94 protein-coding genes and 2 riboswitches (2 of these 96 running past the window's edge) are annotated in these 115343 nt (G+C 67.8%); of the genes, 58 read left to right on the top strand and 36 right to left on the bottom strand.

Annotated elements, in window-relative coordinates; all coding sequences use genetic code 11:
• On the top strand, nucleotides 1-818 hold the 3' portion of the coding sequence (locus WIX39_RS21565) for a mechanosensitive ion channel family protein (protein WP_081267145.1). It extends 466 nt beyond the left edge of the window; only the last 818 of its 1284 coding nucleotides appear in the window; its start codon lies beyond the left edge, outside the window; its stop codon occupies nucleotides 816-818.
• Nucleotides 819-829: 11 nt separating this feature from the next.
• On the opposite strand, the gene WIX39_RS21560 is transcribed toward WIX39_RS21565, so the two are convergent.
• From WIX39_RS21560 to WIX39_RS21495, 14 genes are all read right to left on the bottom strand, one after another.
• On the bottom strand, nucleotides 830-2101 hold the full coding sequence (locus tag WIX39_RS21560; RefSeq protein WP_106933987.1) for an aspartate aminotransferase family protein: 1272 nt from the start codon (nucleotides 2099-2101) through the stop codon (nucleotides 830-832).
• Nucleotides 2094-3206: a phosphotransferase gene (locus tag WIX39_RS21555; protein WP_409195798.1), complete on the bottom strand. Its 1113-nt coding sequence runs from the start codon at nucleotides 3204-3206 to the stop codon at nucleotides 2094-2096. The genes WIX39_RS21560 and WIX39_RS21555 overlap by 8 nt, the downstream gene beginning before the upstream one ends.
• Nucleotides 3206-4234 carry a histone deacetylase family protein gene (locus WIX39_RS21550; protein ID WP_081267142.1) on the bottom strand — a complete coding sequence of 343 codons (1029 nt, stop codon included), beginning with the start codon at nucleotides 4232-4234 and terminating at the stop codon, nucleotides 3206-3208. The genes WIX39_RS21555 and WIX39_RS21550 overlap by 1 nt, the downstream gene beginning before the upstream one ends.
• Nucleotides 4235-4243: 9 nt before the next feature.
• Entirely contained in the window at nucleotides 4244-4948 is a 705-nt protein-coding gene (locus tag WIX39_RS21545; RefSeq protein WP_106933989.1) for an SDR family NAD(P)-dependent oxidoreductase, read from the bottom strand.
• A 1-nt stretch (nucleotide 4949) separates the two neighbouring features.
• The gene (locus tag WIX39_RS21540) at nucleotides 4950-5642 is read right to left on the bottom strand and encodes a GntR family transcriptional regulator (RefSeq protein ID WP_106933990.1); all 693 of its coding nucleotides are present in this window, start codon (nucleotides 5640-5642) and stop codon (nucleotides 4950-4952) included.
• Nucleotides 5639-6556 carry a DMT family transporter gene (locus tag WIX39_RS21535; RefSeq protein ID WP_409195797.1) on the bottom strand — a complete coding sequence of 306 codons (918 nt, stop codon included), beginning with the start codon at nucleotides 6554-6556 and terminating at the stop codon, nucleotides 5639-5641. Before WIX39_RS21535 ends, WIX39_RS21540 begins: the two co-directional genes overlap by 4 nt.
• 67 nt (nucleotides 6557-6623) lie before the next feature.
• Nucleotides 6624-7661, bottom strand: coding sequence for a histone deacetylase family protein (locus WIX39_RS21530; RefSeq protein WP_409195796.1), 1038 nt, complete (start codon nucleotides 7659-7661; stop codon nucleotides 6624-6626).
• A 5-nt stretch (nucleotides 7662-7666) separates the two neighbouring features.
• On the bottom strand, nucleotides 7667-9046 hold the full coding sequence (locus WIX39_RS21525; protein WP_409195795.1) for an aminotransferase: 1380 nt from the start codon (nucleotides 9044-9046) through the stop codon (nucleotides 7667-7669).
• A 37-nt stretch (nucleotides 9047-9083) separates the two neighbouring features.
• On the bottom strand, nucleotides 9084-9986 hold the full coding sequence (locus WIX39_RS21520) for a 2-hydroxyacid dehydrogenase (protein ID WP_409195794.1): 903 nt from the start codon (nucleotides 9984-9986) through the stop codon (nucleotides 9084-9086).
• Nucleotides 9983-11635, bottom strand: coding sequence for an ABC transporter ATP-binding protein (locus tag WIX39_RS21515; RefSeq protein WP_409195793.1), 1653 nt, complete (start codon nucleotides 11633-11635; stop codon nucleotides 9983-9985). The genes WIX39_RS21520 and WIX39_RS21515 overlap by 4 nt, the downstream gene beginning before the upstream one ends.
• Entirely contained in the window at nucleotides 11632-12474 is an 843-nt protein-coding gene (locus tag WIX39_RS21510) for an ABC transporter permease (protein WP_081267134.1), read from the bottom strand. Before WIX39_RS21510 ends, WIX39_RS21515 begins: the two co-directional genes overlap by 4 nt.
• Before the next feature lie 10 nt (nucleotides 12475-12484).
• Nucleotides 12485-13459 carry an ABC transporter permease gene (locus tag WIX39_RS21505; protein WP_106933996.1) on the bottom strand — a complete coding sequence of 325 codons (975 nt, stop codon included), beginning with the start codon at nucleotides 13457-13459 and terminating at the stop codon, nucleotides 12485-12487.
• A 34-nt stretch (nucleotides 13460-13493) separates the two neighbouring features.
• Entirely contained in the window at nucleotides 13494-15056 is a 1563-nt protein-coding gene (locus WIX39_RS21500; RefSeq protein WP_409195792.1) for an ABC transporter substrate-binding protein, read from the bottom strand.
• Nucleotides 15057-15104: 48 nt separating this feature from the next.
• Nucleotides 15105-15863, bottom strand: a complete 759-nt coding sequence (locus tag WIX39_RS21495) for a class II aldolase/adducin family protein (RefSeq protein WP_106933998.1) — start codon at nucleotides 15861-15863, stop codon at nucleotides 15105-15107.
• A 418-nt stretch (nucleotides 15864-16281) separates the two neighbouring features.
• Between WIX39_RS21495 and WIX39_RS21490 the strand changes: the two genes are divergently transcribed.
• From WIX39_RS21490 to cydX, 10 genes are all read left to right on the top strand, one after another.
• Nucleotides 16282-17031, top strand: a complete 750-nt coding sequence (locus WIX39_RS21490; RefSeq protein ID WP_106935764.1) for an electron transfer flavoprotein subunit beta/FixA family protein — start codon at nucleotides 16282-16284, stop codon at nucleotides 17029-17031.
• A gap of 14 nt (nucleotides 17032-17045) precedes the next feature.
• Complete coding sequence (locus tag WIX39_RS21485; protein WP_409195791.1) at nucleotides 17046-17978, top strand: electron transfer flavoprotein subunit alpha/FixB family protein; 933 nt, start codon at nucleotides 17046-17048, stop codon at nucleotides 17976-17978.
• Between the two features lie 74 nt (nucleotides 17979-18052).
• Nucleotides 18053-19843 (top strand): acyl-CoA dehydrogenase, encoded by a 1791-nt coding sequence (locus WIX39_RS21480; protein WP_106934001.1) that lies wholly within the window; start codon nucleotides 18053-18055, stop codon nucleotides 19841-19843.
• A gap of 81 nt (nucleotides 19844-19924) precedes the next feature.
• On the top strand, nucleotides 19925-20887 hold the full coding sequence (locus tag WIX39_RS21475) for an NAD(P)H-dependent flavin oxidoreductase (RefSeq protein ID WP_106934002.1): 963 nt from the start codon (nucleotides 19925-19927) through the stop codon (nucleotides 20885-20887).
• Nucleotides 20888-20946: 59 nt separating this feature from the next.
• On the top strand, nucleotides 20947-22059 hold the full coding sequence (locus WIX39_RS21470; protein WP_081267005.1) for an acyltransferase family protein: 1113 nt from the start codon (nucleotides 20947-20949) through the stop codon (nucleotides 22057-22059).
• A gap of 155 nt (nucleotides 22060-22214) precedes the next feature.
• Nucleotides 22215-23903 carry a thiol reductant ABC exporter subunit CydD gene (gene cydD, locus WIX39_RS21465; protein ID WP_106934003.1) on the top strand — a complete coding sequence of 563 codons (1689 nt, stop codon included), beginning with the start codon at nucleotides 22215-22217 and terminating at the stop codon, nucleotides 23901-23903.
• Entirely contained in the window at nucleotides 23900-25615 is a 1716-nt protein-coding gene (gene cydC / locus WIX39_RS21460) for a thiol reductant ABC exporter subunit CydC (RefSeq protein WP_106934004.1), read from the top strand. Before cydD ends, cydC begins: the two co-directional genes overlap by 4 nt.
• A gap of 42 nt (nucleotides 25616-25657) precedes the next feature.
• A complete protein-coding gene (locus WIX39_RS21455; protein ID WP_409195790.1) occupies nucleotides 25658-27277 on the top strand; it encodes a cytochrome ubiquinol oxidase subunit I in 1620 nt (539 codons plus the stop codon).
• On the top strand, nucleotides 27274-28428 hold the full coding sequence (cydB, locus tag WIX39_RS21450) for a cytochrome d ubiquinol oxidase subunit II (RefSeq protein WP_409195789.1): 1155 nt from the start codon (nucleotides 27274-27276) through the stop codon (nucleotides 28426-28428). Before WIX39_RS21455 ends, cydB begins: the two co-directional genes overlap by 4 nt.
• A gap of 18 nt (nucleotides 28429-28446) precedes the next feature.
• Nucleotides 28447-28596 carry a cytochrome bd-I oxidase subunit CydX gene (gene cydX / locus WIX39_RS21445; RefSeq protein WP_081267010.1) on the top strand — a complete coding sequence of 50 codons (150 nt, stop codon included), beginning with the start codon at nucleotides 28447-28449 and terminating at the stop codon, nucleotides 28594-28596.
• 54 nt (nucleotides 28597-28650) lie between these two features.
• Here cydX and WIX39_RS21440 read toward each other — a convergent pair whose 3' ends face one another.
• Nucleotides 28651-29238: a GbsR/MarR family transcriptional regulator gene (locus WIX39_RS21440; RefSeq protein WP_081267011.1), complete on the bottom strand. Its 588-nt coding sequence runs from the start codon at nucleotides 29236-29238 to the stop codon at nucleotides 28651-28653.
• Between the two features lie 187 nt (nucleotides 29239-29425).
• On the opposite strand from WIX39_RS21440, the gene WIX39_RS21435 reads away from it, so the two are divergent.
• Nucleotides 29426-36241 carry an autotransporter-associated beta strand repeat-containing protein gene (locus WIX39_RS21435; RefSeq protein ID WP_409195788.1) on the top strand — a complete coding sequence of 2272 codons (6816 nt, stop codon included), beginning with the start codon at nucleotides 29426-29428 and terminating at the stop codon, nucleotides 36239-36241.
• Between the two features lie 32 nt (nucleotides 36242-36273).
• Here the strand turns inward: WIX39_RS21435 and WIX39_RS21430 are convergent, their stop codons facing one another.
• Complete coding sequence (locus WIX39_RS21430) at nucleotides 36274-37308, bottom strand: AraC family transcriptional regulator (RefSeq protein WP_409195787.1); 1035 nt, start codon at nucleotides 37306-37308, stop codon at nucleotides 36274-36276.
• Between the two features lie 139 nt (nucleotides 37309-37447).
• On the opposite strand from WIX39_RS21430, the gene WIX39_RS21425 reads away from it, so the two are divergent.
• The 6 genes from WIX39_RS21425 to WIX39_RS21400 all read left to right on the top strand — a co-directional run bounded on the left by WIX39_RS21425 (nucleotide 37448) and on the right by WIX39_RS21400 (nucleotide 42986).
• Nucleotides 37448-39007, top strand: a complete 1560-nt coding sequence (locus WIX39_RS21425; RefSeq protein WP_409195786.1) for an acyl-CoA synthetase — start codon at nucleotides 37448-37450, stop codon at nucleotides 39005-39007.
• Between the two features lie 45 nt (nucleotides 39008-39052).
• Nucleotides 39053-40237 (top strand): lipid-transfer protein, encoded by a 1185-nt coding sequence (locus tag WIX39_RS21420; RefSeq protein WP_409195785.1) that lies wholly within the window; start codon nucleotides 39053-39055, stop codon nucleotides 40235-40237.
• Nucleotides 40238-40248: 11 nt separating this feature from the next.
• Nucleotides 40249-40689: a MaoC family dehydratase N-terminal domain-containing protein gene (locus WIX39_RS21415; protein WP_409195784.1), complete on the top strand. Its 441-nt coding sequence runs from the start codon at nucleotides 40249-40251 to the stop codon at nucleotides 40687-40689.
• 17 nt (nucleotides 40690-40706) lie between these two features.
• The gene (locus WIX39_RS21410; RefSeq protein WP_106937400.1) at nucleotides 40707-41126 is read left to right on the top strand and encodes a MaoC family dehydratase; all 420 of its coding nucleotides are present in this window, start codon (nucleotides 40707-40709) and stop codon (nucleotides 41124-41126) included.
• Between the two features lie 25 nt (nucleotides 41127-41151).
• Nucleotides 41152-41982, top strand: a complete 831-nt coding sequence (locus WIX39_RS21405) for an SDR family NAD(P)-dependent oxidoreductase (RefSeq protein ID WP_106934012.1) — start codon at nucleotides 41152-41154, stop codon at nucleotides 41980-41982.
• A 215-nt stretch (nucleotides 41983-42197) separates the two neighbouring features.
• The gene (locus WIX39_RS21400) at nucleotides 42198-42986 is read left to right on the top strand and encodes an enoyl-CoA hydratase/isomerase family protein (protein WP_106934013.1); all 789 of its coding nucleotides are present in this window, start codon (nucleotides 42198-42200) and stop codon (nucleotides 42984-42986) included.
• A gap of 10 nt (nucleotides 42987-42996) precedes the next feature.
• Here WIX39_RS21400 and WIX39_RS21395 read toward each other — a convergent pair whose 3' ends face one another.
• From WIX39_RS21395 to pip, 4 genes are all read right to left on the bottom strand, one after another.
• A complete protein-coding gene (locus WIX39_RS21395; RefSeq protein WP_081267018.1) occupies nucleotides 42997-43683 on the bottom strand; it encodes a Fe2+-dependent dioxygenase in 687 nt (228 codons plus the stop codon).
• Between the two features lie 28 nt (nucleotides 43684-43711).
• Nucleotides 43712-46006 (bottom strand): TonB-dependent receptor, encoded by a 2295-nt coding sequence (locus WIX39_RS21390; RefSeq protein ID WP_409195783.1) that lies wholly within the window; start codon nucleotides 46004-46006, stop codon nucleotides 43712-43714.
• Nucleotides 46007-46220: 214 nt separating this feature from the next.
• A complete protein-coding gene (locus WIX39_RS21385) occupies nucleotides 46221-46643 on the bottom strand; it encodes a cupin domain-containing protein (protein WP_081267020.1) in 423 nt (140 codons plus the stop codon).
• A 71-nt stretch (nucleotides 46644-46714) separates the two neighbouring features.
• Nucleotides 46715-47668, bottom strand: coding sequence for a prolyl aminopeptidase (pip, locus tag WIX39_RS21380; protein WP_106934015.1), 954 nt, complete (start codon nucleotides 47666-47668; stop codon nucleotides 46715-46717).
• Between the two features lie 325 nt (nucleotides 47669-47993).
• Here pip and WIX39_RS21375 point away from each other — a divergent pair, with 325 nt between their 5' ends.
• The 16 genes from WIX39_RS21375 to WIX39_RS21300 all read left to right on the top strand — a co-directional run bounded on the left by WIX39_RS21375 (nucleotide 47994) and on the right by WIX39_RS21300 (nucleotide 73120).
• Nucleotides 47994-48191 (top strand): hypothetical protein, encoded by a 198-nt coding sequence (locus WIX39_RS21375; protein WP_081267022.1) that lies wholly within the window; start codon nucleotides 47994-47996, stop codon nucleotides 48189-48191.
• Between the two features lie 32 nt (nucleotides 48192-48223).
• Nucleotides 48224-49348 (top strand): chorismate synthase, encoded by a 1125-nt coding sequence (aroC, locus tag WIX39_RS21370; protein ID WP_106934016.1) that lies wholly within the window; start codon nucleotides 48224-48226, stop codon nucleotides 49346-49348.
• A complete protein-coding gene (locus WIX39_RS21365; RefSeq protein ID WP_234382485.1) occupies nucleotides 49348-50541 on the top strand; it encodes an MFS transporter in 1194 nt (397 codons plus the stop codon). The genes aroC and WIX39_RS21365 overlap by 1 nt, the downstream gene beginning before the upstream one ends.
• Nucleotides 50542-50635: 94 nt before the next feature.
• Nucleotides 50636-52816, top strand: a complete 2181-nt coding sequence (locus tag WIX39_RS21360; protein WP_106934017.1) for a LamG-like jellyroll fold domain-containing protein — start codon at nucleotides 50636-50638, stop codon at nucleotides 52814-52816.
• Between the two features lie 333 nt (nucleotides 52817-53149).
• Nucleotides 53150-56161, top strand: a complete 3012-nt coding sequence (locus WIX39_RS21355) for a type VI secretion system Vgr family protein (protein ID WP_106934018.1) — start codon at nucleotides 53150-53152, stop codon at nucleotides 56159-56161.
• A 61-nt stretch (nucleotides 56162-56222) separates the two neighbouring features.
• Complete coding sequence (locus WIX39_RS21350; protein ID WP_106934019.1) at nucleotides 56223-60998, top strand: RHS repeat-associated core domain-containing protein; 4776 nt, start codon at nucleotides 56223-56225, stop codon at nucleotides 60996-60998.
• Nucleotides 60999-61090: 92 nt separating this feature from the next.
• Nucleotides 61091-61474 carry a hypothetical protein gene (locus tag WIX39_RS21345; protein ID WP_159053581.1) on the top strand — a complete coding sequence of 128 codons (384 nt, stop codon included), beginning with the start codon at nucleotides 61091-61093 and terminating at the stop codon, nucleotides 61472-61474.
• 124 nt (nucleotides 61475-61598) lie between these two features.
• Nucleotides 61599-62093, top strand: a complete 495-nt coding sequence (locus tag WIX39_RS21340; protein WP_409195782.1) for a pentapeptide repeat-containing protein — start codon at nucleotides 61599-61601, stop codon at nucleotides 62091-62093.
• A 40-nt stretch (nucleotides 62094-62133) separates the two neighbouring features.
• On the top strand, nucleotides 62134-62529 hold the full coding sequence (locus WIX39_RS21335; protein ID WP_409195781.1) for a hypothetical protein: 396 nt from the start codon (nucleotides 62134-62136) through the stop codon (nucleotides 62527-62529).
• A 58-nt stretch (nucleotides 62530-62587) separates the two neighbouring features.
• Nucleotides 62588-67291 (top strand): RHS repeat-associated core domain-containing protein, encoded by a 4704-nt coding sequence (locus tag WIX39_RS21330; RefSeq protein ID WP_409195780.1) that lies wholly within the window; start codon nucleotides 62588-62590, stop codon nucleotides 67289-67291.
• Complete coding sequence (locus WIX39_RS21325) at nucleotides 67288-67701, top strand: hypothetical protein (protein WP_159053583.1); 414 nt, start codon at nucleotides 67288-67290, stop codon at nucleotides 67699-67701. The genes WIX39_RS21330 and WIX39_RS21325 overlap by 4 nt, the downstream gene beginning before the upstream one ends.
• Nucleotides 67702-68240: 539 nt before the next feature.
• The gene (locus tag WIX39_RS21320; RefSeq protein WP_159053584.1) at nucleotides 68241-68630 is read left to right on the top strand and encodes a hypothetical protein; all 390 of its coding nucleotides are present in this window, start codon (nucleotides 68241-68243) and stop codon (nucleotides 68628-68630) included.
• 493 nt (nucleotides 68631-69123) lie between these two features.
• Nucleotides 69124-70134 carry a sugar ABC transporter substrate-binding protein gene (locus WIX39_RS21315; protein WP_106934024.1) on the top strand — a complete coding sequence of 337 codons (1011 nt, stop codon included), beginning with the start codon at nucleotides 69124-69126 and terminating at the stop codon, nucleotides 70132-70134.
• Nucleotides 70135-70150: 16 nt separating this feature from the next.
• On the top strand, nucleotides 70151-71110 hold the full coding sequence (locus tag WIX39_RS21310) for an ABC transporter permease (protein ID WP_081267031.1): 960 nt from the start codon (nucleotides 70151-70153) through the stop codon (nucleotides 71108-71110).
• On the top strand, nucleotides 71110-71907 hold the full coding sequence (locus WIX39_RS21305) for an ATP-binding cassette domain-containing protein (protein ID WP_081267032.1): 798 nt from the start codon (nucleotides 71110-71112) through the stop codon (nucleotides 71905-71907). Before WIX39_RS21310 ends, WIX39_RS21305 begins: the two co-directional genes overlap by 1 nt.
• Nucleotides 71900-73120 carry an ROK family transcriptional regulator gene (locus WIX39_RS21300; protein ID WP_081267033.1) on the top strand — a complete coding sequence of 407 codons (1221 nt, stop codon included), beginning with the start codon at nucleotides 71900-71902 and terminating at the stop codon, nucleotides 73118-73120. Before WIX39_RS21305 ends, WIX39_RS21300 begins: the two co-directional genes overlap by 8 nt.
• Here the strand turns inward: WIX39_RS21300 and WIX39_RS21295 are convergent.
• From WIX39_RS21295 to WIX39_RS21275, 5 genes are read right to left on the bottom strand one after another with little or no spacing between them, the layout of a single operon-like run.
• Nucleotides 73117-73515 carry a DUF6194 family protein gene (locus WIX39_RS21295; RefSeq protein ID WP_409195779.1) on the bottom strand — a complete coding sequence of 133 codons (399 nt, stop codon included), beginning with the start codon at nucleotides 73513-73515 and terminating at the stop codon, nucleotides 73117-73119. The genes WIX39_RS21300 and WIX39_RS21295 overlap by 4 nt on opposite strands.
• A gap of 19 nt (nucleotides 73516-73534) precedes the next feature.
• On the bottom strand, nucleotides 73535-74551 hold the full coding sequence (locus tag WIX39_RS21290) for a tripartite tricarboxylate transporter substrate-binding protein (RefSeq protein WP_409195778.1): 1017 nt from the start codon (nucleotides 74549-74551) through the stop codon (nucleotides 73535-73537).
• Between the two features lie 17 nt (nucleotides 74552-74568).
• Nucleotides 74569-75981, bottom strand: coding sequence for a sensor histidine kinase (locus tag WIX39_RS21285; RefSeq protein ID WP_409195777.1), 1413 nt, complete (start codon nucleotides 75979-75981; stop codon nucleotides 74569-74571).
• A 6-nt stretch (nucleotides 75982-75987) separates the two neighbouring features.
• Nucleotides 75988-76653, bottom strand: coding sequence for a response regulator (locus WIX39_RS21280; RefSeq protein WP_106934028.1), 666 nt, complete (start codon nucleotides 76651-76653; stop codon nucleotides 75988-75990).
• A 25-nt stretch (nucleotides 76654-76678) separates the two neighbouring features.
• Entirely contained in the window at nucleotides 76679-77686 is a 1008-nt protein-coding gene (locus tag WIX39_RS21275; RefSeq protein ID WP_106934029.1) for a Bug family tripartite tricarboxylate transporter substrate binding protein, read from the bottom strand.
• A gap of 153 nt (nucleotides 77687-77839) precedes the next feature.
• Between WIX39_RS21275 and WIX39_RS21270 the strand changes: the two genes are divergently transcribed.
• Nucleotides 77840-80314: an SEL1-like repeat protein gene (locus tag WIX39_RS21270; protein ID WP_205367151.1), complete on the top strand. Its 2475-nt coding sequence runs from the start codon at nucleotides 77840-77842 to the stop codon at nucleotides 80312-80314.
• Nucleotides 80315-80327: 13 nt separating this feature from the next.
• On the opposite strand, the gene WIX39_RS21265 is transcribed toward WIX39_RS21270, so the two are convergent.
• Nucleotides 80328-81113 (bottom strand): IclR family transcriptional regulator domain-containing protein, encoded by a 786-nt coding sequence (locus WIX39_RS21265; RefSeq protein WP_081267039.1) that lies wholly within the window; start codon nucleotides 81111-81113, stop codon nucleotides 80328-80330.
• 199 nt (nucleotides 81114-81312) lie between these two features.
• Between WIX39_RS21265 and WIX39_RS21260 the strand changes: the two genes are divergently transcribed.
• From WIX39_RS21260 to WIX39_RS21200, 13 genes are all read left to right on the top strand, one after another.
• Nucleotides 81313-82236: a shikimate dehydrogenase family protein gene (locus WIX39_RS21260; RefSeq protein WP_106937403.1), complete on the top strand. Its 924-nt coding sequence runs from the start codon at nucleotides 81313-81315 to the stop codon at nucleotides 82234-82236.
• A 31-nt stretch (nucleotides 82237-82267) separates the two neighbouring features.
• Entirely contained in the window at nucleotides 82268-83101 is an 834-nt protein-coding gene (locus tag WIX39_RS21255; protein ID WP_081267041.1) for a shikimate dehydrogenase family protein, read from the top strand.
• A 16-nt stretch (nucleotides 83102-83117) separates the two neighbouring features.
• Nucleotides 83118-84329 carry a 3-carboxy-cis,cis-muconate cycloisomerase gene (pcaB, locus tag WIX39_RS21250; protein ID WP_106934031.1) on the top strand — a complete coding sequence of 404 codons (1212 nt, stop codon included), beginning with the start codon at nucleotides 83118-83120 and terminating at the stop codon, nucleotides 84327-84329.
• Nucleotides 84326-84769, top strand: a complete 444-nt coding sequence (locus WIX39_RS21245; protein WP_106934032.1) for a carboxymuconolactone decarboxylase family protein — start codon at nucleotides 84326-84328, stop codon at nucleotides 84767-84769. Before pcaB ends, WIX39_RS21245 begins: the two co-directional genes overlap by 4 nt.
• Nucleotides 84766-85986: a multidrug effflux MFS transporter gene (locus WIX39_RS21240; protein ID WP_106934033.1), complete on the top strand. Its 1221-nt coding sequence runs from the start codon at nucleotides 84766-84768 to the stop codon at nucleotides 85984-85986. The genes WIX39_RS21245 and WIX39_RS21240 overlap by 4 nt, the downstream gene beginning before the upstream one ends.
• A complete protein-coding gene (locus tag WIX39_RS21235) occupies nucleotides 85983-86747 on the top strand; it encodes an alpha/beta fold hydrolase (protein ID WP_106934034.1) in 765 nt (254 codons plus the stop codon). The genes WIX39_RS21240 and WIX39_RS21235 overlap by 4 nt, the downstream gene beginning before the upstream one ends.
• Before the next feature lie 134 nt (nucleotides 86748-86881).
• Nucleotides 86882-88762, top strand: a complete 1881-nt coding sequence (locus WIX39_RS21230) for a bifunctional sugar phosphate isomerase/epimerase/4-hydroxyphenylpyruvate dioxygenase family protein (protein WP_106934035.1) — start codon at nucleotides 86882-86884, stop codon at nucleotides 88760-88762.
• Nucleotides 88763-88795: 33 nt separating this feature from the next.
• Nucleotides 88796-90211, top strand: a complete 1416-nt coding sequence (locus WIX39_RS21225) for an MFS transporter (RefSeq protein WP_081267047.1) — start codon at nucleotides 88796-88798, stop codon at nucleotides 90209-90211.
• 66 nt (nucleotides 90212-90277) lie between these two features.
• Nucleotides 90278-90964 carry a DsbA family oxidoreductase gene (locus tag WIX39_RS21220; protein WP_106937404.1) on the top strand — a complete coding sequence of 229 codons (687 nt, stop codon included), beginning with the start codon at nucleotides 90278-90280 and terminating at the stop codon, nucleotides 90962-90964.
• A 123-nt stretch (nucleotides 90965-91087) separates the two neighbouring features.
• A complete protein-coding gene (locus WIX39_RS21215; protein ID WP_106934036.1) occupies nucleotides 91088-91567 on the top strand; it encodes a hypothetical protein in 480 nt (159 codons plus the stop codon).
• Between the two features lie 5 nt (nucleotides 91568-91572).
• Nucleotides 91573-93168 (top strand): DUF1800 domain-containing protein, encoded by a 1596-nt coding sequence (locus tag WIX39_RS21210; protein WP_409195776.1) that lies wholly within the window; start codon nucleotides 91573-91575, stop codon nucleotides 93166-93168.
• Nucleotides 93169-93323: 155 nt separating this feature from the next.
• Entirely contained in the window at nucleotides 93324-94535 is a 1212-nt protein-coding gene (locus tag WIX39_RS21205; protein ID WP_081267049.1) for a DUF1501 domain-containing protein, read from the top strand.
• A gap of 192 nt (nucleotides 94536-94727) precedes the next feature.
• Nucleotides 94728-96446 carry a tannase/feruloyl esterase family alpha/beta hydrolase gene (locus WIX39_RS21200; RefSeq protein ID WP_106934037.1) on the top strand — a complete coding sequence of 573 codons (1719 nt, stop codon included), beginning with the start codon at nucleotides 94728-94730 and terminating at the stop codon, nucleotides 96444-96446.
• A 2-nt stretch (nucleotides 96447-96448) separates the two neighbouring features.
• Here WIX39_RS21200 and arr read toward each other — a convergent pair whose 3' ends face one another.
• The 4 genes from arr to WIX39_RS21180 all read right to left on the bottom strand — a co-directional run bounded on the left by arr (nucleotide 96449) and on the right by WIX39_RS21180 (nucleotide 98741).
• A complete protein-coding gene (gene arr / locus WIX39_RS21195; protein ID WP_106934038.1) occupies nucleotides 96449-96844 on the bottom strand; it encodes an NAD(+)--rifampin ADP-ribosyltransferase in 396 nt (131 codons plus the stop codon).
• A gap of 93 nt (nucleotides 96845-96937) precedes the next feature.
• Nucleotides 96938-97330 (bottom strand): YkvA family protein, encoded by a 393-nt coding sequence (locus WIX39_RS21190; protein WP_106937406.1) that lies wholly within the window; start codon nucleotides 97328-97330, stop codon nucleotides 96938-96940.
• Nucleotides 97331-97527: 197 nt separating this feature from the next.
• The gene (locus tag WIX39_RS21185) at nucleotides 97528-97917 is read right to left on the bottom strand and encodes a hypothetical protein (protein ID WP_106934039.1); all 390 of its coding nucleotides are present in this window, start codon (nucleotides 97915-97917) and stop codon (nucleotides 97528-97530) included.
• A complete protein-coding gene (locus tag WIX39_RS21180) occupies nucleotides 97914-98741 on the bottom strand; it encodes a HEAT repeat domain-containing protein (protein WP_159053585.1) in 828 nt (275 codons plus the stop codon). Before WIX39_RS21180 ends, WIX39_RS21185 begins: the two co-directional genes overlap by 4 nt.
• 247 nt (nucleotides 98742-98988) lie before the next feature.
• Between WIX39_RS21180 and WIX39_RS21175 the strand changes: the two genes are divergently transcribed.
• The 5 genes from WIX39_RS21175 to WIX39_RS21155 all read left to right on the top strand — a co-directional run bounded on the left by WIX39_RS21175 (nucleotide 98989) and on the right by WIX39_RS21155 (nucleotide 102818).
• Nucleotides 98989-99327 carry a hypothetical protein gene (locus WIX39_RS21175; protein WP_106934041.1) on the top strand — a complete coding sequence of 113 codons (339 nt, stop codon included), beginning with the start codon at nucleotides 98989-98991 and terminating at the stop codon, nucleotides 99325-99327.
• Nucleotides 99328-99502: 175 nt separating this feature from the next.
• The gene (locus WIX39_RS21170; RefSeq protein ID WP_106934042.1) at nucleotides 99503-100474 is read left to right on the top strand and encodes a GlxA family transcriptional regulator; all 972 of its coding nucleotides are present in this window, start codon (nucleotides 99503-99505) and stop codon (nucleotides 100472-100474) included.
• Nucleotides 100475-100609: 135 nt separating this feature from the next.
• Complete coding sequence (locus tag WIX39_RS21165) at nucleotides 100610-101605, top strand: SLAC1 anion channel family protein (protein ID WP_409196357.1); 996 nt, start codon at nucleotides 100610-100612, stop codon at nucleotides 101603-101605.
• Nucleotides 101606-101631: 26 nt separating this feature from the next.
• Nucleotides 101632-102387 carry a tRNA-uridine aminocarboxypropyltransferase gene (locus WIX39_RS21160; RefSeq protein WP_106934044.1) on the top strand — a complete coding sequence of 252 codons (756 nt, stop codon included), beginning with the start codon at nucleotides 101632-101634 and terminating at the stop codon, nucleotides 102385-102387.
• Entirely contained in the window at nucleotides 102384-102818 is a 435-nt protein-coding gene (locus WIX39_RS21155; protein WP_106934045.1) for a gamma-glutamylcyclotransferase family protein, read from the top strand. The genes WIX39_RS21160 and WIX39_RS21155 overlap by 4 nt, the downstream gene beginning before the upstream one ends.
• 37 nt (nucleotides 102819-102855) lie before the next feature.
• Here WIX39_RS21155 and WIX39_RS21150 read toward each other — a convergent pair whose 3' ends face one another.
• The gene (locus WIX39_RS21150; RefSeq protein WP_106934046.1) at nucleotides 102856-103269 is read right to left on the bottom strand and encodes a GFA family protein; all 414 of its coding nucleotides are present in this window, start codon (nucleotides 103267-103269) and stop codon (nucleotides 102856-102858) included.
• Between the two features lie 262 nt (nucleotides 103270-103531).
• Between WIX39_RS21150 and WIX39_RS21145 the strand changes: the two genes are divergently transcribed.
• Nucleotides 103532-104833, top strand: coding sequence for a UDP-N-acetylglucosamine 1-carboxyvinyltransferase (locus WIX39_RS21145; RefSeq protein ID WP_081267059.1), 1302 nt, complete (start codon nucleotides 103532-103534; stop codon nucleotides 104831-104833).
• A 37-nt stretch (nucleotides 104834-104870) separates the two neighbouring features.
• On the opposite strand, the gene WIX39_RS21140 is transcribed toward WIX39_RS21145, so the two are convergent.
• Nucleotides 104871-105833: a hypothetical protein gene (locus tag WIX39_RS21140; RefSeq protein WP_155742451.1), complete on the bottom strand. Its 963-nt coding sequence runs from the start codon at nucleotides 105831-105833 to the stop codon at nucleotides 104871-104873.
• A 104-nt stretch (nucleotides 105834-105937) separates the two neighbouring features.
• On the opposite strand from WIX39_RS21140, the gene WIX39_RS21135 reads away from it, so the two are divergent.
• Nucleotides 105938-106990 (top strand): NAD(P)H-dependent flavin oxidoreductase, encoded by a 1053-nt coding sequence (locus WIX39_RS21135; protein WP_409195775.1) that lies wholly within the window; start codon nucleotides 105938-105940, stop codon nucleotides 106988-106990.
• 26 nt (nucleotides 106991-107016) lie between these two features.
• Nucleotides 107017-107694, top strand: a complete 678-nt coding sequence (locus tag WIX39_RS21130; protein ID WP_409195774.1) for an alpha/beta hydrolase — start codon at nucleotides 107017-107019, stop codon at nucleotides 107692-107694.
• Here the strand turns inward: WIX39_RS21130 and WIX39_RS21125 are convergent.
• Nucleotides 107669-108292 carry a TetR/AcrR family transcriptional regulator gene (locus WIX39_RS21125; protein ID WP_409195773.1) on the bottom strand — a complete coding sequence of 208 codons (624 nt, stop codon included), beginning with the start codon at nucleotides 108290-108292 and terminating at the stop codon, nucleotides 107669-107671. The two genes, WIX39_RS21130 and WIX39_RS21125, sit on opposite strands and share 26 nt — an antisense overlap.
• A 49-nt stretch (nucleotides 108293-108341) precedes the next feature.
• On the opposite strand from WIX39_RS21125, the gene WIX39_RS21120 reads away from it, so the two are divergent.
• Both WIX39_RS21120 and WIX39_RS21115 read left to right on the top strand, forming a co-directional pair.
• Nucleotides 108342-109457 (top strand): DUF2855 family protein, encoded by a 1116-nt coding sequence (locus WIX39_RS21120; protein WP_409195772.1) that lies wholly within the window; start codon nucleotides 108342-108344, stop codon nucleotides 109455-109457.
• Nucleotides 109458-109592: 135 nt separating this feature from the next.
• Nucleotides 109593-110504: a DUF3014 domain-containing protein gene (locus tag WIX39_RS21115; RefSeq protein WP_106934053.1), complete on the top strand. Its 912-nt coding sequence runs from the start codon at nucleotides 109593-109595 to the stop codon at nucleotides 110502-110504.
• 25 nt (nucleotides 110505-110529) lie between these two features.
• Here WIX39_RS21115 and gcvP read toward each other — a convergent pair whose 3' ends face one another.
• The 3 genes from gcvP to gcvT all read right to left on the bottom strand — a co-directional run bounded on the left by gcvP (nucleotide 110530) and on the right by gcvT (nucleotide 115095).
• Nucleotides 110530-113439: an aminomethyl-transferring glycine dehydrogenase gene (gcvP, locus tag WIX39_RS21110; protein ID WP_409195771.1), complete on the bottom strand. Its 2910-nt coding sequence runs from the start codon at nucleotides 113437-113439 to the stop codon at nucleotides 110530-110532.
• Between the two features lie 48 nt (nucleotides 113440-113487).
• Nucleotides 113488-113859 carry a glycine cleavage system protein GcvH gene (gcvH, locus tag WIX39_RS21105; protein ID WP_285414821.1) on the bottom strand — a complete coding sequence of 124 codons (372 nt, stop codon included), beginning with the start codon at nucleotides 113857-113859 and terminating at the stop codon, nucleotides 113488-113490.
• Between the two features lie 63 nt (nucleotides 113860-113922).
• On the bottom strand, nucleotides 113923-115095 hold the full coding sequence (gcvT, locus tag WIX39_RS21100; RefSeq protein WP_081267068.1) for a glycine cleavage system aminomethyltransferase GcvT: 1173 nt from the start codon (nucleotides 115093-115095) through the stop codon (nucleotides 113923-113925).
• A gap of 45 nt (nucleotides 115096-115140) precedes the next feature.
• Nucleotides 115141-115253, bottom strand: a riboswitch (glycine riboswitch).
• A 12-nt stretch (nucleotides 115254-115265) separates the two neighbouring features.
• Nucleotides 115266-115343, bottom strand: a riboswitch (glycine riboswitch) (it continues 13 nt past the right edge of the window).

Genomic DNA, 115343 nt, shown 5'->3' with positions numbered 1-115343 from the left:
TGAGCCTGCAGACCATCATCCAGGGCGCGCTGTCGGCCGGGCTGGTGATGATGATCGCGCTGTGGATTTCGAGCACGGTCGAGAAGCGCATCCTGCGCGAGGCCGTCACCGACCTGTCGATGCGCAAGGTGGCGTCGAACGCGGTGCGCGCCTTCCTGCTGCTGATCGGCATGCTGTTCGCGCTGTCGGCGGTGGGGGTGGACCTGACGGCGCTGTCGGTGCTGGGCGGCGCGCTCGGCGTGGGGCTGGGGTTCGGGCTGCAGAAGCTGGCGTCCAATTACGTGAGCGGCTTCGTGATTCTGCTGGAGCGCTCGATCCGCATCGGCGACAACGTGAAGGTCGACACCTTCGAAGGCCGCATCACCGACATCAAGACGCGCTACACGCTCATTCGCGCGGGCAACGGGCGCGAGGCCATCGTGCCGAACGAATCGCTCATCACCAGCCGGGTGGAGAACCTCTCGCTGGCCGACCGCAAGTTCAACATCACGACCACCATCGTGGTGGGCTACGAGAGCGACGTGGCGCAGGTGCAGTCCATCCTGTGCGAGGCGGCCAAGGCCCAGCCGCGCGTGATGAGCGACCCCGCGCCGGTGGCCTTTCTCATGAACTTCGCGCCCGACGGGCTGGAGTTCACGCTCAACTTCTGGGTGGCCGACCCCGACAAGGGCAAGGACAACCTGCGCTCGGCCATCAACATCGCGATCCTCGACGGCCTGCGCGGCGCGGGCATCGACATTCCCTATCCGCAGCGCGTGGTGCGGGTGGAGTCGCTCCCGGCCGGCACGGTCCCTGCGGGCGAGCCCGCGGAAAAGTAGGCCCCGGCGCGCTATTCCAGCGTGGCCAGCACCTCGTCGAGCCGCTCGACCAGCAGGTCGGCGTGTTGGCGCTCGAATACCAGCGGCGGCCTGATCTTGAGCACGTTGGCCTGCGGCCCGGTCGCGCTCAGCAGCACCTGCCGCTGCCGCAGCCCGTTGACCACCTTGGCGGCCTGCGCCGTGGCGGGCGCGCGCGTCGCGCGGTCGGCCACGAGTTCCAGCCCGATGAAGAGCCCCGCGCCGCGCACCTCGCCGACCAGCGCATGGCGCTGGCCGAGCGCGGCCAGGCGCTCGCGCAGGTAGCCGCCGACATTCAGTGCGTTGTCCTGCAGGCCGTTCTGCTGGATCACGTCGAGCACGGCGGAGGCAGCCGCCATCGAGACCGGGTTGCCGCCGAAGGTGTTGAAGTAGCGGCTGGCCTGGCCGAAGGCCTTCATGACCTCCGGCCGCACCGCCAGGCCCGCGACCGGGTGGCCGTTGCCCATGGGCTTGCCCATGCTCACCATGTCGGGCACCACGCCGTGGCGCATGAAGCCCCAGAAGGCCTCGCCCGTGCGGCCGAAACCGGGCTGCACCTCGTCGGCGATGAACACGCCGCCGGCCGCATGGATCGCTTCCACCGCCTCGCGCAGGAAGCCGGCCGGCGCCGTGAACACGCCGTCGCTGGAGAACACCGTGTCCACGAGCAGCGCGGCGGGCGCGATGCCGTGCGCCTTCAGGTCGGCGATGGCCGCGCGCACGCCGTCGGCGAAGCGTTTGCCCGTCTCTGCATCTCCTCCCTCTGGCGCATCCACCAGCCGCACATGATCGCCCAGGCGCACGTATTGCCCCAGCGAGGGCGAGGCGCAGGCGATGGCCGAGGTCACGCCGTGGTACGCGAAGCGCGTGACGATGAGGCCGGTGCCGCCGGTGTGCGCCGTGGCGATGCGCATGGCCAGGTCGTTGGCCTCGCTGCCGGTGCAGGTGAAGGTCGCATGGCCCAGCTCGGGCGGCATGGTGGCCAGCAGGCGCTCCGCGTAGTCGAGGATGCCTTCGTGCAGGTAGCGTGTGTGCGTGTTGAGCACGGACGCCTGGCGCGCGATGGCCTCGACCACTTCGGGCCGCGCATGGCCCAGCGGCACCACGTTGTTGTAGGCGTCCAGCCAGGGCGTGCCGGCGGCGTCGTAGAGCCAGACGCCCTCGCCGCGCACGGGGTGGAAGGGCTCTTCGTAGAAGAGCCTGTAGGCCGGCCCGAGCAGGCGGGCGCGGCGCTCGAGCAGCTCGGCGGTGTGTTTCTCAGTCATGGATCGGTTCCGTGGGTTCCGTGCGTTCCGTGGCTTGGCAGGCGGCCCGGATGGCTTCCTGCACCTGGTCGGGTGTCAGCGCGGCGCAGGCCTGCAGCCGCGCCCAGGAAACAGCGTTGTTGCGCATGAGATAGGCGGCGTTGCCGGGCTGGCGAGCCGCGCGCCAGCCGCTGATGGCGACCACCATCGCCAGCCGTGCGCGCACCAGGTCGAGCAGCGCGTGGGTCTCGCCGTCGGTCAGCGCAGAGACGGCGTGATAGTCGGCCGCGAAGCGCGCGATCGTCTCCAGCGCGTCGCCCTGCTCGTCGATGTGGTACGAGGCCGCGACGGCGAGGTCGTCCACGAGCGGCGCATGCACCATGTCGCCGAAGTCGAGGATGCCGGCCACGCGCGCCGGTTCGTCAGGCTCCACCAGCAGGTTGTAGAGGTTGAAGTCGTTGTGGATGGGCTGGCGGCGCAGCAGGGCCAGCCGCGGCTTGGTGCGCTGCACGAAGCCGTCGAGCGCGGCCTCGGCCAGTGCGCGGCGGGCGGGGTCGGCCACGTGCACCAGCAGGGCGCGCACGCGGTCGGCGCGCTGGATGTCCCAGGGCAGTTCGCGGGCACCCGCGGGGTGTTCGAAGCCAGCCAGCGCGAGGTCCAGCCGCGCGAGCATGCGGGCGACGCAACTGCGCTGCGCCGCCGAGCGCGGCGCCTGCGGCATCGGCATGCCTTCGAGGTAGCTGAACAGGCGCGCGACGCGCGTGCGGCCTTCGGCGTCCTCGATCTGCACCGAGGCCGCGCCATGGCGGTCCGGCAGCAGGCGCTGCACCGGCAGGCCGGGGTCGGTGCGTGCCAGGTGCAGCAGCGCCTGGGTCTGGAAGTCGGCCACCAGCGGGTCTTCGTCCGGGTGCGAGAGCTTGAGCATGCAGCGCGCGCCGCCGTCGTCCGGCTCCAGCAGGAAGTTGGCGTCGCGCTCGCCCGTGAGCAGCTTGAGCCGGCCGCGCTTGCCGTAAAGGCGCAGCAGCAGGTCGGCGGCCCAGCCGGTTTCGACGGGGGCGGGCGGCGCGGTCAGCACCGCGGCCTCGGGCAGGGCCGCGCGGATGGCGTCGTCGAGTTCCTGCGTCATCACGCCGCCTTCTCGAAGCCGCCGAGCGCGCTGGCCAGGTTGAGGCCCAGGTCCTCCGACAGGTAGCCGCCTTCCTGCACCAGCACCGTGGGCAGCCCCAGGCGCGCGATTTCGCCGAGGATGCGGCCGAAGCCCGGCGTGCTCACGGCCAGCGCCTGGTAGGGGTCGTTCTCGTGCGCGTCCAGGCCCAAGGCCACGACCAGCGCGCCGGGCGCGAAGGCGCGGATGGTGGCGTTCGCCGTCGCCAGCGCGGCGAGGAAGCCCTCGTCCTGCGTGCCGCGCGCCAGCGGCAGGTTCAGGTTGTAGCCCAGGCCTTCGCCTTCGCCGGTCTCGTGCGCATGGCCCGTGAAGAAGGGCGTGCAGAAATGCGGGTCGCCGTGCAGCGAGATCGTCAGCACGTCCTTGCGGCGCCAGAAGATGCCCTGCGTACCGTTGCCGTGGTGCACGTCGATGTCGAGGATGGCCACGCGGTCGTGCCTGCCGCGCAGGTGCTGGGCTGCGATCGCCGCGTTGTTGAGGTAGGTGAAGCCGTTGGCGCGGTCGGCATAGGCATGGTGGCCGGGCGGCCGGCACAGCGCGTAGGCCGCGCGTTCACCGTCGAGCACGAGCTGCGCGGCATGCGTGGCCACGTGGGCCGACCACGTCGCGGCATGCCAGGTGTGGCGCCCGATGGAGCAGGCCATGTCGCCCATGTGGTAGCCGGCCTGGCCCACGAGGCTGTCGGGGTAGGTGAAGGGCTGGCCCGGGAACGGATGCACGTTGGGCATGACTTCCTCGGAGGCCCCTTCGAGCTGCTGCCAGCGTTCCCAGGCGGTTTCCAGGAAGCGCAGGTATTGCGGCGTGTGGATGGCGGCGCGCGGGCCCGGGCCGTGGTCCTGGGGCGCGACGATGTCGTGGCCCTGCGCGCGCGCGGCGTTCAGCAGCAGCGTGCCGCGCTCGGGCTGCTCGTTGCTGCGCTTCATGCGTCCGCGCACGATGAACTGCTGCGGGTCGTGGCCTGTGTGCTGGTCGCTGTAGATGACTTTCATGTCGGGCTTTCAGTATTGGGGTTCGACGGTCCAGCTGATCGGGATCTCCGCGACGCTGGCCGAGGCCGGCAGCTCGAGCACGGTCCGCGCGATGCGGGCCACGTCCTCTGGGCGCGTGGCCTGCCGCTGCTGCTCGGGCGGCAGGGCGGCCGCCATGTCGGTGGCGACGAAGCCGGGGCACAGCGCGGTGCAGCGCACGCGCGACTCGGCGCCGCAGTGCCGGATGCCGTGGGCCAGCGACAGCACCGCCGCCTTGCTCAGCGCATAGAGCGAGGCATCGGCCGTGCGCACGCGCTTGGCGGCGAGCGATGCCATCACCAGCACCTTGCCTTCGTCCGCCGCCAGCAGGTGCGTCCAGGCCTTGCGCGTGAGCCGCAGCGGCGACTTGACGTTGATCTCCAGCAGGCGGTCGACCTCCGCGTCGTTGGCCTCGACGACCGAGCGGGTGCTGAGGATGCCGGCGTTGTGCACCAGCGCATCGATGCCGCCGAAGTCGCGCACGGTCGCGGCCACCCAGTCGGTCTCGCTTTGCGCGTTCTCGGCGTCGAAGCGGTAGGTGCGCACCTGCGCCGGGTCGTGGTCGTCGAAGGCATCGGTGGCGGCGCGCGTGCCCACGCTCACGCGCCAGCCATGCGCGAGCAGTTCGCGCACGATGGCCAGGCCGATGCCGCGGTTGCCCCCGCTGACCATGGCGACACGGGGCGCGGCCTTCATCTCATGCCTTGGAGAAGAGGCCGCGGACGTGCGCCTTGGCGGTTTCGAGGTGGTAGCGCAGCGCGTGCTGCGCGGCATCGACGTCGCGCGCCGCCATGGCCTTGGCGATGGGCCTGTGCGTCTCGGCCAGCGCCTTCAGGTCGCCATAGCTGTCTTCGCTGAGCGCGAGGAACATGCGCACCTCGGTCTGCATGTTGTCGAACAGGCGGTGGAGATAGTGGTTGCCCGACAGCGCGCTGATGGCGAAGTGGAAATCCAGGTCGAGCGCCACGCGTTCGGGGGACGACAGGATCTCCGCGCGTTCCACCATGTCGTCCACGCGCGCGTCGAGCTGGGCCAGCTCGGCATCGGTGGCGTGCGTGCAGGCCAGCGAGGCACCCAGCAGCTCGAGCTGGATGCGCACCTCGTACAGGTCGGTGACCTGCTTGGGCGAAACCGTGCGCACCGCGAAGCCGTGGCGCGGGCGCGATATCAGCAGGCCCAGGCTTTCCAGCCGGCGCGCGGCTTCCCGCACGGGCGCGCGGCTCACGCCCATCTGCCGGGCCATCTCGGCCTCGACGATGCGCTCGCCGGGCGCGATGCGGCCCGACAGGATGGCTTGCTGCAACTGCGCCTCCACCACGCCGACCAGGTCTGGCACCTGGATCGACGAGAAAGCGGGAGGGGTGGCGGCTTCGGTGCGGCTGATGGTCATCTGAATTCCTTGTCTCGATCTCTTGTGCGTATCATGCCGGCCGCCTGGGCGCTGCCGCCGCCGGCGCGCGCCAGGTACACGCCCGCCACGGCGATCAGCGCCATGCCCGCCAGGGCCGTCGCATCGGGCGGGCGCTGGAACCACAGCGTGCTGATCAGCACCGCCAGCAGCAGCTGCACGTAGTTCAGCGGTGCCAGCGTGGCCGCGCCGACGCGGCGGAACGCGGCCAGCAGCAACAGCTGGGCGCTGCCGCTGACCGCGCCGCCGGCCACCAGCAAGGCCATTTCCGGCCAGGGCGGCAGCGTGACGTGCGGCATGAACAGCACGGGCAGGTTCGTGATGACCAGGCAGGCCAGCGCCATGTGCGCGAACTGCACGGGCGCCGGCACCAGCCCCGAGAGCCGGCGCGTGAGCACCTGGAAGAGCGCATAGCAGACGGCGGACACGGCCATCAGCAGCGTGCCCGCCAGCGGCAGGCTGCCGCCCGGGCGCACGATGCACAGCATGCCGGCGAAGCCCAGCAGCACCGCCGTCCACTGCGCGCGGCCCACGCGCTCGCCGAGCAGCCAGGGCGACAGCGCGACCATGATCAGCGGGGCCGTGAAATAGATGGCCGTGGCCTCGGCCAGCGGCATGGTGACGAGTGCCGTCATGAAGCAGGTCGCCACGACGGCCAGCGCCACGCTGCGCGCGGCCAGCAGCTTCTGGTGCGGCTGGCGCCACAGGCGCAGGTCGCCGTGGCGCAGCAGCAGCACCAAGGCGATGGCGCCTATGGCGGTGTAGCGGCCCAGGTTGACGACCGCCGGCGCATGGCTTGCCACCATCTGCTTGGCGAAGGCGTCGTACGCCGCGAACAGCACCAGTGCGCAGAGGAACAGCGCGATGCCCGAGCCCGCGCTGTCGCGTCGTGCCATGGGGGCCGAGGCTTGCACCGTGCTGCTCATGGGGCGCTGCCGCAGCGGTGGCCGTCGATCGGCAAGTTCATGCCTGCAAGCCTTCCAGGAACGCATCGAGCGCGGCGCCGATGGCCTCGACCATGTAGCCGCCTTCCTGCACAACCACCGTGGGCAGGCCCAGCGCGCGCACGCGCTCGCCCGCGAGTCGGAAGGCTTCCATGTCGAACTTGAGCACGCTGATCGGGTCGTCCTTGTAGGTGTCGAAGCCCAGCGGCAGCACCAGCGCCTGCGGCTGGAAGCGCTCGATGGCGGCGACGGCCGTGTCCAGGGCCTCGGCGAACTCGGCGTTGCCGCTGCCGTGCGCCAGCGGCAGGTTCAGGTTGCAGCCTTCTCCTTCGCCGGTGCCGCGCTCGTGCGCGTAGCCCGTGTACCAGGGGTAGTAGCCGGACGGGTCGGCGTGGGTGGAGACGGTCAGCACGTCGCCGCGCCCGTAGAAGATCTGCTGCGTGCCGTCGCCGTGGTGGGCGTCGATGTCGAGCACCGCCACGCGCGCATGGCGCCGGCGCAGCGTGGCGGCCGCGATGGCGCTGTTGTTCACGTAGCAGAAGCCTCCCGCGCGCGCATGCTGTGCATGGTGGCCCGATGGCCTGCACAGCGCGTAGGCGATGCCGCCGCCGTCGAGCACCGTCTCGGCCGCGGCCTGCGCCGCGTGGGCCGAGCGCAGCACCGAGCGCCATGTGTGCGGCCCTATGGGGCAGGCCAGGTCGCCGATGTACCAGCCGGCCTGCGCCACCACCGACGGCGAGGGGCAGGGCCCGGACCGCACGCCGTGCGGCGACAGGTTGGGCAGCACCTCGATGCCGGGCTCCAGGCCCGGGCCGCCGAGCTTCTGCCAGCGCGCGTAGGCGTTCTCCAGGAAGTCCAGGTAGTCGACGCTGTGCACGAGCTCCAGCGCGGCGCGGCCGGCCTCCGGCGGCGCACCGACCGCGATGCCGCGCGCGGCCAGCGTGCTCATCAGCGCCTCGGCGCGCGTGGGCAGGTCGGTGGGCTTGCAGATGCGGCCCAGCCGCATGAACTGCTGCGGGTCGTGCAGCAGCTGGTCGTCGCTGAAGAAGGCCTGCATGCTCGTCAGGCCTTCGTTTCCTGGTCGAAGCGGTCCATGGCGCGGGCCAGCCGCGCGAACAGGTCGTCCAGCTCGGCCCGCGTGATGATCAGCGGCGGGCACAGGCCGATGCTGTCGCCCATGGCGCGCACGATCAGCCCTTCCTCCAGCGCCAGCGCCGCGAAGCGGTAGCCGGCCTTGCGCTCAGCGGCGAACGGCGTGCGCGCGGCCTTGTCTGCCATGAGTTCGATGGCGCCGATCAGGCCCACGCCGCGCACGTTGCCCACCCAGGGGCGCCCGGCGAAGGCGCGCAGCCCGGCCTGGAAGGCGGGTGCGATCTCGCGCACGTGCTCGAGGATGCGCTCGTCTTCGTAGACCTTGAGCGTCTCCAGCGCCACCGCGCAGGCGACGGGGTGGCCCGAGTAGGTGTAGCCGTGGCCGAAGCTGCCGAGCTTGCCGCTGTTGGCGGCGATGGCGCTGTGCACCTTGTCGTTGACCATGACCGCCGAGATCGGCACGTAGCCCGAGGACAGCGCCTTGGCGCAGCTCAGGATGTCGGGCTGGATGCCGAAGGTGGTGGAGCCGAACATGTTGCCCGTGCGGCCGAAGCCGCAGATCACCTCGTCGGCGATCATGAGCACGCCGTACTTGCGCAGCACGGCCTGCACTTTCTCGAAGTAGCCGGCCGGCGGCACCAGCACGCCGCCCGCGCCCATCACCGGCTCGGCGATGAAGGCGGCCACGGTGTGCGGGCCTTCGGCCAGGATGGTCTGCTCCAGCTGTTGCGCGAGGCGGCTGGAGAAGTCCTGCTCGGTCTCGCCGGGCTCGGCGTAGCGGTAGTGGTGCGGGCAGTCCACGTGCAGGAAGCGCGCGGGCGCCGTCGCGATCGGCAGGTCGAAGTCGCGGTGGTTGCCGTCGAGCCCGCCCATGCTGGCTGCCGCCACGGTCACGCCGTGGTACGCGTTGCGCCGCGCGATGATCTTCTTGCGCTGCGGCTGGCCGATGGCGTTGTGGTAGTACCAGACCATCTTCACGGCGCTGTCGTTGGCCTCGGAACCCGAGTTCGCGAAGAACACGCGCGCCATGGGCGCGGGCGCCAGTGCCAGCAGCCGCTCTGCCAGGTCGGCCACCGCGACGTTGGTGCGCTGGTTGAAGGTGTGGTAGTAAGGCAGGGTGTCAAGTGCACGGGCACCGGCCGCGGCCAGGCGCTTGTTGGAGAAGCCCAGCGAGGCGCACCACAGGCCCGACATGGCTTCCAGGTAGCGCGTGCCGCGCTCGTCGACGACGTGGATGCCGTCGCCTTTCACGATGACCAGCGGCGGCGTCTGCGGCAGCGCGGCCAGGTTGGTGTACGAATGCAGGTGGGTGGCGACGTCCTTGTCGCCGGTGCCGAGGGGTTCTGCCATGGGGTTCCTCTTTGTTTGTAGGGCGCTGAAAAAGTGGCTACAGGCGCGCCAGGTTGTCGTGGGTCTGCCGCGCAATGGCCTCGGGCCGCGTGCGCGTCGCGATGTGCGGCGTGACGACGATGCGCGGATGGCTCCAGAAGGGGTGGCCGGCCGGCAGCGGTTCTTCGACGAAGGCGTCCAGCACGGCGCTGGCGAGCTGGCCGCTTTGCAGCGCCGCGAGCAGGTCTTCCTGCACGAGGTGGGCGCCGCGGCCGGCGTTGACGAGCCGCGCGCCGCGCGGCAGTTGGGCGAACAACGCGGCATCCAGGATGCCGCGCGTGTCGTCGGTCAGCGGCAGCAGGCAGACCAGGGTGTCGCAGCCGGACAGGAACTCGCCGCGCGCCGCATCGCCGTGGAAGGCCTCGATGCCCTCGGGCAGATCGCTCTTGGGGCTGCGGCTCCAGCCGCGCACGCGGTAGCCGATGGCAAGCAGCGCGCGCGCGACCGACTGGCCCAGCACGCCCAGGCCCGCGATGCCCACGCGGTGCCGGCCCGGCGGCTCGATGGGCGCTTCCTCCCAGGCCGCGCGGCGCTGGCTGTCGAGATAGGCGCCCATGTGGCGCTGGCCGTGCACCACGGCCCACGCCACATACGCGTTCATGCCGTCGGCCATGTCGGGGTCGACGATGCGGCGGACCGGCACGTCGGGAAGCGCGGGGTCGCGCGTGATGTGGTCGGTGCCCGCCCCCACGGACTGCACCAGCCGCAGGCGCGGCATGCGCGCGAGCAGCCCCGGCGGCGGCGACCAGCAGACCACGGTGTCGATTTCGCCTAGCGCGTCGAGCTCCTGGACCTCGGTGTCGATGCGGTGCAGCCGGGCCTGCGGAAATCGTTCCCTGAAGGCGGGCTGCAGGTAGTCCATGGCGATCTGGTCGGAAACCAGTGCGATGTTGAGCGTCATGCGGCCACCGCCTGTTGCGCGGCCGCCGCCGAGAGCCTCGGCTGCGCCTCGATCAGCGTGCGGGTGTAGTCGTGCTGCGGGTTCGCCAGCACCTTGGCGGTTTCGCCGTACTCGACGATCTGGCCGCGCTGCATCACGGCGATGTGGTCGCACATCTCGCCGGCCACGCGCAGGTCGTGCGTGATGAACACCATGGCCAGCTGGAAGCGTTCGCGCACCTCCGCGAACAGCTTGAGCACCTGGGCCTGCACCGACACGTCGAGCGCGGAAACGGGCTCGTCCGCCACCAGCAGTTGCGGCTCCATGGCCAGTGCGCGGGCGATGCCGATGCGCTGGCGCTGGCCGCCGGAGAACTCGTGCGGAAAGCGCTCCGCCGCGTCGGGCTTCAGGCCCACCAGCTCCAGCAGCTCCATCGCGCGGGCCATGGCCTGCGCCTTGGGCACGCCCTGCGCGATGGGGCCGGCCGCGATGGCCGGGCCGATGCGGTGGCGCGGGTTCAGCGAGGCATAGGGGTCCTGGAACACCATCTGGATCTTGCCCTGCGACTGCGCCCGGAACTGCGCGCCCGACTGCAGCGCGCGGCCCTTGAACAGCACGCGGCCGCTGTCGAACGGCGACAGGCCCACGATGCAGCGGCCCACGGTGGACTTGCCCGAACCCGATTCGCCGACCAGCCCCAGCGTCTCGCCGCGGCGCAGGTCGAACGACAGGCCCTTGGCCGCTTCCACGCGCCGGCCCTTGCTGAACAGGCCGCCGCCGGTCACGTAGGTCTTGCGCAGTTCCTGCACCTGCAGCACGTGCTCGATGGGGCGCTCGTCGGCCGGCGCGCGCACCCGCCCGTCGGGTATGGCCGCGATGAGCTTGCGCGTGTAGGCATGCTGGGGCCGCGCCAGCACGGCGGCGGCTGGGCCGGCCTCTACCACCTCGCCGGTCTGCATCACCACCACCTGGTCGGCGATCTCGGAGACCACGCCGAAGTCGTGCGTGATGAACAGCACCGCCGTGCCCTTGCGCTGCTGCAGCTCGCGGATGAGCTTCAGGATCTGCGCCTGCGTGGTCACGTCCAGCGCGGTCGTGGGCTCGTCGCAGATCAGCAGGGCCGGCTCCAGCGCGAGCGCGCAGGCGATCATCACGCGCTGGCGCTGCCCTCCGGAGAGGCGAAACGGGTAGCTGTCGATCAGCACCTCGGGCTCGGGCAGGCCGACGTCGGCCAGTGCCGCGAGGATGCGCTGGCGCTTCTGCGCGGCCGACAGGTTCACATGGGCGTCGAACACTTCGGCGATCTGCTCGCCGATGCGCATGACCGGGTTCAGCGCCGTCATGGGTTCCTGGAACACCATGCCGATGCGCCGGCCGCGCAGCGTGCGAAGCTGCGCCTCGTCGAGCTTCAGCAGGTCATGTCCGTCGAACAGGATGCGGCCGGCCACCGGTTCCACGTGCGGCCGGGGCAGCAGGCCCATGATGGCGTTGGCGATCATGGACTTGCCCGAGCCCGATTCGCCGACCACGCACAGCGTCTGGCCCGGCAGCAGCTGCAGCGACGCGCCCCGGACCGCCAGGTCGCGGTCCGCGCCCTGGGGCAGGCGGATGTCCAGGCCCTGGATGTCCAGCACGGGTGGAACGAGCGAAGCGATCTTTTCCATTTTCATTTGCCCCTCCCGTCGGCGCGCGCGTTGAGCCCGTCGTTCAGGCCTTCGCCCACCAGGTTCAGCGCGAGCACCGTGAGCAGGATGGCCACGCCCGGGAACACCGCCATCCACCACGCCTGCCGCAGCACGGTGCGCGCCGAGCCGACCATGTAGCCCCAGCTCATCTGGTTCGGGTCGCCCAGGCCCAGGAAGCTCAGGCTGGACTCCAGCAGGATGGCCGTTGCCACCATCAGAGAGGCCATCACCACGATGGGCGAGGCGGCGTTGGGCAGGATCTGCGTGAGGATGATGCGCGGCGTGGACTGGCCCGCCAGCTGGGCGGCCGCCACGAAGTCGCGCTGGCGCAGCGTCAGGAATTCGCTGCGCACCAGCCGCGCTACGGGCGGCCACGACACGATCGCGATGGCCGTGACGATGGACTGCACCGAGGGCTGGAAGATGGCCACCAGCACGATGGCCAGCGCGAAGCTGGGAATGGCCTGGAACAGCTCGGTGAAGCGCATCAGCGTGGCGTCGATCCAGCCGCCGAAGTAGCCCGAGACGGCACCGATGGACACGCCGATCAGCAGCGACACCACGGTAGAGACCACGCCGATCAGCAGCGACACGCGCGCGCCGGTGACGATGCCCGACAGGATGTCGCGGCCCATGGTGTCGGTGCCCAGCAGCAGGCCCTGTTCCGCCATGGGTGCCGCGAAGGGCGTGCCGACCATGTCCCAGGGGTTGTTCTGCGCGATGAAGGGGCCCAGCGCCGTGACCAGCGCCACCAGCATCAGCACGATCAGGCCGAAGACCGCGCCCTTGTTGCGGCTGAAGCGCCGCCAGAATTTGCTTTTCATGAACGGCTCCTCAGCTCAGCTCGATGCGGGGATCGACGAGCGTGTAGACGAAATCGGTGATGAGGTTGAACAGCACGGCCATGGCCGCGGTGAACAGGAAGCAGCCGAGCAGCAGGTTGTAGTCGCGCTGCAGCAGGGCGTCGAACATGAGCCGGCCGATGCCGGGCCAGGCGAACACCGTCTCGGTCAGCACGGCGCCGCCGATCATGCCGCCGGCCTGGATGCCGGCCAGCGTGACCACCGGCAGCAGCGCGTTGCGCAGGATGTGCTTGCGCTGGATGCGCCCGGGCGACACGCCCTTGGCGCGCGCGGTCTTCACGAAGTCCATCTGCGCTACCTCGAGCATGGAGGCGCGCGTCATGCGCGCATAGACCGCCATGTAGAACAGCGCCAGCGTGAGCGAAGGCAGGATCAGGTGCTTGGCGATGTCCACCGCCTTGTCGATGCCCGTGAGGTCCGCGCCCACGGTGAAGAAGCCGAAGGCGGGCAGCAGGTCGAGCTGCACCGTGAACAGCAGCACCGCCATCATCGCCAGCCAGTACAGCGGCGTGGCGTAGAACACCAGCGCGACCACGGTGATGAGACTGTCCTGCCATTTGCCCGCGTTGCGGCTGGCCAGCGCGCCGAGCACGATGCCGAACAGCAGCGAAAGCCCGAAAGCCGTGCCCGTCAGCAACAGCGTGGCCGGCATGCGCTGCAGGATCAGGTCGACCACCGACTGCTGCTGTCGGTACGAGAAGCCCAGGTCGAGCTTGAGCACGTGGCCCAGGTAGTTGCCGAGCTGCACCGGCAGCGGCTGGTCGAGGCCGAACTGCTCGCGCAGCTGGGCCACGAACTGCGCGTCGGATGCGCCGGCCTCGCCGGCCATGACGGAGACCGGATCGCCCGGTGCCGCGCGAACCAGCAGGAAGTTGACAGTGGCGATCACCAGCAGGGCCAGCAGGCCCTGCAGCAGGCGCACGGACATGAACTGCAGTCGTTTCATAGCAAGCTCGATTCGGGCACGCGGGGGATGAAGCTCAGGCCAGCTTGACGCGGCCCAGGCTGTCGTTCAGGCCGATGCCGGAAGACACCACGTTCTGGATCCTGGTGCGGTAGAGCGTCGGGAAGTTGATCTCGTGCAGCCAGGCCACGGGCACTTCGTCGACCAGCAGCTTCTGCACTTCCAGGTAGATCGCGCGGCGCTTGGCCGGATCGCTCTCGCGCGCGCCGGCGGCGAACAGCTCGTCGACCTTCGGATTCACGTAGCCCGCCACGTTGTTGAACGGCGAGCCCTTGGCGATGTTGTCGCTGGTGTAGTTGCGCGCCACGCCGAGCGCCGGGTCGCCGTACTGGTAGACGTAGGTGAAGGCCAGGTCGAAGTCCCATTCGCTGTTGCGCTGGTTCCAGCCGGCCACGTCGGTGGCGACCATCTCGACCTTGATGCCGGCCTGCGTGAGGTTCTGGCGCACGATCTCGGCCTGGCGCTGCCACGATTCGCCGTAGGGCAGCGGCAGCAGGCGCAGCGTCTCGCCCTTGTAGCCCGATTCGGACACCAGCTTCTTGGCCTTGGCGATGTCGCGCGGGTACTTGGTCACGTCGTCGCTGGCGTAGGCGATGTGGCTGTTGAAGGGGCCCGTGGCCGGCTTGGCGTAGCCGTACCAGGCGACCTTGGCCATGGCCTCGCGGTCGATGGCGGTCCACACGGCCTGGCGGAACTTCACGTTGTTCATGGGGGCCGTGCGGTTGTTCATCCACAGCCAGCTGTGCGGCGCGAAGAACTCCCAGCCCTTGGTGGTCACCGCCGCGCCCGGCAGCTTGGACAGGCGGGACACGTCGAAGTACTCCACCGTGCCGCCCGGTGCGATGTCGACCTTTCCCGACTCGAACGCGGCGGCGCGCGCGGCGGCGTCGGGGATCACGTGGAAATACACGCTCTCCACGCTCACGACGCCCGGCTGGTGGTAGTTCTCGTTGGCCACGAGGTTGATGTAGGAGCCCTTGACCCATTCCTTGAACTTGAGCGGGCCCGTGCCGATGGGCGTGGCGTTGGCGGGGTTGGTCGCGAAGTCGGTGCCTTCGTAGATGTGCTTGGGCACCATGGGCATGGTGCCGTTCTCGAAGATGCCCATGAAGGGGCCGAAGGGCTGCTTGAGCTTGAACTCCACGGTGAGCGGATCGAGCGCCTTGATCGATTCCACCTGCGCCAGGCTGGCGCGGAAGCGCGCATGCGTCTTGCGCAGGAACACGTCGCAGGAGAACACCACGTCGTCGGCCGTGAAGGGCTTGCCGTCGTGCCACTTGACGTTGGGCTTGAGCTTGAAGACGTAGGTCTTGCTGTCCGCGCTCACGGTCCAGGAGGTGGCGAGCTGGGGCTGCGGCTCGAGCTTCTCGTTGTAGCGCAGCAGGCCTTCGTAGATGTTGCCGGCGATCAGCTGGGTGGGGCCGTTCTGCACGATGCCCATCATGAGCCCGGGCGGTTCGGGCTGGACCAGCACGTTGACTACCCCTTTCTTCGCTTGCGCCAAGCTGTGCAGGGGCACCCCGGCAATGGACAGGCCGAGGGCGGCGGAGCCGGCTTGGATCAGGTTGCGGCGTTTCATCGGAGCGGACCTTTCAGAGTGGGGAGGGCGGTGAAGAACGGGTGAATCTCAGTCGCGGAAGGAAGCCGCGGTGGGCGGCGCGAGCCGCTGCAGCAACGCGCGCCATTCGCGGGCATACGGGTCGTCGGGCATGGAGGCGAGGCGGTTCGTGTCGCCGCTCTCGTACTGGCGCGCGGTCAGCTCGCGGACCTCCTCGGGCACCGGGTGCACCGGCTGCCCGGTGCCCTGGATGGCGACCTGCACGCGGCAGGCCCGCTCCAGGTTGTGCATGAGGATGAAGGCCTCGGCCACGCTGCGGCCGAGCGTGACCAGGCCGTGGTTGCGCAGGATCAGAGCGCGGGAGGCCGGCCCCAGGTCGGCCACCAGGCGCTCGCGTTCCTCGTGGTTGAGCGCGATCCCCTCGAACTCGTGATACGTCACGCGGTTGTGGAACTGCAGCGCCCACTGGTTGCAGGGCTGCAGCCCGCCCGCCAGCGAGGACACCGCCACGCCGGCGACGGTGTGGGTGTGCAGCACGCAGACGGCGTCATGGCGCGCGGCGTGCACCGCGCTGTGGATCGTGAAGCCGGCCGGGTTCACGTCGTGGTCGGTGGGCTCGACGACATTGCCTTCCAGGTCGATCTTCACGAGCGAGGACGCCGTGATGTCGCGAAACAGCATCCCGAACGGGTTGATCAGGAACTGGTCCGTGGTGCCGGGCACGCGGGCGGAGATGTGGGTGTAGATGCTGTCGTCCATGCCGTACAGGGCGACGAGCCGGTAGGCGGCGGCCAGGTCCTGCCGCAGCTGCCGCTCGGCGGGCGTCATGGGTGGGCGGGCGTTGCCGCGAACTTCTGGGAGGCTGCGTTCTGCTGTTTCCATTTGAATCTCCGAAGATCGACAGTCAGCTGTCGACAGTATTCATCTTGCAGGTTGCGTGCCAGCCCAGATATCGGCGAAAACCCGGGAAATGGCTGCGGATGGCGCTGTCCGCAGGCCGTCAATGCACCGCGAGCGGGCACGGATATCGATTTCCGTGCGGGCCGCGCGCTCGGGGGGCGGTTCAAATACTTGTCGGTCGAGAGGCCGGGTGCTGAAGCGCTGCCTTATAATCCGTAAAAAGCACGATCGTTCTTTTTCTGGTGCCAGCGCCGGCAGGAAGAATGGAGAGGCGGCAAAGGTCGCGCCCTAGAATGACCGGTTTGCCCTCGAAGCCCCCTTTTTGCAATCCAATGGAGTCAAGTCAATGAAGGTTCTGGTACCTGTCAAACGGGTCGTCGATTACAACGTGAAGGTGCGCGTGAAGAGCGACGGCACCGGGGTGGACATTGCCAACGTCAAGATGAGCATGAACCCCTTCGACGAGATCGCTGTCGAAGAGGCCGTGCGCCTGAAGGAAAAGGGCGTGGTCACCGAAGTGATCGCCGTCTCCTGCGGTGACGCCAAGTGCCAGGAAACCCTGCGCACCGCGATGGCCATCGGCGCCGACCGCGGCATCCTGGTGGAGACCACCGAAGAGCTGCAGCCGCTGGCCGTCGCCAAGCTGCTGAAGGCGCTGGTCGACAAGGAACAGCCCCAGCTGATCATCCTGGGCAAGCAGGCCATCGACGACGACGCCAACCAGACCGGCCAGATGCTGGCTGCCCTGGCCGACCTGCCGCAGGCCACCTTCGCCTCCAAGGTCGAAGTCGCCGGCGACAAGGCCACCGTGACGCGTGAAGTCGACGGCGGTCTGGAAACCATCTCCCTGAGCCTGCCTGCAGTCATCACCACCGACCTGCGCCTGAACGAGCCGCGCTACGTGACGCTGCCGAACATCATGAAGGCCAAGAAGAAGCAGCTGGACACGGTCAAGCCCGAAGACCTGGGCGTCGATGTGAAGCCGCGCCTGAAGACGCTGAAGGTCGCGGAGCCGCCGAAGCGCGGCGCCGGCATCAAGGTGCCTGACGTTGCCACCCTGGTGGACAAGCTGAAGAACGAAGCCAAAGTGATCTGAGGAAGAAAACGAACATGACCGCACTCGTCATTGCAGAACACGACCACGCCAGCATCAAGCCGGCGACCCTGAACACCGTGACCGCAGCGCTGGCTTGCGGCGGCGATGTCCACGTGCTGGTGGCAGGCGCCAATGCCGCCGAAGCGGCCAAGGCCGCCGCCCAGATCGCAGGCGTGACCAAGGTCATCGCCGCAGACAGCCCCAGCCTGGCCGAGAACCTCGCCGAGAACGTCGCAGCCCAGGTGCTGGCGATCGCATCCAACTACAGCCACATCCTGTTCCCCTCGACCGCCAACGGCAAGAACGTCGCGCCGCGCGTGGCCGCCAAGCTGGACGTGGCCCAGATCAGCGACATCACCAAGGTCGACAGCCCCGACACCTTCGAGCGCCCGATCTACGCAGGCAATGCGATTGCCACGGTGCAGAGCAGCGACGCCACCAAGGTGATCACCGTTCGCACGACCGGCTTCGACGCCGCAGCCGCCACGGGTGGCAGCGCCACCGTCGAAACCGCTGAAGGCGTCGCAGACAGCGGCAAGAGCAGCTTCGTGGGCCGTGAAGTCACCAAGAGCGACCGCCCCGAGCTGACGGCCGCCAAGATCATCGTCTCCGGTGGCCGTGCCCTGGGCAGCGCCGAGAAGTTCACCGAAGTGATGACGCCGCTGGCCGACAAGCTGAACGCGGGCCTGGGTGCCAGCCGCGCAGCCGTTGACGCGGGCTACGCCCCCAACGACTGGCAAGTGGGCCAGACGGGCAAGATCGTCGCGCCGCAGCTGTACATCGCGGCGGGCATCTCGGGCGCCATCCAGCATCTGGCCGGCATGAAGGACTCGAAGGTCATCGTCGCGATCAACAAGGACGAAGAAGCGCCGATCTTCTCGGTGGCCGACTACGGCCTGGTGGCCGACCTGTTCACGGCCGTGCCGGAACTGGTGAAAGCGCTCTGATCGCATTGCCGCACTGAGCCAGAGGGCATCGTTCGCGATGCCCTTTTCGTATCCGCTGTATCTGGAGACAAGACATGAGCTACACCGCCCCCATCAAGGACATGCTGTTCGACATCGAGCACCTGGCCAACATCGGCGAGATCGCCAAGCTGCCCGGCTTCGAGGAGGCCGGCCTCGAAACCGCGCAGGCCGTGCTCGAGGAGTGCGCCCGTTTCAACCAGGACGTGGTGGCGCCGCTGAACATCGCGGGCGACCGCAACCCCTCGTCGTTCAAGGACGGTGCCGTCGCCACCACGCCGGGCTTCAAGGAAGCCTTTGCGCAGTACGTGTCGGGCGGCTGGCAGGGCCTGCAGCATCCTTCGGACTTCGGCGGCCAGGGCCTGCCCAAGACCATCGGCGCGGCCTGCGGCGAGATGCTCAACTCGGCCAACATGAGCTTCGCGCTGTGTCCGCTGCTGAGCGACGGCGCCATCGAGGCGCTGCTCACGGCCGGCTCCGACGAGCTGAAGGCGGTGTATCTCGAAAAGCTCGTGAGCGGCCAGTGGACCGGCACGATGAACCTCACCGAGCCGCAGGCCGGCAGCGACCTGGCCATGGTGCGCAGCCGCGCGGAGCCGCAGCCCGACGGCACCTACAAGGTGTTCGGCACCAAGATCTTCATCACCTACGGTGAGCACGACATGGCCGAGAACATCGTGCACCTGGTGCTTGCGCGCGTGACCGGCGCGCCCGAAGGCGTGAAGGGCATCAGCCTGTTCGTGGTGCCCAAGTTCCTCGTGAACAAGGACGGCTCCCTGGGCGAGCGCAACGACGTGCATTGCGTGAGCATCGAGCACAAGATGGGCATCAAGGCCTCGCCCACCGCGGTGCTGCAGTACGGCGACAACGGCGGTGCCGTCGGCTATCTCGTAGGCCAGGAGAACCGCGGCCTGGAGTACATGTTCATCATGATGAACTCCGCGCGCTACGCCGTGGGCATGCAGGGCATCGCGATTGCCGAGCGCGCCTACCAGCACGCCGTGGCCTACGCCAAGGACCGCGTGCAGAGCCGCCCGGTCGACGGCTCCATCAACGCCAGCGCACCGATCATTCACCACCCCGACGTCAAGCGCATGCTGATGACGATGCGCGCCTACACCGAAGGCTGCCGCGCGATGGCCAGCGTGGCCGCCGCCGCCTACGACGCCGCGCACCACCATTCCGATGCCGACGCGCGCAAGCAGAACCAGGCCTTCTATGAGTTCATGGTGCCGCTGGTCAAGGGCTACAGCACCGAGATGAGCCTGGAAGTGACATCGCTCGGCGTGCAGGTGCATGGCGGCATGGGCTTCATCGAGGAGACCGGCGCCGCGCAGTACTACCGCGACGCGAAGATCCTCACCATCTACGAAGGCACCACCGCCATCCAGGCCAACGACCTCGTGGGCCGCAAGACCGCGCGCGACGGCGGCCAGACCGCCAAGGCGATTGCCGCGCAGATCGAGAAGACCGAAGCCGAGCTGGCCAAGAGCGACAACCCCGCCGCGGTCGCCGTGCTCAAGCGCCTGAAGGCCGCGCGCCTGGCGTTCGTCGAAGTGGTCGACTTCGTGGCCGGGCAGACCAAGGCATCGCCCAACGCCGTGTTCGCCGGCAGCGTGCCCTACCTGATGCTCGCGGGCAACCTGGTGGCCGGCTGGCAGCTCGCGCGCTCGCTGATCATTGCGCAGGACCTGGCCTCGCGCAGCTTCGACACCGACTTCATGCTGGCCAAGGTAGCCACCGCGCGCTTCTACGCCGAGCACATCCTGAACAAGGTGCCGGGCATGCGCGACAGCATCGTCGACGGCGCCGAGAGCGTCACGGCACTCGCGCTCGACGCGTTCTGACGCGCGCGGCCGCTGTCGCCCATCTGACGGGCTGCAGCGGCCTCTCTCTCTTATAAAACCGAACCCATTCCCGGAGACGACATGTCCAAGCTGCCCCCCGTACTCGCGAACCTGCCGCTGCCGATCATCGGCTCGCCGCTGTTCATCATCAGCAACCCCAAGCTCGTGATTGCGCAATGCAAGGCGGGCGTGGTCGGCTCGATGCCCGCGCTCAACGCGCGCCCCGCGGCGCAGCTTGAAGAGTGGCTGATCGAGATCACCGAAGAACTGGCTGCCTACAACAAGGCCAACCCCGACAAGCCCGCGGCGCCCTTCGCCATCAACCAGATCGTGCACAAGAGCAACGACCGGCTCGAGCACGACATGGAGATGGTCGTGAAGTACAAGGTGCCGATCGTCATCACCTCGCTGGGCGCGCGCACCGACGTGAACGACGCGGTGCACAGCTACGGCGGCGTCACCCTGCACGACATCATCAACAACAAGTTCGCGCAGAAGGCGGTGGAGAAGGGCGCCGACGGCATCATCGCCGTGGCTGCCGGTGCCGGCGGCCATGCGGGCGTGAAGAGCCCGTTCGCGCTGGTGCAGGAAATTCGCCAGTGGTTCGACGGCCCGATCGCGCTGTCGGGTTCCATCGCCACCGGCGGCGCGGTGCTCGCGGCGCAGGCCATGGGTGCCGACTTCGCCTACATCGGCACGGCCTTCATCGCGACCGAGGAAGCCCGCGCGAGCGACGAATACAAGCAGGCCATCGTCGACGGCAATTCCGACGACATCGTCTACTCGAACCTGTTCACCGGCGTGCACGGCAACTACCTCGCCCCGAGCATCGTCAAGGCGGGCATGGACCCGGCCAACCTGCCCGAAGGCGACCTCAAGACCATGAACTTCGCGACCGGCGACGGCAGCAAAGCCAAGGCCTGGAAAGACATCTGGGGCTCGGGCCAGGGCATCGGCGCCGTGACCGAAGTGGCCAGCGCCGCGGCCTTCATCGAGAAGCTCAAGCGCGAGTACCAGGAAGCAAGGCAGCGGTTGGCGCTTTGACCGCCGTCGCGAACGGCGCGGCGCCCGTCGCCCCGGCGCCGTCGCCATCGGCGGGACGCATGCCGCTGCTCGATGCGGCAAAGGGCATTGCGTGCGCCGTGATCGTCGGGCACCACCTGTCGCGCTACGGCCCCATGCCGGCCGGCGCGTATGCGCTCGCGCCCGATTTCTTCGCCTGGCTGTCCAACGAGGGGCGGCTGGCGGTGCAGGTGTTCCTGGTGATCGCCGGCTTCCTGGCCGCGGCGAGCCTCGCGCCCGACGGCATGCTGCGCGTCGACCGGCCGGTAGCGCGGATCCTGCAGCGCTACGGGCGGCTGGTGATGCCGTACCTGGCCGCGCTCACCGTGTGCGTGCTCGTTGCGGCGGTCGTGCGGCCGTGGCTCGATGAGGAAGTGGTACCCGCCGCGCCCACCTTCGGGCAACTGGTGGCGCACGGGCTGCTGCTGCAGGACTTGCTGGGCTATGAGTCGCTGTCGACCGGTGTCTGGTACGTGGCCATCGACTTCCAGCTGTTCGCGCTCGCGCTTGCGCTGGTCGGGCTGCCCACGCTGCTGCAGCGTCCCGCCGGCGCGGTGCATGCGAGCCTGTCGGCGCGCTGGTTGCCCGTGGCGCTGGTGCTGGGGCTGGCCGTGGCATCGCTCGCGCTGTTCAACCGCAACGCGGGGCTGGACGACACCGCTTTCTATTTCTTCGGCACCTACGGCCTGGGCATGCTGGTGTTCTGGATCGGCCGCGCCACGCGCTTCAGCACCTGGCAGGGCGCGGTCGCGCTGCTGGCCCTGGTGGGGGCGGGCGCGCTCGCCATCGACTGGCGCAGCCGCATCGCCACCGCCCTGGTGACGGCGCTGCTGATCGCGGTCGCGCAGCGCCGGCACTGGTTGTCGCCGGCGCATTGGCCGGCGCTGGCCGTGCCGCTGCAGCGGCTGGGGCGCATGTCTTATTCGCTGTTCCTGATCCACTTTCCGGTGCTGCTCGCCATGAACGCGGCGGTGGCGAATGCCGGGCCGCACGGCGCATGGTTCGATGCGGCCGGCCTGGTCGCGACCTTTGCCCTGTCGATCGCAGCGGCGGCGCTCCTGTACCGCTGGGTCGAGTCGCGCCCGGCCTCGTGGCGCGGCGTGTTCATGCTTTTTGCCGCGTTGCTGGTCAGCGGAATAGCTGTTTCTTACTAGCCCCGGGGCGCTCCGCGCGGGCGCCCGGGCTGAATCTTCCCGAACGTGTTGCGTTCGAGCGCCGGACCGTGCAGTCTGCGGGCTCGTCAGTGGCTCCCGTCTCCGGTATGATTGTGGAAATTTCAGTAAATACTGAAAATCCAAGAAAACAAGGAATGGCCCAGCACTCGCACCCCCGATCGCCGTTGAAGGCTTTCGCGTCGCCCGACGTCGGCGGGGTGGTGCAAGGCGCTGCCGCGCTGCTTTGGCTGCCGCAGGCGGCCCTGCTGGCGATGGCGGTGCAGGGGCTGGCGTCGGGGCAGGGCCTTCGCGCGGTGTGGCTGCCGGCCGGCGCGATCCTGCTGCTGGGCTTGTTGCGCGCCGCCTGCGAGGCCTGGGGCGCACGCCGGACCTTCGGCCGCGCACGGGCCCGGCTCAGCGCACTGCGCGCGCAGACGGCCGAGGCATTGGCCGACGGATCTCCGCTGGACCGGGGCCGCGCGCCTTCGGGCAAGGCCGCCAGCGTGCTTGCGGAACAGGCGGAGGCGCTGGTGCCTTACCTCGTGCGCTACCAGCCGGCGCGTTGGCGCGCGACGGTCGTGCCGGTCTTCATTCTTGGCGCGGTGGCCTGCTTCTCGTGGGTGGCTGCGCTGGTGCTGCTGGTCGCGGCGCCGCTGATCCCGATCTTCATGGCCATCGTCGGCTGGCGCGCCAAGGCCGCGAGCGAGGCGCAGATGGTCGAGATGGGCAGCATGAACGCCTTCCTGCTCGACCGCCTGCGCGGCCTGGCGACCCTGCGCGCGCTCGATGCCGTCGACGCCACGGCGCACCGGCTCGGCGATGCCGCGCAGTCGCTGCGCGTGCGGACGATGTCGGTGCTGCGCATCGCATTTCTCTCGTCGGCCGTGATGGAGCTTTTCTCGGCCCTGGGCGTGGCGATGGTGGCGGCATATGTCGGCTTCCACCTGCTGGGCTCGCTCGGCTTCGGGACCTGGGGGCGAACGCTGAGCCTGGGCGAGGGGCTGTTCGTCCTGCTGCTGGCGCCGGCTTTCTTCGAGCCGCTGCGCGAGCTGTCGGCGGTGTGGCACGACCGGGCGGCGGGCGAGGCGGCACTCCAGGCGCTCGATGGGCTGCAGCAGAACACGCTGCCATTGCCCGGCGCGAGCGCGTCGCTCAAGCGTGCGGCCACGGGCGCCGCCGGCGCCGCGCCCGCCGTCGCCGTCCACGGCCTGCATTTCTCCTGGCCGGGAGAAACGAATCCGGTCTTCGACGGCCTGGAGCTTCGCGTTGCGGCCGGTGAACACATCGCGCTGGCCGGGCCCAGCGGCTCGGGCAAGACGGCTTTGCTGTCGCTGCTCGCGGGCCTCGTGCCGGCGGCGCGCGGCGAGATCTCGATCGGCGGCGTGCCGCTCACCGATCACACGGTTGCCGCGCTGCGCCAGCGCATGGCGTGGATGGGTCAGGCGCCGCACGTCTTCGCCGGATCGGTAGAGGCCAATGTGGCCTTGGGCCGCGAGGACGTCGGCACGCCCCGCGTGGCCGAGGCCATGCGCTTCGCCTCGCTCGACGCCGTGGCGCAGGCGCATCCCGGCACGGCGCTGGGCGAGGGCGGGCGCGGCCTTTCAGGGGGCGAGGCCGTGCGGCTTGCGCTGGCCCGCATCGCGGTGCATCCGCACGCCGACCTGCTGCTGGTCGACGAGCCGACCGCGCACCTCGATTCCGAGACCGCCGCCCGCGTGGCCGACGCCTTGGTCGAACTGGCACGCGGCAAGACGCTGATCGTCGCCACGCACGACCCCGCGCTCGCGGCGCGCATGGACCGCGTGGTGAGCCTCGGCGCCCAAGCCATGGAGAAGGCCGCATGAGCGCCCGCAGAAACAACACTGCGCAGTGGCGCGAGCTGCGGCTGGTGCTGCGCCCCTTCTTCGCCGAACAGCCCCGCGCGCTGCTGCTGGGTGGCCTGCTTGCTGCCGTCACCGTGCTTGCGGGGATGGCGCTGCTCGGCCTCTCCGGCTGGTTCATCACGGCCACAGCACTGGCCGGCCTGCATGCGGCCACGGCTTTCACCTTCGACGTGTTCATGCCCTCGGCCGGGATCCGGCTGCTCGCACTGGGCCGAACGGCTTCGCGCTACGGCGAGCGGCTCGTCACGCACGACGCGACCTTCGGCGTGCTTGCGTCGCTGCGCGTGCGCCTGTTCCGTGGCTGGGCGGGGCCCGATGCGGCGCGCGCCTTGCTGATGCGTCCGGCGCGCCTGCTGTTCCGCCTCACGTCGGACATCGATGCGCTCGAATCGCTTTACCTGCGCCTGCTGGTGCCCGCTGCCGCGGCGTTGGGCGCGGCGTTGCTCGCGGGCGTGGTGCTCGGCTTCATGAATGCGGCGCTGGGCGCGGCGCTGGCGCTGTGGCTGGTGATCAGCGGATGGGGCATTGCCTTGCTCGTGGCGCGGCGCGCTCGTTGGCCTGCCATTCGGCGCGCGCACGCCATCGAAGCCTTGCGCGCTCGAGCGGTCGATCTCGTCGCGGGCCAGACCGACCTGGTGATGGCAGGCCGCATCGACGCGCAGCGCGAGGCGCTGATGCGCGCCGATGCGCAACTCGCCAAGGCCGATCTCGCATTGAACCGGCTGGAGGCCGCTTCCGGCTTCGCCTACGGCAGCGCGGGCACGCTGACCCTCGTTGGGGTGCTGCTCATCGTTGGAACGCTCGTCAGCGAGGGTCTGATCGGTGCACCGGCGGCTGCATTGGCATTGCTGGTGGCGCTCACGGCGACCGAGCCTTTCGCGGCGCTGCGCCGTGGCGCGCTCGATGCCGGGCGCACCTGGCTTGCGGTGCGGCGCCTCGCACCGCGCATGGCGTCTTCAGACGACGATGCAGCGACGGCGAAGCCCGAAGGCGATGCGCCCTTCGCGTTGCAGTTGAAGAACGTCAGCGTCGCGCACCCCGGCAGCCGCACGGAGGTCTTGAGCGACGTGTCGCTCACCTTGCGCGCCGGCGAGCGCGTCGCGGTTGTCGGCGCGAGCGGCGCTGGCAAGTCGACGTTGCTGGCTGCCGTCGCCGCCGAACTCACGCCGCAAGCCGGCCATGTGAGCGCGCAGCCGGCCTGCCTGCTGACCCAGCGCACCGAACTCTTCCAGGACAGCCTGCGCGACAACCTCCGCCTGGCCGACCCCGCCGCGAGCGACGAGCGCCTGTGGGCCGTGCTGCAAGCCGCCGGCCTCGACGCCGATGTGCGTGCCCTCTCGACCGGCCTCGACACCCGTCTCGGCGAAGGCGGCCTGGGCCTTTCCGGCGGCCAGTCGCGCCGGCTCGCGCTGGCCCGCCTGCTGCTGCGCCCCGTGCCGCTGTGGCTGCTCGACGAACCGACCGAGGCGCTCGACGCCGCCGTCGCGCACGACGTGCTGCAGTGCCTCGCGCAACACGCCGGAACGCGCACCCTGCTGATCGCCACGCACCTGCGCCGCGAGGCCGCGCTGGCCGACCGGCTCGTGTGCATGCGGCACGGCCGCATCGTTGCCGACCTGCGCCGCGGAAGCGATGCCTTCGATGCGGTGCTGCGCGGCCTGCGCCCGGATTGAACCGAAGAAAAACAGAAAACAGGGAACACAAAGGAAGATCTCATGGACCTCGACATCGTTGCGCTATCGCGCCTGCAGTTCGCCGTCACGGCGCTGTATCACTTCCTGTTCGTGCCGCTGACGCTCGGGCTTTCGATCATCATCGCCATCATGGAGACGGTCTACGTGATGACCGGGCGCGTGATCTGGCGCGACATGACCAAATTCTGGGGCGTGCTGTTCGGCATCAACTTCGCGATGGGCGTGGCCACCGGCATCGTGATGGAGTTCCAGTTCGGCATGAACTGGAGCTACTACAGCCATTACGTCGGCGACATCTTCGGCGCGCCGCTGGCCATCGAAGGGCTCATGGCCTTCTTCATGGAGGCGACCTTCGTCGGGCTGTTCTTCTTCGGCTGGGACAAGCTCTCGAAGGTGGGCCACCTGATCGCCACCTGGGCCGTGGCCATCGGCTCCAACTTCTCGGCGCTGTGGATTCTCATCGCCAACGGCTGGATGCAGAACCCGGTGGGCGCGGCCTTCAACCCGCAGACCATGCGCATGGAAGTGACCGACTTCGCCGCCGTGCTGACCAACCCCGTGGCGCAGGCCAAGTTCGTGCACACCGTGTCGGCGGGGTATGTGTGCGCGGCGGTGTTCGTGCTGGGCGTGTCGGCGTGGTACGTGCTCAAGGGCCGTCACCTCGAACTGGCCAAGCGCTCGATGACGGTCGCGGCTTCGTTTGGCCTGGCCGCCGCGCTGTCGGTGGCGGTGCTCGGAGACGAGAGCGGCTACCTCTCGGGCGAACACCAGAAGATGAAGCTCGCCGCCATCGAGGCCATGTGGGAGACGCAACCCGCGCCTGCCGCCTTCACGGTCATCGGCTTCCCCGACCAGGAGGCGCGCGAGACGCACTACGCCATCCACATCCCCGGGGTGATGGGGCTGATCGGCACGCGCTCGCTCGACACGGTGATGCCCGGCATCGACGAGCTCGTGAAGCGCGCCGAGGTCCGCATCCGGCAGGGCCTGAAGGCCTACGACGCGCTGCAGAAGATCCGCGAGGCAGGCGGCACCGGCAAGGTGACGCAGGGCGTGCGCGGGGACTTCGAGGACAACGGCATCAACATGGGCTATGCGCTGCTGCTCAAGCGCTACGTGGACGACCCGCGCCAGGCCACCGACGAGCAGATCGCCAAGGCGGCGTGGGACACGGTGCCGCAGGTGGCGCCGCTGTTCTGGCTGTTCCGCGTGATGGTGGGCATCGGCATGCTGCTGATCCTGCTGACGGGCACCTTCTTCGTGCTGTCGGCGTGCCGCAAGCTCGACAGCCACCGCTGGCTGCTGAAGCTCGCGGTGTTCGCGATCCCGCTGCCGTGGATCGCCATCGAGTCGGGCTGGCTGGTGGCGGAGTTCGGGCGCCAGCCGTGGGTGATCGAAGGCGTGCTGCCGACCGCGGTGGCCGTGTCGAACCTCGGCGTGAAGACGCTGCTGCTCACGCTCGCGGGCTTCATCGCCATCTACACCACGCTGCTCGTCATCGAGATGAAGCTGATGCTCAAGGCCATCCGCAAGGGGCCCGAGGCCGAGCATGCGCCCGACGAGGGCGACACGCTCTCGCACATTCCGCCGGCCCACGCGGGCGCGGCCATTCCTTCTCCTTCCGCACGGAGCGCAGCATGACCCTCCACACACTCCTCGACTACGACACCCTGCGCTCCATCTGGTGGCTGCTGATCGGCGTGCTGCTGGTGGGCTTCGCCGTGACCGACGGCTTCGACCTGGGCAGCGGCATGCTGCTGCCTTTTGCGGCGCGCAACGACATCGAGCGGCGCGTCGTCATCAACAGCGTGGGTCCGGTGTGGGAAGGCAACCAGGTGTGGCTGATCCTGGGCGGCGGCGCGGTCTTCGCTGCGTGGCCTCAGCTGTACGCCGTGTCGTTCTCGGGCTTCTACCTGGCGATGTTCGTGATTCTCACGGCGCTGATCCTGCGGCCGGTGGCCTTCAAGTTCCGCAGCAAGCGCGAGTCGCCGCAGTGGCGCGCGCGCTGGGACGGGGTGCTGTTCTTCAGCGGCTTCGTGCCCGCGCTGATCTGCGGCGTGGCCGTGGGCAACGTGCTGCAGGGCGTGCCGTTCCGCTTCGACAACGACATGCACATCTTCTACGACGGCGGTTTCTTCGGCCTGCTGAATCCGTTCGCCATCTTGTGCGGGCTGGTGTCGGTGGCCATGCTGGTGATGCACGGCGCGGCGTGGCTGCTGCTGAAGACGGCGGGGCCGGTGGCCGAGCGTGCGCGCAGCTACGGCATGGTTGCCGCCGGGCTCACCGTCGCGCTGTATGCGCTGGGCGGCGTGCTGCTGGCCACGAGCATCGGCGGCTATCGCATCAGCAGCGTGGTCGATGCGGTGGGGCCGTCCAACCCGATGCTCAAGACGGTGGAGCTGCATGCCGGCGCATGGACCGCCAACTACGCGGCGCATCCGTGGACGCTGGCGGCTCCGGCGGCCGGCTTCGTCGGCGCGCTGGGCGCTTTGCTCGGCCTCGCGCTGCGCCGCCCGGTGCTCGCGCTGCTGACGGCGGCGCTCGGCATCGCCGGCATCATCCTGAGCGTGGGCGCGTCGATGTTCCCGTTCATCCTGCCGTCGTCGATCGACCCGCGCGCCAGCCTCACGGTGTGGGACTCGTCGTCGAGCCACCTCACGCTGTTCATCATGCTGGTGGTCACGGCCTTCTTCATTCCCATCATCGTGGCCTACACCAGCTGGGTCTATCACGTGCTCTGGGGCAAGGTCGACGAGCAAGCCATCCGCGACGAGAGCGGACACGCCTACTGAACGAACGGAGGAAAAAAGATGTGGTACTTCGCCTGGATCCTCGGCCTGCCGCTGGCAGCCGCTTTCGCCGTGCTCAACGCCATGTGGTACGAACTCATGGACGACGATGCCGTTCGCAAGGCCAAGCTCGAGACGCCTGAATCGTCGCAAGGACAGGAGCGGCTCTAGCCTCCGGGGCGGCAGTGCCGCCCATCCGCAGCAGATCCCGCGGTCCCGACGGCTTCAGTCGGCCGCGGGATTTTTCTTTTTCGACGCGCCGCCGCCCGTGATCCGGTCCTTGAGCGTCAGCACCTTCGTCACCGTCGCGCCCATGCCCATGAGTTTCATGGCGGTCTCGGGCGCGAGCCGCTGAACGTCGTCGAACCACTTCATCAGCCTGTCGATCAGGTCATGCATCTCGCGCATGCGCTCCTGCGCGTGGCGCTCGGCGTCGCTCGTGGGTGATTCGAGCAGGGCGTTGCGCAGCATCGACAGCGTGGGCTCGATCTCGCGGCGGCGCCGTTCCTCGGCCAGCACGCGGAAGATTTCCCACACGTCCGAAGGCGCCTCGAAGTATTCGCGCCGGTCGCCCGCGTGGTGGCGCAGGTGCACCAGCCGCCAGGCCTGCAGTTCCTTCAGGCCCATGCTGACGTTCGAGCGCGAGAACTCGAGCAGCTCGGCAATTTCGTCGGCGTTGAGCGCGCGCTCGGACAGAAAGATCAGCGCGTAGATCTGCCCGACGGTGCGGTTGATGCCCCATTTGCTGCCCATTTCGCCGAAGTGGGCGACGAACTGGCGGTTGAGGGGCGGGAGGTCTGAAGAGGTGGCCATGGGCCGGATTGTCGCGCCGGGCCGTGCTGTATTTCCGGAAGTTTCCGAAAACTTCGGAAGCACGAAAGGTTAACAAATAACCAATATTGGTTATATCCAGGAAGCAGTTAGTTAACAAAAATAAACAATCACTGACCACTTGCACTTCGTTGGTGCATCAGCAACCCCTTTCAAAGGCTAAAAAACAATGAACAAAGCTCATCGCAGCATCTGGAACTCGGCGCTCGGCGCCTGGGTGGCTGTTTCGGAGAACACCCATGCCCGCGGCAAGAAGAGCCAACGCGCGGTGGCGCTGGCGGCGGGTGCGACATCTCTGCTGATGCTGGCGGGGCCTTCGTTCGCAGGGGGTGATGGCGGTGGCGGTGGCTTCCTCGTCAACGGCAGTTCCGGCGCGGGGCAAACGGCGGGCAACAGCACGACCGGGGTGGGCGGCCACGGAGGGCAGGGTGATCAGTCGGCCGCAGGCGCCGTCGGCGGCGCCCTCGGCACCAGTGGAGCCAACGGCACTTCGGCGGCGAGCGGCTTCACCCCGGACAGGCTGGACGGCAGCGGCGGCGGCGGCGGTGGTTCCGTCCGGACCGGCTTCGTTCCTGTCACCGCCACGATCACGGCCGGCAACGGCGGTAACGGCGGCACCGGCGGCTACAACCGCTCGAACCCGGGCGGCGGTGGCGGCGGTGGTGGCGGCGGCAGCGTGCTCGCCACCCAGTCGTTCGAGGTCAAGGCGACGGGGTCGCTCGTTGGCGGCAATGGCGGCAACGGCGGCGGCGTGGTCGCGAACACATCGTCGCTGACCGGTGCCGGCGGCGGCGGCGGCGCGGGCGTGCTGGTGGTGCCCGTGGGCGGCGTGACGATCACCAACGCCGGCACCATCACGGGCGGGAACGGCGGCACGGGCCTGGCGACCCGGGGAATCCACCCCGTCACCAGGGCGACGGTCTACGGCGGCGCGGGCGGCAATGGCGAAGGCGGCGCGCTGGGCGGCACGCAGCTGGGCGCGTATGCGCAGGGCGGGGCCGGCATCGTCGGCAGCAATCTCACCATCGTCAACAGCGGCACCATTTCCGGCGGCCTGGCGGGCGACAAGTCGACCCGCGCCAATTCGATCCAGCTGGGCGGCGGCAACAACTCGCTCACTCTCAAGGCCGGCTCGGTGCTCAACGGCGGCGTGGTCGCCCAAGGCACCGGCAACAAGCTGTTCCTGGAAGGCACGAACACAGAGGACGCCGCGTTCCAGGGCTTCTCGAGCATCAATGCCGCCAGCGGCAGCAAGTGGACGCTGACGGGCAAGTTCCAGCCCACGGGCAACCTCGCGGTCAAGGTGGACGGCACCGGCGCCACGCCCGCGCAGCTCACCATGAACGGCGTCATCTCCGGCGCCGGCAGCCTCACGGCGGACGGCGGCGGCACGCTGGCGCTGGGCGCCACCAACACCTACGCCGGCGGCACCGCCATCAGGAACGGCACCACGGTGCAGATCGGCACCGCCGGCGCGCTCGGTTCCGGCACGGTCACGCTCGACGGCGGCAAGCTCGCCGCCACGTCGAGCCTCAGCCTGACCAACAGCCTGGCTTTCGCGGCCGGCCAGCGCAGCACCGTGGCCGCCGCCACCGGCCGGACGCTCGACATCGATGGCAACCTGGCCTTGAACGGCAGTGCGACCGCCGTCTTCGGCAGCACGACCGAAACCGGCACCGTCCGCCTGGACGATGGCACCACCATCGTCTCCAGCACCGCGGCGGTCGTCGTGGCCGGCGGCACGCTGCAGGTGGCGGACGCCACCCGCGCCGCGACGATCTTCCCCAACGTTGCCTCCACCACGGTCAATACCGGGGCCACGCTGGACCTGAACGGCTACAACGTCACCATCGGCAACCTGCAGGGCGCCGGAACGCTGAAGACCCGGACCGGCAACTTCCCCGCCCAGACCACCACGGTGCAATCGGGCAACTTCTCGGGCTCCATCACCGGCACCGGCCAGCTCGTGAAGACGACGGCGGGCACGCTGGTGTTGAGCGGCGCCAACAGCTACACCGGCAACACCACCATCAGCGGCGGAACGCTGCAGCTGGGCGACGGCGGCACCACCGGCAGCATCGACAACAGCAACATCACCAACAACGCGGCGCTCGTGTTCAACCGCTCCAATGCGACGAACTTCACGCGCACCATCAGCGGCAGCGGCAGCGTGACCCAGAGCGGCACGGGCACGCTCACGCTCTCGGGCGCCAATACGTATGGCGGCGGCACCAGGGTCAACAGCGGCACGCTGCAGGTTGCGGCGGCCAACGCGCTCGGAAGCGGCGGCCTGACGATGGCCGGCGGCAAGCTGGCCGCGACGTCGACCATGACCCTCTCGAACGGCGTGAGCTTCGCGGCCGGAACGGCCAGCACCGTCGGCGCCGCCACCAACCGCACGCTGACGCTGGGCGGCGCGCTGAACCTGGGGGCGAACGCCACCGCCACCTTCGGCAGCGCCACCGAGACCGGTGTCGTCAACGTTGCAATCAACAGCGCCACGGTGGACAGCAGCGCCGCCGTGGTCGTTGCCGGAGGCACGTTGCGCGTGGGCAGCGGGACGCTGATGAGCGGCGTCCTCGGCAACATCGCCTCGACCACCGTGAACGGCGGCGCCACGCTCGACCTGAACGGCCAGAACGTCTCCATCCGCAACATCCAGGGCGCCGGCACGCTGCAGACCGGCTTCAAGAGCGCGCAGGCCACCACGATCGCAAGCGGCCTGTTCGGCGGCGCCATCGCGGGCGCGGGCAAGCTGGTGAAGAGCGGCGCCGGCACGCTGACGCTGACCGGCACCAACACCTACGGCGGCGGCACGACCATCGACGCGGGCACGCTGCAGGTCGGCAACGGCGGCACCACCGGCAGCATCAGCGGCGACATCGTCGACAACGGCGTGCTGCAGTTCAACCGCTCCGACGACATCGCATATGCCGGCAGCATCACCGGCACCGGCAGCCTGACGAAGTCGGGCGCCGGCAAGCTCACGCTCACCGGCACCAGCACTTACGGCGGCGGCACCACCATCGACGCGGGCACGCTGCAGGTCGGCAACGGCGGCACCAAGGGCAGCATCGCCGGCAACATCACCAACAACGCCGCGCTGGTGTTCAACCGCTCCGACAGCTACACCGTGGCCGGCGACATCGACGGCACCGGCAGCCTGAGCGACAACGGCACGGGCACGCTGATCCTGGCCGGCACCAACAGCTACAGCGGCGGCACCACCATCGGCAAGGGCGCGACGCTGCAGGTCGGCAACGGCGGCAAGAGCGGCACGCTCTCGGGCGCGGTCACGGCCAACGGCAACCTGGTCTTCGACCGCTCCGACGACTCGAGCTTCACCGGCACCGTCAGCGGCGCGGGCAGCCTGACCAAGAACGGCGCGGGCGAACTCGAGATCACCGGCGCCAACACCTACACCGGCAACACATCGGTGAACGGCGGCACGCTGCGGGTGAACAACACCAGCGGCAGCGCGACCGGCTCCGGCAGCGTGCAGGTCGGCGCCGGCGCCACGCTGGCCGGCGGCGGCACCATCAGCGGCGCGGTCAACGTGGCCAGCGGCGGTTCGCTCGCGCCGGGCAACAGCCCCGGCACCCTGACGATCGGCGACCTGAGCATGGACAAGGGCTCGTTCCTGAACTACCGCCTCGGCGCCGTCGGCGAAGACCCGCTCAACGACCTGGTGCAGGTCAACGGCAACCTGGTGCTCGGCGGCACGCTGAACGTCACCGAGACGGCCGGCGGCAGCTTCGGCCCGGGGCTGTACCGCCTCGTCAAGTACACCGGCTCGCTGACCGACAACGGCCTGAACATGGGCAACACCCCCGTCACGCCTGGCGACCTGTACGTGCAGACCAGCGTGGCCAAGGAAGTCAACCTGATCAACAGCACCGGGGTGCAGCTCGGCTTCTGGGACGGCGGCGACACGGTCAACAACGGCAGCGTGGGCGGCGGCTCGGGCACCTGGCGCATCGGCAGCCCCGGCAGCCCCAACGACACCTGGACCAACAGCGAAGGCGGCTACAACGCCACCTGGAAGCCCAACCAGTTCGCCATGTTCGGCGGCACCGCGGGCACCGTCACGGTGGACAACAGCGGCGGCGACATCAGCATCGGCGGCGCGCAGTTCTTCTCCGACGGCTACGTGGTGCAGGGCGATGCGCTGACGCTGGGCAACGCACACACCGTCATCAAGGTGGGCGACGGCACGCGCTCTGGCGCTTCGATGACGGCGACCATCGCCTCGCAGCTCACCGGCGCGGGCGGCCTGACCAAGGACGACTACGGCACGCTGGTGCTGACCGGCGCCAACAACTACACCGGCGGCACCGTCGTGTCGGCCGGCGTGCTGCAGGGCAACACCACCAGCCTGCAGGGCGAGATCGTCAACAACGCCAACGTCACCTTCGACCAGTCGACCGACGGCACCTTCGGCGGCACGATGAGCGGCTCGGGCAGCCTGCGCAAGATCGGCACCGGCGACCTGGCGCTGGCAACCGCCAACACCTACTCCGGCGGCACCAGCATCGACGCCGGCAGCGTGAGCGCGAGCGTCAGCGGCGCGCTGGGCACCGGCCCGGTGAACGTCAATGCCAGCGGCTACCTGGCCTTCACCGGCAATGCCGGCGCGGGCGACCTGCGCTTCACCACCGCCGCCGCCAGCCCCGGCATCAACGGCGGCGCCATCGAGTTCAGGGACGACACCTCGGCCGGGCGCGCGAGCTTCCTGAACTACAAGGGCGGCAGCGTCACCTTCGCCGGCAATTCGACGGCGGGCGATGCCGTGTTCGACAACCGCGGCGGCAGCGTCACGGTGTGGAACAACGCCACCGCGGGCAATGCACGCATCGTCAACTCTGCGGGCGGCTCGACCAACATCTGGGACGACGGCTCGGCCGGCCGCGCGACCATCGTCAACGAAGCGACCGCTTCGCTCGACATCCGCGACCGCGCCACGGCCGCGCAGGCCACGGTGGTCAACAAGACGGGCGCGGTGGTCAACATCCGCGGCCTCACCACGGCCGGCACTTCCATCGGCTCGCTGGAGGGCGGCGGCCGCGTGCTGCTGGGCAACAAGGCGCTGACCACGGGCGGCCTGAACACCAGCACCGAAATCTCGGGCGTGATCTCGGGCGTCGGCGGCTCGCTGGTGAAGGAAGGCACGGGCACGCTCACGCTGTCGGGCGCCAACACCTACACCGGCGGCACCGCGCTGCTCAAGGGGCGCCTGAACCTCGGCAACGCGCAGGCGCTGGGCACCGGCGAACTGGCGATGGACGACGGCACCGCGATCGGCTTCACCGCGCCCGGCATGACGATTGCCAACGCGATCCGCTTCACCGGCAACAGCGACCCGATCATCGACACGGGCACCTTCGACGCCGGCCTGAGCGGCGCCATCAGCGGCGCGGGTTTCATCACCAAGATCGGCACCGGCACGCTGACGCTGTCGGGCGCCAACAGCTACACCGGCGCGACCGACGTGGCGCAGGGCACGCTGCGTGCCGGCGCGGCCAACACCTTCAGCGCCGCTTCGGCGCACAACGTGGCCGCGGGCGCGACGCTGGACCTGGCGGGCTACAGCCAGACCGTGGCTTCGCTGAGCAACAGCGGCACCGTGTCGCTGGTGGGCACCGTGCCCGGCACCACGCTGACGGTGTACGGCGCGTACGTGGGCAACGGCGGCGTGCTCAAGCTCGGCACCACGCTGTACTTCAACGGCCCGCCCTCGGACCGGCTGATCCTCAACGGCCCCGCCGCTTCGGCCAGCGGCAACACCACGGTGCAGATCACCAACATCGGCGGCCTGGGCGCGCTGACCAACGGCAACGGCATCGAGGTGATCACCGCGCAGAACGGCGCGAAGACCACCGCGCAGACCACCAAGGACGCGTTCTCGCTCGCGGGCGGCCACGTGGATGCCGGCGCCTTCGAGTACCGCCTGTACGCCGCCGACGCGCTCGGCCAGGGCGAGAACTGGTATCTGCGCTCGGCGCAGAAGGGCGTGACCTACTACCGTCCCGAGACCTCGCTCTACGCCGCGCTGCCCAACCAGCTGCGCCAGGGCAGCCTCGCGATGCTGGGCGACGTGCGCAAGCGCGTGGGCGACGACGACGTGAAGGGCACCGCGCCCAGCGCGACCGGCTCCGACCGCCGTGCCTGGGCCCGCGTGCTGTCGACCGACATCGACATCCAGCAGGGCGGCACCGTCTCGCCCACCAGCAAGGGCCGCCTGACCGGCTTCCAGGCCGGCACCGACCTGCTCGCCACGCCCAACTGGCGCGCCGGCATCTACGTCGGCCAGCTCGACGGGGATGCGCGTGTCAGCGGCTATGCCAGCGGCGTGAGCAACCTCAGCGTGGGCCGCAACGACCTGCGCAGCCAGTACGTGGGCGTGTACGGCACCTACACCAGCGACAGCGGCTTCTATGCCGACGCCGTGGTGCAGTCGGGCCGCCACCGCTACACGGTCGAGCCGCTGATGGGCATCGGCGCGGCCGGCAAGGGCAACAGCCTGCTGGGCTCTATCGAAGTGGGCCAGGCCTTCCCGATCGGCGCCAGCGGATGGACCGTCGAGCCGCAATTGCAATTGATCCACCAGCACATGGACCTGAGCAACTCGGCCATCCTGGGCGCGGTGGTCCAGCCCCAGGTCGACAGCGGCTGGCTGGCCCGTGCGGGCGTGCGGGTCAAGGGCGAGATCGATACCGGCATGGGCATGCTGCAGCCGTACGGCCGCGTGAACGTCTACAAGACTTCCCGTGGCACGGACGTGGCGCGCTTCGTCAACGGCGCGACCTCGACCGACATCGCGGCGCCGATCGGCGGCACCAGCACCGAACTGGCGGGCGGCTTCACGCTGACGCTGAACCAGTCCACAAGCCTCTATGGCGAAATCGGCAAGCTGTGGTCTTCGGGTGGCGACACCAAGGTCAGGAGCGGCATCAACGGCTCGCTGGGCGTGCGGGTGAAGTGGTAACGGCCGGGGGCTGAATCACGCGACGAAGCGGGCTACTCCTCGGAGCCCGCTTCGCGGCGCCGCCGGTACGAGCCCGGCGCGCCGCCCGTCCAGGCCTTGAAGGCCCGCTGGAACGCGGCGCTGTCCGCGAAGCCCAGCTCTTCCGCCAGCGCCGCGAGCGGCACGGTGCTGGTGTTGAGCCGCACGATGGCAAGGTCGCGCCGCAGCTGGTCCTTCAGCGACTGGAACGACGTGCCTTCGGTTGCCAGGTGCCGCTGCAGCGTGCTGACCGACATGTGCAGGCTGCTCGCGGCCGTCGCGAGGTCGGCCCATGCCGGCCGGTTCTGCTGCAGCACGGAGCGCACCCGCGCGCTCACCGCCTGCTCCGCCAGCCGGGGCAGTATCACGTTGGCCGGCGCTGCCGCGAGGAACACGTTCATGGCCTGCGTGTCGCGATGCACCGGCGTCCGCAGCGCGCCGGCGTCGAACCACACGGCCGTGCAGGGCTGGCCGAACTGCAGCGGCCCCGGGAACACCTTGGCGTAGCCGTCCGCATAGGGCGGCAGCTCGAAGCCGAAATCGAAGCGCCGCGCCGCCAGCCGGCCGCCATGCAGCCAGGCGAGCAGCCGCCAGTACACGCGCAGCATCAGCTCGTGCAGGAAGTTCTGCTGCACCGCAGCGCGATCGTTCAGCCGCAGGCCGAAGCCGGCCAGCGGCCCTTCGTGCAGCAGCACCAGCGTCAGGTCGTCCTGCAGCAGGCCGAAGGTATGGGCCACGCGGCGCAGCGCCACTTCGAAGTTGGGCGCGCCCAGGGTGGCGCGCGTCATCAGCGCGAAGCTGCCGCGCTTCAGGCGGCGCGAGAGGAAGCCCAGCGCCTCGTCGTCGAGCCGCTCCATCAGCAGCGCGAACAGCGCCACGTATTGCTCCGCAGTGACGCGCGCGCCCGGCGCGTCGAGCAGCGCGGGCGCGATGCCCGCGTCTTCCAGCGCCGCGTTCGCATCGACGGGCGCGGCCTGGCCCCGGGCACGGATGCCCGAGAGCATGCCCTGGACGAAGGCGATCGGAATGGTGACTGGCGGTTGCAGCATGGGCGCAGCGATCAGGCCCCAAGCATGCCACCGTGTCGATTGACGTTTTCTGCAATGCGATCGAAGCGAAAGGCAATCGCCGCGGCGCGGCCGGCTTACTACGATGCGGCCACACAAGAAAGAGACGGAGACACTCGCCATGTACCTGACCCAGTCCCTGCACCGCAGCGTGCAGCAGCATCCCGACAAGGAGGCCGTGCGCTTCGCCGGCCGCACCCGCAGCTTCCGCGAATACGCAGACCGGGTGGCACGCCTGGCGGGCGCCCTGCAGCGGCTGGGCATGCAGCCTGGCGACCGCGTGGCCATGCTGGCGCTCAATTCCGGGCGCTACCTCGAATACCAGATGGCCGTGCCGTGGGGCGGCGGCGTGCTCAACCCCTGCAACATCCGCTGGTCGGCCGCGGAGATCCTGTATTCGCTGGAAGACTCCGGCTCCACCATCCTGCTGGTGGACGAGACCTTCCGCGCGCTGGTCGAGCAGATGCGCGGCCAGGCCACCAGCCTGCGCGAGGTGATCTATTGCGGCGACGGCGCGCAACCCGCCGGCATGCACGGCTACGAGGCGCTGATCGACGCCGCCGCGCCGGTGCCCGATGCCGCGCGCCGCGACGAAGACCTGGCGGGCATCTTCTACACCGGCGGCACCACCGGCTTTCCCAAGGGCGTGATGCTGAGCCACGCCAACATCTGCGCCTCCGGCTTCGCGGCGCTCGGCGAAGGACTGGCGCCGCCCGGTTCGTGCTACCTGCACGCCGCGCCGATGTTCCACCTGGCCGACATGGGCCTGGCCACGCCGCACTGGTTCCAGGGCAGCACCCATGCCATCGTGCCGGCGTTCAGCCCGGAGGCCGTGCTCAACGCCATTGCTGCCGATCGCGTCACCCATGCGCTGCTGGTGCCGACGATGATCCAGATGCTGGTCGACCACCCTTCGATGCACGAGCCGCGCGACCTGAGCAGCCTGCGCTGCATCACCTACGGTGCCTCGCCGATCTCCGAGGCGGTGCTGAACCGCGCGATGGAGGCCTTTCCGGGCGTGGAGTTCGCGCAGGCCTACGGCATGACCGAGCTGTCGCCCATCGCCACCATCAATCCGCCTTGCAACCACACGGCCGAAGGGCGCAAGCGCGGCAAGCTGCGCTCGGCCGGGCGCGCGAGCTACTGCATGGAAGTGCGCATCGTCGATGCGGACGGCGCCGAAGTGCCGCGCGGCACCGTCGGCGAAGTGGCCGTGCGCGGCCCCAACGTGATGCAGGGCTACTGGAACAAGCCGGAGCAGACGGCCGCCGCGGTGCGCGACGGCTGGATGCACACCGGCGACGGCGCCTACATGGACGACGACGGCTACATCTTCGTGGTCGACCGGCTCAAGGACATGATCATCAGCGGCGGGGAGAACGTGTACTCGGCCGAGGTGGAGAACGCCATCAACCAGCATCCGGCCGTGGCGGCCTGCGCGGTCATCGGCATACCGAGCGAGGAGTGGGGCGAGGCCGTGCATGCGGCGCTGGTGCTCAAGCCGGGCCAGGGCATACGCCCGGAAGAGCTGATCGCCCATTGCAAGACGCTGATCGCCAGCTACAAGTGCCCGCGCAGCGTGGCCGTGCTCGAAGCGCTGCCGCTGTCGGGCGCGGGCAAGGTGCTCAAGACCAAGCTGCGCGAACCCTTCTGGCAGGGGCGCCAGCGCGGCGTGGCCTGAGCCCGGCCTTCTTCCATTCAATCCGTCAATTTCCAGGAGCCTCCCATGAGTCAGGACGTCCATGTAGCCGGGGTCGGCATGATCCCCTTCACCAAGCCCGGCGCGAACCAGCCCTACCCGCAGATGGCCAGCCACGCCGCCAATGCCGCCCTGAAAGACGCTGGCATCGGCTACGAACTGGTGCAGCAGGCCTACGTGGGCTACGTCTACGGCGACTCCACCGCCGGCCAGCGCGCGCTCTACGAGGTGGGCATGACCGGCATTCCGGTCGTCAACGTCAACAACAACTGTTCCACCGGGTCGACCGCGCTGTTCCTGGCGCGCCAGGCCGTGGCCAGCGGCGCCGCCGACTGCGTGCTGGCGTTGGGCTTCGAGCACATGAGCCCCGGCGCGCTGGGGGCGGTGTTCAACGACCGGCCCAGCCCCTTCGACCACTTCGAGAACATCACCGACGAGCTGGTCGGCAACGAGCAGGTGCCGCTCGCGCTGCGCTACTTCGGCGGCGCGGGCCTGGCGCACATGCAGCAGTACGGCACGCAGATGTCCACCTTCGCAAAGATCCGTGCCAAGGCCAGCCGCCATGCGTCGAACAATCCGGTGGCGCTGTTCCGAACGGTGGTCACCGAAGACGAGGTGATGGCCGCGCCCGTCATGTGGCCCGGCGTGATGACTCGGCTGATGGCCTGCCCGCCCACCTGCGGCGCGGCCGCGGCCATCGTGTGCTCGGCCCGCTTCGCCGAGCGCCACGGGCTGGACCGCAGCGTGCGCATCAAGGCGCAGGCCATGACCACCGACCGGCCCATCACCTTCGAGAGCCGCGACATGCGCGAGGTGGTCGGCTTCAGCATGGCGCAGGAAGCCGCACAGAAGGTGTACGACGCGGCCGGCGTCGGCCCGCAGGACGTCGACGTGGTCGAGCTGCACGACTGCTTCGCGCACAACGAACTCATCAGCTACGAGGCGCTGGGCCTGTGCCCGGTGGGCGGCGCCGAGAAATTCGTGCTCGACGGCGACAACACCTACGGCGGCAAGGTCGTCACCAATCCCTCGGGCGGGCTGCTGTCGAAAGGGCATCCGCTCGGGGCGACCGGGCTCGCGCAATGCACGGAGCTGGTCCAGCAGTTGCGCGGCACGGCGGACAAGCGGCAGGTGCAAGGCGCACGGCTGGCGCTGCAGCACAACCTCGGCCTGGGCGGCGCTTGCGTGGTCACGCTCTACGAGCGCGTTTGAAAGGCCTGGCGATGATCGACAGGAAATGGATCGGACACGAGCTGCCCGCATCGGTGCTGCCGATCGAGCGCACCCGCCTGCAGTTCTTCGCCAAGGCCATCGGCGAGACCGACCCCGTCTACACCGATGCCGCCGCCGCGCGCGATGCCGGCTACCCCGACCTGCCCGCGCCGCCGACCTTCCTTTTCGCGGCCGAACTGGACTCGGGTGCTTCCGACCGGTTGCTGGCCGACCTGGGGATTCCGCTGTCGAAGCTGCTGCATGGCGAGCAGGGCTTCAGCTACCACCGGCCGGCCTGCGTGGGCGACACGGTGACGGTGCGCTCCACCATCACCGACATCTACGACAAGAAGAACGGCGCGCTCGAATTCGTCATCAAGACCTCGCGCGCCACCAACCAGCGCGACGAACTGTTGGCCGAGCTGCGCACCGTGATCGTCTGCCGCCATTGATGAAGGAGCCCGCGCCCATGACCGCACCGACCTACGACGCCGTGAACATCGGCGACGAGCTGCCCGCGCTGCAACTGCCGCCGGTGACCCGCACCACGCTCGCGCTGTTCGCGGGCGCCTCGGGCGACCACAACCCGATTCACATCGACACCGACTTCGCGCGCAAGTCCGGCATGCCCGACGTGTTCGCCCAAGGCATGCTGGGCATGGCCTGCCTCGGCCGCTTGATCACGCAATGGGCGCCGCAATCGCAGCTGCGCCGCTTCGACGTGCGCTTCCAGGGCATCACGCACCTGGGGCACGCGGTGCGGTGCAGCGGGCGCGTGGTCGAGAAGCTGGAGCATGACGGCGAGCGCTGTGTGCGCGTCGAGGTGCTCAGCGCCAACCAGTACGGCCAGACGCGCATCGCGGGCGAGGCGCTCGTCGCGCTGCGCTGAGATCAACCGAAGAAGGATCAGAGACATGACACCCAAGCTCGGCGGCAAGGTCGCCCTCATCACGGGTTCGGGCCGCGGCATCGGCCGGGCCATCGCGCTCAAGCTGGCATCGGAAGGCGCGCGCATCGTCGTCAACGATCTCGACGAGGCCCCGGCGGAAGAGACCGTGCAGGCCATCCGTGCGACGGGCGGCGAGGCCGTGGCCTGCGTCGGCAGCGTGGCCGCGCCGGATTTTGCCGAGCGCTTCATCGGCATGGCGGTCAACGAATACAAGGGACTGGACGTCGTCGTCAACAATGCCGGCTACACCTGGGACAGCGTGGTGCAGAAGATGACCGACGAGCAGTGGTACGCCATGATCGACGTGCACCTGACGGCGCCGTTCCGCATCCTGCGCGCTGCGCAGCCGGTGATCCGCGCGCTGTCGAAGTCCGAGACGGAAGCGGGCCGGCGCGTGGTGCGCAAGGTGGTCAACATCTCGTCGGTGGCGGGCTTGTTCGGCAATGCGGGGCAGGCCAACTATTCGACGGCCAAGGCTGGCATCGTGGGCATGACGCAGACGCTGGCCAAGGAGTGGGGGCGCATGAACGTGACCGTCAATTGCGTGGCCTTCGGTTTCATCCAGACGCGGCTGACCGCGAGCACGGCCGAAGCGACGACTGCGAACATCGAGGGGCGCGAGATCAAGGTGGGCATCAACCCGGGGTTGCTGTCGATGATGGAGCAGTCGATTCCTCTGGGGCGCGGCGGTACGCCTGAAGAGGCTGCGGGGGCTGTGTATCTTCTTTGCGCGCCTGAGTCGGACTATGTGAGTGGGCAGACTCTGATGTGTACGGGGGGGCTTACGGGGATTTGATCTTTGCTGGTTTTTTTCGGGGTGCGCTCACGCCGGCGGGGTACCTTGCTCCGCGAATGTCCCCCGGCCTTCGGCCTCCTCCTTTATTTCGCTGCGCAAGGTACCCCGCCAGCGTGAGCGTTGAGCAGGGCGCTTGAACTGCCCGTGCGAGCAGAGTCCCCGGTGGCCTGTGCACTCACCCCGAACACAAGCAAACCAGACCTGGAGCAACAGAAATGAACACAGAAGAAGGCGTCGGCTGGGAAGTAGCAGACGACATAGCCCGCATCGTTCTCAAGCGCCCGGAGCGCGCGAACGCGATCGGCCTGAAAAGCAGCCGTGCTCTCGTGCATGCCATCGAAGACGTGCTGCAGCGCAAGCCGCGCGCGATCCTGCTGACCGGTGAAGGCCGTGTGTTCTGTGCCGGTGGCGACATCGAGGAGTTCGTGGCAGCTGGAGAGGGGCTGCCGAAATTGGTGGACGACATCCTCGAACCTTTGCACCCCGCGCTGCTGCGGCTCTCGACGAACCCGGCACCATTGGTTGTGGCGGTGAACGGGCCGGCAGGCGGCGCGGGCGTGGGGCTCGCCTTGTGCGGCGACTTCGTGCTCGCGGCCGAATCGATGAAGCTGCGAACCGGCTATGCGGCCATCGGGCTGTCGCCTGACGCCGGGGCTTCCTACTTTCTCTCGCGCCGCGTCGGGCCCGTTCGCGCGCAACAACTGCTGATGCTGAGCGACGCCGTCGACAGCCAGCGCTGCCTTGCGTGGGGCGCGGTCGATGCGGTGCACGCCGATGCTGAACTCGCCGCCGCCAGCGAGGCGCTCGTCGCCCGGCTGGCCCAGGGTGCGAGTGCGTCGTTTGCCGGCATCAAGGCCCTGTGCGCCGGCGCGCCCGGCCGGCCCTTTGAAGAACACCTGGCGATGGAGCGGAAGCTTCTGCGCGAGCGTGCCGGCAGCGCGGATGCGCGCGAAGGCGTGGCCGCATTCATGGCGAAGCGGGCGCCGCGCTTCATCGGACGCTGACAGCCAACGGCTAGGTGTCGCTCCACTTCCTCAGCAGGTTGTGATACGTGCCCACCAGCGTGCGGCGTGCCGATTCGTCGGCGCCGCTCTGGTTCAGCCGCTGGATCGCGTTGTCCATGTCGAACAGCAGTGCGCGGTCGCCGGCGTCGCGCACGAGGCTCTGCACCCAGAAGAAGCAGGCCACGCGCACGCCGCGCGTGATGGGCGTCACCTGGTGCAGGCTGGTGGCGGGGTAGAGCACCATGTCGCCGGCCGCGAGCTTCACGGTCTGCATGCCGTGCGTGTCTTCCATCTGCAGCTCGCCGCCGTCGTAGCTGTCGGCCTCCGACAGGAACAGCGTGGCCGACAGGTCGGTGCGCAGCTTGCGGCCGGTGCGCGGGTCGATGCGCACGCCGCCGTCCACGTGCAGGCCGAAGCGCATGCCTTCGCTGTAGCGGTTGAACATCGGCGGATACAGCAGGTTGGGCAGCGCCGCGCTGATGAACGTGGGATGGCGCTCGAGCGCGCTGGCGATGATCGACTGGCACTCGTGCGCCACCGCCGAGCCCTCGTCGATCTGCTGGTTGAACTTGACCGGCGCGCCCTGGTGGCCCGCCGTCACGCGGCCATCGACCCAGGCGTCGCCGGCCGCATCAAGGCGCGCGCGAACCGCGGCGAGCGCGTCGCGGTCGAGGACACCGGGGATGCAGACCAGCATGGCGTGGCTTCTTTCTTCAGTTGCAGGCTCAGAGGCGGTAGGTGAAGGTCAGCGTGGCGGCCCGGCCCGAGCCCGGCACCGCGCGTCCGCCGTCCGAGGGGATCAGCGCGTCGTAGTAGTGGCGGTTGGCCAGGTTGAACAGGTTCAGCCGGATGTCGTACTTGGGCTGATGGTAAGCCAGCATCGCATCGAGCCGGACGTAGCCGCCGACCTCCACCAGGTCGGTGTTGTTGGCGTAGCGCTTCGCGCTGTAGGTGGTGCCGCCGCCGACTTCCCATTCGGGCGTGATGGCGTAGGTGGCCCACAGGCTGGCCGCGTCTTTCGGCGTGTTGGCGGGCACCTTGCCGAGCGTGCCGGGGGCGATGCCGTCGACGATGGTCGCGTCCAGGTGCGTGTAGGCGCCGAACAGCTGCAGCTTGTCGGTCACGCGGCCGGCCACGCCGGCGCGCGCGCCGTTCACGCGGATCGTGCCGGTCGCGCTGTAGGTGCCGTCGTTGTTCTGCGCGCGGGCGTTGGTCTGCGTGATCTGGAACGCGGCGGCCGTGAGCGAGAGGTTGCCGTCGTTCAGGTCCCACTTGCCGCCGAGTTCGTAGGCCTTGTTCTTCTCGGGCGGCAGCGGCTGCGTGGCGCCCGTGGTGGCCACGAGCTGCTCGAGCGAGGGGTTGAACGACGTGCTGTAAGACACGTAGTACGACTGCTCGGGCGTGGGCTGCCAGATGGCGCCCGCACGCACGCTGGTGAAGTCGACCGTCTGGCTCTCGGAGGCCAGCGTGGTCGCGGTGGGAATGCTGTTGGAGATGCTGGCGCGGTAGTGGTCCTGGCGCACGCCGGCCACCAGCTTCCACTGCGGGCTGAGCTCGATCGTGTCGTTCACGTAGCCGGCCACCGTGGTGGCGCTGGCGTTGGCGAGGTTGCCGCGCAGGCTGGGCGCGGTGCTCGGCGTGTTGCCCTGGTAGGGCGCCAGCAGCGGCGAGCAGGCGGCATAGCCGCTGGTGCCGCCCGCCGGGTTCAATGCCACGCCGTTGCAGGTGCCGTTGCGGTAGTAGGCCTGGTTCTCGTAGGTGTCGTGGCCCAGCTCGAGGCCAACGAGCAGCGAATGCTTGACGGAGCCGGTATTGAACCTGGTGCTGAGCTCGGTCAGGTTGAACAGCGACTTGTCGTGGATCGTGCGGTCATGGCTCTGCTGGCGCACCCACAGCGTGCTCAGCGGCAGCGACGAGAAGGCGGCCGCCGGCACGGCGGTGGTGCCGGTGGAGAAGGGCGTGAACACGTTCTTCGACGACAGCGTGCCGATGGACTGCGGCGCGGTCTCGCGCGCGTCGGTGGTCACGTCGTTGTACTGCGTCTGGTTGCGGATCGACGTGTCGGCCGTGATCTTGTGCTGCACCAGGGCACCGAAGGCCTGGATGTCGGAGATCGTGCGGTCGTCGCTGAAGCCGTAGGCCTGGTCGCGGTCGACCTTGGCCGGATGGCCGTTGAGCGGCGGCACGCCGTAGTCGGGCTGGTCGCGGTTGTGCTGCACCAGCGCCGACAGCGTGACCTGCGTCGGCGTGTTGATGCCGAACTTGAGCGACGCGTCCAGGCCGAAGTCCTTCAGCTTGGTCTGCTCGCGCGTGCTGGCGTCGCCCTGCTGGCCCATGGCCGCGATGCGGAAGGCCGAGGTGTCGGACAGCGGGCGGTTGACGTCGACGGTCGAGCGCACCAGGCCCGTGGTGCTGGCAGACACCGACACTTCGCCCGCCGGCGTGAGCGACGGCTTCTTGGTCACCTGGTTGATGATGCCGCCGGTGGAACCGCGGCCGAACAGCATCGACGAGGGGCCCATGAGCACCTCGACCGATTCGAGCGCGAAGGTGTCGCGGTAGTACTGGGCGCGGTCGCGCGCGCCGTCCAGGTACAGGTCGGTGCGGGCCGAGAAGCCGTTGAGGTTGATGTTGGTGCCGATCTGCCCGCCCTCCGCGCCGCCGATGGTCAGGCCCGGCACGTTGCGCAGCGCGCTGGCCAGCGAAGTCGCGGCCTGCGACTGCATCACGGCCTGGTTGATCACGGTGACGGATTGCGGCGCATCGCGCAGGTCGGCCGGCAGGCGGCTGATGGTCGCGGGGTTGGCGCCGAAGCCGGTCCTGTCCTGCGCGCCCTGCACCTGGACTTCGCGCAGCGTGGTCGGCACCGATGTGCCCGGGGCAGGCGAACTCGCGGTGCTGCTCGGCGCCGCCGGTTGCGGGATCTGCTGCGCGAACGCGGCGGGCAGCGAGGAAACAAGGCCGACAAGTGCGAGCGCAACAGGCGTGCGGCGGCGTGTCGAAGACGAGAGACGATTCATTGCGAGCTTTCCGAAGGGTGCGCGGGCGACACGGCCCGGGCCGATGTGGCGCAAACAAAAGCACCACCGACGGAAATTCTTACCGCGAATGAATCTTATTTGAAGGAGTTGTTGGCAAGGTGTTTGGCGCGCGATACAGCCGGATTTCTTTACCTTGCAGGTCAGGTGCAAGACAGCTTTCTTTCGGCCGGCGGTGGGGCCGCCGGCGCCGCCGCTACTTCCAGGGCGTCGGCGGCGGGATCTCGCAGACCGGCTCGACGTCGATGCTCTTGAAGTCGGCCGGCGAGACGATTTCCAGGTACTCCATGTCGGGCGAGTAGTCGAACAGGAAGTGCCGGATGCCCGGGCGCTGGTGCACCACGTCGCCGGCCTCGACCAACGTTTCCTTGTCCTCGTACATGAAGCGGGCCCAGCCCTTGACCATGATCACGATCTGGAAGTCCGCTTCGTGGCGGTGCCAGCCGGTGCCCGTTTCCGGTGCCATGTTGGCCTTGACGAGGTGCGCGATCACCTTGCCGTTGGTGGCCTCGGCGATGCCCAGGTCGCGGTAGAGGAAGAAGTCGCGCAAGCCGCCCGAGACGAACTCGGTGTCACCGGGCTTGACGTGGGAGAACTGGGTGGCGGTACGGTCCAGCATGGGGCGCTCCTTCGCAGGGGGTGATGATGCTGCGCCGCAGCACGCATAAAGCGTTCCCGCCGAGCCCTGGCTCAGCGCGCCGCGAAGCCGTCGGTCGCGCGCACCAGCCGGTCGAGGATGCCGGGCTCCGAGTACGCATGCCCCGCGCCTTCGACCAGGTGGAATTCGGCCTGCGGCCATGCCTTGTGCAGCGCCCAGGCGAAGCGCGCGGGGCAGGGCATGTCGTAGCGGCCGTGCACGATCACGCCGGGAATGCCGTGCAGCCGGTGCGCATCGCGCAGCAACTGGCCTTCTTCGAGCCAGGCATCGTGCACGAAGTAGTGGTTCTCCAGCCGCGCGAAGGCCAGCGCGAAATGATCGCCAGCATGCGTTTCGGCGAGCGCGGTGCTCGGCAGCAGCGTGATGGTCTCGCCTTCCCACACGCTCCAGGCACGCGCCGCCTCCAGGCGCGCCGCCGCGTCGTCGCCGGTGAGCCGCTTGCGATAGGCCGCGATCATGTCGCCGCGCTCGGCCTCGGGAATGGGGGCCTGGAACTTCTCCCACTTGTCGGGGAACATCTCCGACACGCCGAACTGGTAGTACCAGTTCAGCTCGGCGCGGGTCACGGTGTAGATGCCGCGCAGCACCAGTTCGCTCACGCGCTCGGGGTGCTTCTGTGCATAGGCGAGGGCGAGCGTGGAGCCCCAGGAGCCGCCGAACACGAGCCAGCTGTCGACACCCGCGCGTTCGCGAAGGCGCTCGATGTCGGCCACCAGGTGCCAGGTGGTGTTGGCTTCCAGGCCGGCGTGCGGTTGCGAGAGGCCGCAGCCGCGCTGGTCGAACAGCATCAGGTCGTAGCGCGCGGGATCGAACAGCCGCCGATGGTCGGGCGAGATGCCGCCGCCGGGCCCGCCGTGCAGGAACACCGCCGGCTTGGCGCCGGGCGTGCCCACCCGCTCGTAGCGGATGCGGTGGCCGTCGCCCACATCGAGCATGCCGCTCTCGTAGGGTTCGATCGGGGGATACAGCTGGCGCAGGTCGGGCATCGATGGTTCTCCTTCGTCGGGTGCCGGTGTGTCGAAGGCGAGCATATCGCCCGGTACTTGGCCTGCGCGGCCTGCATGCCCGCCGCATGGCGACCCGTGCTGCTTGACCGGCCTCCGGGGCCTTCCAGATACTCAACCGCATGGTTGACTCAACCGCGGATTCCGCAAGCGCTGAAGCGGTGGTTCGGGCCGGACGAGATCGTCGCGGCGCACCAAGCCCGAAAGCTGGCTGACCCTGGCCGACCGAGAGCGCGCGCATTGCCGGAGCGTCGACGAGACCCCATACTGGCGACTCCCACGACGCGATCGATCACCGGAGCCTTCCATGAGCAATGAACTGCGCAAGAAGCTGCATGACCTGGCCGAACTCTGCGACAACGCCCCCGACCCGCAGACCCGGGCCATCATCGAGGCGATCCGGCTCCAGACGGCGGTGCTGAACGAGCGGCTGTTCTCCATCGAGCTGCAATTGGGCGCGCTCAGCAAGCGCATGGAAAACACGCCCGAAAGCACGACCGGCTGAGGAGGCGCCGCTTTGTAGGGATAATCCCAGCCATGAGCGGCAACACCTTCGGAACACTCTTCGCGGTCACCAATTTCGGCGAGTCGCATGGCCCGGCCATCGGCTGCGTCATCGACGGCTGCCCCCCGGGCATGGAACTCAGCGAGGCCGACATCCAGGCCGACCTGGACCGCCGCCGCCCCGGCACCAGCCGCCACGTCACACAGCGCAACGAGCCTGACGCAGTGCAGATCCTCTCGGGCGTCTACGAGGGCAAGACCACCGGCACGCCCATCGCGCTGCTGATCCAGAACACCGACCAGCGCAGCAAGGACTACGGGCAGATCGCCCAGCAGTTCCGCCCCGGCCACGCCGACTACACCTACTGGAAGAAGTACGGCATCCGCGACCCGCGCGGTGGCGGGCGCTCATCGGCCCGGCTGACCGCGCCCACCGTGGCCGCCGGCGCAGTCGCCAAGAAGTGGCTGGCCGAAAAGTACGGCATGGTCTTCCGCGGCTGCATGACGCAGATCGGCGAAATCGCCATCCCGTTCGAGAGCTGGGACCACGTGCCCGACAACCCCTTCTTCGCCCCCGTCGCCGACGTGAGCGCGCTGGAGGACTACATGGACCGCCTGCGCAAGGCCGGCGATTCTTGCGGCGCACGCATCCGCGTCACGGCCACCAAGGTGCCCGTGGGCCTGGGCGAGCCGCTGTACGACAAGCTCGACGCCGAAATCGCCTACGCGATGATGGGCCTCAATGCGGTGAAGGCGGTCGAGATCGGCGCCGGCTTCGACAGCGTCGTGCAGCGCGGCACCACGCACGGCGACTCCATCACGCCCACCGGTTTCCTGAGCAACAACGCAGGCGGCATCCTGGGTGGCATCAGCTCCGGGCAAGACCTGGAAGTGAGCATTGCCATCAAGCCCACCAGCTCGATCATCAGCCCGCGCCAGTCCATCGACATCCACAACAATCCGGTCGAGGTCGTCACCAAGGGCCGCCACGACCCGTGCGTGGGCATCCGCGCGACGCCCATCGCCGAGTCGCTGCTGGCGCTGGTGGTAATGGAGCACGTGCTGCGCAACCGTGCGCAGTGCGGCGACGTGGAACTGCAGCAGCAGAACGCGGCCGAGAAGACCGAAGCCTCTTCGCCCAAGGCGTCCTTCCTCTAGTGTCCGCGCCGGCGTCCGTGGCCGCCGGGCGCGGCCATCTGCTGGCGTTCGCTGGCCTGTCGGCCAGCTATTTCGCGCACATCGGTTTCTTCAATCCCTACCTGCCGCTGTGGCTCAAGGACCTGGGGCTGCCGATCTTCACCATCAGCCTGCTGGCCTCGGTGCAGTCGATCACCCGGGTCTTCGCGCCCTATGCCTGGGGTGCGCTGAGCGACCACACCGGGCAGCGCGTGAAGCTGCTTCGCTTCAGCGCGGCGGTGGCGCTGGCCAGCTCTTTCGGGCTCTGGTGGCACGGCGGTGCCTGGTGGCTCGCGCTGGTGCTGCTCGTGATGTTCACGCACACCAGCTCAATGATGTCGCTCACCGAGGCCGCAATGGCACAGCTCGTGGCGGGCGACTGGGGCCGCTACGGGCGCATCCGGCTGTGCGGCTCGGCCGGCTTCCTGGTCACCGTGTTCTTCGCCGGCGAGTGGTTCGAGCGCTTCGGCATGAAGCACTTTCCGGCATGGGCCGCCGGCACGCTGGCCATCGTGCTGATCGCCACGATGAAGCTGCCCGACCTGCGCGAGCCGCCCGCCGCGCACGACGCCGTCAAGGTGCCCATCGGCCCGGTGCTGCGCAACCCCGCGGTGCGGTGGTTCTTCGCGGCGCTGTTCTTCCAGGTGATGTCGCATTTCTCGGTGTACGCGTTCCTTTCGCTCTACCTCGACTCCATCGGCTACAGCAAGAGCACCATCGGCCTGCTGTGGGCGCTGTCGGTGGTGGCGGAGATCGTGTGGTTCTTCCTGCAGGGCCGGCTGATCGGCCTGCTGCCGATGCCGCGCTGGATGCTGGTGTGCGGCATTGCCGCCGTCGCGCGGCTGGGCCTTACCGCCGGGCTGGGCGGCTTCGTCGCGGCGCTGATCGTGGCGCAGTGGCTGCATGCGCTGAGCTTTGCGGCGCATCACACGACCTGCATCGCGGTGGTGTCGCGCCGCTTTCCCGGCCAGCTGCGCGGGCGCGGACAGGCGCTGTTCACGGTGATCGGCTATGGCTTCGGCGGCGTGCTGGGCGTGCTGCTCGGCGGCGCGGTCGCGCAGGCCTTCGGCTATCGCACGATGTTCACCGCAGCGGCCGCGCTGGCGGTGCTCGGCAGTTTGTGTGCCTGGCGCGTGGTGACGCTGGAGCGGGTGGAGCGCGCGGGCCGGGTGTGAGCTGACCGCGCTGGAAAGTGTCATGGGCCTTACATGCCCGCGTCACTGCAGATTTCTACGCTGCGCGCTTCGTCATCTTTTCTCCCAATTTCCCATGTCCGCTTCCGATGAATCGCGCGGTGCGCGCGCACCGCGCATCCTTCCGCCTGTCGAGTCGAATTCCCAAGAACAGAACAATGCCAGCAGCACTCCGCCGCGCCGCCAGGTGCTCAAGCTCGGCGCGTCGCTTCTGACCGTCGGCGGCAGCGGCGCCTTGCTCGCGGCCTGTGGTGGCGGCGGTGGCGGGGCACCTGTTCTCGGTCCGCTGCCCGCGCCTGCTCCAGCGCCGGCTCCCGCGTCGGCACCGCCGCCACCGGCTGCCGCAGCCAAGATATCCAGCTTCGCGCTCGCCGTGATGCCCGACACGCAGTTCTACGCGCGCTACGCCACCGCGGCCGAGAGCGACCAATACGACAAGCGCTTTGGCAGCGCTCCCTTCGCCGCACAGACGAAATGGATCGCCGCCAATGCGAAGGCCCTGAACATTCCATTCACCGTCCATCTTGGCGACGTGGTCGACCAGGTCGGAAAGCCCGATCAGTGGAAGGTGGCCGATGCCGCCATGAAGGTGCTCGAAGACGCAAAGCTGCCCTACAGCGTGCTGGCCGGCAACCACGACGTGCTCAGAGACATCGACTACAGCATCGACCCCGTGAGCGGCACCGACGCCAACCGCACTCCCGCCAACGAGCCCTACATCCAGTGGTTCGGCGCCGAGCGCGCGAAGAAGCAGGCCACCTTCGGCGCGCGCGACCCGAGCGGCTTCCACGAATACCACGTGTTCGAGGCGCAAGGCCAGAAGTTCATGGTGCTGTCTTTGTCATGGCGCATCTCCGACGCAGGCATTGCCTGGGCCCGCCAGATGATCGCGAAGAACCCGACGCTGCCTGTGATCCTGGTCAACCACCAACTGCTCAACATCGCACCTGACGGCACCAGCCCGCTTGAAACCGACTACGGCAAGATGCTGTGGGAAAAGCTCATCCGCGACAACGACCAGATCTTCATGACGCTCAACGGCCACCACCACGGTGCCGCGCATCTCACCAAGATCAACAACTTCGGCCGCAAGGTCGAGGAGATGGTGGTCGACTACCAGATGGCCTACCAGGGCGGCAATGGCCTGATGCGTCTCTACGAGTTCGACCTGACGAACAAGAAGATCAAGGTGCTGTCGTTCTCGCCCTGGGTGCCGCAGAAGCCCGCAGCTACGTTGAATGCCTTCGACCAGGCGGTGCTCACCACGCCCAACGAGGCCTTCGAGATCGACATGGATTTCGCACAACGCTTCGGCGGGTTCAACAAGAGCTTCGGCACAGGCAGCGCCACCGTCGACGGTTCCCTGGTCGACAAGGCTCGGGCGATGATTCTTGCCAACTACAAGGAACCTGCCACCGTGGCGCAGCGACCCGCTGCGAACTCGGAGGACTATCCGAAAGTGGCGAACACGCTGGCGCACTGGCGCTTCTTTGGCGGCACCGTCAACCAGCCGGTGCTGCCGGGTACCGTGGTGCCCGACGTCACGGGCAACAACCCGCTGCATCGCGATGCGCTCAACCAGGGCGGCGTAGTGGGAGCCGCGGACGGCGACATCGTCTGGACGGAAGACCGGCACTACCTGTCGGCTGCGCCAGGGTCGGTGCGATTCCTCAACACCAACAAGAACACCCCAAGGCTCAGTTACTTTCTGACCGACGCGGCGGCGCCGATCAATGCCCAGACGCTGGACAACGGATACACCATCGAGGCGTTCATCAAGATCGACAAGAGCTGGACCAGCAACAACCAGGCGTGGATGAACATCATGACGCGCGACGGCCGCCGCGGCGATCTGCCGGGCTTCACGGCGGGCGATGGCGAGTCGCCCCCGATGCTGTTCGCCATATCGAGCCTGCGCGAAGTGCAATGGGAAGTCGTGCCGAGCCCGAGCGCGCCTCCCGACCCCAAGACCAACTGGTCTGGCGAGGTGATCGCAGACCGCTGGGTGCACATCGCGATCGTGAACGATCCGGTGTCCCACGACACCACGATGTACGTGGAAGGAGCGCCGGTGCTGCGCAATGCGACCGCGGCGCGGGGGCTGGCGACGTTGTCGGCCACCTCTGCGTGGGTCGTGGGCGGTGGTTCGTGGGATGGAGCCCGCGCCGATGGCTTCTTCGGGAACATCGGCGAAGTGCGCGTGGTGGCTTCGGCCCTCGCATCTTCGCAGTGGCTCACGGCACGCAAGCCGGGCTGAGCCGAAATGCGGCGCCGTGCGTAGGGCTCCGGTCCTTGCGCATGGCGCTGTTGGCCGTGATGCGGGTGGAGAGGGCGATGCTCGTCAGCCGCCGTTGAAACCATTTATTTACCTGCATCCCGTTATTCGCATTCTTTTCGAATTCTTCGAAGAACAATTTCCCGGTTTTATGAATTGAAGACTTTTCAATTGCCTCTCCCCGCTGGCTCCGCAATTAAAATAAGGGCAAATCGTGCAAGGGGAGGTGTATTTGATGTTCAATTTGTTAACGATATTCTTATTAGGCGAATTGCAGTTAGGCGATTCGGCTTATAGCCTCTACGCGGCGCCGAAATGAGCAGCCGCCGCGTCACCATCCAGATTCCAGCCGGCGATGCATTGCAGTTCCACCAACTGGTGGGACGCGAGGCATTGAGCCAGCTCTATGCGTTCGACGTTGACCTGTTCGCCACCAGCAACGCGGTCGATGCCAAGTTGCTCCTGGGCAAGCCCGCGACAGTGGTCGTGGAAACCGAAGGCGGCGTGCGCCATCTCGGCGGCATCGCCACCCGCTTCGGCCTGCAGCAGGAAGACGCCCGCCATTCGTTCTACCGGCTGCGCCTGCGTCCGTGGCTGTGGCTGGCCACGCGGCGCAGCGACTTCCGGATCTTCCAGGCCAAGAGCGTGCCCGACATCATCGGAGAGGTCCTGGGGTCTTACGGCTACCCCGTGGAGCAGAAGCTCGCGCGCGGAGACTACCGGCGCTGGGACTACTGCGTGCAGTACCACGAGAGCGACTTCGACTTCGTCTCGCGGCTGTGCGAGCTCGAAGGTATCTACTACTACTTCAGGCACGAGGCCGCGCAGCATGTGCTGGTGTTCGCAGACGACATCGCCGGATCGCACGGCCCGCTACCGGGCGGCGAAGAAGTTCGCTACCACCCGCTGGAAAAGTCGGGCATGGGCCAGCGCGAGCGCATCTACGCGTGGGAGATCGCCGAGGAAGTGCGCTCCGGCCACCACTACAACGACGACTACGACTTCGAGAAGCCCAAGGCCGAGTTGTCCCACCTGCGGCAGATGCCGCCCGGGCACGACCACGACAGCTACGAGAACTACGAATGGCCCGGCGGCTTCACGCAGCACGGAGACGGCGAAACCTACGCCCGCATCCGCAATGAAGAGCAACTGAGCCAGCGCAACCGCGTGACCGGACGCGCCAACCTGCGCGAGCTGGCCACCGGCCACACGCTGCGCCTCACCGGCCATCCGCGCGCCGACCAGAACCGCCAATACCTGCTGTTGAGCGTGAGCTACCACCTGCGGGAGAACCTCCAGGCGAGCGAGGGCGCCGAGGGTGCCGAGGGCTCGGTGCAACTGTTCGCGTTCGACGCGCAGCCCACCAGCTACCCCTGGCGCCCCGTGCGCACCACAACCAAGCCGCGTACGCGCGGCCCGCAGACCGCGATGGTGGTGGGCCCGGCGGGCGAGGAGATCTGGACCGACAAGTACGGGCGCATCAAGGTGCAGTTCCACTGGGACCGCCTCGGCCAGGAGAACGAGCATTCGAGCTGCTGGGTGCGCGTGTCCACCGCGTGGGCGGGCGCCACTTTCGGCATGACCAGCGTGCCGCGCGTCGGCATGGAGGTCATCGTCGACTTCCTCAACGGCGACCCCGACTACCCGATCGTCACCGGCTGCGTGCACAACGCCGACACCATGCCCTCGTGGGAACTGCCGGGGCAGAAGCACCTGTCGGGCATCAGGAGCCGCGAGCTCGGAGGCGGGCGCGGCAACCATCTCGTGCTGGACGACACGCAGGGCAAGATCCAGGCGCAGCTGCGAAGCGACCACCAGGCCAGCCAGCTGAGCGTGGGGCACATCGGGCGCATCGAGGACACCGCGGGGCGCAAGGAGCCGCGAGGGCAGGGGTTCGAACTGCGGACCGACGGGCATGGGGTGTTGCGCTCGGGCAAGGGGCTGCTGGTCACCACCGAGGCGCGCCCGAATGCCCAGGCACATTCCACCGACATGAGCGAGACGGTGGGCCGCCTCACGCAGGCGCGCGATCTGCACGAGGGCCTGAGCGGCGTTGCGCAGGGCGCTCAGGCTCATGAAACCGGCGACCAGGACGAAGTCACCGCGAGCCTCAAGGAGCAGAACGACGCCATCAAGGGACAGGGCGGCAACCGCGAGCAGGGCGAATTCCCCGAGTTCCAGGAAGCGCACATGACCCTGGCCAGCGCGAAGGGCCTGCAGACCGTGGCGCAGGGCTCGACCCACATCGTGAGCAACGAGCACACCGCGCTCACCAGCGGCGGCCACACGAGCGTGAGCGCGGGCAAGAGCCTGCTGGTGAGCGTGCAGAGCGCGATCCGCATGTTCGCTTCCAAGGCCGGCATGCGGCTCGTGGCGGCCGGCGCCGACATCGACATCAAGGCGCTGAAGGACAGCGTCAACGTGCTGGCCAAGCTCAACATCACGCAGACGGCCAACAAGATCACCATCCACGCGAAGGAAGAAGTGGTCATCAACGGCGGCTCCAGCTACAGCCGGTGGAGCTCCGGCGGGATCGAGCACGGCACGGCCGGCACATGGCGCGAGCATGCCGCCGTCCACAGCCTCGTGGGGCCGGCCAACGACGGCAAGCCCGCGCTGCCCAATCCGCCGCCGCTGCCCAAGGGGCAGCTCGACCTCTATCACCAGTACATCAAGCCGACCGGCGAAAAGCGCCAGGGCGTGGCGCAAGGCGACTTCACGGTGGTCGATTCGGAAGGCGGCACGCACGCGGGCACCTTCGACCGCAACGGCTTCGCGACCGTGTCGGGCCTGCCCATCGGCACCGCCAAGGTCACGTTCGGCAAGGATCCGCGCGACCCGTGGGACGAAGGCAGCTACTACGGAACGCCCGAGGACTGGAAGGCGAAAGGGGCGACCGGCGCGGCCGCAGGCGGAGCGGGCGGAGGCGTATCAGGCATTTCGGGCATCTCCGGCCTCGTGGGCAACGCCGCCGGACTGGCTGGCTCTGCAGGCGGTGCCGCAGGCGCCCTCGCAGGCGTGGCCGGCATGGGCAGCAAAGCGGCGAGCGCGCTGAACCAGGTCACGCAAGCGGCCGGTGTCGCGCAGCAGGCCGTGGGCGCGGCGCAGGCGCTCCAGCAAGGCGGTGCCAAGGCGCTGCTCGGCCAGGCGAGCCAGGCGGCGACCGGCATGGCGATCCAGGCGGCGGGCGCCAAGCTCGGCCCGATGGGCGTGCCGATCACCGGCGTGATGAGCGGCGTTGCTTCCGGCGGAATCAAGCCGCCGGGCATCGCCACGGCAGCTGCGAACCCTGCCTCCACCGGCAGAACGCCGGGCTTCGCAGGCTGACCCTGCCCGGCCGCCCGCGGGGCCATCCAACCTGAAACTAGAGCGCGAGAGAAAAAGAAAAATGGCAGAACAGGAAGCGGCATCGAAGCCGCAGGCAACCGAGCGCGAACCCCAGACGGCGGTGGCGCCGCTGAACACGATCGTGAAGGAAGACGTCGCGGCTGCGAGCAAGGCGGTGGACGACTGGCTGCGTTCGTTCAGCGGCGGCTACGTGACGCTGGAGCGCCTGACGATGGTGCTGGGCAGCATCCCGATCGTCGGCAACATCATGGCGCTGGTGGATGTGTTCCTGGACATCATCAACATCGTCGAGAAAAAGGCCAAGGACAGCGTCGATGCGTTCCTGAACTGGGTGAGCCTGGGCATCAACCTGATCGGGCTGATTCCGATACCGCCGAGCATGGCGGCCGCGCGCATGAGCCTGCGGCCCACGCTGCACCTGGTGAAGCAGGAGCTGAAGACGGCGGCCTCCAACCTTGGCGAGGCCATCGTCACCACGCTGGTGGGGCACCTGAACGCCACCATCATGGGCGAGCTGGACAAGTTCATCGACGGTGCGATCGCCAAGCTCGACGGCATCCTCAAGAGCTGCGCGGACCTGGCCGACAAGATCATCGACAACCTGGTGGACGTGATGCGCCGGGTGCTGGGCCAGAAGGACCTGTTCGCGGTGGGCACGCCCGCGTCGCCGGAGACCAAGGTACACGACCCGAAGACGCAGAGCACGTGGAGCCGGATGTGGGGCACGGCGGTGCGTTACACCAAGCAGTCGGCGAACTACGTGGCGAAGGCGGCGGCGAGCCAGTTGCCCGATGGCGTCGCGAGCAGGGTCAACGGTGTGATCGGGCAGATGCTGGACTTCAAGCAGCAGCTGCGTGGGCAGCTCTCGAGGCTGGCGGACAAGGAGTCTCAGGCCAGCATCATGTGGCTGCTGCACAAGCTGCGGGATGCACTGCTGAAGAGGAAAGGCCAGCGCGCGGCGATCGTGGCTCCGCAGGCGGGAGCTGTGGCGCAGAAGGACAAGCCCGGTGACCAGCTGGGGCATATCGGCAAGCAGGCGCCAGCGAACGGACGAGGGTGCGCTCTCAAGAATCGCCCGGCGCCAGCGCGCAAAGGCGGCTCCATCAGTCTCTCGATGGGTGATGAAAGCTTCACCCACACAGACTTCGTGCTCGCAGCACCGCTGCCGATCGAATGGGCGCGCACCTACGCCAGCGACCTCGATGCCTTCGACCGGGGCAGCTTGGGCGCTCGCTGGATCACCCCCTACAGCATGCGCGTGGACATCACCACGCCCGCGCGAGGCGCACGCCAGGGCCAGCGCAGCCTGCTCCACCACGCCGCAGATGGCCGCAGCCATGCGTATCCGGTGCTGGCCGCGGGCCAGAGCTACTTCGACGCGATCGAGGAAGTCCGCGTCTCGCGCCTGGGCGAGAGCCTGCTGGTGCTGGACTTCGGCAAGCCCTTGCCCGAGGGCGAGCAGAGCGAGTGGCGCGAGATCTACGAGTACGTCGACGGCAAGCAGCCCCACTTCCGCCTTGTCGCCCAGCAGGCGAAGGACGGCATGTCCATCGGCCTGCGCTACGACCACGTCATTGCAGAGACGGGCGAGCGCGTGCTCAGCGACATCATCAGCAAGCACGGCGAAGCCGTCATGGCGCACGTGGGCACGAAGCCCGATGCGCAGACCGGGCTCATCCAGTCGCTGTGGGAGTTGAAGGACGGCCAGGTCGTGCGGCAATTGGCTGCGTATACGCACGATGCGCAGCGCGACCTCGTCGCCGCGCAGGACGAGGACGGCGCGAGCTGGCGCTACACCTACAGCCACCACCTCGTGACCCGCTACACCGACCGCACCGGCCGGGGCATGAACCTCGAGTACGACGGCACCGGCCCCGACGCCAAGGCCGTGCGCGAGTGGTCCGACGACGGCAGCTTCGCGCTGAAGCTGGAGTGGGACAGGAACATCCGGCTGACCTACGTGACCGATGCGCTGGGCGGGGAGACCTGGCACTACTACGACATCCAGGGCTACACCTACCGCATCATCCATCCGGACGGGCTGCAGGAGTGGTTCTTCCGCGATGACGCGAAGAACGTCACGCGCCATGTGCATACCGACGGCACGACCGACGATTACACCTACGACCCCGACGGCAACCTGCAGACGCACACGCGCGCGGACGGCAGCCGGGTGCACTACGAGTACGACAGCCTGCATCGCCTGACGGGCATCCGCGATGCGGAAGGCGGCGTGTGGAAGCGCGACTACGACGCGCAGGGCCATCTCACCGAAGAGATCGATCCGCTGGGGCACAAGACCGAGTACGCCTACGACAAGGCCGGCAGGCCCGTGCGCATCACCGATGCGAAGGGCGGCGTGAAGCTGATGAGCTACACGCCTCGCGGCCGGCTCGCGAGCCTCACGGATTGCTCGGGCAAGACCAGCCGCTGGACATACGACGATCGCGGCCGGCTCACCACGGCGGTCGATCCTGCGGGCAACGTCACGCGTCACCTCTACAGCCGCCCGGAACAAGACGCGGTGCCGCATGCCCAAGGCAGCGTGCCGGGCCTGCTCCACGAGATCGTCCTGCCCGACGGAACGCGCGAGCAGACACTGCACGACCCCGAGGGACGCATGCTCGCGCATGTCGACGGGCTCGGACGCCGCACGCGCTACAGCTATGGCCGCGCAGGCCTGATCGCGGGCCGTACGGATGCCGAGGGGCATTCGCTCAAGTACCAGTGGGACTTGCTGGGCCGTCTCGTCGAATTGCGCAACGAGAATGGCAGCCGCCACAGCCTGCGCTACGACCTCGTGGGCCGGTTGCTGGAGAAGATCGACTTCGCTCAGCGGACCACGCAGTACCGTTACGAAGAAGGCACCGGCCGGCTCGTCGAGGTTCAAGCGGGCGGGCGGGTGGTGCAGCTGCAGGCCGATGCACTGGGCAGGATGACCGAGCGGGCCGTCGGCAGCCAGGTCGAGCGCTTCGCCTTCGACCGCAACGGGCGCATGGTCGAAGCATCGAACGACGACGCGCGCCTGCAGTGGTTCTACGACCCGGCCGGCAACCTGACGCGTGAGCACCAGCACGATCTGCAGGCCGGACGCACGGCGATATGGCAGCACCGCTACGACGCGCTCAACCAGCGCGTCGCCACGATCCGCCCCGACGGCCACACGACCCAGTGGCTCACCTACGGTTCGGGCCACGTGCACGGCCTGTTGCTGGACGGACACGACATCGTCGGCTTCGAGCGCGACGACCTGCATCGCGAAGTGCTGCGCGAGCAGCGCAACGGCCTGACCCAGAAGCTGCGTTACGACAACGCAGGCAGGCGGCTGGAGCAGCAGGTCGTGCCGGGCCAGGCGAGCGCACCCGGCGCGCTGCAACTGCAGCGCACCTACGGCTACGACAAGGCGGGGCAGCTGGTGGCGATCGGCGACAGCCATCACGGCAACCTCGATTACCGCTACGACCCGGTCGGCCGCCTGGTCGAGGCCAACAGCCGTTTCGGACGGGAGACCTTCGCCTTCGATCCTGCGGGCAACATCGTCGAGCCCGACGGCACGTCCGGAGGAAGCCGGGCTCCCATCGTTCCCTTGCTCGACAACCTGCTCGAGGCTTATGCCGGCGTCCGCTATCGCTACGACGAGCACGGCAACGTGGTCGAGCGCGTGTGCAACGGCCGCTCGACCACCTTCGCATGGGACGGTTTCGGGCGGCTGAGCTCCGCCACGGACGAAGACGGCACCCAGACCTCGTTCGCCTACGACCCGATGGGCCGCCGCATCTCGAAGCGCTCGCGAGACAGCATCACCCGGTTCGGCTGGGATGGCGACACGCTCGCCTTCGAAAGCACGCGGAGCCTTGCCGCAGAGCAGGAAGACAACGGACGCGGCTGGAGCGTGCATTACATCCACGAGCCGCGCTCCTTCGCGCCGCTGATTCAACTGCGCCAGGCGCATGCGATCGTGCCGGGCAGGACGCCCGACGTGCGGGAGCTCATGGCCGCCAACGGCGGTGCCTACGACATCGAGCAAGACCCGCTGTGGAACGGCGAACTCCAGCTGGGACAACGCAGCTTCGAGGCGGACGAGATCGCCTTCTACCAGTGCGACCATCTCGGCACGCCTCGGGACCTGACCGACCACGAAGGTCACGTCGGCTGGTCGGCCCAGTACAGGGCCTGGGGCGAGGCGCGCGAAGTCATCAGCGAAGCGGGGCGACGTGCCGGCCTATCCAACCCCATCCGTTTCCAGGGACAGTACTTCGATGCCGAGACGGGGCTGCACTACAACCGCTACCGCTACTACGATCCGGCGAGCGGCCGGTATGTCTCGCCCGACCCGCTGGGGCTTGCGGGCGGCCTCAACCTGTACGCATACGTCGGCGGCAACCCCGTTCGCGGCATCGACCCGCTGGGGCTGGTCGACATCAACCTGTTCCCGCACAACGAGGCGATCCGCCAGTCGGCCGACAACATCCCAAGCCCGCCCGGCACGTTCACGGTCGGCTCCCATGGCAACCCGAGCATCATGACCGACACCGCGCTCAGGGGCGTCACCCCTGCGCAGATGGCAGAGCGGATCAAGGCGCACCCGTCTTACACAGAAGGCCAGAAGGTGCAGCTGATGTCGTGCGAGACCGGCAAGGGCACCGACCCCTACGCCCAGAAGCTGGCCAACGAGCTCAATGCGCCTGTCGTGGCGCCCGACAAGCTCCTGTGGATCTGGCCCCACGGTGCCTACAAGCCTGCCGGCCAGAAGGCCGACGGCACCATGGACACCGCCGATCCCGGCGTCTGGCATACCTTCAACCCCAAGTCATGAAGAACATCGATCTCAGGTTCGGCGCGAAGCTGGCAGTGCTGCTTCCTCTTCTTCTGAACCTTCCAGTCTCTTACGCAACGGAGAACCAAGCCATGGACAAGCCCGACGCCGCACCAGCCTCTTCCTCATCGCCCATCTCGGGCGCGCGGTCCTTCGCATTGACGGACGCGCAACGAGCCGAACTGGTCACGAAGGCCGAGGCCGGCGACGCCGAAGCCGCGTTTCGTCTCTCGCTGTACTACACCTTCGCGTCTTCCGACGACGTTCAGCGCACCCGCTGGCTGACGGTAGCGGCCAAGGCCGGGCACGTCGTGGCGCAGCACAACCTGGCCTACGACCTCTACATGAGCGGCAAGGACCTCGCCGAGGCCGCGCACTGGGCGGCGGAGTCGGCGAAGAACGGCAATGCGGAGGCGGGCGACCTGCTCAAGGAAATCGAAGCGGCACGCGCGAAGGCCCGGGGCTCGCGTCCGTGAGTTCGGTCTTGCCGCTGTTTGAAATCGAATCGCCGGGGCGGCTGGTGCTCAACACTCCAATCGTGATGGCATTGGCGAACGCTTTCGGGCTGTTCGAGAAGGCGGACCAACCGAGGGGCATCGAATGTCTTCCCAAATCATCATCCTCGCCCACGACATGTGGCGCAAAGGCGCAGGCGGCGCTCCCGCCGGACTCGTCGGCCAGGCCGACAGCTTTGCCTACGCCGGGCTCGACCTGGGCCTTGCCCAGTTCGCCTCGACGACCTTCGCAGGCACAAGCTTCGCGGCCACGAGCTTCAGGCAGGCGGGCTGGAGCGGCTGCCAGTTCACGGGCTGCAGCTTCAGCCAGTGCGACTTCGGCAGCATCTCGATCACGGGGTGCACCTTCGTCAACTGCAGCTTCACGCGCGCGAACTTCGACGGCGCGAACATCGGAAGCAGCACCTTCAGGCAGTGCCAGTGGGACGACATCAGCTTCGCCGGCGGCAGCTGGAATGACGTCGGCGTTCTGGACTGCAGCGGCACCCTGGTGCACGCGCAGGGGCTGCAGGGACGCAGCGTTGACTTCACGGGCAGCACCTTCGAACAGCTCGAGTTCCAGGGCGCCAACATCAACTGAGCCCTCACTGGCACCTCATCACTTCATCTATTCCATGATCATGAAAAACATCAAGGCCACCCTTGTCGCCGCTGTCTTCCTGGGCGCCGCTTCTCTATGTGCTGCGCAAGCGGAAACGAAAACCACGCTGACCAAGCTGCACCAGAGCTACGAGAAGCAGGGCCGTCGTGCGCTCGGCATGCCTGAATACGGCAAGCGCGTGCAGTTCGCGGCGGTGGTCATCGAAGCGTCCGATTCCTTCGGCGGTACGTCGCTGATCCGCGCTGCCGACGTGCGCGGCAGCCAGGAGCTGGCGCGCCTGACACCTACGGACGACGCGCAGAGCCAGAGGATGGGCGAGATGCGCAGCGGTGCGAAGTTCACCGCGAGCTGCGAGGTCGGCTTCGCGATGGGGTCGGCATTTCTCACGATGAAGGACTGCGTGATCCAGCCTTGAAGAGCATCGATTCACAGCACTGACAAGACAAGGCATCAGCCAGAGGCAGGGAGAGAAGATGGCAGAAAAAGAGGGCCCGCAACAGCAAGGCCAGAAGCCGACCGAGCGCGAACCCCAGACGGCGGTGGCGCCGCTGAACACGATCGTGAAGGAAGACGTCGCCGCTGCGAGCAAGGCGGTGGACGAGTGGCTGCGTTCGTTCAGCGGCGGCTACGTGACGCTGGAGCGCCTGACGATGGTTCTGGGCAGCATCCCGATCGTCGGCAACATCATGGCGCTGGTGGATGTGTTCCTGGACATCATCAACATCGTCGAGAAGAAGGCCAAGGACAGCGTCGATGCGTTCCTGAACTGGGTGAGCCTGGGCATCAACCTGATCGGGCTGATTCCGATACCGCCGAGCATGGCGGCCGCACGCATGAGCCTGCGGCCCACGCTGCACCTGGTGAGGCAGCAACTGACGACGGCGGCCTCCAACCTGGGCGAGGCCATCGTCACCACGCTGGTGGGGCACCTGAACGCCACCATCATGGGCGAGCTGGACAAGTTCATCGATGGGGCGATCGCCAAGCTCGACGGCATCCTCAAGAGCTGCGCGGACCTGGCCGACAAGATCATCGACAACCTGGTGGACGTGATGCGCCGGGTGCTGGGCCAGAAGGACCTGTTCGCGGTGGCCACGCCCGCGTCGCCGGAGACCAAGGTACACGACCCGAAGACGCAGAGCACGTGGAGCCGGATGTGGGGCACGGCGGTGCGTTACACCAAGCAGTCGGCGAACTACGTGGCGAAGGCGGCGGCCAGCCAGTTGCCCGATGGCGTCGCGAGCAGGGTCAACGGTGTGATCGGGCAGATGCTGGACTTCAAGCAGCAGCTGCGTGGGCAGCTCTCGAGGCTGGCGGACAAGGAGTCGCAGGCCAGCATCATGTGGCTGCTGCACAAGCTGCGGGACGCGCTGCTGAAGAGGAAAGGCCAGCGCGCGGCGATCGTGGCTCCGCAGGCGGGAGCCAAGGCAGAAAAAGAAAATCCCGGGACGCAGCTCGGTCACATCAACAAGCAAGCCGGTGCACAAGGGACCGCAGGCTGCAAGAACTGCCCCGCGCCGGCACGCAAAGGGGCTTCCATCAGCCTTGCCACAGGCAACGAGAGCTTCACCCACACCGACTTCGTGCTCGCAGCACCGCTGCCGATCGAATGGGCGCGAACCTACGCCAGCGACCTCGATGCCTTCGACCATGGCAGCTTGGGCGCACGCTGGATCACCCCCTACAGCATGCGCGTGGACATCACCACGCCCGCGCGAGGCGCACGCCAGGGCCAGCTCAGCCTGCTCCACCACGCCGCCGACGGCCGCAGCCATGCGTATCCGGTTGTGGCCGCGGGCCAGAGCTACTTCGACGCGATCGAGGAAGTCCGCGTCTCGCGCCTGAGCGAGAGCCTGCTGGTGCTGGACTTCGGCAAGCCCTTGCCCGAAGGCGAGCAGAGCGAGTGGCGCGAGATCTACGAGTACGTCGACGGCAAGCAGCCCCACTTCCGCCTTGTCGCGCAGCAGGCGAAGGATGGCATGGCCATCGGCCTGCGCTACGACCACGTCATTGCAGAGACGGGCGAGCGCGTGCTCAGCGACATCATCAGCAAGCACGGCGAAGCCGTCATGGCGCACGTGGGCACGAAGCCCGATGCGCAGACCGGGCTTATCCAGTCGCTGTGGGAGCTCAAGGACGGCCAGGTCGTGCGTCAATTGGCCGCCTACACGCACGACGCGCAGCGCGACCTCGTCGCCGCGCAGGACGAGGACGGCGCGAGCTGGCGCTACACCTACAGCCACCACCTCGTGACCCGCTACACCGACCGCACCGGCCGGGGCATGAACCTCGAGTACGACGGCACCGGCCCCGACGCCAAGGCCGTGCGCGAGTGGTCCGACGACGGCAGCTTCGCGCTGAAGCTGGAGTGGGACAGGAACATCCGGCTGACCTACGTGACCGATGCGCTGGGCGGGGAGACCTGGCACTACTACGACATCCAGGGCTACACCTACCGCATCATCCATCCGGACGGTCTGCAGGAGTGGTTCTTCCGCGATGACGCGAAGAACGTCACCCGCCACGTGCATACCGACGGCACGACCGACGACTACACCTACGACCCCGACGGCAACCTGCAGACGCACACGCGCGCGGACGGCAGCCGGGTCCACTACGAGTACGACAGCCTGCATCGCCTGACGGGCATCCGCGATGCGGAGGGCGGCGTGTGGAAGCGCGACTACGACGCGCAGGGCCATCTCACCGAAGAGATCGATCCGCTGGGGCACAAGACCGAGTACGCCTACGACAAGGCCGGCAGGCCCGTGCGCATCACCGATGCCAAGGGCGGCGTGAAGACGCTCGCCTACTCCGCGTCGGGCCAACTGCTCAGCTACACCGACTGCTCCGCAAAGACCAGCCGCTGGGATTACGACGAACGAGGCCGGCTCACCAAGGCTGCCGACGCCGCCGGCAACGCGACCGGATATCGCTACGCTGCCGGCCAGCTCGAAGAAATCGTGCCGCCCGACCAGACGAGCGAGCAGTTCGAGCACGATGCCGAAGGCCGGCTGCTGAAGCACACCGACGCGCTGGGGCGCGCCACGCGCTACAGCTACACGCGCGCCGGCCTGATCGCCGGCCGCACCGACGCCGCGGGCCGCTCGCTCAAATACCACTGGGACCTTCTGGGCCGCCTGACAGAACTGCACAACGAGAACGGCAGCCGATACGACTTTCGCTACGACCCGGTGGGCCGCCTGCTGGAAGAAACCGGCTTCGACCGCAAGGCTACGCAGTACGTGCACGAAGAGACGACGGGCGTGCTCGCCGAAGTGGTCGAGGCGGGCCACCGCACCGAACTCGAATTCGATCCACTCGGCCGCTTGAGCGAACGCCGCGCCGGTGGCCAATCCGAACGCTTCGCCTACGACCGCAACGGCCGCCTGCTGGAGGCGACCAACAGCGACGCGCGCCTGCAATGGTTCTACGACCCGGCCGGCAACCTGACGCGCGAGCATCACCACTACCTGCAGCGCAAGCGCACGGCTGTCTGGCAGCACCGCTACGACGAACTCAACCAGCGCATCGCCACCGTGCGGCCCGACGGGCACGTCATCCAATGGCTGACATACGGCTCAGGCCACGTGCACGGCCTGATGATCGACGGCCAGGACATCCTCGGCTTCGAGCGCGACGACCTGCACCGCGAGGTCGCACGCGAGCAGGGCAACGGCCTGAGCCAGCGGCAGAAGTACGACCCGGCAGGTCGGCTGCTCGAGCAGCAGATCTCGCGCACCAGTTCTGGCGCCATCGAATCGACCACAGGCATCCAGCGCCGCTACAGCTACGACAAGGCCGGCCAGCTGATTGGCATCGGCGACAGCCGCCGAGGCAACCTGAGCTACCGCTACGACCCGGTGGGCCGTCTGCTGGAGGCCAACAGCCGAGTGGGGCGCGAGACGTTTGCATTCGACCCGGCGGGCAACATCGTCGACCCGCCGGCGACCAACGACCCGCTCAGGCACCCTGCCAACAAGTTGCTGGACAACCTGCTGAAGAACTACGCCGGCACCAGCTACCGCTACGACGAACGCGGCAACATGACCGAGCGGGTGCGCCACGGCTGGCGCACCGTCTTCGCATGGGACGGCTTCAACCGCATGACGGCGGCGACCGACCAGCGCGGCATCACCACCTCCTTCAGCTACGACGCGCTGGGTCGTCGGCTCTCCAAGAGTTCTGGCGAGACCACGACACTGTTCGGCTGGGACGGCGACGTGCTCGCGTTCGAGAGCACGCAGAGCAAGTCAGCGATGGAGGAAGGCGGCGAGCACGGCTGGAGCGTGCACTACATCCACGAGGCGAACTCGTTCGTGCCGCTGGTGCAGGTGCGCCAGGCGCGCGCGATGGCGCTGAGCGAGACGACGGATGCGAAGGCGTTGATGGAAGCTAACGGCGGCGTCTACGACATCGAGCAGGATCCGCTGTGGAACGGCGAGCAGAGGCAGGTGCCGCGGGCGTTCGACAGGAAGGAGATGGCGTTCTACCAGTGCGACCATCTTGGAACACCGCAGGAGTTGACGGACCATGAAGGCAGTGTTGCCTGGTCGGCGCAGTACAAGGCGTGGGGGGAGGCGAGGGAGGCGATCAGCGAGGCTGGGAGAAGAGCGGGGTTCAGGAATCCGATTCGGTTTCAGGGGCAGTATTGGGATGAAGAGACGGGGCTGCACTACAACAGGTATCGGTACTACGATCCGGTCGGCGGAACATTTGCTAGTTCCGATCCAATTGGCTTGGCCGGTGGCGGGCACCTGCATTTATATGTACCAAGCCCCACGCAGTGGATCGATCCTCTGGGCTTGAAATATGTCTCAACTGGAAGATCTCCGACGGTCGTCTCTGGCAAGGACAGCTCGAGCAAGGCTTCGACCCAACAGTTGTCGGAATGGCGGCGAAGAATATGCCCATCTGCAATTGGTGTTACTAGAGATAAATTTCTCGGAGACGAAATGGTGAAAGTTGGCCCCGGAAAATGGCGAAGCATCGATGGCACTCGGCAATTCAGAGTTGGACCCAGCGATTATTCAGGAGGGCATGGCATGGGCTCACCGAACGTTCCGAACACGCCTCATGTTCATTTCGAATTCTTGTCGCCAAAAATTAATAATGGCCAGCCAACAGGAAATTTTCTAGTGACGAAAAATGTTCATGTTCCTTTGGATTGCTCATGATAATTTTTAACATCGGTCCGTTTAGTAAAGACGAATTAACAATACGATTCGATCGAGAAGGCGCTATAAAATTTCTGGACGCTGTTTCATTTTTTCTCAACCAGGTGACTGATGCGGTCGTGATTGATTGTTTGCAGTACACAAGAAATGTGGTTGATGCCGCGGAAATAGAGCTCAAGCGAAAAGATGAAAATCATCTGGAAATTAGGGATGGGAGATTGATGCTTTTTATTTCCGACGAGGCACTTGAATATGCGGAATTCCTGCTCAAGAAATTTCTTGTCGAAGGGGATTTCGCGCCAGCAGAGTTTTATAGTTTTTCGAGAAGAGGTAGAAAATATGATACGCAAGTATTTTTTACGAAATTTTCTTCAATTGAAAGCATGATTTCCAGCAATGGTCGTCGATAACGAGTAAGTTGCAGGGGCGATCGAGCGCACTTGGAGCAAGCCAGTGATGGCGGTGTCTACGACGTCGAGCAGGAACTTTGTGGAACGGCGAGCAGATAGATACTTGGTCGACTCAGCACCGGAGTAATAGCTATCCTGGGCTTCGAACGCGACGACCTGCACCCGGAGCTTGCACGCGAGCAAGGAAACGGACTGAGCCAGCGGCAGAAATACGACCCGGCGAGCCGGCTGCTAGAACAGCACATCTCGCGCACCAGGCCAGGCGCCATCGAATCGACCAAGGGCATCCAGCGCCGCTACAGCTGCGACAATGCTGACCAGATGATTGGCATCGACGACAGCCGCCGAGGCAACCTGAACTACCGTACGACCCGGTGAGCCGGCTGCTGGAGGCCAACAGCTGACTCGAGCGCGAGTTTGCGTTCGACCCGGCAGACAGCATCGTCGACCCGGCCCCCGGTTAAAGATCCTCTGAGGCACGCGGGCGGCAAGCTGCTGCACAACCTGATGATGTGATACTTCCACGGGATGCCTCAAGCATGAAATCCTTGAATCTTAATTATTTGCGTGGCTTGTATGATTTTTTGCTTGAAAAAAGTGATGGGGAATTGGAGAGTTTTGACATCAACCTGCCTGCAAATAGAAAAGCTCTTTTTGAAGAGATGAAGCGTAGATTTTCGGAATTTGGACCAGTCTCAAAATCAAATGTGATCAATGGATTATGCTTTTTGATCTCCAATTATTCCGACGATCTTTTGTGGAGGAGTGCGGTTCCACATGATCTGCCTCTCAATGTGATTGTTGATAGAGGAGGCTATTTGAAGGAGGTTTTGGCTGTATTGGTGAAGGATGATTTTTTGCTGGCCGATCCCAAGGACTTTGTTCTGATCGATGAGGTTGGACCAACGGGTTTGGATTTTTCAAAGTGATTCACTGAAAGATCGAATTCTTGTGATGCGATAGCAGTGTGTGATGGCGTCAGCCTCCCGCCACGACGCTGTTTCGGCTGGGCCGGAGATGCTCACCCCAGAGAAAGCCAGGCAGGTCAGTGATCGATGCGTGCGGCGAGAGCTACATCGCGAGTCGATCTCGCTCGCGCCGCTGATGCAGCTGCGCTGGACGAGCGCGGTGGCGCTGAGCGCCGTCACCTGCAGCTGCGACGCACCGGATACCGGCCATGCGACGCCCAAGGTAAGTCTCGAAAACTGTTTGATTCAGGTCTCCATACGCCGACCCGTCTCTCCGCTGTGGTGACCGCATCAGGCTCCATTTCATCTCCGGGTTTCCGATAACTAAATCGCCTTGATTTAGTCGCCCCTCTGCCCGATAGTCCCCTTGCGCCCGGACGCCCGCCTTCAAGGCCAGCGATCCGGATCCAAACCCGCAGGGCGCATCACCCAGCGCCCGCCAAGGAGACACACCATGCCCAGCAGCAGCCCCCGCACCATCCTGGCCATCGCGGCCATGTCCCTCGTTGCCGCCAGCGGCGCCTTCGCCGCCGACCAGCCGGTGATCGGCCTCGTCACCAAGACCGAAACCAACCCCTTCTTCGTCAAGATGAAGGAAGGCGCGCAGGAAGAAGCCAAGAAGCTTGGCGCCAAGCTGCTCTCCGGCGCAGGCAAGGCCGACGGCGACAACGCGGGCCAGATCACGGCGATGGAAAACATGATCGCGGCCGGCGCCAAGACCATCCTGATCACGCCGAGCGATGCCAAGGCGATCGTGCCGGCGATCAAGAAGGCGCGCGACAAGGGCGTGATGGTGATCGCGCTCGACAGCCCGGCCGATCCGCCGGACGCCACCGACGCACTGTTCGCCACCAACAACTACACGGCCGGCGTGCTGATCGGCGAATACGCCAAGGCCGCGATGGCGGGCAAGCCGGCGAAGATCGTCGCGCTCGACCTGCTGCCGGGCCACCCCGTGGGCGCGCAGCGCCACAACGGTTTCATGAAGGGCTTCGGCCTGCCGGCCAACGACGCCAAGTCGAACGAACTGTCGAAGTCGCCCGAGATCGTCTGCATGGCCGACAGCTACGGCGACCAGGCCAAGGCGCAGACGGTGATGGAAAACTGCCTGCAGAAGGCGCCCGAGGTGAACCTCGTCTACACGATCAACGAGCCCGCCGCCGCCGGTGCCTACAACGCGCTCAAGCGCGCGGGCAAGGAGAAGGGCGTGATGATCGTGTCGGTCGACGGCGGCTGCCAGGGCATCAAGGACACGGCCGCCGGCATCATCGCCGCGACCTCGCAGCAATACCCGCTGAAGATGGCCGCCATGGGCGTGGCCGCGGGCGTGGAATTCGCCAAGACGGGCAAGAAGGCCTCGGGCTATGTCGACACCGGCGTGACGCTGATCGCCGGCAAGAGCGTGGCGGGCGTCGACAGCAAGGACACCAAGACCGGCACCGAGCTGTGCTGGGGCAAGAAGTAAACGGCGGAACCTCTAGATGGCGAAGTCTTCAACGCACCACATTCCGTGGGGCGCCCTCGGGCCGTGGCTGGCCCTGCTTGGCGCATGCATTTTCTTTGCGACCCAGTCCGACCGCTTTCTGACGGGCGGCAATCTCTCGCTGATCCTGCAGCAGGTGATGGTGGTCGGCGTCATCGCCATCGGCCAGACGCTGATCATCCTCACGGCGGGCATCGACCTGTCGTGCGGCATGGTGATGGCGCTGGGCGGGATCATCATGAGCAAGTTCGCCACCGAACTGGGCATGCCGGCGCCGCTGGCCATCCTGTGCGGCATCGGCGTGACGACGCTGTTCGGCCTGCTCAACGGCCTGCTGGTCACGCGCATCAAGCTGCCGCCTTTCATCGTGACGCTGGGCACGCTGAACATCGCCTTCGCGATCACGCAGCTGTATTCGTCGTCGCAGACCATCACCGACCTGCCCGGCGGCCTCACCGGTCTGGGCACCACCTTCAACATCGGCAATGCCGAGGTCGCGTGGGGCTCGGTGCTGATGGTGGCGCTCTATGCGCTCGCCTGGTTCGTGCTGCGCGAGACGGCGGCGGGGCGGCACATCTATGCGGTGGGCAACAACGCCGAGGCCACGCGGCTGGTCGGCATTCCGACGCAGCGCGTGCTGCTGGGCGTCTACGTGGCGGCGGGCGTGCTCTACGGCATCGCATCGCTGCTGTCGGTGGCGCGCACCGGCGTGGGTGACCCGAACGCGGGCCAGACCGAGAACCTCGACGCCATCACGGCGGTGGTGCTCGGCGGCACCAGCCTGTTCGGCGGGCGCGGCATCGTGCTGGGTTCGCTGATCGGCGTGCTGATCGTGGGCGTGTTCCGCAACGGCCTCACGCTGATGGGCGTGTCGTCGATCTACCAGGTGCTGGTGACGGGCGTGCTGGTGATCTTGGCGGTGGCTGCCGACCAACTCTCGCGCCGGGGAGCCCGTTGATGAACACCGTCACCAATCCCAAGATCGTGATGCAGGCCAAGGGCCTGGTAAAGCGCTACGGCCAGGTCACGGCGCTCGACGGTGTCGACTTCGAGCTGCGCGAAGGAGAAATCCTTGCGGTGATCGGCGACAACGGCGCGGGCAAGTCGTCGCTCATCAAGGCGCTGTCGGGCGCGGTGGTGCCCGACGAAGGGCAGATCCTGCTCGACGGCAAGCCGGTGAACTTCCGCAACCCGCTGGACGCACGCCGCGCCGGCATCGAGACGGTCTATCAAGACCTGGCCGTGGCGCCGGCCATGACCATCTACGAGAACCTGTTCCTCGGCCGCGAGCTGCGCCGCCCCGGCTTCATGGGCAACGTGCTGCGCATGCTCGACAAGAAGAAGATGCTGAGCGAGAGCACGGCGCGCATGGCCGACCTGAAGGTCGGCATCCAGTCGATGACGCAGGCGGTCGAAACGCTCTCGGGCGGCCAGCGGCAGTGCGTGGCGGTGGCGCGCAGCGCGGCCTTCGCGCGGCACGTGGTCATCATGGACGAGCCCACCGCCGCGCTCGGCGTGAAGGAGGGCAACATGGTCCTGGAGCTGATCCGCCGCGTGCGCGACCGGGGCCTGCCCGTGGTGCTCATCAGCCACAACATGCCGCACGTGTTCGAGGTGGCCGACCGCATTCACGTGGCGCGGCTGGGCAAGCGCGCGGCCGTGCTCGACCCGAAGAAGATCAGCATGAGCGACACCGTCGCCGTGATGACCGGCGCCATGACCGCCGACCAGTTGCCTGCGGAGGCGCATGCCTGATGCGGACACTGCCGCGCACATGCCCGACCTTCTGCGGCTGCGCGGCTCCAACCAGGTCGGCATGCGCCAGTTCAACGAACGCACGGTGCTGCAGGCGCTGCGCGTCCATGCGAGCCTGCCCAAGGCCGACCTTGCGCGGCTCACGGGGCTGAGCGCGCAGACCATCGGGCTCATCACCGCGCGGCTGGAGGAAGACGGGCTCATCGTCAAGCAGAACCGCGTGCGCGGACGCATCGGACAGCCTTCGGTGCCGCTGGCGCTGAACCCCGACGGCGCTTTCTCCATCGGCATCAAGGTCGGCCGGCGCGGCGCCGAGTGGCTGCTGATCGACTTCACCACGCAAGTGCGCGAACGACACCTCGTGCACTACGACTTTCCCGACGTCGACGAGCTGTTGCCCGCGATTGCGCAGCACATCCACCGTCTGCGCGACGGCCTGGGGCCGCTGGCCGTGCGCAACGTGGGCGTGGGGCTGGCCGCGCCGTTCCAGCTTGGCGGCTGGCACCGCACGCTGGGACTTTCGAAGGCGCAGGCCGACCTGTGGAACCAGATGGACCTGGCGGCAGAGGTGCGTGCGCGCACCGACGTGCCGGTGAGCTTTGCGCGCGACACGGTGGCTGCCTGCGTGGCAGAACTGGTGGGCGGGCGCGGGCATGACCTGAAGAGCTTTCTATACATCTTCGTCGACACCTTCGTGGGCGGCGGGCTTGTCATCAACTCGCACCTGCACACGGGTGCGCACGGCAATGCAGGCGCGCTGGCGTCGCTGCCCATGCAGCCGCCCGGCGGCAGCGGGCTGCCGGCGCAGCTCGTGGCGCAGGCCTCGCTTTGGGAGCTGGAGCAGCGCCTGGCGGGCGAGGGCCTGGACGCGATGGCCGCTTATGACGACCGCGCGTTGCAGGCGCCTTTCGCAGCCGCCACCCAGGCCTGGCTGGACAACGCATCGCAGGCGCTCGCGCACGCCATCGTGAACGGCGCCGCCATGCTAGACCTGGCCGATGTGGTGATGGACGGGTCGATGTCACGCCTGCTGCTGCAGGCCCTGCTGGAGCGCACACGCGCCGCGCTGGACCGCTGCAACTGGGAAGGCCTGTGGCGCCCGCGGCTGCACGGGGGCAGGGCAGGTGCGCAAGCCTGTGCGCTGGGCGGCGCGATGTTGCCGCTGCACGCCAACTTCGCGCCGGACCACGACGTGTTCCTGAAAGCGGCTTAGCCCGCCTTGCGCGCTCTTGCCAGGGCCAGCGCCTCGGCGAGCAGCGGCTTCACTTTCTCGAAGGTCTTTGCGCTGGGGGAGATCACGCTCACCCAGTGCATCCTTGCGTACACGGGGTGCGGCATCAGCGTGTCCGGCGCGGCCGGGTCGATGGCTGGCGGGGTATCGCCGAACAGCGCGCGGAAGCTTTCCTTGCCGACGCCGACGTTCAGGCGGAACACGCCGGGGCGGTCCAGACGCGAGGCGCTGTCGAACTCGCTGTCCTTGGTCACGATCGTGGCAAAGGGAAACTTGTTGTCCCCGTCGTGGAAGAAGAAGGTGTTGTCGTCGGCGATCTGGAAGTGGCCGCCGGCCAGCATGTCGATCAGGTAGTCAGTGATGGCGTCTTCGGTCATGCCGCCATCTTGCCCGTGTTCACGACGGCCAGCGGCGCAGGCCGAGTCCGTCGGCCAGTTTGCGGTAGGCGGCGATCTGCGCTTGCACGTAGTCGTCCAGCGCGGCGCCGGTGAGCGCGAAGGGATACAGCCCATGCCGCTCGCGCAGCACTGCAAAGCCCGGCGCGGCGCTTGCCTCGCGGAAGGCGGCGGCCCAGGCGCGCACGGCGGCCTCGGGCACGTCCGCACTGAGGTACAGGCCGCGCACCGTCGGCCAGACCAGCTCGACGCCTTGCTCGCGCGCGGTCGGCACGCCGGTAAGCGCGCCGCCGAGCCGTTCTTCCGACAGCACCGCGAGCAGCCGCACGGCCGCACCGCCCGCAATGGCCTGCAGCGCCTCTGCCGCATCGCCGGGGAAGGCGTCGACATGCTTGCCCTGCAGCGCACCCAGCGCGTCGCCACCGCCCTCGAAGGACACGAAGCGCATCGCCTTGTGGTCGCGCCCCGCGGCGCGCACCAGCAGCGCCGCCTTCACCCAGTCCTGGCTGCCGACCGTGCCGCCCGCGCCGAAGGCGATGCGCGACGGGTCTTGGCGCAGCGCGGCGATCAGGTCCTGCAGGCGCTTGTACGGCGAGTCGCGGTGAACGGCGATCACTCCGTAGTCGGTGCCGAGCGTGGCGATCCAGCGCACGGCCGAAGGCGGATGCGGACCGAAGCGCCCCTGCGCCAGGTTGAGCAGCGAGCCGCTCGAGAACGCGACCAGCGTGCCGGGCCCGCCGAGCTTGCCGGTGGCGATGCGGTCGAACGCGACCGCGCCGATGCCGCCCGGCAGATAGCGCTGGGCCAGTGGCGGGCGCACGGGGCGCACGGCCTGCAGCGCGTCGCGTGCGAGCGCGCAGGTCAGCGCGAAGCCGCCGCCGGCCTTGGCGGGGATCACGCAGTCGGCGGCTTCGAGGGAGGGGTCATCGGCCGCCGCCGCGCGCAGGCTCGCGGGCAACAGCAGCGCGGACAGCGCGCGCAGGGCGTGGCGGCGGTTGGCGTGAAGGGGCGCGGGCATGGTGTGGTGCGGGCTGGTCAGTGCGCCGCCGGACGGGGCCACCAGATGATCGCATGCAGGCCCGGCCCGGTCTCGCGTGCCTCCAGCCGCAGCTCGCCCTGGTGCCGCTGCGCGATGGAGCGCGCAATGGCCAGGCCGAGCCCGAAGCCGCCCTTGCCGGCGCGCGCGCCACGGCGAAAGCGCTGGCCCAGCGCGGCGCGCTCATCTTCGTTCAAGCCGGGCCCGTCGTCCTCGACGTTGAGGCTCCACCCCGCCGCGTCGCCGGCCGCGAACAGCGTGATCGTGCCCTCTGCAGGCGTGTAGGCGATGGCATTGGTCACGAGGTTGCTCAGCGCCTCGCGCATCAGCCCGCGGTCGGCGATGGCCATGAACTCCGGCGTAGGCGAGTGAATGCCCAGGTCGATGCGCTTGGCGCGCGCCAGCGGCAGCAGGTCGACCGCCACCTCGCGCAGCAGCGCCGCCATGTCGAAGCCGGCCGGCTCGACCGACACCGTGTCGCTGCGTCCCAGCGCAAGCAACTGCTGCGCGCTGCGCGTCGCGCGGCCGATCTCGGTGGCCAGCGCGTCGAGCGCGAGCTGGATCTGCGCCGGGTCCTGCTCGCGCCGGGCGTAGTCGGCCTGCATCTGCAGCGTGGTGAGGTGGGTGCGCAACTGGTGCGACGCGTCGTCGAGGAACTGGCGCTGCTGCGTCACCAGCTCTTGCGTGCGCGACATCTGCTGGTTGACCGCGGCGACCAGCGGGCGCACCTCGGCGGGCAGGTCAGCCTCGGCGATGCGCGTGAGGTCGTCGGGCGTGCGCGCCTGCACTTCGCGCGCCAGCCGCGACAGCGGGCGCAGCGCCGCGGCCAGCGCCACGGCGGTGCCGCACAGCAGCATGGCCAGCACCAGGCCGTCGCGCAGCGCGGCGCTGCGCACCAGGCGCGCTGTGAACGCCTGCCGCGAGCGCGTGCTTTCTCCCACCTGCACCAGCACGCTGCGGCCCGTGCTGCCGGCCGGCGCGCGGTCGAGGTCGCGGCGGTAAGCGGCCAGCCGCACCGCTTCGCCGAAGTAGGTGGCGTCGTAGAAAACCGGCGTGCCCATCTTCAGCGCGAAAGGCGGCGCGGGCAGGTCGGCGCTGCCCAACTCGACCAGCCCGTCGGAGGTCGACACCCTGAAGAAAACCTGGCCGCTCGCCGTGAGCTCGAAGAACTCGAGCATCGTGTACGGCAGCTCGACCGAGAGGCCGCCCGACGCGGTCGAGATGTTGGCGTCGATCGACTTGAGCGCACCCAGCAGCGATCGGTCGTAGGCCGCGTTGGCTGCGGCCAGCGCGTCGTGACGCGTCATCCACAGCTCCAGCCCGGTCACGACCAGCAGCGCGGGAAACAGCAGCAGCGCAAGGCGCTGCCACAGGCTGGCGCGCCGCAGGCGTGCATTCCGCAACGACGGCATGCCCACCTAGTCTGCTTCCAGCACATAGCCCAGCCCGCGCAGGGTGACGATGCGCACGCCGCTGCCGTCCAGCCGCTTGCGCAGCCGGTAGACGAAGACTTCCACCGCTTCGGGATGCACCTCCTCGTCGTCGGAGAACACGCGCTCCAGGATCTGCTGCTTCGACAGCGGCTCGCCGCTGCGCTGCACCAGCACGCGCAGCACCGCCAGTTCGCGCGGCGACAGCGCGAGCGCCTCGCCGTTCAGCGTGAAATGTCGGCGCGCGCCGTCGTACACCAGCGGCCCGCAGGCCAGCCGCGGATGCTCCACGCCGCGCGCTCGGCGCACCAGCGCATGCAGCCGCGCCTCGAGTTCGGCCAGCGCGAAGGGCTTGGCGAGGAAGTCGTCCGCGCCCGCGTTGAGCGACGCCACGCGCTCGTTCAGCGAGTCGCGCGCCGTCAGGATCAGCGCGGGCAGCCGCTGGTCGCGCTCGCGCAGGCGTTGCAGCACCGTGTGCCCGTCGAGCCCGGGCAGGCCCAGGTCGAGCACCAGCGCATCGTGGTCGCGCTGCTGCAGCGCCCGATCGGCCAGACGCCCGTCGTCCACCCATTCGACCTGGATGCCCGCGTGCTCCAGCGCCTTGCAGAGCCAGGTGCCCAGGGTGTGTTCGTCTTCGGCCAGGAGAATGCGCATGGGCCGATGCTAGGGGCTGCGCCAGTCAATCCGGCTTGATGTTTGCCCTTGCGATGACCTTTTGCCAGCGTGCTTGTTCCGCCGCAATGAACTGAGTGAACTGCTCGGGCGTACCGCCGACAGCTTCGGCCGCATCGGCCGTCAGCCGCTGCATCGAGTCGGGCGACTTCACCGCCTTCATCGTCTCGGCCGACAGCTTGGCCATCTGCGCGGGCGTGATGTTGGCGGGCGCCAGCATGCCGTACCACTGCGTCATCTCGAAGCCGGGGAAGCCTTGCTCGGCCACGGTCGGCACGTCGGGCAGCTGCGCCAGGCGCTTGGCCGAGCCGGTCGCGATGCAGCGCACCTTGCCGGCCTTAATGAACGGAATGATCGCCGCCGCGCCGATGGCCGACGCGTCGAGCCGGCCGGAGAGCAGGTCCGTCACCATCGGCCCGGTGCCGCGGTAGGGCACATGCAGCATGAACACGTCGGCCGTCATCTTCAGGTACTCGAAGGCCAGGTGCCCCGCGCTGCCGTTGCCGGCCGAGCCGTAGCTGAGCTTGCCCGGCTTCGACTTGGCATAGGCGATGAACTCCTTGAGGTTCTTGGCCGGCACGTCCGGGTGCACCACGTACAGGCTGGGCACCTTGGCCAGCAGGCTCACGGGCTTGAAGTCCTTGTTCGCGTCGTAGGGCAGCTTGGCAAAGATGTACGGGTTGACCGCCAGCGTGCCGATGTGGCCCAGGATGATCGTGTGCTGGTCGGTGCTGCGCGCCACCTCGCTCATCGCGATGTTGCCGGCCGCGCCGGGCTTGTTGTCGACGAACACGCTCTGGCCCAGCGTGCGCGAGAGCTCGGCGGCGGTGGAGCGCGCGACGATTTCCGAGCTGCCGCCGGGCGCGAAGGGCACGACGAAGCGGACCGACTTGCTGGGCCAGGCGTCCTGCGCCGAGGCCAGCGAGGGCAGCAGGCCGCCCAGGCCGAGGGAGCCGCCGGCCTGCAGCCAGTGGCGGCGGTTCATGTGTGTGTGGTTCGGGAACAGGTCGGACATGGGCTTGTGTCTCCAGCGCTTTGGTATTGAAAGCGCGCATCCTGCCCGGCGGATGCTGTCGGAATGCTGTCACTGCGTCCGTGCCAACCACCCTGAATTTGTTTCTTTACGTTACATTTGTCGAATAAGAGAAAACTGAGGGAGGAAAAGCCGATGAGTAATGCGGCGCGAGTTTTTCTGGATTGCTATGCGCAAGGCAAGGAGCCGGAGGGCGGGTGGACATTCGGCAAGGCCTTGAGCCAGGCTCGGCTCGACTATTCGCATGCCAGCCTCGAGCGGGTGAACACGTTGCTCGATCAGATCAGGGCCAAGGTGAAGCCCGAGCGCGAGGCATTTCTCTCAACGCCGGGCGGGCGCAACTTCTGTGACTTGCTGGCCTACTACCTCGTGAGCTTCGTCGTGAAGAAGTCTGGCGCGCGCATCGGCTGGCACGACTTCGCATCGGCGCAACAGGTGCTGGGCTCGGCCGCACGCTTGGCGGAAGGCACGCAGTCGCGCATCGTGGCAATTGCCAGGGATGTCGGCGTGGCGTTGCTGCCACTCGTATGGATCGAAGACAAGCTGTTCGGCGCCGGCCTCGCGCCCACCTGCGCGAACTACGTGGCGGGCTGCGGCGCGCGGCTCGACCACGCGGGGCCAGTGGCCTGGGCAGCGGCCGTGCACTCGCTCGGCTTCCTCGCCTCCTATTCGATGTTCATGGTGTCGGGGGGCACGGTCCTGGCGCCGACATTGCTGCGGCCCGATGCGGATGGCGAGCGCTTCTCTCTGGTGGCCATGTTCGACGACACGGCTGACGGGGCGCTGCAGCGCGGCCGTGCCGCCTTGGCGCAGGAAGAGGGCGGTCCCCGCCATGCCGCGTTCGCCTGCGAGGCCAGTGTGGGGCTGCCCAAGGGGCGCACGGCCATCGTGGTGGAACTGCGTTGCCACGGCGACAACCCGTTGGCAGTCACCGTCGTGTTCCCGTACCGTGCCGCGACCGACCCGCACGGTTTTGCGATCTTCAAGCCCCAGTTGATCGAAGGCAGCGTGCCGGCCGAGGCCGAGGGGCTGTTCAATCGCTCCCTGGAGGCCGGTATCCAGCACTTCAACTGGCCGTCGGGCTCATGGGCGCGCTTCCGCGACGCAGCGCAGGCCGTCGAGACGCAAGCCCGGCAGCAAGATCGGGACGTGGTTGCCTACGCCGACGGACAGCACGCGATGACAGGCGACGCGGTGTTGTCCGGCCGAGGCCTTTTCCCCTCGTGCGTGATCGAGGTTGGGCAGGCGGCGGGGGAGGCCGCCGGGCTGCGGATCCAACTCTGCAATGGCACGAGGCAGACGCTGTCGCCGGACGAGGCGAGGGACACGCTGGTATTCGTTGCGCGGCAGTCGCCTGATTTCGTCACGGCTTGCGTGCGTTTTCTCCAGCAGCAGGCAGTCAACGGCTCGCTCGACCAAACGCTGCGGGGAGCGCCGCATGCGCAGTTCGCGCTTGGCAACCTTCAGTTCCACGGCCTTGCGCTCGAGCGCGACCAGAGGCAAGGGCTGTGCCTCTGGCAGAGCGCAGCCGACTCGGGCTACGCGCCGGCCGAGCGCGAGATGGGCATCATCTACCTGGAAGGTGGCGTGCTCGCGCCAGACCCCTCCAAAGGGCTGGGCCTGCTGCGCCGCGCGGTGGACAAGGGCGATCCGGTCGCGCTGACGCGCTTGGCGATGATGTATCAGGAGGGCTTGGGTGTGGCCAGGGACGAAGCCAAAGCCGTGACATTGCTGAGGCATGCGGCCGCTGCCGGATTCGCGGACGCCCAGTACCACTTGGCCATGTGTCTTCAGGACGGCCGGGGCGTCGTTCAGGATTACGAGCTCTGCGTGCAACTCTACGCCCAGGCCGCTGCCCAGGGGCATGCCGCGTCAATCAACAACCTGGCCGACAAGTACGAGCATGGGCTTGGCGTGGCGCAGGATTTCGACATGGCGTTGTCGCTCTACCGGAATGCGGCTGAAAAGAACGTCATCGCCGCGTGGTACAGCCTTGCCGGCATGTATGCCGACGGTCGAGGCGTGGCACGCGATGTCGAGCAGGCAGTGCGCTGGATGAAGCTGGCGGCCGAGCACGACTTCCTCGACGCGAAGGCCCGCCTGCGAGCGATGGTGTTGGACTCGAATGCCGCCCTTCGTTCGCAAGGCGCCGCGGCGCTGCTCGATGCTTCACGGCTCGATGCAGGCACCCTCCATGAACTGGCCGGGCGCATCTACACCCCCGAGATCGCGGAGTCCTTGCCGGTCGCGTTCCTGCTTTATCTGCAGGCAGCGAACAAAGGGCATGCCGATGCGCAACTGCAGGTTGCCTTTCGCTATCGGCGCGGCTTTGGCGTGGAGATGGATGTGCCGCAGGCCATCCGTTGGTACCAGCGAGCCATGGCTTCCGGCAGCCCGTATGCGGGCGAGGATATGGGCGAAATCTTCGAATACGGCGAATTGGTGCCGAAGGACCTGCGTCGCGCGGCCGAGCTGTATGCGAAGGCGATCGAGGCCGGCAGCCTCACGGCCCGCGACCGGCTGGAGGCGCTGCAGCGGTCGGGTGTGGCAACGCCCGACCCCGGCAAGGTGGGCGGTACCGGCAAGCCCGGATGGAAGTTCTGGTACTAGTACTGCCCGACAGCTAGATCAGGTTGCGCATCGCCTGCGCCGTCTCCCGCAGAACGGGCAGCACCCGCGCCACCGCGTCTTCCGAGCTCTCGTGCCCCATCGGCATCGTGATGTTCAGCGCGCCCACCAGCGTCCCGTGGCGGTCGCGCAGGGGCGCCGCGATGCCGCGCGAGTTCAGGTCGAGCTGCTGCTCCGACAGCGCCCAGCCCTGCGCCCGTATGCGCGCCAGCTCCAGCTTCATGCGCTCCATGCTCGCGATGGTGTGCGAGGTGAAAACCGTCAACTGCTTGGTCGCCAGCCACTCGTTCAGCTCGGCGTCGCTGCGCAGCGCCAGCATCAGCATGCCCGAGGCCGTGACCTGTGCCGGCACGCGCGCGCCCAGCACATAGCCGGTGCTCATGCTGCGGTTCGGGCCGTTGCGCGCGATGTAGACGACCTCGTCGCCGTCCATCACGCTGAGGTAGGCGATCTCGTTGGTGCCGGCGGCCACGCGCTGCAGAAAAGGCTGAACCACGCGCGGCAGCCGGGCCGATTCCAGGTACGAGCGGCCCAGCCGCAGCACCCGCGGCGTGAGCCAGAACAGCTTGCCGTCGCTCGCCACGTAGCCCATGTGCTGCAGGGTGAGCAGGTAGCGCCGCGCGGCGGTGCGGGTCATGTTCGTGCGCTGGCCCGCCTGGCTGGCGGTGAGGCGCGGGTTGGCATCGTCGAAGGCCTCGATGATGCTCACGCCGCGCTCCAGGCCGGCAATCCAGTCGCGCTTGTCCAGGCCTGCGGGAGGTGTCGAGTCGTCCTTGCTCATGGGCGGAAGTGTGCCTGCGGCGATGCGGTTGGCGTTGGTATTCAGTGCAGGTAAAAACCCTCGATTTGAACGATTAACGATTTTTACAGTTCGATTATCGAACGCTTTGAGGTATGCAGCCCTGCATGATTGGGCTGAAGCGACTATAAAGCTCGCCATCCGGCCTCGAAAAGAGCGATTGACGAACGGAAGCAAGCACATGAGCCATTCCATCAGCGGCAGCACCCAGGCGTACCTGATTCCGGGCGACCCGGTTCGCAACGTGCGGCTGCCGCGCATGTTCAATGCGGCCTTCGAGCGCTTCGGCATCGACGCGGTGCTGCTGCCCATGCAGGTGCCGGTGCGCGACTTCGCGGTGTTCTTCAAGTCGGCCTTCCTGGCGCGCAACCTGCGCGGCATGGTGATCGCGCCGCCGCACAAGCCGCTGGTGGTCGACCTGCTCGACGGCTGCGGGCTCTTCGGGCGCGTGGCGGGTTCGGTGAACGTGGTGCGCCGCACCGAGGGCGACCAGCTTGAGGGCGACCTGTTCGACGGCGAAGGCCTGATCGGCGCGCTTGACCACTGCAACATTCCCTTTCGCGGCAAGCGCGTGCTGATCCTCGGTGCGGGCGTGAGCGCCGCAGCCATCGGCGTGGCGCTGGCCGAGGGCGGCGTGGTGAACGGCGCCGCGCACATTTCGTTCTTCGACCGCGCCGCCGGCAAGGCCGCGGGCGTAGCCGCCAAGCTCGACGCCTTCTTCGACGCCACGGTGGTGGCCGTCGACAGCAACGCCCCCGAAGGCTACGACCTGGTCATCAACGCCACGCCGCTCGGGCTGGTCGAGGACGACGCACTGCCCGTGGACGTGGCGCGCATGGACAGCCACGCCGCGCTGTTCGACATTCTTTTGCGCAACCAGCCCACGCCGCTGGTGCGCGCGGCCCGCGCGCGCGGGCTCAATGCGCAGGCCGGCTTCGAGATGCTGATCCAGCAGATGCCGCACTACCTGCGCTACTTCGGCCACGCCGAAGCGGCCGAGGCGCTGCGCGCCGACGCCGACTTCCTGCGCGAAATCATCTACCCGCCAGCCATGCACGGCGAAATCGCCAAGCCCCTGCGCTATCACTCACCCAGCGTGGCCTGAGCCACGCCTTTTCCCATTCAAGAGACTCGACATGATTTCCGGCAAGACAACGCTCATCGCCCACCTGGGTTTTCCGACCGAAGCCTTCAAGGCGCCGATGATCTACAACCCCTGGTTCGACAAGCAGGGCATCGACGCGGTGGTGGTGCCGATGGGCGTGAAGCCCGAGGACTACGCGGCCTCGCTGCCGCAGATCTTCAAGTTCAGCAACCTGCGCGGTGCGCTGGTGACGATGCCGCACAAGGTCACGACCATGGCGCTGGTGGACGAGGTGACGCCCACGGCGCGCGTCGCCGGCGCCTGCAACGCGATCTTGAAGCGGCCCGACGGCACGCTGCTGGGCGACCAGTTCGACGGCGCCGGCTTCGTGCGCGGCGTGGAGCGCAAGGGTCGGCTCTTCAAGGGCACGCGGGTGCTGGTGTCGGGCACCGGCGGCGTGGGTTCGGCCATTGCGGCGTCGATAGCCGCGGCAGGCGCCGCCGAGCTGATGCTGTTCGACATGAGCGAAGCCTCGGCCGGTGCGCTGGCCGCGCGGCTGCGCGAGCACTATCCGCAGATGAAGGTGAGCACGGGCTCGAAAGACCCGGCCGGCTACGACGTGGTCGTCAACGCCACGCCGCTGGGCATGAAGGAGGGCGACCCTCTGCCTTTCGATGTGGACCGCATCGATCCTTCGACCTTCGTCGGCGAGGTCGTCATGAAGACCGAATACACGCCGCTGCTCGAGGCCGCAAAGGCCAAGGGCTGCCAGGTGCAGGTCGGCACCGACATGCTGTTCGAGATGATTCCGGCGTACCTGGAGTTCTTCGGCTTTGGTACGGCGTCCCCAGAAGAATTGCGTGCCGTGGCCCAACTGAAATATTGAAAGGCGGAGTCACCGCATGAGCATTTTCGAAGGCTTTCTCTCCACATCCGAAACGCTGGGCGCGTTCAGCGACCGCGCGTTCGTCGACGCGATGCTGCGCTTCGAGGCCGCGCTGGCGCGTGCCCAGGCCGCCGAGGGGCTGATTCCCGAGAGCGCCGCGCACTCCATCGTGAGCAGCTGCAAGGTCGAGCTGTTCGACGTTGCCAAGATCGTCCGCGAGAGCGGCCGTGCCGGCAGCGTCGCCATTCCGCTGGTCAAGGCGCTGCGCGAGGCCGTGAGCCTTTTCAACGCCGAGGCCGCGCCTTATGTGCATTTCGGCAGCACCAGCCAGGACGTGATCGACAGCGCGATGGCGCTGGTCACGCGCGAGGCGGTCGCGCTGGTCGAAGCCGACCTGGCCAGGGCGGCCGATGCCCTGATGCGCCTTGCGACGGAGCATGCGGAAACCCCCATGCTCGCGCGCACGCTGATGCAGCCGGCTTCGGTCACCAGCTTCGGCTTCAAGTGCGCCGGCTGGGCCGCGCCGCTGGTGCGCAGCCGCCTGCGCCTGCGCGAGGCCGCGAAGCACGCGCTGCAGTTGCAGCTCGGCGGCGCCGTCGGCACGCTCGCGCAGATGAAGGGGCAGGGCGCGGCCGTGCGCCAGCGCATGGCCAAGGAACTGGGCCTGGGCGACCCCGGCGCGACGTGGCACACGCAGCGCGACGAATGGGTGGCGCTGGGCTGCGAGCTGGGCCTCATGACGGGCAGCCTCGGCAAGATCGCGGTCGACATCGCGCTGCTGGGCCAGTACGAAGTGGCCGAAGTCTCCGAGCCCAGCGAACCCGGCCGGGGCGGCTCGTCGGCCATGCCGCACAAGCGCAACCCGGTGGCGTCGATGGTGGCCATTGCCGCCGCCCATCGCGCGCCGCAGCGCGTGGCCGCCTTGCTCGGCGCCATGCCGCAACAGCACGAACGCGCGCTCGGCGCCTGGCAGGCCGAGCTGGCCGAATGGCCGCAACTGCTGATGTCGGCGCACGGCAGCGTGCGCGCCATGGCCGGTGCGCTGCCGGGCCTGCAGGTCGACGCCGCGCGCATGCGCGCCAACATCGACCGGCTGCGCGCCGAACTCCCGCGCGACGCGGCCGACGAATGGTTCGACCCCGCGCTCGCCATGAACGCCGGACAGACCGCCCTCGCCGAAGTGAAGGCGATGCAGGCCCGGCTCACAGACAAGGAACTCGCCCAATGACCGCCCCCGAAAACCCGCCCGTGGAACCCGGCGTCTACGAAGCCGGCCTCGTCAACCGCCGCCGCGTGCTCGGCGACGCATGGGTCGACAAGTCGCTCGCCAACCGCAACGGCTTCAACGCCGAGTTCCAGGAACTCATCACGCGCCATGCGTGGAACGACATCTGGGGCCGTCCCGCGCTGGGCGACAAGACGCGCCGCTACATGGTGCTGTCGATGATGCTGGGCATCCACGCGTATGAGGAATTCGCCATGCATGTGCGCGCCGCGCTCGACGGCCCGCCCGAGTCGCGCCTCACGCCCGAAGACATCAAGGAAGTGATCATGATGGCCGCCATCTACTGCGGCGTGCCGGTGGCCAACCACGCCTTCGGCATCGCGACCGGCATCCTGCGCGAGAAGGGCCTGCTGCCCGCGACGCCGGCGACCGCCGCGCAGTGAGCCCGCCGGTCGCCCGCAAGGGCCGCTTCGACGTCAGCTTCGCGCTGTTGCTGCCGCTGCTGCTGGCGGCGCAGCCCGTGGCCACCGACAGCTACCTGCCGGCGCTCCCCGCCATCGCCAAGGAGCTCGGCTCCGCCAGCACCAGCCTCACGCTGTTCGTGCTGGCTTTCGGCTTTGCGCAATTGCTATGCGGCCCGCTGGCAGACCGCTTCGGCCGGCGGCCGGTGCTGCTGACCGGGCTCGGCTGCTATGTGCTTGCAGCGCTGGGCGGTGCGTTCGCGGACAGCGTGGCGCTGCTCGCGGGCTGGCGTGCGCTGCAGGGCTTCTCGATGGCGGCGATCCTGGTTTGCTCGCGTGCCGCGGTGCGCGACCTGTACCCGGCGCATGAGGGGCCGCACGTGATGGCGCGCGGCCTCACCGGGCTGGGCGTGGTGGGGCTGCTGGCGCCGCTGCTGGGCGCATGGCTGGTGCAGGGCGCGGGCTGGCGCTGGGTGATGGTGGCGATGGCGGTCTATGCCTCGGTGCTGTTCGCGATGTGCTGGCATTCGTTCGCCGAAACGCGCAGACCGATGAGCGAGGACGGCCTCTCCGCGCCGCGCGGCAGCACCCGCACCGTGTTCGCGAGCCGCTCTTTCCGCGCCTGGGCCTCGGTGGCCGCGTCGACCTACGGCGGGCTCTTCTGCTTCCTGCTGCTGTCGCCGATGGTCTACATCGGCTACCTCGGCTGGTCGCCCGCCTGGTACGGCTGGATCCCGGCCGGCGGCTCGCTGGTCTACATCTTCAGCACCACCATGTGCCGCACTCTGCTGCGGCGCTACGGGCCGGTGCGCACCGTGCGGCTGGGCGCCTCGCTCAGCATCACGGGCGCGGTGATCCAGGCGCTCGGCTGCTGGCTGCTGCCGCTCAGCGCGGTGCCGCTGCTGGCGGGCCACGCGGTGTACTGCCTCGGCCACGGCATCCACCAGCCCTGCGGGCAGGCGGGCGCGGTGGGCGACCTGCCGCACCTGGCGGGCCGGGCCGTGTCGTGGTCCGGCTTCGGCATGATGATGGTCGCGTTCTGCGTGGGGCAGCTGGCGGCGCGCTTCGTCGATACCGACTACACCTACGGCGCCTGGCCGATGGTCGTGCCCATGCTGCTGGCCGGCGTTTCGCTGATGGCCATCGCATTCTTCTGGCTGCCACGTCTTCAACATCCGACAAAGGAAACCACACCATGACCCGTTTGAATGTCGTTCGCGAAGGCGACGGCCCGATCGTCGTGCTCAGCCATGCGCTCGGTTGCGACCTGACCATGTGGGACGGCGTGGCCGCCCAGCTCGCGCGGGCCCACACCGTGATCCGCTACGACCACCGCAACCACGGTGCCTCCGAAGTGGTGCCGGGCCCCCTGCGCATCGAGACGCTGGCGGAAGACGCCGCCGAGCTCATCCGGCGCGAGGCCGGCGGCGAGCCGGTGCATTTCGTCGGCCTGTCGATGGGCGGCATGACCGCGCAGGCGCTGGCCGTGCGCCACCCCGAGCTGCTGAAGACCGTGGTGATCGCCAATTCGTCCGCGCACTACCCCGACCAGGCCCCGTGGCGCGCGCGCGCGGAGACGGTCAATGCCCAAGGCGTGGCCGCCATCGCGCCCGGCGCGGTGTCGCGCTGGCTCACGCCCGACTTCGTGACCACGCCGGAGGGTGCGGCCGCCGCCAAGGCGCTGCACGACGTGCTCGTGCGCACCGACGCGCAGGCCTACATCGAGAGCTGCAATGCCGTGGCCGCCATCGACTTCCGCGAGAGCAACCACCGCATCGCCGTGCCCACGCTGGTGATCGGCGGGCTGCGCGACGAGGCCACGCCCATGGCCATGTCGCAGGCCATTGCCGGCGCGATTCCGCATGCGCAGCTGGCCACCATCGACGCCGCGCACGTCAGCGCCGTGGAGCGCCCGGTGGAGTTCACGCAACTGCTGATCGATTTCTGGCGCAGTCTTTGAGGGCTGGGCGCTACACCGGCGGCCTAGGTGTATCCCGTATTTCGTGCGAATAATGGACGCATGTGATCGATGATCGATCAGAGGGCCGCTGAATAGATTGTGGTGGGAGCCGGGTGTTTCTAAAGTCCACCCCCATGCATCGCTCCATTGCCACCGTCTCGCTCAGCGGCACGCTCCGCCAAAAGCTCGAAGCCGTCGCAGCCGCGGGTTTCGACGGCATCGAGCTGTTCGAGGCCGACTTCATCAACTTCAAGGGCACCGCCGCCGAACTGCGCCGCATCACGGCCGACCTGGGCCTGTCGATCGACCTGTACCAGCCGTTCCGCGACTTCGAAGGCATGCCGGAGCCGCAGTTCCGCCGCAGCCTGGAGCGCGCCGAGCGCAAGTTCGACCTGATGGAAGCCATGGGCGCGCCGCTGGTGCTGTGCTGCTCCAACACCTCGCCGCTGGCCGTGAACGACCCCGCGCTGGCCGCGGCCCAACTGCATGAACTGGCCGAGCGTGCCGCGCGCCGCAACCTGCGCGTGGGCTTCGAGGCGCTGGCCTGGGGCCGGCACACATCGCTGTACGGCCAGGCCTGGAACATCGTCAGGCAGGCGAACCACGCGCACCTGGGCCTGATCCTCGACAGCTTCCACACGCTGTCGCTGAAGGACGATCCGGCCGGCATCGCCGACATCCCCGGCGAAAAAATCTTCTTCCTGCAGATGGCCGACGCGCCGCTGCTGTCGATGGACGTGCTCCAGTGGGCGCGCCACCACCGCTCGTTCCCGGGGCAGGGCGACTTCGACGTGATCGGCTTCTTCACGCAGGTGCTGCGCGCGGGCTACACCGGGCCGCTGTCGCTGGAGATCTTCAACGACATCTTCCGCGAGACGCCCAACCGCCGCACCGCCGTGGACGCGATGCGCTCGCTGCTCTACCTCGAGAGCGAAGCACGCCAGCGCATGGCCGGCACGCCGGTGCAGCCGCAGCGCGTGGAGCTGTTCAATCCGCCGCCGGTGCCGGCGCTGTCGGGCCTGTCGTTCATCGAGTTCGCGGCCGACGAGGCCTCGGCACTCACGCTGGCCGCGCTGGTGAAGCAGCTGGGTTTTCGCCGCGTGGGCAGGCACCGTTCGAAGGCCGTCACGCTGTACCGCCAGGGCGAGGTCAACCTGATCGTCAATGCCCAGCCCGATTCCTTCGCGCGCAGCCGCTTCGACGCGCACGGCACTTCGGTCTGCGCGCTGGGCGTGCGCTGCGCCGATCCGCTCGCGGCAGTGGGCCGGGCCACCGCCATGCGCTCGCAGCGGCACGACAGCCCGGTCGGCCCGAACGAGCTGCGCGTGCCGGCGGTCGTCGCGCCCGGCGGCAACCTCATTCACTTCGTGCCCGAGGCGCTGGGCGCCAACGGCCTGTACGAAGCCGATTTCATCCTCGAAGACGGCGGCCCCGACGAATCCGACGCCGGCCTGCAGCGCATCGACCACGTGGCGCTGGGCCTGGCGGTCGATCAGCTCGACACCTGGGTGCTGTTCACGCGCGCCGTGCTCGGCCTGGAGCCGGGCGAGAGCCTGGAGCTGGCCGACCCCTTCGGCCTCATCCGCAGCCGCGGCGTGGCCAACGCCGACCGCAGCCTGCGCCTGGTGCTCAACGTGTCGCTGAGCCAGCGCACCCGCACCGCGCGCACGCTGAGCGTGACCGGCGGCGGCGCGGTGCACCACATCGCGCTGAGCTGCGCGGACATCTTCGACACCGCCGCCAAGCTGCGCGCCAACGGCACGCGCTTCGTGCCCATCTCGGACAACTACTACGACGACCTCGCGACGCGCATCGACCTCGCGCCCGAACTGCTGGCGCGCATGCGCGCGGCGGGCGTGCTGTTCGACCGCTCGGCGGCCGGCGACTACCTGCATATCTATACGGAGAGTTTCGAGGGGGGACTGTTCTTCGAGGTCGCACAGCGCGTGGGCAACTACGACGCCTACGGTGCCCTCAACGCACCGGCGCGCATGGCTTCCCAGGCGCAGGATTGATTAGGTTTTTTTGTCAACACTGGAGACACACACATGGCAAGCAACACAGCCCATGAGCCGCAAGGCAGGCACCAGTCGAAGAAGGCCGCCGCAAGCGGCTGGATCGGCTCGGCGCTGGAGTATTACGACTTCTTCATCTACGCCACGGCCGCGGCGTTGATCTTTCCGCAGATCTTCTTTCCCAAGGGCGACCCGACGACGGCCATCGTCGCGTCGCTCGCGACCTACGGCGTGGGCTACGTCGCGCGCCCCATCGGCGCCTTCGTGCTCGGCCACTGGGGCGACACGCACGGTCGCAAGCAGGTGCTGGTTCTTTGCATGTTCCTGATGGGCTTCTCGACCGTGGCCGTCGGCCTGCTGCCGACCTACGACCAGGTCGGCCTGCTGGCTCCCGTGCTGCTGGTGCTGCTGCGCCTGGTGCAGGGTTTTGCGGTGGCGGGCGAGATCTCGGGCGCCAGCTCGATGATCCTGGAGCACGCGCCGTTCGGGCGCCGAGGCTTCTTCGCGAGCTTCACGCTGCAGGGCGTGCAGGCCGGCCAGATCCTGGCTGCCGCGGTGTTCCTGCCGCTGGCCCACTACATGCCTGAAGAATCCTTCAACTCCTGGGGCTGGCGCATTCCGTTCCTGCTGAGCTTCCTGGTCATCGTGGCGGGCTACATCATCCGCCGCGAGGTCGACGAGACGCCGGCCTTCGCCGAAGTCGACAAGAAGGGCGAAGTGGCCAAGGCGCCGATCGTCCAGGCCTTCACCGACAGCTGGGCCGACATGCTGCGCGTGGTGTGCATGGCGCTGATGAACGTGATTCCGGTGGTGGCCACGGTGTTCGGCGCGGCCTATGCCGTGCAGGCCGCCTACGGCATCGGCTTCCAGAAGGACGTGTACCTGTGGATTCCCGTGCTCGGCAACATCCTTGCCGTGATCGTGATCCCGTTCGTGGGCAACCTGTCGGACCGCATCGGCCGCCGCCCGCCGATCATCGTCGGCGCGCTGCTCTCGGGTCTGCTGTCCTTCGTGTACCTGTATGCCATCAGCATCCGCAACGTGCCGCTGGCCATCGTCATGTCGCTGCTGATGTGGGGCATCGTGTACCAGGGCTACAACGCGACCTTCCCGAGCTTCTATCCGGAGCTGTTCCGCACCCGCAACCGCGTGTCGGCCATGGCCATCTCGCAGAACATCGGCACCACCTTCACCGCGCTGCTGCCCGCACTGTTCGCCGCCGTGGCGCCTCCGGGCTCGACCAACGTGTGGTTCACCGTCGGCGCCATCACCTTCGCGGTGACCGTGCTGGCCGCACTGGCCGCCCTGAGCGCACGGGAGACCTACCGCATCCGCATGAACGACCTGGGCAAGCCCGATGCGGTGCCGGTCGACAAGCAGGAATACGACCGCCTGCGCGAGCAGACGCTGCAGGACGCGCGCGTGTCCAAGGCCGCCGCCCGGGCCTGAGCCGGGTGGGGGCAGGCTGAAGACCTTTCGCCTGCCAAGGGTTGTGGCGCCGTGAAGAATGGCGCCATGACCACACCTTCTTCCTCGCACCTCAAGATCGACTTCGTCTCCGATGTGTCCTGCCCCTGGTGCGCCGTTGGCCTGAGTTCGCTCGAGGCGGCGCTCAGGAAGGTGGCGCCGGACGTCACCGCGGAGCTGCACTTCCAGCCCTTCGAGCTGAACCCGCAGATGCCGCCCGAAGGCCAGGACACCTTCGAGCACCTCAACCAGAAGTACGGTTCCACGCGCGAACAGCAGGCGCAGTCGCGCGAGATGATCCGCCAGCGCGGCGCGGCCGTCGGCTTCGAGTTCAGCCCCGAAGGCCGTCCGCGCGTGTACAACACCTTCAATGCCCACCGCCTGCTGCACTGGGCCGAGCTGGAAAGCCCGGCCAGGCAGGCGGCGCTGAAGAAGCTGCTGCTGAAGGCCTACTTCACCGACAGCCAGAACCCCTCCGACCCCGAGGTGCTGGTACGCGCCGCCACCGAAGCCGGGCTCGACCCGGCCCGCGCCCGCGAGATCCTGGCGAGCGACGAGTACGCCCAGGAAACCCGCGAACGCGAGCGCATGTACACCGACGCCGGCATCCACTCGGTGCCCGCGATCATCATCAACGACCAGCACCTGATTTCGGGCGGGCAGCCCGTCGAAGTGTTCGAGCGCGCGCTGCGCCAGATTGCCGGTGCTGCACCGGCGGGCCTGTCTGTAGCCTGACTTAGCTGGCTCTTAGGCGCCGGCTTTGCGCGGCGTTACGAGGGTAAAGAGCGTCAACGCGGGGCGGGGCACGGTGGTTGAGGAGAGCATCTCCAATCACTGTCACCATCAGGAGCTCCGAAGATGAAGAAGAAAAGCCTAGTCACCGCACTCGCCACGTTCACGCTCGTGGCAGCGACTTCCCTGCCGGCACTGGCCGACGAATACGGCCGGCATCCTTTCTACCTCCACGCGTTGTCCGACCTGCGCACCGCGGCCTGGCAGGTGGACCACCGCCGCCCGGAAGACGGCCAGGTCTCGCGCGACGAGATGGTGGTGCTCGACGAGATCCACGCCGCCATCGGCGACCTGCAGCACGCCGCATGGCTCGACGGCAAGCCCGTCGAATGGCGCGAGCCCACCGATGCATGGCTGCCGCGCGAAGGCCGGCTGCATGCGGCCATCGACCTGCTGCGCAAGGTGCGCTCCGACGTGGCGCGCGAAGAAGACGACCCGCGCTCGCGCCCGTTCCAGCAACGCGGCCTGGCGCATGTCGACGTGGCGCTCAACGCCGCGCAGCACGCCATCGGCGACGTGCGCCACCACGACATGCGCAGGGAGTGAGGGCGGTGGTGGCCACCCCCGGTGGATCCGTGCCGCTGCGCCGCGCGTCGCTGGCGCTGGGCGCCTGCGTGCTGGCACTGCTGGCGGCCTGCGCGAGCACGCCGGGCAGCCAGCGCCCGCTGGTGTCGCTGTCGCTGCCTTCCACGCAGGTCAATGACGCCACGCGCCTGCGCTGGCTCGACCGCGTGAGCTGGGGCGCCAACGCCAGCAGCGACGCGCACCTGGCGCAACGCGGCCTCGCGCTTTGGATGCGCGACCAGCTCAATCCGCGCCCCGCGCCGCTGCCGCCCGCGGCACAGGCGCAGATCGATGCGATGGCCATCTCGCACACGCCGCTCGACCAGCTCGTCATCGGGCTGGAAGCGCAGCGCAAGGCAGCGGACGCGCTGCCCGACGAAGACCAGAAGAAGGCCGCGCGGCAGGCCTATCAGCAACAGCTCAACCAGCTGGCGCGCGAGGCGCAGACGCGCTTCCTGCTGCGCGCGCTCTATTCGCCGAACCAGCTGCAGGAGCAGATGACCTGGTTCTGGATGAACCACTTCAACGTCAACCTGCGCAAGGACAACATCCGCGCGATGGTCGGCGACTACGAAGAGAACGCCATCCGCCCGCACGCGCTCGGCAAGTTCCGCGACCTGCTCGACGCCACGCTGCATCACCCCGCGATGCTGCGCTACCTCGACAACGCGCAGAACGCCGCCAACCGCATCAACGAGAACTACGCGCGCGAGCTGATGGAGCTGCACACGCTGGGCGTGGGCAGCGGCTATTCGCAGGGCGACGTGCAGGAACTCGCGCGCGTGCTCACCGGCGTGGGCGTCACCAGCGCACCGCTCGACGCGCCGCCGCCGAACGTCCGTCCCGCGGTGCGCGCGGACTATGTGCGCAAGGGCCTGTTCGAGTTCAACCCGAACCGGCATGACTACGGGCCGAAGACACTGCTGGGCCAGCCGATTCAGAGCCATGGCCTGGCCGAGGCCGACGAGGCGCTCGACCGCCTGGCGCGCGCGCCGGCCACCGCGCGTTTCATCTCGCGCAAGCTGGCCGTGTACTTCGTGTCGGACGATCCGCCGCAGGCGCTGGTCGACCGCATGGCCGCCGCCTTCACGCGCAGCGACGGCGACATCGCCGTCACGCTGAAGGCGATGTTCGAGTCGCCCGAGTTCACTGCGTCGCTGGGCCGCAAGTTCCGCGACCCGGTGCACTACGTGATCGCCGGCGTGCGGCTCGCCTACGACGACCGCGTGGTACTGAACGTCAACCCGATGATCAACTGGATCAACCGCATGGGCGAGCCGCTGTACGGCCACGAGACGCCCGACGGCTATCCGCTCAACGAGGTGGCATGGGCGAGTGCAGGGCAGATGAACACGCGCTTCGAGATCGCGCGGGCCATCGGCGCGAACGGCGCGGTGCTGTTCAGGGCGGACGACAAGGCGCCGCTGGAGAAGCCCGCGTTCCCGCAACTGGCCGAGTCGCGCGCGGTGCGTGCGATGCAGGGCGGGCTAAGCGCGGACACGCGCGAGGCGCTGGCGCAGGCGAAGAACCCGCAGGAGTGGAATACCTTCCTGCTGGCGTCGCCTGAGTTGATGCGCCGCTGAAGGTATTCGGCATTTCTCCCTCCCCCACTGGGGGAGGGCAGGGGTGGGGGCAAGCGGCGTTCGTTGAAGCGCTGAGGCTGGGCAAGCGCCGCTGAGCCCCCATCCCGACCTTCCCCCAGAGGGGGAAGGAGCAAGGCAAAAGAAAGGACACCGTCATGCAACGTCGAGAACTCCTGAAGCTCATGGCCGCCGCTCCCTTCGCAGGTGCCGCGGGCCAGCTCATGGCCGCGCCCGCGGCCGAAGGCACCAAGCTGCTGGTCGTGTTCCTGCGCGGCGCCTACGACTGCAGCAACCTGCTGGTGCCCACCAGCAGCGACTTCTACTACGCGTCGCGTCCCAACATCGCCATTCCGCGCCCCGGCACGCCCAACGGCGCGCTGCCGCTCGACGGCAACTGGGGCCTGCACCCCGCGCTCGCGCAGAGCGTGATGCCGATGTTCCAGCAGAAGCAGGCGGCGTTCATCGCCTTCGCGGGCACCGACGACCTCACGCGCAGCCACTTCGAGACGCAGGACTCCATCGAACTCGGCCAGGCACTGGACAAGCGCCGCGACTACCGCTCGGGCTTCCTCAACCGGCTGGCCGGCGTGCTCGGCGCGGGGCCCGTCACCGACGTGTCGCCCATCGCCTTCACCGACCAGTTGCCGATCTCGCTGCGCGGCAACGCCAAGGCCGCCAACATGGCGCTCGCGGGCAACGCGCGCTCTGCCCTCGACGCGCGGCAGAGCCAGGTCATCGCCAGCATGTACCGCAACACCTCGCTGGCCCAGCCCGTGGCGGAAGGCTTCCAGGTGCGCGACGAAGTGATGCGCGCCGTGCAGGCCGAGATGGACGCCGCCAGCCGCAACGCCATGACCGCCAAGGGCTTCGAGCTGGTCGCGCGCCGCATGGCGCTGCTGATGCGCGACCGCTTCGACCTGGGCTTCGTCGACGTCGGCGGCTGGGACACCCACGTGGGGCAGGGCGCCGCCACCGGCTACCTGGCCAACCGCTTCGAGGAACTGGGCCGCGGCGTGGCCGGCTTCGCCCAGGAGATGGGCGACGACGCATGGCGCCAGACCGTGGTCGTGGTCATCAGCGAATTCGGCCGCACCTTCCGCGAGAACGGCAACCGCGGCACGGACCATGGGCACGGGACCGTGTACTGGGTACTCGGCGGCGGCCTGTCGGCGCAGGCCGGCGGACAAATCGTGGGCGAACAGCAGGCGCTGACGCAGGCGACGCTGTTCCAGAACCGGGACTATCCGGTGCTCAATGAATACCGGGCGGTGTTCGGTGGGTTGTTCAAGCGGATGTATGGGCTGTCGCCGGCGCAGTTGGCGAAGGTTTTCGATGGAGTGGCGCCGAAGGATTTGCGGCTGGTTTGAGCGAGGTGCGGCTTGCGCCCCCTGCGGCGTGATGCGGCGTGATGCGGGTTTATCCCGAGCGAGTCTCGATGATGCACAGGCAAAGTACTTCATGTGCCTGGGCGGCCAACTTGAAATAAAGCAATAAAGTGCAGTTTTGGGTGGAAGCTTCCGAGCCGGCCAGCACGCCAAGAAGCAGAACCCGAGACACGCATGACAAGAACAAATCATCCCGGCCGCTGGATCGGCATAGTCGGCCTCATCGCTTTTTCGACGCTGCTCGCCGCCTGTGCGACGGGCGGAGGCGGGGCCGGCAGTGCGGCCGTGCCGGACAAGGCCTTGCTCGCCCAGGCTTGCGCCGGCATGGTGGGCAAGACAGTCTCGCCGGGGCAGATCGGACTGCCGAGCGGCGTGGCAACCGTGTCGTCGGCCGTGGTCGTTCCCGCCGTCACCGCAGCGCCAGCTTTCGCCGAATATTGCAGCGTGCGGGGCTCCATCGCACCCCTTGCGGCGGGTGCCGATCCGATACGTTTCCAGCTCAACCTGCCGACCACGTGGAACGAGAAAGCCGTCATGGTGGGCGGCGGCGGCTTCAATGGCACCGTTATCGATGCCGTCGCCGCACTTCGCGATGCGGCACCGGGCCAGCCACAGCCGATCACCCAGGGTTTCGCGACCTTCGGCACCGACTCCGGCCACGACGGCGCCACTTATGGCGCCACCGATCCCGCCAGGTTCGCGTTGAACGACGAGATGTTCCAGAACTTCGCGCATCAGTCGTACAAGAAGGTCAAGGACGTCGCGCACGTGCTGATGCGGCAGTACTACCTGCGCTCGCCGCGCAAGCAGTACTTCTATGGCGGCTCCGAGGGCGGGCGCGAAGGCCTGGTCATGGCGCAGCGTTATCCGCAAGATTTCGACGGCATCGTGTCCGTCGTGCCGGTGATCAACTGGACGGGGCTCTTCAACGGTTTCATCAACTACCAGTTGCCGCAGTTTTCCGGAGGGGCGATCAACGCCAGCAAAGTGCGCTTGCTTGCCAACTACGTGAACACCACATGCGACGCGCTGGACAACAGCGCGGACGGCGTGGTGAGCAACTACCTTGCTTGTCCGTCTCGCATCAATCTTCAGAGCCTGCGCTGTCCCGGGGGGCGCGACACGGGCGACACCTGTCTGTCCGACGCGCAGCTCGCAGTGCTCAAGGCCTCGTACGGGCCGACTGTCATGCCATTTCCGTTGGCCAACGGCACCACCACCTATCCGGGCCGCCTGTACGGCGGCGAGATCCAGTTCGGGGGTGAGGGCGTGGGGCGCTGGGTGACGACGGGCGTGGCGCCCAACCTGCCACCGACCGCGGCGGACGCTCGCGGCGTGATCTACGGCAGCAGCTACGCCCGCTACGTGATCGCAAGGAACGCCGCCTTCGACATCCGCACATGGAACGCGACGAACTTCCAGGCGCGCATCCAGGAGGTGTCGGCGCTGATGGACGCGACCAACCCCGATCTTGCGGTCTTCCGTGCGCGGGGCGGCAAGCTCATCATCCGCGAGAACGCGGGCGACTGGGCGCAGAGCCCCGTGGCGGGCATCCAGTACTACCAGAGCGTCGTCGGCAAGCTGACGCAGCCGGTCGTCGACGAATTCGTGCGCCTCTACGTGTCGCCTGCGTCCAATCACAACGGCACGGCGGCGAGCCTCACGACAGGCGCCGAGATTCCCACCAACCACGATCTGCTCACGACGCTGGACAACTGGGTGACGGGCGGCCGCGCGCCGGCCGATGCACTCGTGCAGGTGCGCAACTCGGCCACGGCTCCCTTCGGCACGCTTGCGACGCGTCCCATGTGCCGCTACCCGAACTACCCGGCATACGTGTCGGGCGACACGACGAAGGCGGAAAGCTACCGCTGCGTTGCCTCGTCGCCCTGAATTCAGTTCAGTATCTCTCCCATGCCGACGCGCACGCGTTCCTTGAGTTGCCGGATGTACTCCGCGTCGAAGAGCTCCCACGTTTCCAGTTCACCGACGATCCGCAGCGGCTCCCGGCTGCGGTACGAGCGCGTGGGATTGCCCGGAAACTTCTTGTCGGTGACGTTGGGGTCGTCCTCGAATGCGCCGGTGGGCTCGACGATGTAGACGCGGCCACGGCCCTCGCCCTTCGCCATTTCCGCGGCCAGCCCCGCGCCCTTTGGCCACGCGGTGAAGTAGATGTGGTTCATGACGACGCGCTCGTCGTAGTTCGAGCGGAAGCCTGCGGTGAGCAGGTCGCCCACCCGGAGGTCTGCGCGCGTGCCGTGGAAGTAAGGGCCGGGTTGCAACAAAGCCATCGCGGATTGTTCCTCTACACAACGGAAAGGCCGCGGAGTTTAAGGCCTCCGTTTCAGCCAGCGGACAGCGCCATTCACTTGGCCGTCCTCACCTCACGGATGCGGCTTGAACCAGAGCCAGGCCGCGACCCCTGAGCCCACCCAAAGGCTCACGACGAGGATGGCCCCGGCGCGGTTGCTTGGCCTGGCGCCATTCGCCTGCATCCACTCTTCCGCCTGGCTGCGACATTCCGCGAGGACCCCGGGCGGCAGCAACCGGATCGCGAGCCAGATCAGCACGGGAAGCAGCAGAACATCATCGAGGTAGCCCAGCACCGGGATGAAGTCCGGAATCAAATCGATGGGGCTGAGCGCATAGGCCACCACAAAAACACCCAATGCCTTCGCGTACCAGGGCGTCCGAGGATTCTTTCCCGCAAACCAAAGCGTCACGCCGTCGCGTTTGATTCGCCTTGCCCAGGCCTTCAGGTTGTCGCTGACTTTCATGGGTGCAAGCATGGCAGGGGCATGTGTACAAGCGGGGAAAGCTGGTGACGGCCGTGTGCTGGTGGTGGGCTATCGACGCGACCACTTGCGCGCCAATGCCGCGCTGCGATGCCTGAGATTTTGTGGAAAGGTCTTGGTATCGGCGATTCTCAATTGGGTTCCAGGGAAGCGACAAGGGGCGGAGCCAAGTAGAGGCGTCACTTCTGCGGCGCAGGGCGCCAATTCACGGTCTCTGGGTAGTGCCGTCCATATTTGAAGCACAGGAAGATTTCCACGACGGAGCTTGCGTGGAACCACTCGTCGGATTTGAGGCGCATCTCGCCGCCTCCGAATGAAAGGACTGTGCCGTCAGGAAACACAGGGCTCGGTTTGTCGTGAAAGGCTCTCAGCCTCGTCGAAGTCGAGGCGTCGAAGCTCTCGACCATGCACGTCACACCGCCGCCGGCCACCTGAACATAGTTGCCCTGAGCGTCCGTAAGCGATGCGTACGAATGCCGCCCGTAACTCTTGAGTGCGAGGAGCCTGCTCTCCAAGACTCGGTCGGACGGTGCATTCACGACGGCAAAGTTCTGGCCCTCGAACTTCATGGCTTTGCCGCGAGCGCGGCGCCCGGGCTCGCTTGTGCCACCGAAGAATCATTCGTGTGGATTTCGACTGGAATCACTCTTCCGAGCACGGCTTCTATTGAAAGCTTCATTCCAGGAACGCGCCGCACAAAGTTGCTTAGGGCAAACGGCGTTAAAAAATTCAAAGGCGGGATCAGAAAGGAAAACTCCTGTAGAAGGCTCGAAGCATCCACCCGATATAGGAACGTGAGCACTTCCTGCTGCGCTCTGGGGTCCATGCCTTCTGCTTGCAGCTTCTTTTTGTTCTTTCGAACATATCGCTCGACTGACTCCAAGGCTCGCTCGTCACCTGCTACCCCGATAGCCCAAAGCGCGTACACCTTGTTGCGGCCACTCAATGGGTCTTCAAGGACTTGCACAAAGTAGGGCGTTTCCGCTGCGCCGGCTATTTGCGCGATCGTCAAGACTGCACAGGCCTTTACATCCTGCATGGGGTACTTGGACAGAGCTTTCAACGCTGGCAAGCTCTTCCGAGTACCGTAGTCTCGCAATGCAATCACCGCCCAATAAACGTCGTACTTCGACTTGGCGGTGTTGATCGCCGAAAGAAAAAACTCCTCAGACCACGAGAAGGCTTTGTTCCTTCTAAAGTGATCCTTGATGGCCTCTTTGTCTGATGCGTCAAGCGAAAACATGCGGTCCGACTCCCCCTGTGTTGAAAATAATCTAGCCCTTGAACCGAGATGCGGTGCGTTGTCGGCCGCCGTTCCGAGCTTTGCTACGATTTTGAACGAACCTGCTCTTTCGCCCCTCGGCTTGACGGCCTTTCCAAAGACCGCGTACATTGCCACCGCCTCGTGATGAGCGGGGCCGGGTTTAGCAGCCCGCCGACATCCTGCGACGAGAGCCGCAGTCACCGCACATGGTCTGCGGCTTTTTCGTTCGCGCCACCTTTTTAGGCGGCTCGGACGGGAGGGCTCGCGCCCTGCCGGTTTCCGCAAGGATGTCCCGGTCTGCTAACCCGTTCGAGCTGCCGCCCTCGTTTAGCAGCGGGTGCGTCGGTTGTTGCAAATCGACATCCTTGGAAGGCCCATGCCCCTTGCTTCAAACCCCGGTTGCGCTTGCGCGCCGCATCTTCCCACCGCCCAGTTCAGGCCCTTCGAATGGATCGAGGCCGAACGGCTCGAACCCTCCCAACAAGACCAGGCCGCATTCCTCAACGATGCGCGCGACGTGGTCCAGGGCGCATGCACGCTGGCCCAGTTGCTCGCCTGGGACGAAGACCGCCGCGACGCCGCCTTGTCCAGCACCGACCCCGCGCCGCTCCTCGATGCCTGCCAGCGCGGCGCGCTGCAGCGACTGCTCTCGGTGTCGCTGAGCCTGCTTCATGCCCGCATCGAAAGCCAGTGCGAGGCACTGACGACGTCCTGAGCGCCTGTGCCATCATCTTCGGATGAGCAGCACATCTCGAAGCGCGTCCGAAGCAGACGGCGTTCCTCGTCTCATCGGGGTCCGAGCCGCGGCGGGCGGCTGCGACGTGCGGCTCTTCCATGCCGGATGCACGTTCACGGGCCTGGTCGTCCGTGCGTGACGAGGCGCTCGAATCATGAAGCTGGTCATCGTCGTGTTGGAAGGGGTGCAGGCACTGGACGTCGCCGCGCCGATGGACGTCTTTTCCGAGGCCAACAGCTTTCTTCCGCCCGACCGGCACTACCAGATCGAACTGGTGGGCATGCGCGCGGGGAGCGTTCGTTGCGCCAACGGCATGGCGCTTCATGTCGGGACCGGCTACCTCGACTACGACGGCCAGCCCGATCTTCTGCTCGTCGCGGGTGGCCCGAAGCTGCCTGCGGTGAACGAGTACGAGCCAAGCTTCCTGCAGTGGTTGAGCGCCAAGGCCGCCGGTGCCCGCCGTTTCGGCTCCGTCTGCAACGGTGCATTCCCGCTGGGACATGCGGGGCTGCTGAACGGCAAGGAGGTCACCGCCCATTGGCATGACGTCGACCGGCTCATCGCCCAGTTTCCAAGGGCGCGCGTGCGGCCCGACAAGATCTTCGTGCGCGATGGCAGCCTGTTCACCTCGGCCGGTGTCGCGGCCGGCGTCGATCTTTGCCTGGCGCTGATCACCGAAGACTGGGGCCACGAACTCGCGTTGCGCATTGCCAAGCGGCTCATCGTGTACATCCGCCGCGAGGGCGGGCAGTCGCAGTACAGCCCCTTCTTGGCGGCCGGTCCGAAGGAAGAGACCATCGTCGCGAAGGTGCTGCGCCACGTGACGGACCACATCGACGAGCAACTGTCCATCGAGCAACTCGCCGATGCGGTGGGCGTCAGCCGGCGCACTTTCTCGCGCGTCTTCGCCAAGAACGCGAACATGACGCCTTCGGCTTTCGTCGAGCAGGTGCGGGTCGATTTCTCCCGCAAGCTGCTGGAGGAAACCGACCTGCCGCTGAAAACGGTGGCGTTCCGGTGCGGCTTCCATAGCGCGAACCACATGCGGACCATCTTCGCGAAGCGGCTCGACACGACGCCTCGGGAATACCGCCAGCGCTTCAGGTCCGAACCGCCAGTGGCCTGAAAACGGCCATCAATGGCGCAAACCGCGCCATGGCCACGGCCTGCGTTGCGGGGTGCCGCAAATAGACTTTTTACGTCGCTCCCGCGAGCCCTGCATGAGGCGCGCGGGGGAAGCCCATCTTCCACAGGAGCACGTATCAACACCACGCACACGCTGAGCCAGGCGGCACTTCCGCGGCAGGCATCCATTCAGTATCTACCGGTCAATCTGTTCGCCTCGGTCATGGGGATCTCGGGCTTGGCGCTGGCCTGGCGGCAGGCCGGGCATCAGTTCGGCGCAAGCCCTCTTGTCGATGCGGCGATCAGCAGCATCGCCGTCGCGATCTTCGTGGTGCTCTGCATCGCCTATGCCGCAAAGGCGGTGCTGCATCCGTCCGCCGTGCGGGGTGAGTTCCTGCATCCGATTGCCGGCAATTTCTTCGGCACGGTGACCATTGCGATCCTGCTGATCTCGTCGGTCGTGGCGCCGCTCAGCAACCGGGCGTCGGAGATTCTCTGGAGCATCGGCGCGGCGGCGACCATTACGCTGTCATTCACCATCGTCAGCCGGCTTCTGCGGGGCAAGGTCGACGCGGGCCATTCGGTGCCGGCGTGGCTGATTCCGGGCGTGGCAACGCTCGACATCACGGTAGCGGGCGGTACCATGCCGATGGGCTGGGCGAGGGAACTCAACCTGTTCTCGATGGCCGTGGGCACGATGGTCGCGCTGGTCTTCTTCACGATGATCATGTCCAGGCTGATCCACCATCAAGAAAAGCTCGCGAACGAGATGGTGCCGTCGTTGATGATTCTGATCGCGCCGTTCGAAGTCGGCTTCCTTGCCTACACCAACTTCTTCCAGCGGGTCGACGCCTTTGCCGCGATGCTCTTCTATTTCGGCCTGTTCGTGTTCTTCTCGCTGGCCTTCAAGATCTTCAAGCGGAGCATTGCCTTCGCCGCCGGGTGGTGGGCATTGAGCTTCCCGATAGCCGCGCTCTGCAATGCCGCGCTGCGCTATGCGGAGCACGTGCGGCATCCCGCGATGACCGGCTTGGCCGTTGCGCTGCTCGCCTTCCTGAGCGGTCTGATCGCCGTCTTGCTGTTCCGGACTATCCGCCTTGCCGCGAGCGGGAAGCTGCTGGCACCAAGATAGGCGGCCACAGCGTCGAGAATCGACGCATGCCTCACGCCGTTTCCCTTCTTCGCGCCGCGCGCCTGGCGCGAAGCACCGAGCCCTTTCTAGCCAACGGCGGCTTCAAGAGCGAGCGTTGCGCGGGCTGCCGGCTGAGGCCCAGCCATTGCATGTGCGCCTTGCGCCCGTCAGTGCCCACGCGCGCGGGCGTGTGCCTGCTCATGGCCGACATCGAGCCGCTCAAGCCGACCAACACCGGGTGGCTGATCGCCGACGTGGTGGCCGACACCTTCGCCTTCGGCTGGGCGCGCATCGAGGTCGATCCCGCTCTGCTGGCCCTGCTGGCCGATCCGCAGTGGCAGCCTTATGTGGTGTTCCCGGGCCAGTACGCCGCGCCGGAGCGCGTGGTCACCGCTGTGCGGCCAGCCCATGCCGACGGCCGCAAGCGCCCGCTCTTCATACTTTTCGACGCCACCTGGGCCGAGGCGCGAAAGATGTTCCGCAGGAGCCCGTACCTCGACCAGCTGCCGGTGCTGAGCCTGCAGCCGGAGCAGATCACGCAATACAAGCTGCGCAACTCCGGCCGCGAGGATCATTTCTGCACCAGCGAGGTGGCCGCGATGTGCATGAGCCTGGCGGGCGAGCATGCCGTGGAGCAGACGCTGGAGGCCTACCTCGCCGTGTTCACGCACCACTACCTGCGCGCGAAGAACCAGCAGCCGATCGCATGGGATGGCGATGCGCATCGGCGGCTGCGTGAAGCATGCGGCTTGCAAGCGACTCCCTCGATTTCTCACTCATGACCGACCTTGTCTTCGTCTTCGGCACCCTGAAAGAGGGTTTCCCCAACTTCACGACAAATCGCGGCAAGCGTGTGGCGGGGGAGTTTGTCACCGTGGAGCGCTATCCGCTGTACCTGGTCGGGGAGCGCTTCTCTCCGTGGCTCGTGTTTTCGGCAGGCGAGGGCGAGCGGGTGGCGGGGCAAGTCTTCGAAGTCGATCAAGCGGCGCTGGATGCGATGGACGTGCTTGAAAGAGTGACAGAGGCTGACGGCTATCGCCGCGTTTCGATTGCGGTCGAAAGGGTCGACGGCGAATCGCGCTTGGCGCTTTCGGTGCAGGCGTATGTCAAGGCGCCGGAGCACTTTCGCGCGGCGGATGTGAAGGCGGGGCCGTTGAGTGAATACACGATGGCGCATGCCGCGCTCTATCGCTCGCGCGCCTCGGCAGGCTGACGGCGGAGCCGGTCCGGCACCGTCATCCGGGACTCACTCACATCGGCGGCATCTTCTCGAACTTCTGCAGCCCCGGATCCAGAAAGTCCCATTCATACCCCCGCACGGCATACGTGACGACCTGCGGCTTGTACCGCCCCGGATCATCCAGGCTCGCCGCATGCACCGTGAAGATCTCCGGCATGGCCGCAAAGGTCATGTACACGGGCGAGCCGCAGGCCGGGCAGAACGCACGGGTCTTGACGTTGCCGCTGTCGCCGACCATGTCCCACAGCGTGGCGTTGCCGCTGTGCTTCACGCCGGCGCGCGCAAAGGTGAGGTATGAGCCGTGGCCAGTGCCGCTCTTGCGCTGGCAGTCGCGGCACTGGCAGTGGTTCTGGAAGACGGGCTCGGACGCGATCTCGTAGCGTATGGCGCCGCAAGCGCAGCCGCCGGTGTATGCGTGGGTCATCTGGTTGGGCCTTTCGAAGGGAGAGGCAGCCAATCTAGCCGGGCAGGGCGGTGGGGCGGGAGTAACAAGTTCGTCGCGAGCCGGCTGGGCAATCAGGTGGATGTAATGCGAAAGAATTGTCAATTCAGTGGCTCCTGCTTTGAAGTTCTTACAACTTCATCGCCGTTCATGCCGCTTTCAGACGGTAAAGTGCTCGCCTTCGGGCGCGAATTGTTTACGCGCCATTTCCCACCGCCTCCCGCTCCCCCGCTTCTTCCTCTTCATGTCCAACCTCATCGTGCACGGCGGTACGCCGCTGCGTGGCCGCATCACCCCCTCCGCCAACAAGAACGCCGTACTGCCGGTGCTTTGTGCCACCTTGCTCACCTGGGAGCCGCTGCGGCTGCATGGGGTGCCCGACATCACGGACGTGCGCAAGATCCTGGAGATCTTCCGCACCCTGGGCAGCGACGTGCACATGGACCACGAGACGGGCACGCTCGAGCTGCATCACCGCGAGACCACGTTCGACGCCGCGCTGCACCGCCTGCCGGAGGAAATGCGCTCGTCGATCATGCTGGTGCCGCCGCTGCTCGCGCGCTTCGGCGTGGCGCGGCTGGAGGACAACGTCAAGGGCTGCACGCTGGGCGTGCGCGAGATCGATCCGCATGTGGAGGTGTTCCAGCGCTTCGGCGGCGAGGTGGAGCGCACCGAAGGCTCGCTGCTGGTCTACAGCAAGAGCCGGCTGACGCCCACCGACCACTGGCTGGACTACGCCTCGGTCACGACCACCGAGAACTTCGTGCTGTGCGCGGCCGCCGCGGGCGGCACTTCGACGCTGACCAACGCCGCGTCGGAGCCGCACGTGCAGGAGTTCTGCCGCTTCATGGCCATGATCGGCGTGCGCATCGACGGCATGGGCACTTCGCGGCTCACGGTGCACGGTGGCGGCGCACTCAAAGGCGGGGAGTTCCGCTTCGACGAAGACTTCCACGAAATCACCACCTTCCTCGCGCTCGGCGCCATCACCGGCGGCGACGTGGTGGTGCGCAACAGCGCGCCTGAAAACTTTCCGCTGCTGGACCGCACCTTCGCCAAGTTCGGCGTGCAGATCGTGCATGAAGACGGCTGGTCGCGTGCGCTGCGCAGCGGCCCGCTGAAGGTGCAGACGCCGTTCACCAGCAACGTGCTGACCAAGGTGGAAGCGGCACCGTGGCCGTACTTTCCGGTCGACCTGCTGCCGATCTTCATTGCGCTGGGCGTGCGCGCGCAGGGCAACGCGATGTTCTGGAACAAGGTGTACGACGGCGCGCTGGGCTGGACCGGCGAGCTGTCGAAGTTCGGCGCGCACGTGTTCTCGTCGGACCCGCACCGGCTCATCACTTTCGGCGGCAATCCGCTGACGCCCGCGGTGGTCGAGAGCCCCTACATCATTCGCGTGGCGATCGCGCTGTTCATGGTGGCGGCGAGCATCGAAGGCCGCTCGGAAATCCGCAACGCCACGCCCATCCGCCGCGCGCACCCGCGCTTCGTGGAAAACCTGCGCAGCCTGGGCGTGCAGGTGGAGTGGACCAGCGAGGAATAGCGCGAGGCGGGCCGCGGCGGACCAGCCCGCGCCTCGCTCAGAAAGAAGGCACCGGGTTGCGCCCGCTGCCCGGCACGTAGCTGCCCTTGCGGTAGGCGTACACCACGGTGCTGTCGACCGACTCGGCGCGCGCGCCCGCGCCGGAGGTGCGCGTGCCGCTGAACACCAGGCGCATCTCGCCGGGCTCGTCGTCGGTGCCCAGCGCGAACTGCGCCGAGCCTTCGACCTCGAAGCAGCTGCCGCGCGGCGGTGTCTCGGGGCGTTCGTTGGCCAGCACCTGCTCGCAGGCACCGTCGGCGCCGCCGTTGCTCGCCGACATCGGAATGCCGCTCACCATTTCCCGCACTTCGCTCGCGCCCAGTTCGTACACCGACAGCCAGCTGCCGCAGTAGCCCTGCCAGCAGCTGCCGCTGGTGGCGGTGAGCACGAAGCGCTGCGGCGCGATGCGCTCGACGGCGGTCTTGCCGATGCTGCCCATGAAGCCCTGGTAGTCCACGGCGTCGTTGCGCTTGGACAGCGCCCAGCCGTCGTTGCCCTGCTCGAAGAAGTAGGCGCCGATCCAGGCGCCGGCGACGTGGGCGTCCATGGGCTGGCCCTGGTCGTCCAGGGGCACGGTCTCGGTCAGCATCACGGCGTGGGTGTCGTCCAGGCGCACCACCTCGCGCGGCGACACGTCGGCCTGCTGCTCGCCTTCGCTGTCGGGCACGGGCTTGCCGTCGTTGCCGATGTCGGGCAGCGTCACGGTGCCGACGCGGCCCTTGTCCTTGTCTTCCCAGCCGGGAAACACCAGCGGCATGAGGTCGCCGCGCTTGAGCGTCGCCGAAAAGGCAGGGGCGGCGAGTTCGGCGGCTGGCGCCAGGGCTTCCTCGGTGGCGGCCGGAACGTCGGCCGCGGTGTTGCTGTTGTCTTCCTGGGAGCAGCCGGCCAGCGCGATGAGCGCGGCAACGACGGCCGCCTTGGCCAGGGCGGCGCGCGGCCTGTCGGAACTGGGGATGTGCATGCCCGCGATTGTGCCGAAGCCGCATGCCGATGACCCCGCCGCCGCCGTCACTTCCCCGCAGACAGGACAATGGCCGCTTCCCGACATTCCAGGACGCATTTCGAATGACGACGCTGCAGCAGATCCTCGGCACCGAACTTCCTCTCATCCAGGCGCCCATGGCCGGCGTGCAAGGCAGCGCGATGGCGATCGCGGTCAGCAATGCGGGCGGACTCGGCTCGCTGCCTGGCGCCATGCTGAGCCCCGAGGTCATGCGCAGCGAGCTCACGGCCATCCGCGCGGGCACGGACAAGCCCTTCAACGTCAACTTCTTCTGCCACACCCCGCCGGAACCGAGCGCGGAGCGCGAAGCCGCATGGCGCGCCGCCCTGGCACCGTACTACGCGGAGCACGGCATCGACGCCGCGAGCATTCCCGCCGGCCCGGGGCGCAACCCTTTCAGCGCGGACGTGGCCGACCTGATCGCCGAGTTCCGCCCGCCGGTGGTGAGCTTTCATTTCGGCCTGCCGTCCGAGGCGCTGCTGGTGCGGGTGCGCGGCTGGGGCGCCAGGGTGCTGGCTTCGGCCACCACGCTCGACGAGGCGCTGTGGCTCGAGGCGCGCGGCGTCGACGCGGTCATCGCCCAGGGCCTGGAGGCCGGCGGGCACCGCGGCCACTTCCTGTCCCATGACCTGACCAGGCAGCTCGGCACCTTCGCGCTGCTGCCGCAGCTGGTGCATGCCGTCAAGCTGCCGGTGATCGCGGCCGGGGGCATCGCCGATGCGAATGTTGTGGCTGCCGCGATGGCGCTGGGCGCGGCGGGCGTGCAGATCGGCACCGCCTACATGCTGACCCCCGAGGCGACCACCAGCGCGCTGCACCGCGCCGCGCTCAAGAGCGAAGCCGCGCGCCACACGGCGCTGACGAATCTCTTCACCGGCCGGCCCGCGCGCGGCATCGTGAACCGCGTGATGCGCGACCTGGGCCCCATCGGCGCGGCGGCGCCGGAGTTCCCGCTGGCCACCTCGGGCATCGCGCCGCTTCGTGCCAAGGCCGAGGCAAAGGGCAGCGGCGATTTTTCGCCGCTGTGGTCGGGCCAGAACGCGACCGGCTGCCGCGAGGTGCCGGCGGCCGAACTCACGCGCGAGCTGGCACGCGGCTTCCAGGCAATCCGATAAGCACGGCTCCCACTGCTTCCACCCTCATGACCCAACTTCACCTGCCCCTCAAATTCCTCGAACACTCGGCCCGGCCGGGCACCGCCGAACCCTGGCTGCTGGTGCTGATGCACGGCGTCGGCAGCAACGAGCAGGACCTGTTCGGCCTCGCGCGCATGATGCCGCCGCACTTTCATGTGCTGAGCCTGCGCGCGCCGTATGTGCTGTCGCCCGATGCCTATGCGTGGTTCGAGTTCCAGTTCCTGCCGAACGGCGAGCGCCTGATCAACGAAGAGCAGGAGCGCGAGAGCCGCTTCCTCGTCGGCGAGATGATCGCCTCGGCCGGCCAGCAGCTGGGCGTGCCGCCGGAGCGGGTGATCGTCGGCGGCTTCAGCCAGGGCGGGATCATGGCGCTGTCGCTGCTGCTGACCAAGCCCGAGAGCGTGCGCGCCGCGATGGTGTGGCACAGCCGGCTGCTGTCGCAGGTGGTGCCGCACGTGGCGCCCGCCGATGCATTCGAGGGCAAGGCGCTGTGGGTGAGCCACGGCAGTTCCGACAACGTGATTCCGCCGAGCGCGGCGGAAGTGACACGCGAACTGGCGCGCACATTGCCGCTGACGCTCTCGGGCGGCGACTTCCCGGGCGCGCACGAGATTCGGCCCGCCGAGCTGCAGGCCACGCTGGCGTGGCTGCAGTCGCTCAGCGCATCGCCAGACGCGCCATGACCATCGCTTCCATCTCCGCGAGCCAGGCGCCGTTGTCGCCGGCCGCGTCGGGCTGCAACAGCAGCCGGTAGCGGCGCGCGCCCCAGCAGGCGGTCAGCAGGGCGTGGATGGTGGCGGGCGAGGGCTGCGGCTCCAGGTCCGTGCAGGTTGCGAAGGCCCGCAGCCAGCGCGCCGCGAGTTCGTCGTACACGCGGCGGTGGTGCTTGGGTTCGGCCACGCGGTGTTCGAGCATCAGCATTTCGTGGTCGAAGGCGGGCAGCCCTTCGAGCCGGGTGTCGCAGGTGATGCGCACCAGGCGCTGCATCCTTTCGCGCCAGCCGATGTCCGCGGGCACGATCACATCCGCATCGAGCCGCGCGAGCAGCGCCTCGATGCAGTGGCGCACATAGCCCGAGAGCAGGGCCTCCTTGTCGGGAAAGTAGTCGTACAGCGTGCCGACCGCGATGCCGGTTTCGAGCGCCACCGCGCGCGTGGTCACGCCTTCCCAGCCGTGCGCGTTCCAAATCCGAACAAAGGCGTCGTAGATCGCCTGCACGGTGAACTTGCTGCGTGCCTGCGTGGGGCGTTTCAGGGGCTTGGAGCGGGGTGCGTCCGGCATCGACGGGTTTCCGAACCCGCCGCGAAGCGGGCCGCCATACAGTTTGCGAATGAACAACGCATTCACTTTAACCCGCCTCCAGACGCGCAAGAACGCACTCGGCACTACCCGTGTCATGACCACGGAGGACACCGGCGCATTGCAACCCGGCGAGGTGCTGATGAAGATCGGCCGCTTCTCGCTGACCACCAACAACATCACCTACGCGGCCTTCGGCGACGCGGTCATGAAGTACTGGCATTTCTTTCCGACCGGCGACGCCGACTGGGGCCACATGCCGGCCTGGGGCTTCGCCGATGTGGCGGCCTCGAACGTGGAGGGCGTGGCGGTGGGCGAGCGCTTCTACGGCTACTTCCCGATCGCGAGCCACCTGCGCATGCAGCCGGTACGCGTGACGCCGCGCGGCTTCTACGACGGCGCCTCGCACCGCAGCGAACTGGTGTCGGCCTACAACCAGTACATGCGCTGCAGCAACGACGCGGGCTACGTCGCCGCGCTGGAGGACTACCAGATGCTGGTGCGTCCGCTGTTCATCACATCGTTCATGCTGGCCGACTTCCTGGAGGACAACGGCTTCTTCGGCGCGAAGCAGGTGGTGGTGTCGAGCGCGTCGAGCAAGACCGCGTTCGGCACGGCCTTCTGCCTGGGCAAGCGCGAAGGGCTCGAGCTGATTGCCGCCACGTCCAACGGCAATCGCGCCTTCGTGGAGGGCCTGGGCTGCTACGACCGCACGCTGGCCTATGAAGAGATCGCCACGCTGCCCGCCGACGTGCCCACGCTGTATGTCGACTTCTCCGGCAACGACGAACTGCGCGCGACCGTGCACCACCACTTCAGCGAATCGCTGGTCTACGACTGCTATGCGGGGTCCGCGCAGAAGACCGAGTTCCTCGGCGACACCACGATGTTGCCCGGCCCCGCGCCGCAGCTCTACTTTGCGCCGGTGCAGATCCGCAAGCGCAATGCCGACTGGGGCCCGCAGGAGGTCAACCGCCGTTTCAACGAGGCGCAGGGCCGCTTCATCGCCGAGATCAGCCGCCCCGGCAACGTCTGGATGGCGCTGGCGCAGGGCGAGGGCTTCGCGCATGCGCAGGCGGTGATCGCCGACCTGCACGCCGGCAAGGTCGACCCGCGGCAGGCGCATGTGGTGCGGCTCGCAGGCTGACTGAACTTCCGCCGGGCCGGCACGTCACAGGGCGTTACGACGACGGGGAGCGATGCGGACGCTGCGGTGCCCTTATTGGTGCACCATAGCCTTCGTCTCCCTGTGCCTTCCACGCCAGCCAAAGGAAACCGACCCATGCCCGAAAGCGATATCCGCGACACGCGCGACGCACCCGAATTCCGCCCCCGCCGCGAGACGCCCGTTGGCACGATCATCGTCATCGTGCTGGTGCTGCTGGCCGCCGCCTTCTTCGGCTGGCGCTGGTACCAGCAACAGCAAAAGCCGCCGGAGCCCGCGCCCGTGGCCGCCGCGCCGGCCGACGCACCGCCGCCGCCACCGCCCGCAAAGGCCGAGCCCACCGGCCCGCAGAACCCGGTCGATGCGCTCGCGCCGCCTGACGCCGCGCTGCCCAAGCTCGCCGATTCCGATTCGCGCGTGATGAAGGCGCTGGCCGAGCTGCTGGGCGCGAAGAACGCCGAAGCCTTCCTGCGTTCCGACGGCATCGTGCGGCGCTTCGTGGCCACGGTGGACAACCTGGCGCGTGAGCAGGCGCCCGCCAGCGCATGGCCGGTGCAGCCCACGGGCCAGCGCTTCATCACCGAAGGGCAGGGCGAGGCGCAGACCATTTCCGCCAACAACGCGGCGCGCTACAACGGCTTCGTGATGCTGGTGCAGTCGGTCGATCCGGCCAAGGCCGCGGCGGTGTACGCCAGGCTCTATCCGCTGTTCCAGCAGGCCTATGAAGAGCTGGGCTACCCGGGGCGCTATTTCAACGACCGGCTCATCGCGGTGATCGACAACCTGTTGCAGGCGCCCGAGCCCAAGGGTCCGGTGCAGGTGCGGCTGGTCGAGGTGAAGGGCGACGTGCCTTCGCAGCGCCCGTGGGTGCGCTACGAGTACGTCGACCAGGCGCTGGAGAAGGCGAGCGCCGGCCAGAAGATCATGGTGCGCATGGGCCCGGAGAACGAGCGCAAGATGAAGGCCAGCCTGCGCGCGCTGCGCCAGCAGATCGCGACCGCGGACCTCGCGAAGAAGAAGTCGCAGTAGCCCAGGCCGGCCTGGGCACCTGGACTCAGGCCTCTTCGGTTTCCTGGTAGTCGCCCACGGGCACGCAGCTGCAGAACAGGTTGCGGTCGCCGTAGACGTTGTCGACGCGGCCGATCGGCGGCCAGTACTTGGCGTTCTTGAGCGTGGCCAGCGGGAACGCGCCAAGTTCGCGAGAGTACGGGTGGCTCCACTCGGTGCCCAGCAGGCTCGCTGCGGTGTGCGGCGCGTGCTTGAGCGGGTTGTCCTCCTTCGGCCAGACGCCTTCCTCGATGCGGCGGATTTCGCCGCGGATGGCGATCATCGCGTCGATGAAGCGGTCGAGCTCGGCCAGCGGCTCGCTCTCGGTGGGCTCCACCATCAGCGTGCCGGGCACGGGGAAGCTCAGCGTGGGCGCGTGGAAGCCGTAGTCGATCAGGCGCTTGGCCACGTCCTCGGCGGTGACGCCGCTGGTGTCCTTGAGCGGGCGCAGGTCGAGGATGCACTCGTGCGCGACATGGCCGTTGGGGCTGGCGTACAGCGTGGGGTAATGGTCCTTCAGGCGCGCGCTGATGTAGTTGGCGCTCAGGATGGCCGTCTCGGTCGCGGCCTGCAGACCCTTGGCGCCCATCATGCGGCAGTACATCCAGCTGATCGGCAGCACGGCCGCGTTGCCCAGCGGGGCCGCCGACACGGCACCCACGCCGTGCGAGGGCACGCCGGCCGTCGCATGGCCCGGCAGGTAAGGCACCAGGTCTTCGACCACGCAGACCGGACCCACGCCCGGGCCGCCGCCGCCATGCGGAATGCAGAAGGTCTTGTGCAGGTTCAGGTGGCTCACGTCGCCGCCGAACTCGCCCGGCGCAGCCACGCCGACCAGCGCGTTCATGTTGGCGCCGTCCACGTACACCCGGCCGCCGTGCGCATGCACCAGCTCGCAGAGTTCCTTCACGCGGGTTTCGAACACGCCGTGCGTGCTGGGGTAGGTGATCATCACCGCCGCCAGGTTGGCGCTGTGCTTTTCGCAGGCGCGCTTCAGGTCGTCCATGTCGACATTGCCCTGCGCGTCGCAGGCCGTCACCACCACCTGCAGGCCCACCATCTGCGCGCTCGCGGGGTTGGTGCCGTGCGCGGAAGATGGAATCAGGCAGATGTTGCGATGCCCCTGGCCCTTGGCTTCATGGAAGGACTTGATGGCCAGCAGGCCCGCGTACTCGCCCTGCGAACCCGCATTGGGCTGCAGGCTGATGCCCGCGTAGCCGGTGGCCTCGCACAGCCAGGCGCGCAGCTGCGCATCGAGCTGGGCGTAGCCGAGCTGCTGGTCGGCCGGCGCGAAGGGATGGATGTTGGCGAACTCGGGCCAGGTGATGGGGATCATCTCGCTGGTCGCGTTGAGCTTCATGGTGCAGCTGCCCAGCGGGATCATGCTGCGGTCGAGCGCCAGGTCCTTGTCCGACAGGCTGCGGATGTAGCGCAGCATGGCGGTCTCGCTCTTGTGGGTGTTGAACACCGGGTGCGTGAGGAAGGCGCTCGCGCGGCGCAGGTCTTCGGGGATCAGCGGCGTGGTGTTCGCGGCCAGGTCGTCGAAGCGCGGCAGCGGCTTGCCGGCGGGCGCGAACAGGGCCCACAGCGTCTCGACGTCGGCACGCGTGGTGGTCTCGTCGAGCGAGATGCCCAGGTGCTGCTGCAGGCGCTGGCGCAGGTTGACGCCGGCGGCTTGCGCGCGCTCGATGATGGCCGGCGTGTCGTCGCCGGTGCGGATGGTCAGCGAATCGAAGGCGGTGGTGTTGACCGGCTCGCGGCCCATCTGCGACAGGCCCGCCGACAGGATGGCGGTGAGCGCCGCCACGCGCTGCGCGATGCGCGTGAGGCCGTCGGGCCCGTGGTACACGGCATACATGCTGGCCACCACGGCCGGCAGCACCTGCGCGGTGCAGATGTTGGAGGTGGCCTTCTCGCGGCGGATGTGCTGCTCGCGCGTCTGCAGCGCGAGGCGGTAGGCGGGCTGGCCGTGCGTGTCGACGCTCACGCCCACCAGGCGGCCCGGCAGCGAGCGCTTGAACTCGTCGCGGCAGGCCAAGTAGGCGGCGTGCGGGCCGCCGTTGCACAGCGGCATGCCGAAGCGCTGCGTGGTGCCGCAGACGATGTCGGCGTCGAACTCGCCGGGCGCGACCAGCAGCGTCAGCGCCAGCAGGTCGGCCGCCACGATGAAGGCGGCGTCGCACTGGTGCGCGTGGCCCGCGAGCGGGCGCAGGTCGTGCACGTGGCCGGTGGTGGCCGGGTACTGCGCGAGCACGCCGAAGAAGGCGCCGCTCGCCATCAGGTGCGGCAGCGTTTCCGACACCGTGCTCACCTTCACCTCGATGCCCAGCGGCGCGGCGCGCGTCTTGATGACTTCGATGGTCTGCGGATGGCAGTCGCCCGACACCAGGAACACGTTGCTCTTGGCTTTAACGCTGCGCTTGGCGAGCGTCATGGCTTCGGCGGCGGCCGTGGCTTCGTCGAGCATCGACGCGTTGGCGATGGCCATGCCCGTGAGGTCGCACACCATCGTCTGGAAATTGAGCAGGGCTTCCATGCGGCCCTGCGAGATCTCTGCCTGGTAGGGCGTGTAGGCGGTGTACCAGGCGGGGTTCTCGAGGATGTTGCGCAGGATGACGCCCGGCGTGTGCGTGCCGTAGTAGCCCTGGCCGATGAAGTTCCTGAACACCTTGTTCTTCGAGGCCATCGCCTTCAGCTCGGCCAGCGCGTCGGCTTCGGTCACGGGGGCCGGCAGCCGCATCGGCCGCGCCCGGCGGATGGCCGCGGGCACGATGCCGTCGATGAGCTCCGAGCGCGTTTCCGAGCCGATCACCGGCAGCATGCGCGCCTCGTCCGCCGCATCGATGCCGATGTGGCGGGCGAGAAATTCTTCGGCATTCTCTAGTTCTTGCAAAGAGGGAAGGGCGGGAATCGGCATGGCGGTGGGGGCTCGGGAAGAAGGGGGCTCGGAAGAAAAATCAGGCGATCAGGACTCGGCCGCGAACTTGTCGTAGGTGGCGGCGTCCAGCAGGGCGTCGAGCTGCGCGGGCTCGCTCAGCTTGACCTTGAAGAACCAGCCGGCGGCCAGCGGGTCGCTGTTGGCCAGCGACGGGTCGGCGCGCAGGGCTTCGTTCACTTCGGTGATCTCGCCCGACACGGGCATGAAAACGTCGGCTGCGGCCTTGACCGACTCGACGACGCCGGCAACTTCGCCCTGCGCGAAGGTCTTGCCGACTTCGGGCAGGTCGACGAACACCACGTCGCCCAGCGCGTCCTGCGCGTGCAGGGTGATGCCGACGGTGGCTGCGTCGCCTTCGGCCGACACCCATTCGTGGTCCTTGGTGTACTTGATGCTCATGGTGAGAAAACTCCTCGTGGAAAAAATGAATCGGGGTGCAGAGCCTAGCCGGGTCTGCCGCGTTCAGCCGCGGTAATAGCGGGTCGGCACGAAAGGCATGGTCGAGACTTCCATCGGCACCGGCTTGCCGCGCACGATGGCCTGCACGCGGGTGCCGGGCTCGGCGAAGGCGGTGGCCACGTAGCCCATGGCGATGCAGCGGTCGGCCGTGGGGCCGAGCAGCCCGCTGGTGACGATGCCGATGTCCTGGCCTTCGAATGACTGCAGCACCGTGCCGTCGCGCACCGGAATGCGCTCCAGCGCCACGAGGCCGACGCGCTTGCGCTTCAGCGTGTCGTGGTCGGTGTGGCCGGCGGTGCCCGCCGTGGCGGCGGCGAGCTGCGCGAGGATCTTCGCGGCGCCGGGGAAGCCGCCTTCGCGCGCGCCGCCCGCGCGGCGCACCTTCTGCATCGCCCAGTTGAGCGAAGCCTCGACCGGCGTGGTGGTGGTGTCGATGTCGTTGCCGTACAGGCACAGGCCGGCTTCGAGCCGCAGCGAATTGCGCGCGCCCAGGCCGATGGGCTTGACCTCGGGCTGGGCCAGCAGCAGGCGGGCCAGCGGCTCGGCGTCCTTCGCGGCCACCGAGATCTCGAAGCCGTCTTCGCCGGTGTAGCCGCTGCGGGTGACGAAGGCGGGAATGCCGCCGATCTGAACCGCGCCGCCCGTCATGAACACGAAGCGCTCGATGCCGGGCGACAGCCGCGCCAGCGTGGCGGCGGCCTTGGGGCCCTGCAGCGCGAGCAGGGCGTGGTCGGGCAAGGGCTGCACTTCGCAGCGGGAGCCGATCTTCTGCTGGATGTGGGCGATGTCGGCCACCTTGCAGGCGCCGTTGACTATCACGAAGAGCGAGCCGTGGCCTTCGTTGAAGAACATCAGGTCGTCGAGGATGCCGCCTTCGTCGTTCAGCAGCAGGCCGTAGCGCTGCTTGCCGGCGGGCAGGTCGATCACGTCGACGGGCATCAGGGTTTCGAAGGCGGCCGCGGCGTCGGGGCCGACGAGGCGAAGCTGGCCCATGTGGGAGATGTCGAACAGGCCGGCCGCATCGCGCGTGTGCTTGTGTTCGGCCATGAGGCCGGCGGGGTACTGCACCGGCATGGAATAGCCGGCGAAGGGCACCATGCGGGCGCCGAGCTCCACGTGAAGGTCGTGCAGCGGCGTCTTGAGAAGTTCGGTAGCGGGTGCGGAGGAAGCGGCCACGGGGCACTCCAAAGGGGCAGACAAAATCCATGACGCAAGCCATGGGCCACCCCTGCTGTCCGCTTTACCTGAGAGATTCGCCCCACGATCGGGGTTTGCTCCTTCGGTGGGCCGCTGCGCCGTTTGCGGTACGGCGGCCTCTCTCCAGCAAGGAAACGCCGGTGTTCGCCGGCGCCTTGTCAGTCCTTTTGCCTGAGCGTTCGGGAAACCCCTGCGCCTTCGGCGGCCCCGGCTGGCGGGGCTCTCTC

Origin of the sequence: Variovorax sp. AB1(2024) (assembly GCF_037482385.2) — a bacterium.
Lineage (GTDB): Bacteria > Pseudomonadota > Gammaproteobacteria > Burkholderiales > Burkholderiaceae_C > Variovorax.
The sequence above is the reverse complement of the archived record's forward strand: the minus strand, read 5'-3'. Positions and strand labels throughout refer to the sequence as shown.

Coding starts and splice junctions, on each gene's coding strand:
- WIX39_RS21560 (WP_106933987.1), bottom strand. CDS start 2,101: ATGACTGAGAAACACACCGCCGAGCTGCTCGAGCGCCGCGCCCGCCTG.
- WIX39_RS21555 (WP_409195798.1), bottom strand. CDS start 3,206: ATGACGCAGGAACTCGACGACGCCATCCGCGCGGCCCTGCCCGAGGCC.
- WIX39_RS21550 (WP_081267142.1), bottom strand. CDS start 4,234: ATGAAAGTCATCTACAGCGACCAGCACACAGGCCACGACCCGCAGCAG.
- WIX39_RS21545 (WP_106933989.1), bottom strand. CDS start 4,948: ATGAAGGCCGCGCCCCGTGTCGCCATGGTCAGCGGGGGCAACCGCGGC.
- WIX39_RS21540 (WP_106933990.1), bottom strand. CDS start 5,642: ATGACCATCAGCCGCACCGAAGCCGCCACCCCTCCCGCTTTCTCGTCG.
- WIX39_RS21535 (WP_409195797.1), bottom strand. CDS start 6,556: ATGGCACGACGCGACAGCGCGGGCTCGGGCATCGCGCTGTTCCTCTGC.
- WIX39_RS21530 (WP_409195796.1), bottom strand. CDS start 7,661: ATGCAGGCCTTCTTCAGCGACGACCAGCTGCTGCACGACCCGCAGCAG.
- WIX39_RS21525 (WP_409195795.1), bottom strand. CDS start 9,046: ATGGCAGAACCCCTCGGCACCGGCGACAAGGACGTCGCCACCCACCTG.
- WIX39_RS21520 (WP_409195794.1), bottom strand. CDS start 9,986: ATGACGCTCAACATCGCACTGGTTTCCGACCAGATCGCCATGGACTAC.
- WIX39_RS21515 (WP_409195793.1), bottom strand. CDS start 11,635: ATGAAAATGGAAAAGATCGCTTCGCTCGTTCCACCCGTGCTGGACATC.
- WIX39_RS21510 (WP_081267134.1), bottom strand. CDS start 12,474: ATGAAAAGCAAATTCTGGCGGCGCTTCAGCCGCAACAAGGGCGCGGTC.
- WIX39_RS21505 (WP_106933996.1), bottom strand. CDS start 13,459: ATGAAACGACTGCAGTTCATGTCCGTGCGCCTGCTGCAGGGCCTGCTG.
- WIX39_RS21500 (WP_409195792.1), bottom strand. CDS start 15,056: ATGAAACGCCGCAACCTGATCCAAGCCGGCTCCGCCGCCCTCGGCCTG.
- WIX39_RS21495 (WP_106933998.1), bottom strand. CDS start 15,863: ATGACGCCCGCCGAGCGGCAGCTGCGGCAGGACCTGGCCGCCGCCTAC.
- WIX39_RS21490 (WP_106935764.1), top strand. CDS start 16,282: ATGAAGGTTCTGGTACCTGTCAAACGGGTCGTCGATTACAACGTGAAG.
- WIX39_RS21485 (WP_409195791.1), top strand. CDS start 17,046: ATGACCGCACTCGTCATTGCAGAACACGACCACGCCAGCATCAAGCCG.
- WIX39_RS21480 (WP_106934001.1), top strand. CDS start 18,053: ATGAGCTACACCGCCCCCATCAAGGACATGCTGTTCGACATCGAGCAC.
- WIX39_RS21475 (WP_106934002.1), top strand. CDS start 19,925: ATGTCCAAGCTGCCCCCCGTACTCGCGAACCTGCCGCTGCCGATCATC.
- WIX39_RS21470 (WP_081267005.1), top strand. CDS start 20,947: ATGCCGCTGCTCGATGCGGCAAAGGGCATTGCGTGCGCCGTGATCGTC.
- cydD (WP_106934003.1), top strand. CDS start 22,215: ATGGCCCAGCACTCGCACCCCCGATCGCCGTTGAAGGCTTTCGCGTCG.
- cydC (WP_106934004.1), top strand. CDS start 23,900: ATGAGCGCCCGCAGAAACAACACTGCGCAGTGGCGCGAGCTGCGGCTG.
- WIX39_RS21455 (WP_409195790.1), top strand. CDS start 25,658: ATGGACCTCGACATCGTTGCGCTATCGCGCCTGCAGTTCGCCGTCACG.
- cydB (WP_409195789.1), top strand. CDS start 27,274: ATGACCCTCCACACACTCCTCGACTACGACACCCTGCGCTCCATCTGG.
- cydX (WP_081267010.1), top strand. CDS start 28,447: ATGTGGTACTTCGCCTGGATCCTCGGCCTGCCGCTGGCAGCCGCTTTC.
- WIX39_RS21440 (WP_081267011.1), bottom strand. CDS start 29,238: ATGGCCACCTCTTCAGACCTCCCGCCCCTCAACCGCCAGTTCGTCGCC.
- WIX39_RS21435 (WP_409195788.1), top strand. CDS start 29,426: ATGAACAAAGCTCATCGCAGCATCTGGAACTCGGCGCTCGGCGCCTGG.
- WIX39_RS21430 (WP_409195787.1), bottom strand. CDS start 37,308: ATGCTGCAACCGCCAGTCACCATTCCGATCGCCTTCGTCCAGGGCATG.
- WIX39_RS21425 (WP_409195786.1), top strand. CDS start 37,448: ATGTACCTGACCCAGTCCCTGCACCGCAGCGTGCAGCAGCATCCCGAC.
- WIX39_RS21420 (WP_409195785.1), top strand. CDS start 39,053: ATGAGTCAGGACGTCCATGTAGCCGGGGTCGGCATGATCCCCTTCACC.
- WIX39_RS21415 (WP_409195784.1), top strand. CDS start 40,249: ATGATCGACAGGAAATGGATCGGACACGAGCTGCCCGCATCGGTGCTG.
- WIX39_RS21410 (WP_106937400.1), top strand. CDS start 40,707: ATGACCGCACCGACCTACGACGCCGTGAACATCGGCGACGAGCTGCCC.
- WIX39_RS21405 (WP_106934012.1), top strand. CDS start 41,152: ATGACACCCAAGCTCGGCGGCAAGGTCGCCCTCATCACGGGTTCGGGC.
- WIX39_RS21400 (WP_106934013.1), top strand. CDS start 42,198: ATGAACACAGAAGAAGGCGTCGGCTGGGAAGTAGCAGACGACATAGCC.
- WIX39_RS21395 (WP_081267018.1), bottom strand. CDS start 43,683: ATGCTGGTCTGCATCCCCGGTGTCCTCGACCGCGACGCGCTCGCCGCG.
- WIX39_RS21390 (WP_409195783.1), bottom strand. CDS start 46,006: ATGAATCGTCTCTCGTCTTCGACACGCCGCCGCACGCCTGTTGCGCTC.
- WIX39_RS21385 (WP_081267020.1), bottom strand. CDS start 46,643: ATGCTGGACCGTACCGCCACCCAGTTCTCCCACGTCAAGCCCGGTGAC.
- pip (WP_106934015.1), bottom strand. CDS start 47,668: ATGCCCGACCTGCGCCAGCTGTATCCCCCGATCGAACCCTACGAGAGC.
- WIX39_RS21375 (WP_081267022.1), top strand. CDS start 47,994: ATGAGCAATGAACTGCGCAAGAAGCTGCATGACCTGGCCGAACTCTGC.
- aroC (WP_106934016.1), top strand. CDS start 48,224: ATGAGCGGCAACACCTTCGGAACACTCTTCGCGGTCACCAATTTCGGC.
- WIX39_RS21360 (WP_106934017.1), top strand. CDS start 50,636: ATGTCCGCTTCCGATGAATCGCGCGGTGCGCGCGCACCGCGCATCCTT.
- WIX39_RS21355 (WP_106934018.1), top strand. CDS start 53,150: ATGAGCAGCCGCCGCGTCACCATCCAGATTCCAGCCGGCGATGCATTG.
- WIX39_RS21350 (WP_106934019.1), top strand. CDS start 56,223: ATGGCAGAACAGGAAGCGGCATCGAAGCCGCAGGCAACCGAGCGCGAA.
- WIX39_RS21345 (WP_159053581.1), top strand. CDS start 61,091: ATGGACAAGCCCGACGCCGCACCAGCCTCTTCCTCATCGCCCATCTCG.
- WIX39_RS21340 (WP_409195782.1), top strand. CDS start 61,599: ATGTCTTCCCAAATCATCATCCTCGCCCACGACATGTGGCGCAAAGGC.
- WIX39_RS21335 (WP_409195781.1), top strand. CDS start 62,134: ATGAAAAACATCAAGGCCACCCTTGTCGCCGCTGTCTTCCTGGGCGCC.
- WIX39_RS21330 (WP_409195780.1), top strand. CDS start 62,588: ATGGCAGAAAAAGAGGGCCCGCAACAGCAAGGCCAGAAGCCGACCGAG.
- WIX39_RS21325 (WP_159053583.1), top strand. CDS start 67,288: ATGATAATTTTTAACATCGGTCCGTTTAGTAAAGACGAATTAACAATA.
- WIX39_RS21320 (WP_159053584.1), top strand. CDS start 68,241: ATGAAATCCTTGAATCTTAATTATTTGCGTGGCTTGTATGATTTTTTG.
- WIX39_RS21315 (WP_106934024.1), top strand. CDS start 69,124: ATGCCCAGCAGCAGCCCCCGCACCATCCTGGCCATCGCGGCCATGTCC.
- WIX39_RS21310 (WP_081267031.1), top strand. CDS start 70,151: ATGGCGAAGTCTTCAACGCACCACATTCCGTGGGGCGCCCTCGGGCCG.
- WIX39_RS21305 (WP_081267032.1), top strand. CDS start 71,110: ATGAACACCGTCACCAATCCCAAGATCGTGATGCAGGCCAAGGGCCTG.
- WIX39_RS21300 (WP_081267033.1), top strand. CDS start 71,900: ATGCCTGATGCGGACACTGCCGCGCACATGCCCGACCTTCTGCGGCTG.
- WIX39_RS21295 (WP_409195779.1), bottom strand. CDS start 73,515: ATGACCGAAGACGCCATCACTGACTACCTGATCGACATGCTGGCCGGC.
- WIX39_RS21290 (WP_409195778.1), bottom strand. CDS start 74,551: ATGCCCGCGCCCCTTCACGCCAACCGCCGCCACGCCCTGCGCGCGCTG.
- WIX39_RS21285 (WP_409195777.1), bottom strand. CDS start 75,981: ATGCCGTCGTTGCGGAATGCACGCCTGCGGCGCGCCAGCCTGTGGCAG.
- WIX39_RS21280 (WP_106934028.1), bottom strand. CDS start 76,653: ATGCGCATTCTCCTGGCCGAAGACGAACACACCCTGGGCACCTGGCTC.
- WIX39_RS21275 (WP_106934029.1), bottom strand. CDS start 77,686: ATGTCCGACCTGTTCCCGAACCACACACACATGAACCGCCGCCACTGG.
- WIX39_RS21270 (WP_205367151.1), top strand. CDS start 77,840: ATGAGTAATGCGGCGCGAGTTTTTCTGGATTGCTATGCGCAAGGCAAG.
- WIX39_RS21265 (WP_081267039.1), bottom strand. CDS start 81,113: ATGAGCAAGGACGACTCGACACCTCCCGCAGGCCTGGACAAGCGCGAC.
- WIX39_RS21260 (WP_106937403.1), top strand. CDS start 81,313: ATGAGCCATTCCATCAGCGGCAGCACCCAGGCGTACCTGATTCCGGGC.
- WIX39_RS21255 (WP_081267041.1), top strand. CDS start 82,268: ATGATTTCCGGCAAGACAACGCTCATCGCCCACCTGGGTTTTCCGACC.
- pcaB (WP_106934031.1), top strand. CDS start 83,118: ATGAGCATTTTCGAAGGCTTTCTCTCCACATCCGAAACGCTGGGCGCG.
- WIX39_RS21245 (WP_106934032.1), top strand. CDS start 84,326: ATGACCGCCCCCGAAAACCCGCCCGTGGAACCCGGCGTCTACGAAGCC.
- WIX39_RS21235 (WP_106934034.1), top strand. CDS start 85,983: ATGACCCGTTTGAATGTCGTTCGCGAAGGCGACGGCCCGATCGTCGTG.
- WIX39_RS21230 (WP_106934035.1), top strand. CDS start 86,882: ATGCATCGCTCCATTGCCACCGTCTCGCTCAGCGGCACGCTCCGCCAA.
- WIX39_RS21225 (WP_081267047.1), top strand. CDS start 88,796: ATGGCAAGCAACACAGCCCATGAGCCGCAAGGCAGGCACCAGTCGAAG.
- WIX39_RS21220 (WP_106937404.1), top strand. CDS start 90,278: ATGACCACACCTTCTTCCTCGCACCTCAAGATCGACTTCGTCTCCGAT.
- WIX39_RS21215 (WP_106934036.1), top strand. CDS start 91,088: ATGAAGAAGAAAAGCCTAGTCACCGCACTCGCCACGTTCACGCTCGTG.
- WIX39_RS21205 (WP_081267049.1), top strand. CDS start 93,324: ATGCAACGTCGAGAACTCCTGAAGCTCATGGCCGCCGCTCCCTTCGCA.
- WIX39_RS21200 (WP_106934037.1), top strand. CDS start 94,728: ATGACAAGAACAAATCATCCCGGCCGCTGGATCGGCATAGTCGGCCTC.
- arr (WP_106934038.1), bottom strand. CDS start 96,844: ATGGCTTTGTTGCAACCCGGCCCTTACTTCCACGGCACGCGCGCAGAC.
- WIX39_RS21190 (WP_106937406.1), bottom strand. CDS start 97,330: ATGAAAGTCAGCGACAACCTGAAGGCCTGGGCAAGGCGAATCAAACGC.
- WIX39_RS21185 (WP_106934039.1), bottom strand. CDS start 97,917: ATGAAGTTCGAGGGCCAGAACTTTGCCGTCGTGAATGCACCGTCCGAC.
- WIX39_RS21180 (WP_159053585.1), bottom strand. CDS start 98,741: ATGTACGCGGTCTTTGGAAAGGCCGTCAAGCCGAGGGGCGAAAGAGCA.
- WIX39_RS21175 (WP_106934041.1), top strand. CDS start 98,989: ATGCCCCTTGCTTCAAACCCCGGTTGCGCTTGCGCGCCGCATCTTCCC.
- WIX39_RS21170 (WP_106934042.1), top strand. CDS start 99,503: ATGAAGCTGGTCATCGTCGTGTTGGAAGGGGTGCAGGCACTGGACGTC.
- WIX39_RS21160 (WP_106934044.1), top strand. CDS start 101,632: ATGCCTCACGCCGTTTCCCTTCTTCGCGCCGCGCGCCTGGCGCGAAGC.
- WIX39_RS21155 (WP_106934045.1), top strand. CDS start 102,384: ATGACCGACCTTGTCTTCGTCTTCGGCACCCTGAAAGAGGGTTTCCCC.
- WIX39_RS21150 (WP_106934046.1), bottom strand. CDS start 103,269: ATGACCCACGCATACACCGGCGGCTGCGCTTGCGGCGCCATACGCTAC.
- WIX39_RS21145 (WP_081267059.1), top strand. CDS start 103,532: ATGTCCAACCTCATCGTGCACGGCGGTACGCCGCTGCGTGGCCGCATC.
- WIX39_RS21140 (WP_155742451.1), bottom strand. CDS start 105,833: ATGCACATCCCCAGTTCCGACAGGCCGCGCGCCGCCCTGGCCAAGGCG.
- WIX39_RS21135 (WP_409195775.1), top strand. CDS start 105,938: ATGACGACGCTGCAGCAGATCCTCGGCACCGAACTTCCTCTCATCCAG.
- WIX39_RS21130 (WP_409195774.1), top strand. CDS start 107,017: ATGACCCAACTTCACCTGCCCCTCAAATTCCTCGAACACTCGGCCCGG.
- WIX39_RS21125 (WP_409195773.1), bottom strand. CDS start 108,292: ATGCCGGACGCACCCCGCTCCAAGCCCCTGAAACGCCCCACGCAGGCA.
- WIX39_RS21120 (WP_409195772.1), top strand. CDS start 108,342: ATGAACAACGCATTCACTTTAACCCGCCTCCAGACGCGCAAGAACGCA.
- WIX39_RS21115 (WP_106934053.1), top strand. CDS start 109,593: ATGCCCGAAAGCGATATCCGCGACACGCGCGACGCACCCGAATTCCGC.
- gcvP (WP_409195771.1), bottom strand. CDS start 113,439: ATGCCGATTCCCGCCCTTCCCTCTTTGCAAGAACTAGAGAATGCCGAA.
- gcvH (WP_285414821.1), bottom strand. CDS start 113,859: ATGAGCATCAAGTACACCAAGGACCACGAATGGGTGTCGGCCGAAGGC.